The sequence below is a fragment of the Micromonospora sp. WMMD1102 genome (assembly GCF_029626265.1).
Lineage (GTDB): Bacteria > Actinomycetota > Actinomycetes > Mycobacteriales > Micromonosporaceae > Plantactinospora.
This window is the reverse complement of sequence record NZ_JARUBN010000001.1, coordinates 4,635,686-4,749,190: the sequence shown is the minus strand read 5'-3', so window position 1 is coordinate 4,749,190 and position 113,505 is coordinate 4,635,686. Positions and strand designations below refer to the sequence as shown.

Sequence of the window (113,505 nt, the reverse complement as noted above, 5' to 3'; positions counted from 1 at the left end):
CGCTGCTCGAGTTGCTCGTCGGACTCTGTGAGGTCAGCGACGTCCTGCTCGTACAGGGCGGTGAGGAACTCCAGGAAGAAACTCACGGCTTCGTCGATGTTCACGTCAGCTCACTGCCCTTCTCACGAAAGCCACTCGTCAGCTCCGATCTTCGGAGGGTGGAGGAACGGCTCCCGCCGCCAGCTTTCATAATTTACCTGTACGCCGTTTTGCTCCACCCTCCGGATCAGAGGTTGGATCCGACCCGCCGACCAACCAGCGCCACGGGAAGTGCCAGGTTGAGCCGGACAGTCCCCGGACCCGCCGTCCGGATCAAGTTGGCACCGCCGCAGGTCATGGACGACTGCTGGTGACAGGTTGAACCGGACAGGACACCAAGTGTCGCGTCCGCCCGAACCTTGCGACTGTCCGGATTACCTTGCTAGTGATCCTGCGAGCCGTCGAAGATGGTGCACTTACCGTGGCGTGACCGTCATGTATCCGGCCGATACTGTGACGTCGAGGTTCAACCCGTGCAGGAGGGTGGATCATGCTGCTCTGGCCAATTCGCTGGCGGACGCCGCGCGCGGCGATCGACCTCGGTGACCGCCTTTCGAGCCGCGGCGACCTGGACGGCGCGCTGCGGGCATTTCAGCGGGCGATGGACTCGAACGACTACCACTGCCGGCCCGGTGGCGCCTGGTGGATGGCCAACCTGCTAAAACGCCAGGGGGACCGGGACGCAGCCCAGGCGTGCTACCAGCGAGCCATCGACTCCCGGCACGAGGCATGGGCGCCGCGTGCCGCGACCGACCTTGCGGACATGTTGATCGAGCAGGGCCACACCGCCATGGCTTGCTCCTACTACCAACTCGCGATCACCTACGGCGACCCGGCCAATCCCGACTCCATTTGGGCCCGCCGTGCCCAGGAACGGCTTGACGCGTTGCTGGCCCGACCGGACGACTGACCGTGCCGGCGAACCGGCTCACGCGGTCTGCATCGACGATGGCGCAGAATCCCTCGTCGCGGTTGTCGATCTTCCGGGCGAGTCGCCGGCGGTGCCGGCTCGTAACTGTTCGGGGAGCGGATCGTCGGTCGCGGTCGAATGATCGCAGTCGGCCGGCATGCGCGCGGACGGCATCGTCGTCGTGGTCCTGATACCGGCCCCGGTCAAGGGGTCGGAATGGCCACCGCCTTGGCACGGATCTCCGCCGCCCGGGGGTCTTCCAGTTCGTCGAACATAGATGCTGCGGCCTGCCACGCCCCGCATGCCGCTTGGTTGTCGCCCATCGCCTGGTGGGTGTCGCCGAGATGGTCGAGTGTGTGGGCCTCGTGGAGCTGGTCGTCAACCTCGCGGAGCAGTTCCAGGGCGTGCCGGTAGCTGTCCACCGCCTGGTCGTGCCGGCCCAGGTGGTGGTAGGCATAGCCAAGGCTGTCCCAGGTCTGGCCCTCGCCGTACCGATCTTCGGTGCGCCGCAGCAGTCTGATCGCCTCCTGGCAGTTGGTCACCGCCTCGGCAAAGTCGCCGATCAGCGCCTGGTACCAGCCGACCGAGTTGTACGCGTACGCCAGTCTGGCCTGGTCGTCGGTGTCGCGCAGCAGGTCGCGGCTGCGGACGGCGTGCTCCAGGGCGTCGCGGGGGCGTCCCTCGAGTTCCAGAGTCAGGCAGAGGCTGCGGTGACAGCGTGCCTGACCGATCCGGTCACCCAGCTCCCGGTACAGCTCGAGCGCCTGGCGGGCGTGGTCGCGGCTGTCGTCGTACCGGTGCGACCGTCCGTAGGCGCTGATCAGTTCGCGGTGGATCCGGGCCAACCACGCGCGGTCGCCCAGTTGGCCGGCGGCAGCCAGCGCGGTCCGCAGCCCGGCCAGCCACTCCTGCCAATGGCCGCGCAGGCGCTGAAATCGTCCGACCACCCAGCCGAGGTGGCGGGCCTGCGCGGGAAAGCCGTTTGCCCACGCCGCCTCGGTCGCGGCGGTGAGCACCGGGTATTCGGCGGCGCACCAGCTCCGGGCAGCAATGAGATCGACAAACTGCTCCGGCTGCACGCCGGCGACCGGCGCGGGTGGCTCGACCGGATCGCGCATCGGGTCGAGCAGCATCGTGGCGGTGTCCGCGCTGCGCGCGTAGTGGTCCAGGACCCGGGCAAGAGCCCCGTCGACCCGCGACGTGGCGGCGAGTTCGACGGCGTACGCGCGAAGCAGGTCGTGGCAGGCGAACCGGCCTGGGCGGTATTCGGTCAGCAGGTTGGCGCGGGTCAGCTCGCGCAGCAGCGCCTCGGCGGCGCTGGCCGGGACGGCGGCGAGGCTGGCCGCCGCGGCGGGCCCGATGTCCGGACCGGGGTGGACGCCGAGCAGCCGGAACATCCGGGCTGTGCCGTCTGGCAGCATCCGGTAGGACCACGACAGCACGGTGCGCACGTCGCAGGCCGCGTCGCCGGCGTCGAGAGCGTCGAGAGGGCGGCCGAGTTCTGCGGCGAGCCTCCGCAGCGGCACCCCGTCGGCGACCGCCCGCGCCGCGGCGACGGCCAGGCCGAGTGGGAGACCGCCACAGCGATCGACGATCTGGTCGATCGCGTCGGGGTGCGCGGCGACCTGGTCGGGGCCGAGCCGGGCGGCGAGTACCTCGGTCGCCTCCGGGATGGACATCACCGCGAGCCCGATCGGCCACGCACCGTCGACGGCGACCAGGCCGGTCAGCTGGTTCCGACTCGTGACGATCACCACGCAGCCCGGTGAGCCGGGCAGCAGCGGGCGCACCTGCGTGGCGTCCACGGCGTTGTCGAGCAGGACCAGCACCCGCCGGGTGGCCAGCAGGCTGCGGTAGAGGGCGGCCCGTTCGTCCGCTCCGGCCGGGATCTGTGCGACAGGTACGCCGAGCGCGACCAGGAAGCCGTGCAGTGCGACGGCGGGTTCGACCGGCGTACCGGCGGGGTCGAAGCCGCGTAGGTTGACGTACAGCTGACCATCCGGAAACTCGTTCGCCACCCGGTGGGCCCAGTGCAGGGCGACCGTCGTCTTGCCCACCCCGGCTGTGCCCGACACGGCCGCGACCCAGGTGCCTGACCGCTCCAGGAGCCGGTCCAGCCCGGCCAGCTGCTCCGTCCGGCCGGCGAACGTCGGCACGTCGGCGGGCAGCTGGCGTGGCACGGCGGGGCGGGCCGGGCGGACGCGGCCGGTGAGCGCCGGGCCCCCGCCAGCAGGTTGCGCCGGTTGACCGCGCCGCCGGTCGCGCGCGGTGCGGCGTTCGGCCACCCGGTCCCGGGCGGTGGCCAGGCTCCCCTGCTCTGCCGGGGTGGCTCCGAGCAGCCTGATCAGCGTGTCGAAACGGCTGGTCGGGGGCAGTACCTGCCCGGAGAAGTAGCCGCCGATGACACCCACGGACCATCCCGTCTTGGCGGCCAGCGCGCGGTATGTCAGCTCCGGCAGAGACTGCTCCCGTGCCTCTCTGCGGCGCAGGTGGCGCAGCGCCCGCGCCAGATCCTCCAAGGTGTCGATTTCCGACGGCACCACACGTATCCCCACCCTGCCGATAGGTCGGTCGACGTCCGCGCCCAACGATAGGGCGCGGTCTATGGCGCTCGGTTCGGCTCTATCGGATTGACGACAACGCGCCCGAGACCCTCGATGTGCTGGCGCCCGTGCCGGCCCCGGCAGCGCCGATCGCGGTGCTCGTGGGATCGCGGTGACCGCGGGCGCCGGCAAGACCACGCTGGCGGTGCGGGAACCGAGCAGGCCGGCAGGTCGGCGCTCGCCAACCGCGGAAAGCTGTCCGACGCTGTCCGACCGTGGCCGATCCACGCTGTGCGTCGGCGTTTTCGTCTTCACAATGGCCAGCGCAGTGTCCGGCGCCGGCGCCAGCCGCGCCTTCGATATGACCAGGGAGGACCTGTGAAGATGGTTCGGCACGTAGCCCTCGTCGGGGCGTCACTGATGCTGGCGACGGCCGGCGCGATCGTGGTGTCGGCATCGCCGGCGCAGGCGGCGCCAGCCTGTCCGACCACCGATCCCGGCTTTGTCATCGGCGCGAGCCAGGCCGGTGCCGAAGGCGCGGAGACCGGGACGCTGACCGGAACCACGGACGGTGGGCCGTACCGCGTGACCTGTCACTATCGGGGTCGGCACTGGGTGGCGCCAACCGGCGGCAGCCTGAGCTACGTCGGCTACTGCTACTGGAACAAGGAGTGGAACGTCGTCGGCGGGTGGAGCGCCCGGAGGAACGTGAGCTGTCCCTGACACCACGCGACCGGCTGGCGTCCGCCGTCGACGGGCGGCGGACGCCAGCGTCCACCGTGCGCTGTCCCGCTCCCGCCAGCGTGGCCGCATCGATCGTGGACCGGTTGGCGGAGGGCTCCAGGCGGCTGGAATTGTCCTTGCGGGCCGGGCCTACGGGCGCGACGATCGGCGGTTGTGTCGATCGTGGGTATGCATGCCGAGATTCCGGCCGGCGCGGTTGTCGTCGTCATCGACGTGATTCGTGCTTTCACCACGGCTGCGGTCGCCTTCGAGCGCGGCGTGGCCGAGATAGCGTGTGCACCGTCCGTCGAGGTCGCCCGAGGGTTGCGGCGGCTGCACCCGGACCGTCTACTGGTCGGGGAGACCGACGGGCTCAAGCCCGCGGACTTCGACTTCGGGAACTCGCCGCTGGAGATGTCGGTGGCGCGGCTCGACGGCCGGTGCCTGATCCAGGCGACATCGAACGGCACGCGAGGGCTCTCCCGGTGTCCGGACCCGGCGGCGCTGCTCGCGGCGTCGGCAGTGAACGTGGGTGCCACCGCCCGATGGATCGCGAGTAACCACGCAGGGACTCCGTACGTGATCCTCTGCACCGGCACGACCGCGGAGGACCGGGCCTGCGCGAGGTACCTGACTGACCTTCTGGACGGGGCGGCACCGCGTCCGGACGACCTGGTCGCGGGCATCATGGACGGTGCCGACGAGCACACTCGACGCTATGCCCGGCTGCCCGCGTCCGAGCGTGTCGACCTCTCCGGCGACGTCCGTTTCTGCTGCGACGTCGACCGGGCCGACTTCGCCATGGTCGGGGAGGTCCGCGAGGATCACGTCGTCCTCGCAAAGGTGCCCTGCTGACCGGTCCGCCCTTCGGCCGGACGGATCATGGAATGATGTGCCGGTGTCGCCGCCCCGCCCCGCCCGAGTCTTCCGCGCCAACGACATCCTCACCGGTCGGGTGGTACTCGACGGCTATCCGTTCCGCTACGTCGTCGTCGGTCCGAACGTGTCGATGTCGTCGCTCGTCGGAGCGGCTTTCGACCGTGCAGCCGGCGAGAACACCATGATCGACCAGGTGTTGACCGCCGTCGAGTTCCTGGAGACTCGGGGCTGGGAGCTGGTGAACATGGACCAGGGCTTTGTCGCCTGCCTGCGCAGGGTCCGCCGCTGAGCGTCGAGTGGGCCGGCCGGCACCGTCGGCGGGCGAAGAGCCGCGCCGGGTCGCCGAGTCGGTGGTTGCCAGGTCACGGGGTGCCCGTGCCGGTGCGGAACTGCTCATCGACCATGCCCAGCAGGGCGGCGTGGGTCGGTTCGTCGGCCGCCACGACGAGACCACCCGTGCCGCTGTGCAACGGGTTCCCCCGCAGGTCGGTGAGCACGCAGCCGGCCGCCCGGCACAGCGCGATCCCGCTGGCGAAGTGCACGCTGTCCCGCAGGTGGCCGTCGGTGACGTAGCCGGCCCGCCGGCCGGCGGCGACCCAGGCCACCGCGAGGGTGGTGGAGAGCACGCGGGGCCGGAACCGCTCGGCGAAGTGCCGGTTCGCGAGCAGGCGTACGGCCCGGAAGGCGGGGTCGTTCGGGAACGGCGGATCGAGGTTGACGTCCACCAGGTGCGACTCGGCCGACGGCCGGAGGTCGGCGTCCACGCCGTCGTGGCGTACCCGGGCCCGGGTGCCGTCGGTCCAGAAGACCTCGCCGCTGAACGGGTCGGCGGTGGCCGCCGCCACCACCTCCGAACGGCACTCCGGGCCGCTTTCCGCACCGGAGGCCGAGCCGCTCCCCGAACAGGACTCCGGGCCGGACTCCGGGCCGGAACGCAGCGCGACGTTCACCGCGACCAGCATGCTGCGGGCGGCGAAGTTGAGCGTCCCGCAGAGCGGGTCGACCAGCCACTCCCGGCCGGAGCCGCCCGATCCGGTACGCCCGCTCTCCTCGCCGACGACGGTGTCGTCCGGGCGGGCGGCGCGGAGCAGCTCCACGATCACCCGCTCCGCCTCGACGTCGGCGGCGGTGGCGAAGTCGCCGGAACCCTTGTCGAACCGGGCCAGCGCGGAGCCGTAGCCGGCGCGTACCACCTCGGCGCCCGCCTGGGCCGCCGCGACGGCCAGCTCGTGATCGGTGATCGTCATACAGGCAAGGATAGGAGCGCGCCCCTCCTCGCAGGCCGGGCGGCTACTGGAGCTGGCCGACCTCGGTCACCCGGAGTACCGCCGTGCCGGCCGCGTCGGAGGCGGCGAGGTCGACCTCGGCGCTGATCCCCCAGTCGTGGTCGCCGTCGGGGTCGTCGAGGATCTGCCGGACCGTCCAGCGGTCCCGGCCCTGCTCGATCATCAGCAGCGCCGGGCCGCGGGCCGCCGGTCCGGTGCCGATCTCGTCGTACGCCTCGAAGTACGGCTCCAGCGCGTCGGCCCAGGCGTCGGCGTCCCAGCCGTCCTCGGCGTCCAGCGCACCCAGCTCGTCGTAGCGGCGCAGGGCGGCCAGCTCGACCCGGCGGAACAGCGCGTTGCGGACCAGCACCCGGAACGCCCGCACGTTGCCGGTGACCGCCGGCGGCTTGTCGTCCACCACCACGGCGGTCGGGTCGGCCGGGTTGCGCAGCCGCTCCCACTCGTCGATCAGGCTGGAGTCGACCTGCCGGACCAGTTCGCCGAGCCACTCGATCAGGTCGATCAGTTCCTCGGTCTTGGCGTCCTCGGGAACGCTCTGCCGCACCGCCTTGTAGGCGTCCGCCAGGTAGCGCAGCACCAGCCCCTCGGAGCGGGACAGGCCGTAGAAGCCGACGTACTCGACGAAGGTCATCGCCCGTTCGTACATGTCCCGGACGACGGACTTGGGCCGCAGCTCGTAGTCGGCGACCCAGGGGTGCCCGCGCCGGTACATCTCGTAGGCGGCGTCGAGGAGTTCGGCGAGCGGCTTCGGATGAGTCACCTCGTCGAGCAGTTCGAGCCGGGCCTCGTACTCGATGCCGTCGGCCTTCATCGCGGCGACCGCCTCGCCGCGCGCCTTGAACTGCTGCGCCGAGAGTATCTGCCGAGGGTTGTCCAGAGTGGACTCGATCACCGAGAGCACGTCCAGGGCGTACGTCGGGGAGGCGCTGTCCAGCAGCTCGATCGCGGCCAGCGCGAACGGCGACAGCGGCTGGTTGAGCGCGAAGTCGAGCTGGAGGTCGACGGTGAGGCGTACCCGTCGACCCTGCTCGTCCGGCTCGGCGAGCCGCTCGACGACGCCGCCGGCCAGCAGCGCCCGGTAGATCGCGATCGCCCGCCGAATGTGCTTGCGCTGCGCGGCCGGCTCCTCGTGGTTGTCGGTCAGCAGGTGCCGCATCGCGGCGAACGCGTCGCCGGGCCGGCTGACCACGTTGAGTAGCATGGCGTGGCTGACCTGGAAGCTCGACGTCAGCGGCTCCGGCTCGGCCTCGACCAGCCGTTCGAAGGTGGGCCGGCCCCAGCCGATCGAGCCCTCCGGCGGCTTCTTCCGGACCACCTTACGACGCTTCTTCGGGTCGTCGCCCGCCTTGGCCAGCGCCTTCTCGTTCTCGATCACGTGTTCCGGCGCCTGCACCACCACCGTGCCGATGGTGTCGAAGCCGGCCCGCCCGGCCCGGCCGGCGATCTGGTGGAACTCGCGGGCCTTGAGTAGCCGGGTCTTCACCCCGTCGTACTTCGACAGGCCGGTGAACAGGACGGTGCGGATCGGCACGTTGATCCCGACGCCGAGGGTGTCGGTGCCGCAGATGACCTTGAGCAGCCCGGCCTGGGCCAGCGTCTCCACCAGCCGCCGGTACTTCGGCAGCATGCCCGCGTGGTGCACCCCGATGCCGTGCCGGACCAGCCGGGACAGCGTACGCCCGAAGCCGGCGGTGAACCGGAAGTTGCCGATCGCCTCGGCGATCATGTCCTTCTCGGCCCGGGTGGCGACGTTGACGCTCATCAGCGCCTGGGCGCGTTCCAGCGCGGCGGCCTGGGTGAAGTGCACCACGTAGATCGGCGCCTGCCGGGTGGAGAGCAGCTCCTCCAGGGTCTCGTGCAGCGGCGTCATCGCGTACGAGAACATCAGCGGGACCGGCCGCTCGGCGTTGCGGACCAGTGCCGTCGACCGCCCGGTTCGCCGGCTCAGGTCGTCCTGGAAATGGGTGACGTCGCCAAGCGTGGCGGACATCAGCACGAACTGCGCCTGCGGCAGCTCGATCAGCGGCACCTGCCAGGCCCAGCCCCGGTCCGGCTCGGCGTAGAAGTGGAACTCGTCCATGATCACCATGCCGACGTCGGCCCGCTCGCCGTCCCGCAGGGCGATGTTGGCGAGGATTTCCGCCGTACAGCAGATGATCGGGGCGTCCTCGTTGACGCTGGCGTCCCCGGTCAGCATCCCGACGTTCTCGGCGCCGAAGATGTCGCAGAGCGCGAAGAACTTCTCCGAGACCAGCGCCTTGATCGGCGCGGTGTAGAAGCTGACCCGGTCGGCCGCCAGGGCGGCGAAGTGCGCACCCGTGGCGACCAGGCTCTTGCCGGAGCCGGTCGGGGTGCTCAGGATCAGGTTCGCCCCGGAGACGATCTCGATCAGCGCCTCCTCCTGGTGCGGATAGAGGCTCAGGCCACGCTCCTGCGCCCACCCGGCGAACGCGTCGAAGAGGGCGTCGGGGTCGGCGCTGCCCGGCAGCTGGTCGGTGAGCGTCATAGCCGGTCCATGGTGCCTGGCCCGGCTCGGCAACGCCAATCCGCTCCCGAGCCCGAGGTGTAAGGAAGGGGCCCTTCTACAACAGAAAGCGATATGCGGGGGCCCTTCCTCACACCTCAGCGGCGGCGGAAGATCAGGTCGTGGATCGGGCGGCCGGCCGCCGTCCCGCGCCGCTCGAACTTCGTCACCGGCCGGTGCGCCGGGCGGGGCGCGAAGCCGGGGAACAGGTTGACCAGTTCCGGGTCTGCGGTCAGGGTGTCGCGCATGCTCTCGGCGTACTCGGGCCAGTCGGTCGCGCAGTGCAGGACGCCGCCGCGAACGAGCCGGGAGCGCAGCAGCGCGACGTGCGCCGGCTGGACCAGCCGGCGCTTGTGGTGCCGCGGCTTCGGCCACGGATCGGGAAAGAAGACGTGTACGGCGTCGAGCCGCTCCGCCGGCAGCAGGTAGCGGACCAGGTCGAGGGCGTCGCCGCAGGCGATCCGGACGTTCGTCAGCCCCTGCCGCTCGGTCAGGTCGAGCAGGTTCGCGATGCCCGGAGTGTGCACCTCGACGGCGAGGTAGTCCCGCCCCGGGTCGGCGGCGGCCATCGTCACGGTGGCGTCACCCATCCCGGAACCGATCTCCAGCACCACCGGTGCGGCACGCCCGAACAACTCGGCCAGGTCCAGGACGGCTCCCCGAGCCAGCGGGCCTTCCGCGACTACCGGCTCCAGCGGGCCTTCCGCGACTACCGGTTCCAGCGGGTCTTGCGGGGCGCCGGCTGTGCCGGATGGGCCAGCGGCGCCGGTCTCGACCGGTCCGCCGTAGGGGTGGCCCGGAAGTGGGACGGTCAGGCCGTAGCGGGGCCAGAGCCGGTCCAGCGCGTCCAGGTGCCGCCCGCTGAGCCGTCCCCGGCGCGGGTGGAAGGTGCGGATCCGGGCCAGCCGGCCCGAGCGCGCCGGCTCTGCCGCGCCGGCGGGCGGCATGGGATGCGCGAGCTGCGGGGCCGGCGCGGTCTGGCCGGTCTGGCCGGTCTGGCCGGTCTGGTCCTGGCTGGTGAGGGTCACGGGAAAGCCAGCGTACGCGATCGGCGCGGACGACCGCCGGAGCTACCGCCGCCCGCACCCGGATCTGACAACGGGATCATCCCGGCAACGGATCAGGCCCGGATCTGGCCGAACCAGGCCCGGACCTGGCAACGGATCTGATCGAGATCGCCCGACCGGATGTGCTCGGCGTCGACAGATGAGAGGATTTCCGCATACGGCAGGCCCCGGGGCCCGGAGCCCCGGCGCTGCCCGAGGCGCCGGGAGGGGGACCAGTGGCAACGGGGCGACGCATCGCGGTCCTCTGCGGTCTCCCGCTGACCCTGCTGCTGGCCGCACCCGCCCCGGCCCGCGCCGCCGACGTATTCGTACAGGTGAATCCGAGCACCGTCGAGGCCGGCTTCATGGTCGGCATCAAGGCGAGTTGCCGGACGAACACCCAGCCCGGCACGGTCGAGTCGCCGGCCTTCGGCAGCGTGACCGTGCAGCCGCAGGCCGGGTTCCTCACCGCGGTCGCGGCTGTGCCGGAGAGCACCAAGGCGGACACCTACCGGGTCCGGCTGAGCTGTCCGGACGGCGGGAGCGCCAGCACCAGGCTGATGGTGGTGGGCCCCACCCGCCCGCAGCGCGGGCCGGCGACCGGGTTCGGTGGCACCGCCGGGGACGACCCGGGCCGGCTGCTGGTAACCGGCGGGCTGGCCAGCACCGTACTCGGTGCCGTGCTGGGACTGGTCGCCATCCGTCGGCGGTCCCGGTCCACGTCCGCCCGCGGGACCTGACCGGGAGGAGTGCCGCCCAGATGGTCCGTACCTCCAGCGGCCGGCGTCCCTGGCTCGGCAGCCGGCGGCCGGCCGCGCACCTGCGGCACCCGGCGGCCCGGTCCGTCGGCGGGCGCCCCCGGCGGAGCATCGTCGGGCCGCTGGCGATCATCCTGGTACTCGTCGGCATCTTCGCCACCGGCGCCGGTCTGGGCCAGTCGGCGGGCGGGCCGTGGCGCTGGCTGGGCGGCGGCAGCAAGGAACCGCCCCGGGAGTTCCCGGTACTCGCGCCGAGCCGACCGGTGAAGCTGACCGTCCCGTCCATCGGGGTACGCGCCCCGGTGCACCGGGTCGGGCTGGCCGACGACGGGTCGATCGCCGTACCCGCTCTCGAACGGCACGACGAGGTCGGCTGGTACGACCGGGGCCCGACCCCCGGGCAGTTCGGGCCGGCGATCATCGTCGGGCACGCGGACACCCGGGACGGGCCCTCGGTCTTCCACGATCTGGTGAAACTCCGGCCGGGCGCCCGGATCGAGGTGACCCGGCAGGACCGCTCGGTGGCCATCTTCGAGGTCAACTCCGTCGAGCACTTCGACAAGGACAAGCTCCCGGCCGAGCGGGTGTACGGCGACTTCCGGCGTCCCTGGCTCCGTCTGATCACCTGCGGCGGCCGCTGGGTCGGCGGCGGCACCGGCTACTCCGACAACGTGATCGCCTTTGCCTCCCTGGTGGACTCCCGCAAGCCCTGACCGCCCGCCGGTCCGCCCGCCGAGACGTCGGCGGCGTGCGGGTAGCCAGCGACAGCAGCGCTCGATCACCGGCGACTCGTCTTCATCCACGTCGTGCCGCGATCGTCGCCGAGGTCGCGGCATGCTGACCCGGCACCCGGCAGCGCCCCGGACTGGCCGGCGGGAGGCGCCGGATGGTTACGGGGCGCTGGGGCCGCTCGCCTGCACCACCTCGAACTCCAGCAGTGTGGCACCGGTCGCGGCCGGCTTCGGCCGCTCTCCGTTCCCGTCGGCGGGGCCCCGCGCGTGCGCCTCCCGGGCCGGCCCGGCGGCCCACGCCTGGTACGCCTCCTCGCTCTCCCACTTCGTGTACACGAAGTACCGGTCCTCGCCGGCCACCGGGCGGAGCAGTTCGAAGCCGAGGAAGCCGGGGGAGTTCTCGACCGCGCCCCGCCGGGCGGCGAACCGGCGTTCCAACTCCGCACCGGCACCCGCCGGGACCTCGATCGCGTTGATCTTCACTACTGCCATGACGTCAGCCTAGGGCAGTCACCCGGGCCGGCACGGCAGTCGTCACAGCGGGCGGGGTGGGTGGTAGCGCCAGACGCGGAGTTGCGCACCGGGAACCCGACAGGCCATGAACGGCTGGGCGGCCACGCACTCCTCCAGGGGGTACGGCAGCACGCCGAGCCGGCGGACCGACGGTCCGGCCGGGTCGATCACGCCGAACGAGGTCTGTCCGCCGGCAGGGTTCGACTGGAGTACCAGCGGCGGCTGGTCCGTGCGGAGCGGAATTTCGTCGGGCCAGGTGGAGTCGTCGGTCAACCGCCAGCCGCCGAGTTCGGCCACGGTCCGGCCGGTCCGGGTCTCGAAGACCCGGCGAAGTGCGGTCCGTTGGTCCATCTCGACCAGCCACGGGTCGAGGGCGAGCAGCCGCAGCGGCCCGGGCAGCTCCCACCGGGTCTCGCCGGTGGCCGGGTCGAGCGCGCTCGTCCCGATGTCCCGGGCCTGGCACAGCAGCGGCCCGCAGCGCTCGACGAAGTCGCGCGTGCCGGTGAGCGTGCGGCTCCACCGCCGCTGCCACAGATCTGCCGAGTACGCCGTCACGACCTGCCCGGATCCCGACTGCGCCACCGTCACGACGGTCTCGCCGATCCGTTGCACCAGCCCGAGTTCGCCGCCCGGCCAGTCGAGCCGGTGGTTGACCCCGCCGGAGAGCAGGTCCCGGACCTCGACGGCACCGTCCGGCGACGAGGTCAGCAACACCGGCGGCTGCCTCTCGGATGCCTCGACCAGGCGGACGCTGTCGAGCCGGGGCAACTCCCAGCGAAGCTGACCGGTGTCGAGGTCGAGCCCCCGGACGATCAGTTCGATCGGCGGCTCGCTGTAGGCATGCCCGTCCGACCCGAAGTAGACCTCGCCGCCGCCGTCGACCTGGGCGGGCCGGATCCGTGCCTCCGGCCGGAAGACGTCGTCCAGGACCAGCGCTGTCGGCGCGTCGGGCAGCAGCAGCGAGCGGTACGGTAACGACCAGCGCCGGTGCCCGGTCCGCAGGTCCAGCGCGGTGGTCCGGGGCGGTGCGCCTTCGGCCACCTTCTCGAAGACCAGCAGCAGCCCGCCGGCCCGCCTCGGCCCGAGACGGTTCTCGTCGAGGGCGTAGTCGGCGGACCAGAGCTGGCGCCGCCGTGTGAGGTCGTAGCAGACGATCCGGTGCTTCGCCTGGTCGGTGGGGTCGATCACCGAGGTGGTGAGGAGCAGGCCGTCGGCCAGCATGTAGGTGTCGGCCGGACCGAGCGGTGCGGCGTGCACCTCACGCAGCGCTGGCTCCGGGGACCGGGCGGCGCCACCGACGCTGAAGGCGAGGATCCCGGCGAGGATCGCCCCCGTGATCCGCCAGCGGCGTACCCGCAACTCGCGGGGTGGCCTGGCGGGTGCGGCCGGCGGCTCGTAGCGCTCGGTGCCGAGGTCGATCACCACGTCCGGCTGTCTTCCATCCGCTCCCCGCTCCTGGCCCACGCCGTGCCGGGAACATTATTCGGCATCCCCGCCGGCCGGTTCGACCTCCGCGTCCAGCACGATCGGGGCGTGGTCGGACGGGCCCTTGCCCTTGCGGGCCTCCCGGTCCACGTACGCCGAGGTGACGCGGGCGGCGAACGGCTCCGTCGCGTACACCAGGTCGATCCGCATGCCCTTGTTCTGGTGGAACATCCCGGCCCGGTAGTCCCAGTAGGTGAACGGGTGCGGGCCCTTCATCGGGGTCGGCACCACGTCGACCAGGCCCAGGGCGCGCAGGTCGGCCAGGGCCTGCCGCTCGGCCGGGGTCACGTGCGTCGAGTCGACGAAGAGCGCCGGGTCCCAGACGTCGGCGTCGGTCGGCGCCACGTTGTAGTCGCCGCAGACCGCCAGCGGCAGCCCGGTACGCAGCTCGGCGGCGAGCGCGTCGCGCAGCACCGCCAACCAGGCGAGCTTGTACTCGTAGTGCGGCGAGTCCGGGGTACGCCCGTTCGGCACGTAGATCGACCAGACCCGCAGCCCGGCGCAGGTCGCCGAGATGGCCCGCGCCTCCGGCTCGGGGAACCCGGGCTCGTCGGCGAACCCGACCGCGACGTCGGCCAGACCGACCCGGGACAGGATCGCCACCCCGTTCCACCGCCCGTCGCTGTGGCTGGCCACCTCGTAGCCGAGCTCGCCGACCTCGTCGGCCGGGAACGCGCCGTCCGGACACTTCGTCTCCTGGAGGCAGACCACGTCCGGCTTCGTGCCGGCGAGCCAGTCGAGCAGCCGGGGGAGCCGAGCCTTCACCGAGTTGACGTTCCAGGTCGCCAGTCGCATCTGCCCAGCCTGCCCGATCGGCACCCGGAACGCAGGTAGCCGGGACGCGCGTCCGGGTGCCGGGTCGGCGGCATGTTCCGCCGTCAGCTGTGCTGGCGTCAGGTGCCGGGGTTCTCGCCGGGGCGGCCCTGCTCGGCGAGGAAGCGCTCCAGTTCGGCACCGAGTTCGTCGGCGGTGGGCAGCGGCCCGTTCTCGCCGGCGAGCAGGTTCGGCCCGCCCCGTCCCCGGGTGAAGGCGTCGTACTGCTCCTCCAGCGCGTGTACCAGCGAGGTCGCCTCGTCGGTCTGCGCCACCTGCCGGTCGATGTCCTCGCGTACGGCCTCGGCGGCTGTCCGCAGCGCCTCGGTCGGCAGCAGCAGCCCGCTGGCCCGGGAGACCGAGGTCAGCAGCAGCTCCGCCGCACCCGGGTACTCGGTCTGGGCCACGTAGTGCGGCACGTGCACCGCGAAGCCGACCGCGTCCCGGCCCTGCTCGCCGAGGCGGAACTCCAGCAGGTTGCCGGCGCTGCCGGGGACCTGGATGCGTTGCAGCCACGACTCGTAGCCGGTGATCAGCTCCGGTCGGGTGGCGTGCGCGGTCACCCCGGTGGGGCGGGTGTGCGGCACCGCCATCGGGATGGCGTTCAGCCCGATCGTCAGGCGTACGCCGAGGCGCTGGATCAGGCTGGTCAGGGCGGCGATGAACCGTTCCCACTGGAAGTCCGGCTCGGGGCCGGCGAGCAGCAGGAACGGGGTGTCGTCGTCGTCGCGCAGCAGGTGCAGTTCGAGCTTCGGCTGCTCGTAGTGCTCCCAGTGGTCCTCCACGAAGATCATCGTGGGTCGCCGGGAGCGGTAGTCGAGCAGTTGGTCGACGTCGAAGGTGGCGATCGTCCGGGACTCCAGGGCCGACACCAGGTGTTCCCTGGCCAGCCGGGTCGCGTTCCCGGCGTCGACGAAGCCGGAGAGCGCCTGGATCAGCACCGGCTGACCCAGCTCGGGCAAATCGTCGGTGAGCTCGTAGAGCTCGTTCGGGTCGAGCACCGGTCAGGACCTCCTCGGAGTACGCCGGGACGCGCCGTCAGCGACGGCGTCCCCGATGTAGCAAACGCTGCCGCTATCTTGGTCCATTCCACCGAGCCAGTCGGCAACCCCTGCCAGCATCGTGGCCCGGACCTCCCGCGGCGCGGCGGACGCCTCGACCGAGGAGCGGGCCAGGGTGGCCAGTTCGGCGTCGGTGCAGCCGAGTACCTCCCGGGCCAGCACGTACTGGTCCAGCAGGTCCGTGCCGAACAGCAGCGGGTCGTCCGTGCCGAGCGCCACCGGCACACCGGCGTCGAGCAGTACGCGTAGCGGGGTGGCCGCCAGCCCGGCGGTGACTCCGAACGGCGGGTATGAACTGGGACACACTTCCATCGCCACCGACCGCTCGGCCAACAGGTCGAGGGTGGCCGGATCGGTCGCGGCGGTCAGCCCGTGCCCGACCCGGTGCGCGCCGAGCAGCGTGACGCAGTCCCGGACGTGCCAGGCCGGCTCGTAGAAGCCGCTGTGCGGCACGGCCAGCAGCCCGGCCCCGGTCGCCGTGCGCATCGCCGGGACGAAGTCGGCGATCCGGCCCCGTCGTTCGTCGTTGGAGAGGCCGAAGCCGACTACGCCGTGTCCGGCGTACCGGGCGGCGATCCGGGCGATCTCGTCCGCCCGGGCGGGCGGACCGGCCCAACTGGCCGCCAGCACCACTCCGGTACGCCCGCCGGCCGCCCCGGCGAGGACCGCCTCCACCACCGGCTCCAGCCCGCCCAGCCGGTCGGCGTACGCCGTCGGGTCGACCTGGATCTCGACCCAGCCGGCGCCGTCGGCGACGTTGTCGGCGGTCGCCTCGGCCACCACCCGGCTCAGGTCCTCGGCGGTACGCAGTGCGGCCCGGGCCAGGTCGTAGCGGCGCTGGAACGCGGCCCAGCCGTGCAGCGTCCCGGGCGGGAGCGGCTCGGGCAGCGGCAGCCCGTACCGGTCCGCCAGTTCGGCCAGCGTCTCCGGGCGCATCGAGCCGGTGAGGTGCAGGTGCAGGTTGGTCTTCGGCAGCAGACGGAGGTCGTGGTGCGGCAACGGGTCCGGCTGCCCGGGTCGATTCTGCTGCGGTAGTGGGTCGGTGGCCGGTGCCATAGTCCACGGTCTCACGACGGCGGCGGGTCCGGGGAATGGGCGGGGGTCCGGGTGGGCGTAGGCGGCTCGGCCGAACGGAGGAACTCGTTGATGTTGCTCGGGTCGACGCCTAATTCGGGGTTAACTGGCCTAATCACGGGATAAACATGTTTTGTCGCAAAAGCCGTGTTTGTCGGGGCTGGCCGACGCCGGCCGCGACTGCGGTCTGTTGCCCGGTTGTCCGGCCGAAGGATGTGGCCGAGACCACCGCGTGACCCACCGTAATCGGCCATCGACCTGCCTAGCCTCGTCGGATGCCTGACGACGACCGTTCTGAGAGCGGACACCCCGCCGTGCCCAGCACTGTCCGATCGGATGATGTCCCCTCCTCCGACCCGGGATCCGGGGCCCTGCCGCCGCAGCTGCCCCGGACCCGCCGGGCAGCCCTCGCGGCCACCCGGCTGCGGAGCCTCGTACTCCTGCTGCTGTTGCCCCTGCTCCGTCACCTCCGGCCGCTCGGCCCGGCGCTGCTGCGCGACCTCGCCGCCCTGGCCGGCGCGCTGACGGTCCGGGCCGGACTGCCCGCCCGGTACGGCCCGCGCCGCCCGGCCCGGGTCGCGGTGGCCGCCGGAGTGGTCTGCTGCCTCGGCGCACTGGCCGTCGTCCAGGCGGTGTCGCCGGCCGACCCGGCCGAGCCCGCCACCGCGAGCGGCGAGGACCAGGTGGCGCTCTCCCGCCCCGACGACGGCACCGGCGCGCAGCCCGGCGCCGACCGCTCGGCGGACCGGTCCAGCCGCTCCGGCAACCACGACCGGTCGGACGCGGCGAAGCCCGCCGGACCGGACCCGGACACGGCGTCGCCGCTCGACGACGCGGAGCCGGTGGCCGGGCTGAGCGAGGTCCAGATGGACAACGCCCGGGCCATCGTCCGGACCGGTCGGGACATGGGCATCTCGCGCCGTGGACTGATCATCGGGGTGGCCACCGCCATGCAGGAGAGCACCCTGCTCAACCGGGCCAGCGAGGTGCTGCCGGAATCCAAGCGCTACCGGCACCAGGGCACCGGCTGGGACCACGACTCGGTCGGGCTGTTCCAGCAGCGCACCAGCAGCGGGTGGGGCCCGGTGAACCGGCTGATGGACCCGGCGTACGCGAGTGCGCGGTTCTTCGAGGCGCTGCGCCAGGTACCCGGCTGGGAGCGGATGCGGCTGACCGAGGCGGCCCAGGCGGTGCAGTACTCGGGCTATCCCGAGCACTACGCCAAGCACGAGGGGCAGGCGACCCGGGTGGTCGACGCGCTCGTACCATCCTGGCGCTGACGCCAGCCGTCCTGGTACTGGCGCCGGCCGACGCGCCGCCGACGGAGGCCGCCGGGGGTGTCGCATCGACAACCGGCGACTTGCCCGGTGCGGCCACGATGGTGGAGCGGCACGGCTGCGAATCGCGCGGCCGGTGTGGCGGCGCGGGGGATCGGGTAAACCTGATGACAGGACCACGCGAGGAGGGCCGAGATGGCATCACTGGTGCAACGGATCCGTTTGTTCCTGCGATCCCCACAGGGCCAGCGGCTCGTCGAGCGGGGCCGGCGCGAGCTGGCCAAGCCGTCGAACCAGCAGCGGATGCGGCAGATCGCGTCCCGGCTGCGCGGCCGGCGCTGACCGTCGACCGCACTGACCCCTTCCCGTTCGGGAGACCGCACTGACCCCTTCCCCTTCGAGAGCCGGAGTACCCGTGACCGAGTCCCAGCCGGTCGGCGGTGGAACCGCCGCGCCGGTCCCGCCGACCGACCGCACGCCGCCGGCCGCCGCGCACCCGGGCCCGGCACCCCACCCGCAGCCAACCCCCGACGGTGTGCCGGACGCCGCCGTCGGGGTCGCCCAGGTCGACCCGGAGGCCGGGCCGGACCCGTCCGGGGTCGACGACCCGGAGCTGACCGTCGCCCCGCCCAGCGGGCTGTGGGAACGGATGAAGGCCGATCCGCAGTACGCCCCGGAGCATCTCGCCCTGGAGGCGGTCCGGCGGATCGGGCCGCAGGCGCGGGCCTGGGCGGAACGCAACCGTGCCCGGTATCCGCAGATGACGCCGGAGGCGACGGCCGACGCGGCGATCCGGAAGTTCGTCAACCACGCCCGGGTCTCCGGAGCGATCTCCGGGGCCGCCGGCCTGCCCGGCGCGGTCCTCGACATGGGAGTACTGGCCTGGACCCAGGCCCGGATGGTGCTCTACGTCGCCGCCGCCTACGGCAACGACCCCGAGCATGCCGACCGGGCCACCGACCTGCTGGTGCTGCAACGGGTACACAAGATCGCCGAGACGGCGCGGCTGGCGCTCGGGGTGGCCGCCGGACGGGAGCGGGTCGACGCCCTGCGACGCGGCTCGCAGACCCTGCTGGCCCAGGTGATGCTGCGGCTCGGCCTGAAGCTGGCGCAGATGGCCGGCGTCCGGGCCGCCAAGCGACTGGTCGCCAAGGCGGTGCCGGGCGCGGCGGTGGTCTTCGGCAGCTGGGCCAACTCGTCGGCGACCAGGAGCCTGGCGACCCGGGCCCAGGAGCTTTACCGACCCCGGACGGCGATCATGCCGCCGCAGCCCCGCTGACAGTGGTCGATCCGGCGGGGCTATCCGGTCTCAGTCAGCCCGGCGGGCCTGGCTGGCCAGGCCGGAGGCCCGCCAGGCCACCTTGGCCAACTCGTTCTGCCCGGCCACGTTGGGGTGGAAGTAGTCCAGCCGGTTGAGCCGGTCCAGGCCGAACCGCACCCGGTGCGCGGCGCCGCCGTCGTAGCGGCACCGGGACCCGTACGCCTTGCACGCGGCGGCGAGCTGCTCGTTGTACGCGTCGACCCGGGCCCGGAACGTCGACCGGCGGGTACGGTCGGCCGGCTCCGTCGACGTCGGGTTGGCCAGCAGGGCGGGACAGGTCCGGCCCCGCCAGGCGCGTACCGCCCGGGTGTCCTCGTGTCCCACCTCCCAGACCCGGTAGAGGTTCGGGATGCTCACCACCAGGATCCTTGCTTTGGGTAGCCCCTTCTTCAGGGTGGCCAGCCCGCGGTCGATGTCGGCCCGGAACGCCGCCACCCCGGTCATGTCCTCGATCCCGCCCCGGCAGGCGTCGTTCGCTCCGATGAGTACGGTCACGTACTCCGCCCTGGCGCGTACCGCCGCGGCGGCCTGGTCGGCCAGTCCCGAGGCGCGGGCACCGTTCACCGCCTCGTTGTGTGTCTTGCCGCGGATCGCCGGGTTCACCTCGCGGAGCTGCCGGTAGATGCTCTCCACCCGGCTGCTCTCCCCGGTCGACCACGAGTTGCGCTGGCAGGCGGCGAGGATCAGACAGGAGCCGAAGCCGGCGGTGATGGAGTCGCCGAGCGCCGCGATCGAGTTGGGCAGTCCGGGCCGGGGCGGCGCGGGCGGAGGGTCGGGCTGACCGCCACCGCCGCCGTCGGACCCCTCGCAGGCCAGCGCGAAGGCCGCCAGCACGGCGGTGACGGCGGCGGTCCATCGTCTGGGCATGCTTCCCCCGGTACCGAGCGGACAGCAATCGCCCCGTAACTCTACGCGGCCCGGCTGTCGCCCCGGAACCCTCGACGCCGCCACCGGCCCGGCGGATCACCGACACCGGCCCGGCGGATCATCGACACCGGCCGGAGCCGCCCCGGAGCCGCCCCGGAGCCGCCCCGGGGGCGGCGAGCGCCGGATCGGAGCCACGCCGGTAGGCCGGCCGGGTGAGGCCGGCGGCTCGGCGACCGGAGTGGAGGGTCAGCCGGCCCGCTGCGGCTGCCCGTCGACGACGGCGACGAAGCTCTCCGGACGGATCGTGACGACGACCCGCTCCGGTGCGTCCCTGATCTCGTAGACGTTGTCGTAGCGTTGCTGGAGGGACCGGTAGAACGAGGCGACCTCGTCGTCGTCCTCGACCTTCTCCACCACGCCGCGCACCTCCAGGAACCGGTACGGGTCGTCGGGGTCGAGGATCGAGAGGGCGACCCGGGGATCCCGCCGGAGGTTGCGGAACTTCTGCCGGCTCCTGGTGTGGGTCATCCGGATCCGGCCGCCGTCCCAGGCGAACCACATCACGTTGCTCTGTGGCCCGCCGTCCGGGCGGGTGGTCGCCAGGTGTGCGAAGAGCGGGCGGATCAGCAGGTCCTCGTGGCTGGCTGGGGGAGTACGACCGGTAGTCATACCTTCCCTTATACCCAGCCTGGGGCGAAAACCCCGACACCTGGTCGGGACGCCGCCCGGCCGCGTCGCGGATCCGGGCTCCGGACCGGCGGACGGGCGGGGTGGGCCGGCCAGGTTAGTCCGGGCCGATACCGGGTAGTTCGGCGAAATGGCCGCGAGATCACAGCCCAGAGGGGCGAAAGGGACGGTTGGCCACGCGTACAGCGCGCTCAACCTGCGCCTGGCGCTGGCCGCGTTCGGTCTGGTGATCTCTGTGCTGCTCGGCGTGCTGGCGCTCCGGGCCGACCTGCTGGTGCTCGCGGTGGTCCTCGGCATCCTGGCCGTGGTCGCCGTGGTCGACCTGGTGGTGGTGCAGCGCCGCCGGGTCGCGCGCCGCCGGGAGGAACCGCCGGGCACGAAGCACTCGCTCTTCGAGTGACCACGGAGCCGGTCCCGGTACGCCGCACCTGATCCGCCGACGTCGCCGAGGGAGTACGACATGTCGATCGCCACCGTCGACCCGACCACGGGACGGCTGCTCAAGAATTTCGACGAGATGACGGACGAGCAGTTGGAGGCGGCCCTCGCCCGGTCGGCGGCCGGCTTCGACGAGTTGCGCGGCACCACCTTCGCCGACCGGGCCCGGTGGATGTCGGCGGTAGCGGACCTGCTGGAGGTCGAGTCCGACGCGGTGGCCCGGATGATGACGACGGAGATGGCCAAGACGTACGCCTCGGCGAAGGCCGAGGTGGCCAAGTGCGCGGCGGCCTGCCGGTACTACGCGGCACACGCCGAACGGTTCCTCGCCGACGAACCCGCCGACGCCGGCTCGATCGGCGCCACCTCGGCGTACGGCCGGTACTTCCCGATGGGGCCGGTACTGGCGGTGATGCCGTGGAACTTCCCGCTCTGGCAGGTGATGCGCTTCGCCGCGCCCGCCCTGATGGCCGGCAACACGGGACTGCTCAAGCACGCCTCGAACGTGCCGCAGACCGCGCTCTACCTGGACGAGCTGTTCCGCCGGGCCGGCTTCCCGGCCGGCGCGTTCCAGGCCCTGATGATCGGCTCGGAGCGGATCGAGCGGGTACTCGCCGATCCCCGGGTCCGGGCCGCGACGCTCACCGGCAGCGAGGGCGCGGGCCGCTCGGTCGCCTCGATCGCCGGCCGGTACGTCAAGAAGACAGTGCTCGAACTCGGCGGCAGCGACCCGTTCGTGGTGATGCCCTCGGCCGACCTGGCCCGGGCCGCCGAGGTGGCCACGGTGGCCCGCTGCCAGAACAACGGCCAGTCCTGCATCGCGGCGAAGCGGTTCATCGTGCACACCGACGTCTACGACGAGTTCGCCGAGGCGTTCGTGGCCCGGATGTCGGCGCTGCGGGTCGGCGACCCGATGGACGACGGCACCGACGTCGGGCCGCTCGCCACCGAACGGGGTCGGGACGAGGTTGCCGACCAGGTCCGGGACGCGGTGGCGAAGAACGCCCGGCTGCTCTGCGGCGGCGAGGTGCCGGACCGGCCCGGCTGGTGGTACCCGCCGACGGTGGTGAGCGAGCTGACCCCGAAGATGCGGATGTACGCCGAGGAGGTCTTCGGCCCGGTCGCCGGCCTCTACCGGGTCGGCTCGTACGAAGAGGCGGTCGAGGTGGCCAACGGCACCGACTTCGGGCTCGGCGCCAACGCCTGGACCCGGGACCCGGACGAGCAGCAGCGGTTCGTCACCGACCTGGACGCCGGGATGGTCTTCGTCAACGGGATGACCACCTCCTATCCGGAGCTGCCGTTCGGCGGCGTCGGCAACTCCGGCTACGGCCGGGAGCTGTCGGTGCAGGGGATCCGGGAGTTCTGCAACCTCAAGGCGGTCTGGATCGGCGCGGGGGCGGCGGCCGGGCCCGGGGCCGGGGCGCACAGCGAGTAGGCCGGCGGGTCGCCGGCATCAGCGAGGTGCTGCCCGCCGACGGTGCCCTGCCGCGCCGATCCCGTGCGGCGTCCGGCTCCGGCCGGCGATATTCGTCGCCGTAACGGGTGTGCGGGCCGGGGTGGACGGGGTACGTGAGACCGCCATGACGGTCTTCGGGCTCCACTCCTCGCACGAGCAGATCCACCCCGCCGAGTTGCTCCGGGCCGTCGTCCGGGCCGAGGAGGCGGGCTTCGACGCGGCCATGTCCTCCGACCACTTCTCGCCGTGGAGCGACCGGCAGGGCCAGTCCGGCTTCGCCTGGTCCTGGCTCGGCGCCGCGCTCCAGGCCACCACGCTGCCGTTCGGCGTCGTCAACGCGCCCGGCCAGCGCTACCACCCGGCGATCATCGCCCAGGCGATCGGCACCCTCGCCGCGATGTACCCCGGCCGGTTCTGGGCCGCGCTCGGCACCGGGGAGGCGAGCAACGAGCACATCACCGGGGAGGGCTGGCCGCGCAAGGAGATCCGGACGGCCCGGCTGCGGGAGTGCGTCGACGTGATCCGGGCGCTGCTGGCCGGCGAGGAGGTCAGTCACGACGGGCTCGTCACCGTGGACCGGGCCCGGCTCTGGACCCGGCCCGAGCAGCCGCCCGCACTCGTCGGCGCGGCGGTCAGCGAGGCGACCGCCCGGTGGTGCGCCGAGTGGGCGGACGGCCTGATCACCGTGAACGCGCCGGTGGACCGGCTGCGCCGGATGATCGACGCCTACCGGGACGCGGGCGGCCGGGGCAAGCTGCATCTCCAGGTGCACCTGAGCTGGGCGCCCGACCAGGAGGAGGCGGCCCGGATCGCGTACGACCAGGGCGCAGCAACGTCTTCGCCCCGCCGGTCTGCTGGGACCTGGAACTGCCGGAGCACTTCGACGTCGTCTCCGCGCAGGTGCCGCCGGAGCGGGTCGCCGAGGTGGTGAACGTCTCCGCCGACCTGGGCCGGCACACGGCGCTGCTGCACGAGTACGCCGAACTCGGCTTCGACGAGATCTACCTGCACCACGTGGGGCAGCGGCTGGACGCCTTCGTCGACACCTTCGGGGCGAAGGTGCTACCCGAGCTGCGCACGGGCGGTGCGGACTCCCGCTGAGTCGTGGTCGGCTCAGGCCGCGTCCGGTCCCTCGCCGCGTGGGCGGGGGACGAGGCGGCGTTCGAGGACCTGGCCCGGCCAGCGCCGGTCGGCCAGCGGCACCGTGAACGGTTCGGTGGCGGTGAAGCCCTGGTTCTCGTAGTAGCGGACCAGGGCGCCGTCGTCACCGGCGTAACAGTCCACCCGCAGCAGGTCGACCCCCGAGGACCGGGCGAGTTCCTCGGCGTACTCGAGCAGTCGCGCGCCGATTCGTCGCCCGGCGTGTGCGCGGTCGCTGACCAGCAGGTTGACGTACAACTCGGGTTCGGTCGCGGCCGGCACGTGCGGCACCGCCGCGCCGACGACGAGCGCCCCGACCGGGCGGCCGGCGAGTTCGGCCAGGTAGAGGTCGCCGTCGGCGGCCCAGCGCCGGACCTGGGCGATCCGGCGCGGGTTGCCGGAGTGCGGGGCGCTGCCCCACTGGCCGGTACGCCCGAGTTCGGCCAGCCAGCGGGTGGCGCCGTCGAGCAGGGCGAGCACCGCGGCGACGTCGTCGGGGCCGCCGGGCCGGACGACGAGCTGATCCATTGGCACGACGTCCATGTTGGCAGAAGATCTATCTACCACTACCACTGCGAACCGATCTCGCCACCGACCGGTCGAGGAGTGGACGCCAGCACGGCGTCCGGCTCGCCCGGCCGGTGCCCGTCCCCTGGAGGTCACCGATGACGCAGACCGCCGCCGACCGATTTCCGACGAAACACCTGCCCGGCGTCGCCGTCCGGGAGCTGCCCCCGCCGCCCCGCTCCGCCTGGAAGATCATCGGGCCGGGGGTGGTCGCGGCCGGCGTCGGCCTGGCGTCCGGCGAGTTCATCCTCTTCCCCTACATCGCCTCGCAGGTGGGGCTGGTCTTCCTCTGGGCCGCCGCGGTCGGCATCGTCACCCAGTGGTTCCTGAACATGGAGATCGAGCGCTACACCCTGGCCACCGGCGAGACCGCGCTGACCGGCTTCTCGCGGTTCTGGCGGCACTGGGGACTGGTCTTCGCGATCATGGTCTATTTCGCCAACCTCTGGCCGGGCTGGGCATCGAGTTCGGCCACCATGCTGACCTACCTGTTCGGCGGGAGCGCGACCTGGATCGCCGTCGGGCTGCTGCTGCTGATCGGCGCGACGCTCACCCTGGCCCCGGTGGTCTACAAGGCGCTGGAACGAATCGAGTTCGTCAAGGTCGGCCTGGTGCTGGCCTTCATCGTCGTCGCGGTGGCCTTCGCCATCTCGGCCCGCGCCTGGGGCGACCTGCCGACCGCGGTCACCGCACCGGAGTTCCCCACCGAACTCGGCTTCGCGCTGATGCTCTCCGCGCTGGTCTTCGCCGGTGCCGGCGGCGGGCAGAACCTGGTGCAGTCCAACTGGATCCGGGACAAGGGCTACGGCATGGGCAGGTACGTGCCCCGGCTGGTCAGCCCGGTCACCGGCCGGGAGGAGGCGGCACCGGACAGCCGGGGCTTCGTCTTCGAACCGACCGAGGAGAACCTGGCCCACTGGCGGCGGTGGTGGCGGCTGGCCAACCGGGAACAGCTGGTCACCTTCGTGCTGATCTCGTTCGTCACCATCGTGCTCACCTCGCTGCTGGCCTACTCCACCGTCTACGGCGTGCCGGGGCTGGCCAACAGCGTCGACTTCCTCCGGGTCGAGGGAGAGCGGCTGAAGGAGGTCGTCGGCAGCTGGTTCGGCACCCTGTTCTGGGTGGTCGGTGCGCTCTCGCTCTTCGCCGCCGCGCTGGGCATCGTCGACTACACCAGCCGGCTCGCCGCCGACGTGGTCAAGACGGCGTACCTGCCCCGGCTCTCGGAGAGCCGGATCTACTTCGCGCTGGTCTGGGGGCTGGTCGGGCTCGGCTGCGCCATCCTGCTGGCCGGGTTCGACCAGCCGCTGATCCTGCTGGTCATCTCCGCCTGCGTCGGCGGGCTGATGATGTTCCTCTACTCGATCCTCCTGCTGGTGCTCAACCGGCGGGTACTGCCCGAGCAGATCCGGCCGCGCTCCTACCGGGTGGTCGCGCTGCTCTGGTCGGTACTGCTCTTCGGGGCCTTCTCCGCGCTGACCGTCTGGCAGCAGGGCGACCGGCTGCTCGACTGGCTGCGGTAGGCCGGCTGCGGCAGACCGGCAGCGGTAGGCCGGGCGGCGGAGCGGCTGGGCGGGCGGTGTCACGGCACACGCCCGCCAAGCTGCTCCTCGGGCGGCGGCGACGTGTCCAGGCCGAGCCGTCCGGTCTGCTCCGCGAGTTCGTCGAGGAACCGTCCGACCTGCTCCTCGTCCATGGTCCGCAGCTGGTTGCTGACCCACTCGATGCCGGCGCCGAACGCCTGCCGCTGATCGGCGGTCATCGGCCAGAGCAGCAGCGCCCGCTCCGAGGCGCGCGGCTCACCCCGGTAGGCGACCACCGCGTCCGCCGGAAGCGCGTCGAGCAGCTCGGAGCCGACGCCGGGATCGGCGGTACGGTCCATCACCAGCTCCTCCGGATCGGGCGCCGACCCGGCCGGCTCGTCCCGGCTCATCCCGGCTCACCCGGCCGGTCGGCGCTCGGGTGCTCCACGTCCCGGAGCAGGCCGACGTAGTGGTGGAGTTCGTCGCGGAGCCGGAAGAAGAGATACGCGGCGACCAGCCCGCCGACCAGCCCGACCGCGAAGACGCCGAGGTTCACCCGGATCTCCCCGAGCAGCGGCACCGTCGGACGGGCGAGCAGCCACGGCGGCGACGGCTGCACGTAGAGCAGCGCCGCGACGAGTGAGGTGGCCCCGGTGGTCACCAGCCCGGCGAAGGTGGTCAGCGAGGAGCGGCGCAGCTTCTCCATCGAGTACCCGACGAAGGTCGCCGCGACCGGCGAGATGGCGAGCAGGAAGGCGAGCACGTCGCCGGAGATCCGGTCGCCGTCGTTGTCGGGGACGAGCAGGGCGAGGAAGGTGATCACCGCTGCGGAGAGCGCGGCCAGCCAGGAGGTGAGGCCGAGCGCCCCCGGCGGGACCTCGTCGAAGACCACCTCCATCACCAGGTCCGCCGGGTCGCGGCAGGTGTCGAAGCGTCGGGCGTAGAGATGGGCGTACGGGAGCGCCTGGCGACGACGTACCCGGAGGTAGGCGTGCCTGCTCATGGCCCGGATGGCGGTCTGGTCCACGCTGGTCCCCGACCGGGCCGACTGCACGGAGTGCACCTTGACGTAGGTGTTCGTGCCGGCCCGCATCCGGAAGTGGTAGCTGGTGGTGGTGAACGGCAGGTTCAGCGGGATGACGAAGGTGTTCGGCGCCAGGCCGAGCCGGACGCGCCGCCGGCCGTGCGGCGAGGTCGCCCGGCCGTACACCGGCATGGTCCTGGTGTAGCGCAGGATCCAGGCGTACCGCTCCGGCGGCGGCACCTCGGCGATGACCACGTAGTTGCGGACCAGGAACGTGCAGACCCCGCGCAGCCGGGTCAGGTCGTCGGCGCCGGCGCTGTCCCGGATCGGCGCGACGTTGCGGTCGAAGTACGCGTCGGCGTCGGCCACCGAGACCCGACCGGCCTGGAAGACCAGCCGGAGCAGGGCGAAGAGCACGGCGTCCCGCCGCCGCTCGTCCGCCGCGTGCACCGCCTCGCCGAACGTCTCCCAGAAGAGTTGCCGCAGCACGTGCGCGACCACACCCCGGGCGTCCTCCTGGGACAGGAACGGCACCGGGTCCCCGGCCCCGTCGACGGTCTCGATGTTGTCCAGCATGGCGCCCTTGGTGCTCAAGATCATCGGTACCAGCATCACCCTGGGCTGGTCGGCGGCCGGGCCGGTGGTCCCGCTCCGGTTACCGGCGCCGTCGTCGTCGGGCGGGCCCGGCGGACCTGCGCCGTCCTCCGGGTCGTGCCGCCGGTCGTGCCGTCGGGACTGCCTGGTGAGCAGGGCCGAGGCTCGACCCGACAGGCTCGTACCGCGGGCGTCGCCGTTGGTCTCCGGCGCGGTCGTTCCGGTACGCGGCAGCGGGGCGGGCTGTTCCGGGTCGGTCGCCGGAGATCCTCCGGGCAGCGCCTCCTCGCGCAGCCCGACCAGGTCCTCGGGCCCGGCGCTGAACATGGTGGACACCGTCACCCGCAGGCACTCCTCCACCTGCTGGACCTCGTCGGTGATCCGGACCTGGTACCTCGCCGGGTCGAGCAGTATCTGGCCGAACAGCCGGATCGCCGGTGCCGGGTAGGTGCGGCTCAACCGGATCATCGACCGGAGGATCTCCCGGTCGGCGTCGTGCTGGCCGAGCGTCACCGGGGGCGGCGGACCGGGGACGCGTTCCAGGCGTTGTCGTCGCCGCCAGTGTCGGCGGGCCGTCTCCCGGGCTCTCACCACCAGGTCGGCCGCGGCCAGCAGGCCGATCAGCCGGAGGGCGCCCTCGGCCGGCCAGGCCGGGACGTCGAGCCAGCCGGCCGCCCGGAGCAGGACGTCGACAAATCCATCCACGATGGACGCCATCGCGACGGCCGCGGCCGCGGCGAGCTGGCCCAGACAGGCGGCGATCGAGCGGAACGTCTCTGCTCTGCCCACGAGCCCTCCTGGGGCGGTTCTTCGCCCGGCGATCTCCGCACCCGGTGTCGCGCGCCCTCGGCGGCTGCTCGCGAGGCAAAGGATGATTTCTCTTCGTGACTACAGCCTTGCCGAAAGTTAAGATCCGTCACCTCCTCCGGACGGGCGCGACCGAGTCGAGAGCGCCGGCCCGAACCGGTCGGGCGAGTCGCCGGGCCGTCCCGGGCGGACTCGCTGGACGTACCGGGTGCCCCGGCCCGAAGTGCCGACCGCCGATCGACCCACAGACGCCGGTGAGCCCGGACCGACACGCGTCGGTCCAGGCTCACCGGTGGTGCAAGGAAGGGCCCCTGCTTATCGCTTTTTGTATAAGCAGGGGCCCTTCCTTGCACGTCAGGTGCAGGGCACCCCGTTGACGGTGAAGAGGGTCGGGTTCGGGTTCGGGCCACCGGCTGTGGTGGCGTTGAAGCCGAACATCTGGCTGGCGCCCGGCATGATCCGCGAGTTGTACGACTCGCCCCGCGCGGTGACCCGGGCACCCGCCTGGGTCACCTTCGCCATCCACGCGTCCCGGACCTTCTGGTCGCCGTTGAACGCGAAGCTCAGCGTCCAGCCGTTGATCGGGGCGGTGCCGGTGTTGGTGACGGTGGCCTGCGCGGTGAACCCGCCACCCTCGGCCCAGGCGCCGTGGTTGAGGTAGCTCACCCGGCAGCCTGCGCCGGCCGGCACCGAGGTGCTGCCGCCCTGGTCGGCCAGGAACGAGGCGATCCAGGCCAGCGCCGAGTTCCAGTTGATCGCCACCTCGTTGGTGGAGTACGAGGCGATGTCGTCGACGTAGCAGAACATCGGCGCGCAACCGGCCAGCAACTCCTCGACGAACGGGTCGTCGAGGCTGGCGTTGGCGCCACCGGCGATCGAACCGGCCGGCGGGTTCGGCAGCGACTCGTCGTACTGGTTGCCGAAGATCCGGCTGTGCTGGTTCTCCGCCGCCTTCTCGCCCCACCCGGTCACGTACGACTGGTTCAGCGCGTTGCGGCCGAAGATGTAGTCCATCCCCTGCACCGCGCCGTCCCGGTACTTCGGCTGTCCGGTCAGGTCGAAGGCGGTGGCCAGCACCACCGCGTTGTTGATGATGTTGCTGTTGGCGCCCCAGAAGTAGCTGTTCGGGGTGCCCGGCATCGGCAGGCCGTACGCCTGGCCCTGCGCGGTCGCCAGGTAGCCGTCGGCGGCGGCCACCACCGAGGCGCGCAGCCGGTCCCGCTCGGCCGTGGACAGGCCGCTCGGCACGGTGGCCAGGTCGAGCCGGCCGAGCGCGGCGGTGCTGCCCCAGCCGAAGCCGTGGGCCCCGAACACCTCGTCGTCGGTGTGGTGCGGCGAGGCGGTCAGGTCGGCCAGGTAGGACGCTCCGCCGGTGCTCAGGTACAGCTCGGCGGCGGCCCAGTAGAACTCGTCGGTGACGTCGCCGTCGGCGTACGAGCCGCCGCCGTTGCCGTCGTTCGGGTCGGCGTACCGGGTCGGGTTCGCCTTGGCCGCCGCGTACGCCGTGGTGGCGGCGGTCCGGCAGCGCTGCGCGAACGCGGCGTCGTACGGTGCGTACAGCCGGGCGCACTGCGCGGCGGTGGCGGCCAGGTTCAGCGTCGCGGGGGTGGACGGCGGGTGCAGCTCGCGCAGCTCCGGGTCGTCCTCGGGTTGCAGGGGCAGCCCGGTCCAGTTCCGGTCGTGCATCTTGTGGTGCGCCATCCCGGCCAGCGGCCTGCCGGCCGGCACCTGCATCCGGAGCAGGAACTCCAGTTCCCAGCGCGCCTCGTCGAGGATGTCCGGCACGCCGTTGTCGCGTTCCGGCAGCCGCAGGGTGCTGTCGCCGAGCGCCGCCCCGCCGCCGGCGGTGGGCGCGGTCTTGGTCCGCTCGAAGGCGCTCAGCAGCTGGTAGGTGGCGATGCCGCCGTTCACCACGTACTTGCCGTGGTCACCGGCGTCGTACCAGCCGCCGCGTACGTCGAGGCGGTAGTCGCAGACGCCGGGCTGGCAGGGTACGTCGGTGTCGCCCCGGTTCGGCGCCACCCCGAGGTGCCCGGCCGGCCGGGCGAACTCCTCGCCGACCAGGTCGCCGTCGATGGCGATGCCGCTGCGCTGGATGTAGAAGAACTGGAGCGAGTCGGAACGGAGCTGCTTCCAGACGTCGGCCGAGATGTCGAACGGGTGACTCGTCTCGCCGTCGGCGGTGAGCGTGTAGCCGGTGCCCGGGGTGCGGTAGCCGGAGAAGTCGACGCTGTGCACGTTCTGTGCCGACGCCCGGTCGACGCCGCGCGGGGTGCTCTGCCCGCTGGCCACCACGGCACCGGCGGCCGACTTGAGCTGCCAGCCGAGCGGCTCGGTCGCCTCGGTGACGATCGTGGCGTTCTTCGGCCCGGCCGGCAGGTAGCCGACCTGGTTGACCCGGACCCGCGGCCCGGTGTCCGGCTCGTACGGCGGCTCCTCCTCGCCGCCGAGCAGCGAGGCGTTGTCCAGGCAGAACGTGTACCCGTCGGCGTTGCCGCCGACCTGGAAGGCGAGCTGGGCGGCGGTGGTGTCGGCGCTGGCGGTGAAGGTCCGCTCGACGTGCTGCGCCTCCGGGCCGAAGGTGATGTCCTCGGCGAAGAACGACGTGTACGGGTCGACGCCGAGCTGCACCGCCACCCGCACCTTCGCGCCGGGCGTGGCAGAGGCGTCGAAGGAGAGCGTGTACGACTCGCCGCTGACAAGCGTCACGTCGTTCTGCCCGACGCCGCCGTCCCACGGGTTCGCCAGTCCGCCCGGCACGACGGAGCAGAGCCGTCCGTCGGTGACGCCGGTCGAGGTGGTGCCGTAGGAGAACCAGCCGGTGGTGCCGTCGGCGAAGTCGCCGTTGTCGAGTTGCTCGGCCCCGCCGGGCGGCGGCCCGGTGTCGGCGTCACTGCTCAGCGAGACGTCGTCCAGGCAGAACGTGTACGCCTCGGCGGCGCCGCCGAGCTGGAACGTGAGGGTGCCGTTGGTGGAGTCGAGGGTGCCGGTGAACTCGGACCCGAACTCCTCGGCGGTGGCGTCGAGCGCGACGTCCCGGGAGAAGACCGTGGTGTACGGCTCCTCGTTGAGCTGCACGTTCGCCTTCACCGTCACCGGGACGCTCGTCGAGGCGCGGAAACTCAGTGCGTAGCTGGCGCCGTCGCCGAGCGGGATCGCGTTGTGGCCGAGGCTGGCGTCCCAGGGGTTGGCCAGCCCGGCCGGCACCTCGGTGCAGAGCTGGCCGTCGACCGCGGCCAGGGTGAGGTTGGCGGTCGACCACCACGGCGCGGTGCTGTCGGTGAAGGTGCCGTTGACGATGTGTTCGGCGGCCGCCAGGGTTCCGGCGGTGCCGTCGGGGCGGGCCTGTGCCCCGGTGGCGGTGCCGGTGAGCAGCAGGGCGGCGGTGGCGAGCAGGGTGACCGGGCGGGAGGCCCGGCGGTGGCGGTGGCGGGGTCGGAGCACGGGGGTTCCCTTCCGGTGGCACTCGGGCTGGCGGGGGTGGTGCTCGGATTCGGGGTGGGGAATCGGCAGCACTTCTGGGAGCGCTCCCAATACGGAGCCGATGTTGCCAGTCCGTTTCTGGCATGTCAATCGACCTCGCTGGATAGAATTCGCCGCCGGTGGGGCGCGGCGCCCCAGCTACCGGCCCCGGAACGGCTCGCGGTTCGTGATCACCGTAGCCACGTACGGTAAATTTCGAGAGCCACTGCACGCTGATGGTGATCTACTGCAAGCATTTCGGCCGTCTTTTTGGCAGGCTGCCTGCCATGAGCCTGAAGCTGCGATCCGTGGCGGTGAGCGACCGTGGCCTGATCCGGGGCGCGAACCAGGATTCCGTGCACGCCGGACCCTGGCTGCTGGCCGTGGCCGACGGCATGGGCGGGATGGCCGCCGGAGACCTCGCCAGTTGCATCGCCATCGACGCGATCCGGCCGCTGGACGTGGAGACCCCGGAGGAGGGGCTGGTCGCGGCCTTGCAGGGAGCGGTGGACAGCGCCAGCGCCGGCATCCGGCAGGCGATCACCGAGGACCCGGAGCGGCAGGGCATGGGCACCACCCTCACCGCGCTGCTGCTGGCCCGCACCGGCAGCTGCCTCGCCCTGGCCCACGTCGGCGACTCCCGGGCGTACCTGCTGCGCGGCGGCACGATGACCCAGCTCACCCGGGACGACACCTTCGTGCAGATGCTCGTCGACGAGGGGGTGATCAGCCCGGACGAGGCGCACAGCCACCCCCGCCGGGCGGTGGTCACCCGGGCGTTGCAGGGCGAGCCGGTCACCCCGACGTACACAACGGTGGTGCCGCAGACCGGCGACCGGTGGATGCTGTGCAGCGACGGGCTGTCCAATGTGGTCCGACCGGAGAGCCTGGCGGAGGCACTGCTCGACTACCCCGATCCGGCCGGCTGCGCACAGCGGCTTGTCGACCTGGCCCTGCGGGCCGGCGGACCGGACAACATCACCGTCGTGGTCGCGGACGTCGTCGACACCCCCTGACCGCATCCCCGCCGGCCGTCCCGACGGGTACGCCGGTCTTCTCCCGACGGGTACGCCGGTCTTCTCCCGACGGGTACGCCGGTCTTCTCCCGACGGGTACGCGGGGTGTCGGGCTCAGCGACGCCGGGGTTGCAGGCCACGGGTCGGGGCCGCCTCGGTCGGGTCCGCCGGCCACGGGTGCCTCGGGTACCGGCCGCGCAGCTCGGCGCGTACCTGCGGATAACCGGTCCGCCAGAACGAGGCGAGATCCCGGGTCACCGCGACCGGACGACCGGCCGGGGAGAGCAGGTGCAGCAGCACCGGTACCCGCCCGTCGGCGATCCGTGGCACGTTCCGCCAGCCGAACGTCTCCTGCAACTTGACCGCCAGCACCGGTGCCGCCGGATCGGAGTAGTCCACCCGGTGCCGCGACCCGCTCGGTACGGCCAGCCGCTCCGGGGCCAGCTCGTCCAGCCGGCCCGCCTCCCGCCACGGCAGCAGCCGACGCAGCGCGGCCGGTACGTCGATCCGGGCCAGGTCGGCCCGGCGCCGGGCGGCGGCCAGCTCCGGGCCGAGCCACTCGTCGGCCCGGTCCAGCAGCGCCGCGTCGGTCATCTCCGGCCACCCGCCGCCGAGCGCCTGCCGGCAGAACGCGAGCCGGGCGCGCAACTGGTGCGCCTGCGGGCTCCAGGTCAACAGGTCGAGGCCGACCTGGCGCAGCCCGTCCCGGAGCGCGGCGGCGACCCGGGCCGGGTCGGGGCGGGCCAGCGGGCGGTCCAGCAGCACGATCGCACCCAGCCGCTCCACCTCGCGGGCCAGCACGTCCCCACCGGACCAGGCGATCTCCTGCTCCCGCCGCAGCAGCGCCGCGCCGGCCTCCCTGGCGGTAGCCTCGTCCAGCACCGCCGCCTGCCGGATCGTCGCGCCCCGCCGCCCCGGCGCCCGGTCGGCCACCGCGATCGCCAGCCATTCCGCGCCGGCCAGCGCCGAGCCCGGCGCCAGGTCCGCCGCGGTGCCGCCGGCCATCAGGTACGCCTGCCCGCCCGGCTGCCGCGCCCGGGCCAGCCGCTCCGGGTACGCCAGCCCGACCAGCAACCCGGCGGCCAGGTCGTCCGGCAACTCCACGGCGTCGCGCCCGCCGCCCCGCCCACGCTGTCGCCCGCCGCGCCAGGCCGGCTGCCCGTCCGGGGCGCTCTGCTGCTCGTCGTGCTCCGCCGGAGCCGGCGACTCGGTGAGGGCGGAGCGCAGCCGGGCCACCTCCGCCCGCCAGGTCGCGCCGGCCGGCTCCGTACCCGAGCGGAGCCGGCGCCAGGTGGCGACCAGGTCGTCACCGGGACCGGGCTCGGCGAGCACCGCCACCACCTCGGCGGCCCGGCGGGCCCCGACCGGGGCGGCACCGTCCAGCAGCGCCCGAGCCAGCCGGGGATGCGCGCCGACCGCCGCCATCGCCCGGCCCCGCCCGCTGGCCCGGCCGTCCGGGGTGACCGCGCCGAGCGCCTCCAGGGTGCCCCGGGCGACCTGCATCGCCGCGGCCGGAGGCGGATCCGGCAGGGCCAGCCCGGTGCCGTCCGGGCGTCCCCAGCAGGCGAGCTGGAGCGCGAACGCGGTGAGGTCGGCGACTGCGATCTCCGGCTCGGGCTGCGCCGGCAGCCGGTCGTGCTCCGCCGCCGACCAGCACCGGTAGACCCGGCCCGGCGCCTCCCGCCCGGCCCGCCCGGCCCGCTGCGTCGCCGCCGCCCGGGACACCGGCACGGTCACCAGCGCGCCGAGCCCACGGGCCAGATCCGTCCGGGCCACCCGACTCAGCCCGGCGTCGACCACCACCCGCACCCCGGGCACGGTGAGGCTGGTCTCCGCGACGGCGGTGGCCAGCACCACCCGGCGTCGCCCGGCGGCCGGGCGGAGCGCGGCGTCCTGTTCGGCGCCGGACTGCCGGCCGTGCAGGCGGACCAGGTCGGTGCCGGGGAGGTCGGACAGGCGGGCGGCGACACCGTTGATCTCCCCGGCACCGGGCAGGAAGACCAGCAGGTCGCCGTCGCTCCCGGCCAGCGCCCGGCGTACGGTCGCGGCAACGTGGTCGAGCAGCCGGGGATCCACCCGCAGCCCGTGCGGCGGGTCCACCGGCCGGGGCGGCGGAGCCCAGACCACGTCCACCGGGTACGCCCGACCCTCGGCGCGCAGCACCGGAGCCGGCTCCGCCGCCGTGCCGAGCAGTGCGCCGAGCCGCTCCTCCTCGGCGGTCGCCGACATCGCCAGCAGCCACAGCTCGGGCCGGAGCGCCGCTCGGACCTCGACGCCGAACGCCAGGGCCAGGTCGGCGTCGAGCTGCCGCTCGTGCGCCTCGTCGAGCAGTACGGCGCCGGTGCCGGGCAACTCGGGATCGTGCTGGAGCCGCTGCACGAGCAGACCGGTGGTGACCACCTCGATCCGGGTACGGGCGCTGGTCCGGCGCTCGCCGCGCACCGCGTACCCGACGGTTTCGCCGACCCGCTCGCCGCGTAGCTGGGCCATCCGGCGGGCGGCGGCCCGGGCCGCGACCCGGCGCGGCTGGGCGACGACGACCCGACCCTCGACCTGCTCGGCCAGGGCCAGCGGCACCAGCGTGGTCTTGCCGGCCCCGGGCGGCGCCACCAGCACGGCGGCGCCGTGCTCGGCCAGCGCCGCCACCAGGGCCGGCAGGACGCGCCGGACCGGCAGCTCGGCTACGGGCTCGGGCGGTGACACCGGGCCAGTGTCGCACCGGCAGCTGCCCCGGCCGGACTCCGGTCCTCGGGGCGACACCTGGCTGCCCGGCACGGGCAAGGCCGTGACCTGCGGGTCGGCGACGTCGGTCGCCTAGACTGGCTCGTCGTGAGCGTGCCGCCGCGCCGGGCCCCCGGAGACGTACTGGTGCACCTGCGCCGGGCCCGCGACCACGCCGACCGGCACTTCGCCGAGCCGCTGGACCTGGCCACCCTCGCCGCGATCGCCGGGATCAGCAAATTCCACTTCCAGCGCCTCTTCACCGCGACCTACGGCGTCTCCCCGGCGGAGCACCTGAGCCGCCGGCGGGTGGAGCGGGCGCAGGACCTGCTGCGGACCAGCAACCTCACCGTGACCGAGGTCTGCCACGCGGTCGGCTTCACCAGCCTGGGCTCGTTCAGCAGCCGGTTCAGGGAGCTGGTCGGCGAGACGCCGAGCGAGTTCCAGCGTCGCTGGGCCGCCAGCGGTGCGCCCCGGATCCCGGGTTGCTTCGTCTTCATGTGGGGGCTGGCCGAGCGGCGCGGCTCCGCAACCGGGGAGAAGCCCGGGGCCGGCGACCGCTCCTAGCCTGGTCACATGATTACCAACATCTCGATCGTCAGCGTTTTCGTGCAGGACATCGACGCCTCCAAGGCGTTCTATCTCGACGTGCTCGGCTTCGAGGAGCACACCGACATCACCCTGGCGGACGGTTCCTACCGCTGGTGCACCGTCAGACACCCGAAGCAGCCGGAGGTGCAGGTGCACCTGACCCTGCCCGGACCGCCGTACTCGGCGGAGATGGTGGACGCGATCAACCGGGAGATGGATGCCGGCGGGGTGTTCGGGCTCGGCCTGAACGTCGACGACTGCCGCCGGACGTTCGACGAGTTGACCGCCAGGGGCGTCGAGTTCGTCCACCCGCCGCAGGAGCGCCCGTACGGGGTCGAGGCGGTCGCCCGGGACAACTCGGGAAACTGGCTGGTACTGGTCGAGCCGCGGGAGTACTCCGCCGCCGACTTCGACTGAAGCCACCGGCGGCCGACCCGCTCGGGTCCCGGCGGACTGACAGGGCTGCCGGAAACGCCTCCGCCGGTGTCCGGTGGCCGGCGCGGTAGTCCCGCTCGGGCCGCCGGACACCGGCGGAGGCGTGCGTGCTGCTGGGCTGCCGTATGTGCTCCTGCCCTGCCGTACCTGCTCCTGGGCTGGCGCTCAGTACCTGTCGGCGAGCTAAGTACCTGTCGGCAAGCTCAGTACGTGTCGGCGAGTTGGCCGCGGAGTTTGGTGAGGGCGCGGGTGAGGAGGCGGCTGATGTGCATTTGGGAGACGCCGATTTGTTCGGCGATCTGGGATTGGGTGAGGTTGCCGTAGAAGCGGAGGGTGAGGATTTTCTGTTCGCGTTCGTCGAGGGTGGCGAGGGCGGGGCCGAGGGCGACGCGGAGTTCGGCGAGTTCGTATTGGTTGTCTTCGGTGCCGAGGAGGTCGCCGAGTTCGGTGGTGCGTTCGCCGTCGCCGGTGGGGGTGGACAGGGAGACGGCGTTGTAGGCGCGGGCGCCTTCGAGGCCTTCGAGGACTTCTTCTTCGGTGAGGTTGAGGTGGGTGGCGATGTCGGTGATGGTGGGGGAGCGGCCGAGGGTTTGTAGGAGGTTGCTGTTGGCTTCGCTGATGGCGAGGCGGAGTTCCTGGAGGCGGCGGGGGACGCGGATGTCCCAGGTGCGGTCGCGGAAGTGTCGTTTGAGTTCGCCGATGATGGTGGGGATGGCGTAGCCGGCGAAGTCGACGCCGCGGGTGGGGTCGTATTTGTCGATGGCTTTGATGAGGCCGACGGCGGCGGTTTGGGTGAGGTCGTCGGTGGGTTCGCCGCGTCCGCTGTAGCGGTGGGCGAGGTGGTTGGCCAGGGGGAGCCAGGCTTCGATGGCTTTGTCGCGGAGGGTGGCGCGGGAGGGGTGGTGGGTGGGGAGGGCTGCCATGGCGTGCAGCAGGTCGGTGGCGGTGTCGTTGAGGTTGGGTTTGGCGGCGGTCTTGGTGGTGGTCTTCGTGGCTGTGGTGGTGGTCATGGTGGGTCTCCCTGCGTCGTGGGCGGGGACGTGGTTGTCCGGTGCGGGTTCATGTGGTGGTGCGGGTTCGTGTGGTGTCGGGTTCATGTGGTGGTTCGGGTGGTGGCGTATGGCTGTTCAGGTGTCACCTTAGCCCGTTGGTATCGGCTGAGGCTAGCCGAACGGCTGATGTATAAAACGGGCAAATATGAATGACATGGGACACTCTGTCGAGATCTTTATGCCTGAACTAGGCTCCGGACGTGAGCCATCTCGCCCCGGACGAGTCGGCATCGGTCGCTGGTCTGGTGCTCGCCGCCGGCGCCGGACGGCGGTACGGCGGCCCCAAGGCACTGGTCCGCCTCGACGGCCGGCTACTCGTCGAACGCGCGGTGCGGGTCGCCCGGGCCGGTGGGTGCGGGCCGGTGGTCGCGGTGCTCGGCGCCGCCGCGCCGACGGTCCGCGCCCGGGCCGAACTCGGCGACGCGGTCACGGTGGAGAACCCGCACTGGGCGACCGGGATGGGTTCGTCGCTGCGGACCGGGCTGGCGGCCCTGCGGGACTCCGGGGCCGTCGCGGTGGTCGTCCTGCTTGTCGACATGCCCGGGATCACCGCCGAGGCGGTGCACCGGCTGGTCGGGATCGCCGCACCGGACGCGCTGGGCCTGGCCGGCTACGGCAGCCGGCGCGGCCATCCGGTGCTGCTCGGCCGGGCACACTGGCCCGGGGTGGCGGAACTGGCGGTCGGCGACGTCGGGGCCCGGCCGTACCTGCGCCGGCACGAGTCGCGGCTGGTGGTCGTACCCTGCGACGACGTCGCGGACGACACCGACCTCGACGTCCCGCCCACGACCGCGCGCTGACCCAGCAAACAGGGACTGACCCGGCGGCCGGGGGTTGACCCGGCGACCCCGTGCTGACCCGGCGGCCGGGGGCACTCGGCGATGGGAGACCGGCCGGACCGCCGGTGGTACGCCGGGCGGCGTGGCGGGTCAGTGCGGCAGGCGCAGCGCGAGGTGGAAGTCGACCCGGTCGGGAAAGCGGGACAGGTCGCGCCCGGTGAGCTGCTCGATCCGGCCGATCCGGTAGCGCAGGGTGTTGACGTGCAGGTGCAGCCGTTCGGCCGCCCGGCTCCACGACCCGGAACAGGCCAGGAACTCGTCAAGCGTGCCGACCAGGTCGGCGTCGTGCGCCTCGTCGTAGGCCAGCACCGGACCGAGCACCCGGTCCCGGAACGCCCGCCTCGCCTCCGGAGGTACGCCGGAGAGCAGCAGCAGGTGCGAGGCCAGGTCACCGGCCGAGACCACGGTGCCGGGGCCGCCGGAGCCGGCCAGCGCGGTCGTCAGGGCGTGCTCGGCCTGCTCCACGGCACCCGGCAGCCCGCCCGGCTCGCCTACCGGTCCGCTGACCCCCACCGCGAGCCGCCCGGGACCGAGCCCCGGCACCAGCCCCGAGACCGTGTCCCGGAGCGTCTCGGGCACTCCGGCCAGTTCGGTCCGCCCGCCGGCGAGCACGGCGAGCACCGTGCCGGGGCGGGCCGCCCCGGTGACCATGGCCGGCAGGGTCGTCGACCGGACGATCTCCTCGGCTACCGCGACCGCCAGCTCCGGTGGCGTGGTCAGTCCGGTCAACCGGACGGCCACCACCAGCAGAGCCGACCGGGGCGGCAGCCCACCGGAGGAGAGGGCCGCCCGCAGTTCCGCCGGAGACGTACCTGTGCAGAGCACCGCGCCGAGCTGGTCGGCGAGTCGCCGTTCCACCCGGCCCGCCTCGTCGGCGTGGGCCCGCTCCAGCGCCACCAGGCTGACCAACTCGGCCGCCGCCTCGGGTAGCCCGGCCGGCGGGGCGGTGCCGGCGGTGCCGGACCGGGCGGTGCCGGCGGTGGAGGTGGCGGTCCCGGTGCGGCCGGTACCAGCGACGGGCTCGGCGGACGTGGGGCGGGCTGGTTCGGCGGATTCGGCGGGCCGGGTGGCTCCGGCGGTTTCGGCGACCGTGGGTTCGGTGGGTTCGGTGGCTCCGGTGGGTTCGGTGGCGTCCGCGCAGGCCAGCAGCCAGCCGGCGAGCCGGTGCTCGGGACGGCCGGGGACGGCGACCAGCCAGCTCCGCCGGCCGCCGGCCTCGACCAGCACCGGCAACCGGCCGGCGGCCAGGAACGAGGTCGCCAGCCGGCGGCGGGTCTCGCCCGGCAGCGGCCCGGTACCGGCGACGGTCCGCCCGGTCGAGGTCAGCACCCAGCAGTCGACGGAGAGGTCGGCGGCGACCGGCTGGAGCAGGTCGGCCAGCCGGGCGCCGCCGGCCATCGCCGCGACCAGTCCCCGGTACCGGCCGAGCACCGTGGCCAGCCCGTTCGCCCGACGTGCCCACAGGGTCGGGGTCACCTCGTCGATGATCTCCCGGAAGGAGACCTCGACCGGCACCTCGAACAGCGGTACGCCGTACCGGTGGCAGGCCGTGACGAGATCCGGCGGCACCGACCCGTACGCCGCGTCGCCGGCACCGATCGCGGCCACTCCGGCGGCGGCGCAGGCGGCCACGAACCCGTCCGAGTCGTCCGCGCGGCGGCGCCACATCAGCCCGGTCAACACGATCTCGCCGCCGGAGAGGTAGCGGCGCGGGTCGGGCAGGTCGGTGACGTAGACCCGACTGACCGGGCGGTCCAGGCCGGCCTCGCCGGTGAGCAGGGTCAGCCGCAACTGGGGCCGGTCCAGTGCCTCGCGCAGCAGCATCGCGTACCCGTCCGATCCCGGCGGCGTGGCCGGTTGGAGGAATCTACGAAAACGATACGGCGGTCGGGGCGGGTTTCGGTGATCGCGCCGGTTCACCCCGACGGTCGCCGGCTGCTGTACTTCTCGCTACCGCAGGAGGTGATCCAGGTGGCCACCGTCAGCGCGACACTCGACGAGTTCAACCGGCGGCCCGCCGCCGAGGCCGAGGCGGAACTGCTCGCCTGCTGCGCCGTACCGGACTGGGCCCGGCTGGTCGCCGCCGGGCGGCCGTACCCGGATCTCCCAGCGGTGCTGACGGTGGCCGACGCCGCGCTGCGGCAGCTGGGCTGGCCGGAGGTGGCGCGGGCACTGGCCGCGCATCCGCGGATCGGCGAGCGGCCGGCCGGCACCGACCGGGAGTCGGCCTGGTCCCGCCGGGAACAGTCCGGCCTGGACGGTGCCGACCTTGACACCCGGGCCGCGCTCGCCCGGGCCAACCGGGAGTACGAGCAGCGGTTCGGCCACCTCTTCCTGGTCTTCGCCGACGGGCGTACCGAGGAACAACTGCTCGCAGCGGCCCTGCGGCGGCTCGGCAACGACCCCGGAACCGAGCGCGAGGTGGTCCGGGAGGAACTGCGGCAGATCGCCCTGCTCCGGCTGAGGAGGCTGCTGACGTGAACCGGGTTGCTGACCTGACCGGGGCTGCTGACGTGAACCGGGTTGCTGACCTGAGGAGGCTGCTGACGTGAGCGGCGACCGCGGGGGCGGCAGCACGCCGCCGGACGGCCTGGTCCGGATCTCCACGCACGTGCTGGACACCGCACGCGGGACACCGGCCGCCGACATCCCCGTCCGGCTGGACCGGCGGGACAGCGGCGGCTGGACCCCGGTGGCGCAGGGCCGGACCGACGCCGACGGCCGGCTCGCCGACTGGACGCCGCTGCTGGACCGGGTGCCACTGCGCGGCGGGCAGGCCGGCGGCTACCGGCTGGTGTTCCAGGTCGATCGGCTCTACCCGCCGGGCGAGGCGTTCTTCCCGGAGATCGTGGTCGCCTTCCAGATCACCGAGCCGGACCGGCACCACCACGTGCCGCTGCTGCTCAGCCCGTACGGCTACACCACCTACCGGGGAAGCTGAGGAGGCTCGCGGTGGCGATCGTGCTCGGGGCCAACCAGTACGGCAAGGCCGAGGTGCGGCTGGTCCGGGTGGGCCGGGACGGTCCCCGGCACGAACTGCGCGACCTGACCGTCGGGATCGCCCTCGCCGGAGACCTCGACGAGGTGCACCGCAGCGGCGACAACGCGCACGTACTGCCGACCGACTCGCAGAAGAACACCGTGTACGCCTTCGCCCGGGAACACGGCGTCGACCAGATCGAGGAGTTCGGGCTGCTGCTGGCCCGGCACTTCGTCCGGAGCGTACCGCCGGTCCGGACGGCCACGGTGCGGCTGGCCGAGCACGGCTGGCAGCGGCTCGGTCCGCACTCCTTCCAGCGCGACGGTGCCGAGAGCCGTACCGCCACGGTGACGGTACACGCCGACGGCGGTGACACGGTGGAGTCCGGGATCTCCGGGCTGGTGCTGCTGAACAGCACCGACTCGGAGTTCCGGGGCTACCTGAGGGACCGGTACACGACGTTGCCGGAGACCGACGACCGGATCCTGGCCACCGCGGTCGAGGCGGACTGGCGGCACCGGGACGCCGACCCGACCGGTCCGACCGACCCGACCAGTCCGACCGGCCCGACCAGTTCGGGGCGGGGCTGGGCGGAGTCGTACGCCGGGGTGCGGGCCGCGCTTGTCGGCGCGTTCGTGGAAACCTACAGCCGCTCCCTGCAACAGACCCTGTACGCGATGGGCCACCGGGTGCTGGCCGAGCGCCCCGAGATCGCGCAGGTGCGGCTGGCCCTGCCGAACCGGCACCACCTGCTGGTGGACCTGGCACCGTTCGGGCTGGACAACCCGGGCGAGGTGTTCGTGGCCACCGACCGCCCGTACGGGCTGATCGAGGGGACCCTGACCCGTACCCCGACCGACGACGGGACGGACGTGACGGGGGACGCCGCGGCCCGGGACGCCGCCCGGGACGGAGGGGCGGGCTGATGGAGTTCCTGCAACCCCGGAGCTGGGCCGAGGCGCTGGCCGTCCGGGCGGCGCGTCCGGAGGCGCTGCCGGTGGCCGGCGGCACCGACGTGATGGTGGAGCTGAACTTCGCCCGCCGCCGCCCGCCGGCCCTGCTCGACCTGGGCCGGGTCGCCGGGCTGGCCGACTGGGGCAGCGAGGACGGGATGCTGCGGCTCGGCGCCGGAGTGCCGTACCGGCGGATCGTCACCGAGCTGGCCGGCCGGGCGCCGGGGCTGGCGATGGCGGCCCGCACGGTCGGCTCCGCGCAGATCCGCAACCGGGGCACCGTCGGCGGCAACCTCGGCTCGGCCTCACCGGCCGGGGACGCGCTGCCGCCGCTGCTCGCCGCCGGAGCGCTTGTGGAACTCGCCTCGGTCCGGGGCGTCCGCCGGGTGCCGGTCGCCGGCTTCTGCACCGGGCCGAAGCGCAGCCTGCTCGCCCCGGACGAGCTGATCGCGGCGGTACTGCTGCCGCCCGGACGCGGGCCGGAGCAGTTCGCCAAGGTCGGCACCAGGAACGCGATGGTGATCGCGGTCTGCTCGTTCGCCCTGGCGTTGCGCCCGGCGGACCGGACGGTGGGCACCGGGATCGGCTCGGCCGCCCCGACCCCGGTGCGGGCGACGGCGGCCGAGGAACTGCTCGCCGCCGAGCTGCCCTGGGCGGACCGGTCCGGGCTGCCGGAGTCGCTGGCCCGGCGCTTCGGCGAGCTGGTCGCGGCGGCGGCCAGTCCGATCGACGACGTACGCGGCAGCGCCGCCTACCGCCGGCACGCCCTCGGCGTACTGGCCCGGCGGGCGGTGCAGCGGGCCTGGGCGGAGCACCGGCGGGGAGGAGGAGCGGAGTGAGGGTCGACTGCGTGGTCAACGGCGAGCCGCGCCGGGCCGACGACGTGTGGCCGGGCGAGAGCCTGCTGCACCTGCTGCGGGAGCGGCTCGGGCTGCCCGGCGCGAAGAACGCCTGCGAGCAGGGCGAATGCGGTTCCTGCACCGTCTATCTGGACGGTGAGCCGGTCTGCGCCTGCCTGGTGCCGGCCGGGCAGGCCCGGGACCGCGAGGTGGTCACGGTGGAGGGACTGGCGGCCGGGCCCGGTGAACTCCATCCGGTGCAGCGGGCCTTCGTCGCCGCCGGGGCGGTGCAGTGCGGGTTCTGCACCCCGGGGCTGGTCGTCGCCGTACACGACCTGCTGGCCAGGACGCCGGCCCCGGCCGACGAGGAGATCCGGGAGGCGCTGGCCGGCAACCTCTGCCGGTGCACCGGCTACGAGAAGATCCTGGCGGCGGTACGGCTCGCCGCCGGCCGGGAGGAATCCCAGCCGTGATCGTCATCGAGAACTGCGCGGTCGCCACGGTCGACCCGGCCGGCACCGAGTACTCCGACGGGCACCTGGTGCTGGACCAGGGCCGGATCGTCGCGGTCGGCCCCGGACACGCCCCCCGCTACCACCGTCCGGTACGCCGGATCGACGGCACCGGCTGCCTCGCCACCCCGGGTCTGGTGAACACCCACCACCACCTCTACCAGTGGGCGACCCGGGGGATGGCGCAGCAGTCCGACCTCTTCGGCTGGCTGGAGACGCTCTACCCGGTCTGGGCCGGGCTGGACGCCGAGGTGGTGGCGGCGACCACCGCCGCCGGGCTCGGCTGGCTGGCGCTGTCCGGCTGCACCACCAGCACCGACCACCACTACGTCCATCCGGCCGGCGCCGGTGACCTGATGGCGGCACAGGTCGAGGCGGCCCGGCAGGTCGGGCTGCGGTTCCATCCGTGCCGGGGCTCGATGGACCTCGGGAGGTCGTCCGGCGGGCTGCCACCGGACACCGTCGTCGAGGAGACCGAGGCGGCGCTGGCGGCCACCGAGGAGGCGATCGACAGGTACCACGACCCGGCCGAGGAGGCGATGCTGCGGGTGGCGGTGGCGCCCTGCTCGCCGTTCAGCGTCAGCCCGAAACTGATGACCGAGGCGGCGGCGCTGGCCCGGCGCCGGGGCGTACGGCTGCACACCCATCTCGCCGAGACCGTCGAGGAGGAGGAGTACTGCCGGCAGACCCACGGCTGCACCCCGGTCGAGTACGCGGAACGGCTCGGCTGGCTCGGACCGGACGTGTGGCTGGCACACGGCGTACACCTGGACGACGCCGCGCTGGACGCGCTGGCCGGCAGCGGTACCTCGGTCGCGCACTGTCCCAGCTCGAACGCCCGGCTCGGCGCCGGCACCGCCCGGGTCCGGGACCTGCTGGACCGGGGCGTGCCGGTCGGGCTCGGCGTCGACGGACCGGCCTCGCAGGAGGCCAACCAACTCGGCGCCGAGCTGCGCCAGGCGCTCTACGCGGCCCGGCTGCGCGGCGGGCCGGCGGCGCTGACCGCCCGGGAGGCGCTGGCGCTCGGCACCGTCGGCGGGGCGCGCTGCCTCGGCCGGGGTGACGAGCTCGGTTCGCTGGAGGTCGGCAAGCTCGCCGACGTGGTGCTGTGGCGGCTGGACGGGCTCGGGCACGTCGGGATCGACGACCCGGTGGCGGCGCTGGTCTTCGGTGCCCCGGCGCCGGTGGAGTTGCTGCTGGTCGGCGGGGTTGCGGTGGTGGAGAACGGGGAGTTGCGGACGGCGGATCCGGCCGGGCTGGCCCGGGGGGTCCGGCGGGCGCACCGGATGTTGGTGCGGAGGGCGCGATGAGTGGATCCGGGCGCTCGCTGGTCGAGGCCGGAGCGGAGCCGGCGGCCCCGGGTGCACAGGGGATCGGGACGAGTGCGGTACGCCCGGACGCGGCGCTGAAGGTGCGCGGGGAGTTCGCGTTCTCGTCCGACCTGTGGGCCGACGACATGTTGTGGGGCGCGACGCTGCGCAGCCCGCACCCGTCGGCGGTGATCCGGGGGATCGACATCGGCGCCGCACTCGCCGTGCCGGGAGTGTACGCGGTGCTGACCTCGGCCGACGTGCCGGGCGACCGGTACTACGGGCTGGAGGTGGCCGACCAGCCGGTGCTGGCGGTCGACGAGGTCCACTACCGGGGCGAGCCGGTGGCGGTCGTCGCCGCCGACCATCCGGAGACGGCGCGCCGGGCCGCCGGGCGGATCGTGGTCGACTACCTGGTGCGGGAGCCGGTGACCGACCCGGAGGTGGCGCTGGCCCTGGCACCGGAGCCGGTCACCGGTACGGCGGCGGCGCCGGCCGGTGCGGGGCTGGTGCGGCACGTGCCGATCCGCAAGGGTGATCCGGCGGCGACCGCCGAGGTGGTGGTGACCGGGGAGTACCGGGTCGGGATGCAGGACCAGGCGTTCCTCGGGCCGGAGTCCGGGCTGGCGGTGCCGGCCGAGGACGGTGGGATCGAGCTGTACGTCGCCACCCAGTGGCTGCACGCCGACCAGCGGCAGGTGGCGGCGGCGTTGGGACTGCCGGCGGAGAAGGTCCGGCTCAGCCTGGCCGGCGTCGGTGGGGCGTTCGGCGCCCGGGAGGACCTGTCCATGCAGGTGCACGCCAGCCTGCTGGCGCTGCGGACCGGGCGGCCGGTGAAGATGGTCTACGGGCGGGAGGAGTCGTTCGTCGGGCACGTGCACCGGCATCCGGCGGTGCTGCGGTACGAGCACGGTGCGACCCGGGACGGCGAACTGGTCTACGTACGGGCCCGGATCCTGCTCGACGGTGGCGCGTACACGTCGACGACTCCGGCGGTGGTGACGAACGCGGCGAGTCTCGGCGTGGGGCCGTACCGGGTGCCCAACGTGCACGTCGACGCCTACGGGGTGCGGACCAACAACCCGCCGTGCGGGGCGATGCGCGGATTCGGGGCGGTGCAGGCGTGCTTCGGGTACGAGTCGCAGATGGACCGGCTGGCCGAGGCGGTCGGGCTGGACCCGGTCGAGTTGCGGGTGCGCAACGCGCTGGCCGAGGGCGGGACGATGCCGACCGGGCAACTGGTGGAGGGGCCGGCGCCGGTGGCCCGGCTGCTGGAACTGGTCCGGGACCGGCCGCTGCCGCCACCGGCCGGCGACGACCTGCGGCAGCTGCCGGGCGGGGTGGCGAACACGACGACGCCGGAGCAGGTGGTGCGCGGGGTCGGGTACGCGATCGGGATCAAGAACGTCTGCTTCTCCGAGGGCTTCGACGACTACGCGACGGCCCGGGTCCGGCTGGAGCTGGTCGGCGGCGAGCCGACCGTGCTGGTGCGGACGGCGGCGGCGGAGGTGGGCCAGGGCCTGGTGACGGTGCAGGCGCAGATCGCCCGCACCGAGCTGGGGGTCGAGCGGGTGGTGGTGGCGACCGCGGACACGAGTGTGGGGAGTGCGGGATCGTCGTCGGCGTCCCGGCAGACGTACATGACCGGGGGTGCGGTCCGGGCGGCCTGCCGGGCGGTCCGGGCGGCCCTGCTGGCCCGGTCGGGGTCGCCGGTCGAGCCGGGCGACGGGGCCGGGGCCGAGTGGCTGGGTGGGGTCGTGCGGGACGCTGCCGGGACCACGGTGGGCACCCTGGTCGAGCTGCTCGCGGCCGGGCCGGTCGAGGAGACCGTACGGTGGCGGCACCGGCCGACCCGGCCGCTGGACCCGGTCACCGGGCAGGGTGACGCGCACGTGCAGTACGCCTTCGCGGCGCACCGGGCCACAGTGGACGTCGACCCCGAACTCGGGCTGGTCCGGGTGGTGGAGATCGCCACCGCCCAGGACGTCGGGCGGGCGATCAACCCGGCGGCGGTGGTCGGGCAGATCCAGGGCGGCACGGCGCAGGGGCTCGGGCTGGCGCTGATGGAGGAACTCCAGGTCGTCGACGGGGTGATCCGGAACCCGTCCTTCACCGACTATCTGATTCCGACCGTGCTGGACGTGCCGCCGATGGCGGTGGACGTGCTCGAACTTGCCGACCCGCACGCGCCGTACGGGCTGCGCGGGGTGGGGGAGCCGCCGACCATCTCGGCCACTCCGGCGATCGTCGCGGCGATCCGGGCGGCGACCGGGGTGCCGCTGACCCGGGTACCGGTCCGGCCCGAGCACCTGACCGGGACCGGCTGATGGCCCGGCTGCCTGAGCGGGACCCGTTGGTGGCCCGGCTGCCTGAGCGGGACCCGTTGGTGGGGCGGCTCGGGCCGGACGTGCTGGCCGAGCTGGACCAGCGGCTGGCACCCGTCGACGCCGAGCTGCTGCGGCGCTATCCCGGCCAGCCGGCGGGGCGGCAGCCGGTGCACACCGTCTACGTGCCGGCCGACCGCTGCGATCCCGGGTTGGTGGCCCGGTGGGGCGCGGCGGCCCTGGCCGCGTTGCGGGACCACCCGCCGCTGCCGTACCCGGTCGGGTTGCACGAGCTGGTGGTCGACAAGCTGGGCCGGGAGCCGGTCGAGGACCTGCGGATCGACTTCGAGGACGGCTACGGGGTACGCGACGACGAGGTCGAGGACGCGGCGGCGGTCCGGGCGGGGCGGCTGGCCGGCGCCGGGCTCGGAGTGCCGTTCCTCGGGTTGCGGATCAAGAGCCTGACCGGGCCGGTACGCCGCCGCGCGGTGCGTACCCTGGACCTCTTCCTGGCGGCGCTGCGGGACGCGGGTGAGTTGCCGCCGGCCGGGCGGTTCGTGGTGACCCTGCCGAAGGTGAGCGTGCCGGAGCAGGTCGAGGCGATGGTGCTGCTCTGCGAGCGGCTGGAGGCGGCGTACGGGCTGCCGGCCGGCTGGTTGCGCTTCGAGGTGCAGGTGGAGACCCCGGCGGCGGTGCTCGGGCCGGACGGGCTGGCCACCCCGGGCCGGCTGATCGACGCGGCCGGCGGCCGGTGCAGCGGGCTGCACTACGGCACCTACGACTACAGCGCCGCCTGCGGGATCGCCGCCGCGCAGCAGAGCCTGGAGCACCCGGTGGCGGACTTCGCCAAGGCGGTGATGCAGGTGGCCGCTGCCGAGACCGGGGTACGCCTGGCCGACGGCTCCACCAACCTGCTCCCGGTCGGCGACACCGCTGCCGTACACGCGGGCTGGGCGGAGCATGCCCGGCTGGTCCGGCGCGGCCTGGAACGCGGCTTCTACCAGGGTTGGGATCTGCATCCGGCGCAGTTGCCGACCCGGTTCGCCGGCACGTACGCCTTCTTCCGGGACGGGCGGGCGGCGGCGGTGGCGCGGCTGCGGGATTACCTGGAGCGGCGCTCCGGCGGCATCCTGGACGAGCCGGCGACGGCGCGGGCGCTCGCCGGATTCCTGCTGCGCGGGCTGGACTGCGGGGCGCTGACCGAGGCGGAGACCGGCTACCACCGGGCCGAGCTGTCGGCGATGTGACCGCTGCGGGCGACTGCCGGTTTCCGGGGAGGGGGAGCGGATGGGCGGGTACGACCTGGTGCTGCGGTCCCGGCGGGTGGTGCTGCCGGACGGGGAACGGCCGGCCTCGGTCTGGGTACGGGACGGCCGGATCGCCGACCTGGCCGGGTACGACGCCGACCTGGCCGGGTACGACGAGGTGCCCGGCACCGACCTCGGCGACCTGGCCCTGCTGCCGGGACTCGTGGACACGCACGTGCACGTGAACGAGCCGGGCCGTACCGAGTGGGAGGGTTTCGCCTCGGCCACCCGGGCGGCGCTGGCCGGCGGGGTCACCACGATCGTCGACATGCCACTGAACTCCGTACCGCCGACCGTGACCGTGCCGGCGCTGCGCCGCAAGCGGGACGCGGCGCGCGACCGGTGCCACGTCGACGTCGGCTTCTGGGGCGGCGCCGTACCGGAGCACCTGGCCGAGCTGCCGGCCCTGCACGCCGCCGGGGTGCTCGGGTTCAAGGCGTTCCTGGTCGACTCGGGGGTGCCGGAGTTCCCGCCACTGGACCCGGCCGGGCTGCACCGGGCGCTGGCAAGCGTCGACGCGCTCTTCGTGGTGCACGCCGAGGACCCGGCCCGGATCGGCGTCGCCCCACCGTCGGCCCGGTACGCCGACTTCCTCGCCTCCCGCCCACCGGTCGCCGAACGCCGGGCGGTGCAGGTGGTGCTGGACGCGGCCCGGCGTACCGGCCGGCGGGTGCACGTGCTGCATCTCTCCGCCGCCGACGCGCTGCCGGCGGTCGCCGCCGCCCGCGCCGACGGGGTACGGGTGACCGTGGAGACCTGCCCGCACTATCTGACCCTGGACGCCGCCGAGGTCCCGGACGGGGCGACCGAGTTCAAGTGCTGCCCGCCGATCCGGGACGAGGCCAACCGGGCGGCGCTCTGGGCCGGCCTGGCGGACGGGCTTGTCGACTGCGTCGTCTCGGACCACTCGCCGTGCCTGCCGGAGCTGAAGCGGCCGGACAGCGGCGACTTCGGCGCCGCCTGGGGCGGGATCGCCTCGGTGCAGCTGGGGCTGCCGGTGGTCTGGACCGAGGCGCGGCGGCGCGGGCACCGGCTGGCCGACCTGGTGCGCTGGATGGCGTCCCGGCCCGCCGAGATCGCCGGGCTGCCCGGCAAGGGGGTGCTGCGGGTCGGTGCCGACGCCGACCTGGTGGCGCTGGACCCGGAGACGGAGTGGACCGTCGAACCGGCCCGGCTGTTCCACCGGCATGCGGTCACCCCGTACGCCGGGCGCCGGCTGCGCGGCGTGGTCCGGGGCACCTGGCTGCGCGGCGAGCCGGTCGGCCCGACGGACCCGCCCCGGGGCCGCCTGCTGACCCGGCCGGAGCCCCCGGCCGGCGAACGGTCCGGGCTGGCCGCGCCGCCGGTCGACGGGTCGGCGGCGGGGATCGGCCGGGTGCACCGGTGACCGGCTTCACCGAGCTGCCGGACCTGGCGTCGCGGGCGCTCGGCGGCGGGGTGGTGGCGGCCAACGACGAGTTCTTCGCCGCCCGGGACAACCTGGTCGGCGACGCTCCGCCGGGCTTCGCCGCCGGCACGTTCGGAGCCAAGGGCCAGGTGTACGACGGCTGGGAGACCCGCCGCCGCCGGGAACCGGGGTACGACTGGGCGGTCGTCCGGCTCGGCGCCCCCGGGATCGTCTCCGGAGTGGTGGTGGACACCACGCACTTCACCGGCAACTATCCGCCGTTCGCCTCGGTGGAGGGGTGCGGGATGTCCGGCTATCCCGATCCGGTCGAACTGGCCGACGCCGACTGGGCCACCCTGGTGCCCCGGTCGGCGCTGCGCGGGAACAGCCGTAACCTGTTCGAGGTGGACGACCCACACCGCTACACGCACCTGCGGCTGCGGATCTATCCCGACGGCGGGGTGGCCCGGCTGCGGGTGCACGGTGTGGTCGTACCCGATCCGTCGCTCTTCCCGGACGGGCGGGCCGACCTCGCGGCGCTGGAGCACGGCGGGTTGGTGGTCGGGTGCAGCGACATGTTCTACGGTGCGCCCCGGCAGTTGATCGCGCCCGGCCTGGCCCGCACCATGGGTGAGGGCTGGGAGACCGCCCGGCGGCGCGACGACGGCAACGACTGGGTACGCGTCCGGCTGGCCGCCCCCGGCCAGGTCCGGCAGGTGGAGCTGGACACCAGCCACTTCAAGGGCAACGCGCCGGCGGCGGCGGCGCTGCGCGGCATCGACACCCGGGTTTCGGACCCGGCCGACGAGGCGGCCTGGTTCGAGATCCTGCCGCGTACCCGGTTGCAGCCGGACACCCGGCACCGGTTCCCGGTCGCCGCGCTGCCGACCGCCACCGAGGTCCGGTTGGACATCTTCCCGGACGGTGGCATGGCCCGGCTGCGACTGCCCGGCCGGATCGCCCCGGCCGATCTCGACCTGCTGCGACGACGCTGGTCGGATTCGCTGCCACCGGCGCACGCCCGTCAGGTGGAGCCCGGCGGGATCCGCTCGGCGAGAGCCTGGTGGCCGTGACCCGGACGGTGCTGCTGCACCTGCTCGACGCCGCCGGCCGCCCCCTCGGGGTGCTGCCCCGGTACGACGTACCGGCGCCGTGGTGGCAGGAGGTCGGCGACGTGGTGGCCGGCGCCCGGACGCGGTACGGCCTCGACGTCTCGGTACTGCGACTGCTGCACGCCGACCGCAGCGGGCCACCCGGCGGCACGGTCGGCTATCTGGCCCAGCTCTCCGAGGGAGCCGCTCTGCCGTCCGGGTTGCCACTGGCGCCGACCCGGCTGGACCTGTCGGCCGAGCCGCTGCGGGCGCCCTGGGCGGTGCCGGGCGGGCCGGCGGCGAGCCTGCGCTGGGCCGCCGCCGAACTGCACCGGGCGGGCCGGGGCCCGCACGTCGCCGTGCCGCAGCGGGCCTGGAACCTGTCGGCGATCTGGCGGCTGGACATGCGAGGGCCGGACATGCGAGGGCCGGAGGGGGCAGGGCCGGACGGTGCGGTCGGGGCCGGTCCGCCGGTGTGGCTCAAGCAGGTGCCCGGGTTCTTCGCACACGAGCCGGTGCTGCTGCGCTGGCTCGGCACGGCGGTGCCCGACCTGGTCCCGGTGCTGATCGCCGCCGACGACCACGGGCGGATGCTGCTGGAACACGTGCCGGGCGAGGACGGCTACGGGCTGCCGCCGGCCGGCCGGGCCGAGGTCGCCGCCGACCACCACCGGCTCCAGCTCGCCTCGGTCGACCAGGTGGAGCGGCTGGTCGCCGCCGGGGTCCCGGACCGGCGGGGGATGGCGCTGGCCCGGACGGTACGGGACCGGCTCGCCGCGCACGGCCCGGACCTGGCGCAGCTGCGGTCGCTGTTGGACGGGCTGCCGGACCGGCTGGCCGAGCTGGGCCGCTGCGGCCTGCCGGACACCCTCGTGCACGGCGATCTGCATCCGGGCAACGTCCGGATCGCCGGCGACCGCCGGGTGATCATTGACTGGGGGGACGGCTTCGTCGGGCATCCCGGTTTCGACATCCTGCGGCTGACCGAGTCCGTCGAGCCCGAGCCGGCCCGGACGCTGGTCGAGGAGTGGGTCCGGCGCTGGCGGTCGAGCGTGCCGGGCAGCGATCCGGCCCGCGCGATCGAGCTGCTTCGTCCGGTTGCTCCGCTGTGGATGGCGGCGGTCGCCGCCGACTTCCTGGCCCGGATCGAACCGGCCGAGCGGGCGTTCCACGCCGCGGACGTGCCGGCCCTGCTGAGCCTGGCGGCCCGAACGGCCTGAGCCGGCGGAGGTGACTGTCGACTATCCGTCTTGCCGGCGCTTGTCTGCCCCCGGGGCCGGTCGTAGCGTCGCGGCTAACCCGCCGACGACAGGAGCCCTGTGAGTCAGCCCGTTCCGCCGCAACTCGTCGTGCACTGCCGGATGCTGCACTTCGGCTGGGTGCCGGCGGATCCCGAGGCGGTCGCGGCGACGGTGCCGCCGGGCCTCCGGCTGCCGGCGAACCGACAGGTCTTCCTCCAGCAGTACGTGGTGGACGACGCGGCGCAGACCTCCGGGCTGGAGAGCTATTCGGCAGCCGGACTCGGCCCGGACCTCGAACTGGTCGACTCGGGCTCGGCCCGCTGGTATGCCCACCACCTCAGTTCGAGTCCGCTCGCCCGGACCCAGGCGGCGGTACGCGGTGTGCCGGCCGCCGCCGGCCGGACCACGATCGAGATCGTCGGGCAGGCGCTGGTGGCGGTGACCGAAGTGGACGGAGTGGCGCTGATCCGCACCACCGCCCGGGTCGGTGGCGCCGTCAGCCGGGTATACCGGGGACACGTCCGCTACCTCAGCCGGCTCGGCGACCGGCTCACCGGCGCCAGTTGCCCGTACGTCTTCGAGCCGGTGACGCCGTTCGAGATCGAGTCGGTGGAGTTCCTCGCGCCGGACCATCCCGTCTTCGCGCTCCGCCCGGCCAACCCGTTGGAGTTGCTGTGGGGTTTCTACTCGCCACGATCGTCGTTCGCACTGCCGGGCAGCGAGTCCTGGGCATGGTACTGAGCCCGGCCTGTCCGACTGCCGGGACGCCCGGTGTGGCTCCCGGGACGGCCGGTGTGGCTGCCCGGACGGCCGGGCCGTGACGGCGGCCGACGAGTTACGCGCCCGGTACGTCGACCAGCTGCGCCAGGAGGGACTGCTCGGCGCGGACGAGCTGGTCCAGGCGTTCCGCACGGTGCCCCGGGAGGAGTTCGTGGCGACCGGTTTCGACGGCGGCGACGGCCGCTGGCTCGGGCCGGACGATCCCGACTTCCTGCCGCTGGTCTACCGGAACCATCCGCTGGTGACGAAACTCGTCGACGGGATACCGGCCAGCTCGTCGAGCCAGCCGTCGCTGATGGCGGCGATGATCGAGTCCCTGGAGCTGCGCCCCGGCAGCCGGGTACTGGAGATCGGCGTCGGCACCGGATACAACGCGGCGCTGATGACCGCGATGGGCGCCCGGGTGACCACGGTGGACATCGCTCCCGACGTGGTGGAGCGGGCCGAGGCGGCACTGCGCAGGGTCGGCCTGGCCGGCGCCGTCGACGTACGCCTCGGCGACGGTTACCTCGGGGCGCCGGCGGAGACCGGCTACGACCGGGTGGTGGTCACGGTCGGGGTGACCGGGGTGTCGCCGCGTTGGCTGGACCAACTCGTCCCGGGCGGTTACCTGCTCGCCCCGGTCGAACACGCCGGCAACCACCCGGTGCTGCGCATCCGGCCGGGTGTCCGGGGGGTGGCCGAGGCGCGGTGAGCTGCGGGCCGGGTTCATGTCCGCGGCCGGTCCGCTGGCGGCCCGGTATCCGGGTGCGCACCCGCTGCCCCGGCGGGCGGCCGCGTTCCCACCGCCGACCGTGCGGCAGCCGGCCCGGTGGCGCCCGCCGTTGGACGTCTTCCGCTACCACGACCTGTGGTTCGCGGTCGGGGCCTGGGATCGGCGTACCACCTTCTCGGCCGGTCCGGCCGGCGGCTGGGGCGGTCCCGGCGGAGCCGTCCTGCTCGACGAGGTGCACGGCGGTGGGGCCGGTCTGCTCGCCGACGGTTCGGTGCGGGCGGCCGGACCCTACGCGGCCCGGTACGCCGCCGACGCGATCGCCCTGCGGGACCGCTGGGTGGCCCGGGGTGAGCCGACCATCTCGGAGTGGACGTCCCGGCTGGTGCCGGCCGGTGACCCCGACCAGCCGATCCTGGTGCCGACGAACTGGATCCAACGCTGACGGATGCCGGAACGGCTCGACCCGGACGATACGTGACCGGCACCCGCATCCGGGCACGTTCCGCCGCCTCGGGTGGGGATCCGGCCGCAGGCTACCCCGGAATCGGGTCGGGCTGCCGGGTTTCCGATCGCCCAGAGCGGCAACTCCGATGTCGGGTTGCCCCGGATCGCGCGCGACGGCAGGGGGCTGTGCTTCCGCGCGGCTCCGGGCAGCCCGGGTGCCCGCAGCGGCGCCGAGGCGAGGACGACCACCGGCGTACCAGCGCCAGGGTGTCGGAGACCGGACAACGGCGGCAGAACGCCGGAGCCGGTACGGCGATGGTCGTCCGGCCCGTCGGAGTGCAGGCGACGACCAGGGGAGGACAGCATGTCCAGTGAGATCATGGATGCCGATCGGGACCAACCGGACCGGGCGGCGGTGGAGAACGAGCGCGGCGCCCTCGTCGCGGTGCTGGTGATGGTCGTGCTCGGGGTGGCCGGCATCTTCGCGGTCTCCACCTGAGGGGGTCGATCTCCCGTTGACCGGACCCGCCGGCCGACCCGGCTGGCGGGTCCGACGCCCGATCGTCAGGACCGGGCCGCCGGTGACCGGGTGCCGCCGCCGGAGAGCTGTGCCGGTCCGCTCGGGCCGGCGTCGTCCCAGGGTGGTTCCGTGGCGGGGCCGGCTTCGGTGCCGGGGTGATCGGCGCGGCGGGCCATCCGCAGCGTGACCGGACCGACACCGAGGCAGAGCACGGCGGCGACCAGCAGTGGCAGGCGGTGGTCCGGCAGCACCAGGGCCGCACCGACCGGGGTGGTGATCGCGACCGGTGCGAAGAGCAGGGTGCTGGCGCTGCCCGACACCCGGCCGAGCAGCGCCCCGGGGGTGCGCGACTGCACCGCCGTCACGGCGGCGACCAGGGTCCACGGCAGGCCGATCCCGACCAGCACCGAGCAGGCCACCGCCGCCGGGGTCCAGGGAACGAGGCGGCCCAGCGTGCCGAGCGCGAAGAGCGCGGCGCCCAGTGCGCCGACGGCGAGACTTCCCCGGGTACGCAGCAGCCGGGGCACGAGCAGCCCGCCGAGCAACGATCCGGCGCCCTGGGCCGAGGAGAGTACGCCGACGAACGCGGCGGGCTGGTGCAGGTCCTCGGTGACGACGGCGTAGACGGCGGCGGTGGTCAGTCCGGACATTCCGATCGTGGTGGATCCGATCAGGACACACGTACGCAGCTCCGGGTGCCGCCACAGGAAAGCGGCGCCGGCCAGGAGTCCGCGGCCGCCGGTTCCGCTCCGGTGCCGTCCGGTTCCGGATTCGGCCGCGCTGTGGCCTGCGGTTCCCGGTACGGTCGGGACGTCGGTACGGATCCGGAGCAGCCGGTAGAGACCGCCGGCCAGGACGAGCGCCAGAGCGGTGAGCGCGACCACCGGATATCCGCCCCGCCAGGCGAAGAGTCCCGCGCCGGCCAGCGGGGCGACCAGCTTCATCCCCTCCTGCGCGCTCGTCCGCATCCCGTTGACCTTGCCGAGTTCGTGCGGCGGCAGCGCGGCCGGCAGCAGGGCGTTCTCCGCGACGTCGACCAGGACGAGGCTGGTGCCGTAGCCGAGCATCACGACGTAGACGATCCAGACCTGGGCTTCGCTGCGGACCGCCAGCAGCGACAGCACGGCCACGGCGGTGAGCAGGTGGGTCCAGACGACGAGCCGCTGGCGGGGCAGCCGGTCGACGGCCGCGCCGAGGAGCGGGCCGAGCAGTGTCGGGGCGAAGAGGCAGAGGCCGGTGAGCGCGGCCACGCTGCCGGAGCCGGAGAGGTCGAGCACCCACACTCCGGCGACCACGTTCAGCGCGGTGCCGCCGAAGCCGGAGACCGCCGAGACGCCGACGAAGAGCAGGATGTTGCGCCGTTCGGGGTCGAGCCGTCGTCTCGTGCGCACGTTCTGTCCTCCGAGGGGTTGAGTCGTGGGGACTCACATCCTCGGTCGGCTGATCGGCGCTTGTCAACCAGAACTTCAGTCGGGTCGACTCAAGTCGGCGGTTGGCGGCGCTTCCCGCCCGGCCGGCTCGGGCCTGCGGGCGGCGCGTTTCCCGGTGGCCCGGCTTCCGGTGGCCCGGCTTCCGGCGGGCTCGCCGGTGGGGCGGCCGGTGGGGCGGCCGGTGGGGCGGCCGGTGGGGCGGCCGGTGGGGCGGCCGGTGGGGTGGCCGGTGGGGTGGCCCGGCGCAGGGCCCGGCGGAGCCGGTCGCGGGCAACCGGCAGCGCCCCGCCGGACTGCTCGGCCGGGATCTGGTCGAGGTCGTCGAGGGCCTGCGCGGCCAGCGCGTACAACCCGCCGGGTTCGGCCGATCCGGCCAGGCCGAGCGTGGTGCGGGCCAGCCGGATCCGGGGGTGCCGGTCGTCCCGGTCCGGCTCCGCGCCGAGCTGCCGGTACACGGCGGTCACCTCGGCCCGCAGTTCCGGCACAGTCGGCCCGAATCGACTGTCAACGACCTGTTGACGCCGCCGGTCGGCACGTACTCGGGACGGGTCCCGGGTCGCGGCGCCGGAGAGGCGTACCCAGCGCTGCTCGGCCGCCTGCCGGCTGGTCAGCCCGAGTGCCGTGGCGATCTGGGCCCAACTCGCCCGCCGTTCCCTGGCGGCCTCGATGAGCTGGCGTTCCGCCTCGTCCAACCCGGCCCGCAGGCCGGCGAGCAGCCGCATCGCGGCCAGTGGCTCGGATCGGCCGGCACTATTGCCGGCGGCGGCGGCCAGCACTGCCGAATGTGCGGCGACGGCATCGTCGGGGATTTCGTCGCCGGTTGGCTTCCCTGGTCGCATCCGGGGATCGTGTCGTGCCCGACGGCGTCTGTCAACAAACCGTTGACGCTCGACGGGTATCGCGCCGGCAGGACGCGAGCACGCCGGCAGGTTCACCCGCTGGGGCGGACCTGCCGGCGTGCCGGAGCGGGGGTCAGGAGGGCCGTGCCGCGCTGCCGTCGGTGTGCGGGGTACGGCGGGCCGGCACCACGCCGAGCCGACCGGCCTGGTAGTCCTCGAAGGCCTGCACCAGCTCGGCCCGGCTGTTCATCACGAACGGACCGTAGTGCGCCACCGGCTCGCGGATCGGCTGACCGCCCATCACGTACACCTCCAGGGCGGGGGTGGCCGTCTCCTGCCGCTCGTCGGCGGCGAACCGCAGCGCGTCGCCGGGCCCGTGCACCGCGAGCTGGCCGGTGCGCACCGGCCGGCGGTCGGCGCCGACCGTGCCCCGGCCGGCCAGCACGTAGACCAGCGCGTTGAAGTCGGGCCGCCAGGGCAGCTCCACCTCGGCGCCCGGCTGCACCGTCACGTGCGTGACGGTGATCGGGGTGTGCGTGCTGCCCGGGCCGGTGTGCCCGGCCACCTCGCCGGCGATGACCCGGAGCAGGGCGCCGCCGTCCGGCGTGGTCAGCAGGGCCGACTCCCGGCCCCGGATGTCCTGGTAGCGCGGCGGGTTCATCTTGGCCGCCCGGGGCAGGTTGACCCAGAGTTGCAGCCCGTGGAAGAGGCCGCCGCTCACCACCAGGTGCTCCGGTGGCGCCTCGATGTGCAGCAGGCCGCGTCCGGCGGTCATCCACTGGGTGTCGCCGTTGGTGATGGTGCCGCCACCGCCGTGCGAGTCCTGGTGGTCGAAGACCCCGTCGATGATGTAGGTGACGGTCTCGAAGCCCCGGTGCGGGTGCCAGGAGGTCCCCTTCGGCTCGCCGGGGGCGTAGTCGACCTCGCCCATCTGGTCGAGGTGGATGAACGGGTCCAGTTCGGTGAGCGGTACCCCGGCGAAGGCCCGGCGGACCGGGAAGCCCTCGCCCTCGTAGCCGCTGGGCGCGGTGACCAGCCGGCGGACCGGCCGGTAGGTGGTGGTCGCGCCGAGCCGGGGCAGGCGGGGCAGGACCAGGACGTCGTCGACGGTGATCGCGGGCATGGCTACTTCTCCTTGACGCTGACGCTGACGCTGCCGGGGGTTCGGGAGGCCGGGGTGGTGGTGCCGTCAGCCCTCAACCGCCCGGCCAGCCGGTCGAAGACCCGGGTGAGGCAGGCGACCTCGGCCTCGTCGAGGTCGTCCATCAGATAGCCGCGCACCGAGGCCGCGTGCTGCGGTGCGGCGTCGCGCAGGGTGAGCAGCCCGGCGGCGGTCAGCACCGCCTCGCTGCCCCGGCGGTCCTCCGGGCAGCTCTGCCGGGCGACCAGGCCGCGCCGCTCCATCGAGGAGATCTGGTATGTCAGTCGACTCGGCGAGAAGACCAGCCGACCGGCCAGCTCGCCCATCCGGAGCCGTTGCCGGGGCGCCTCGGAGAGCAGGACCAGCACGTGGTAGTCGGCCAGGCTCAGCTCACTTGCGCCGCGCAGCTCGTCGTCGAGCCGGTTGAGCAGGAGCTGACTCGACTCGACATACGCCCGCCAGCAGGCCAGCCGCTCGGCGTCCAGACCTTCCTCCATGCCCTCGACTGTAGCACTATTTAAAATCTAAAGCACTTGCTCGTACGCGACCAAGCTCACTCGATCACACGACCTTGGTCAGGTTGTGCGACTTTGAAGTACCTGTCGACCGGGTGGTGCCGTCGTCGTCGGCCGCCCGCCGACGCTAGGCTCGGTCAGGTGGACGAACTGGAGCTGGCGGACTGGCGCGAGCAGGTGACCCGGCTCTACCTGTCAGATCTCGACCTGGCCGGCTTCCGGGCGGCCCGGGACGCCCTGTTCGCCGGGCACCCGCAGTCACCGATCCCGCTGGCCGAGCGGCCCCGCTTCACCGGGCTGCGCTACTTCCCGGCCGAGCCGTCGGCCGTGGTCGACGTGCCGATCCGCCCGGCCACCGGCACGCTGAGCATCGACACCGGCGGGCCGGACGGCGTGGTGCGGTACCGCCGGTGCGGCATCGCCGAGACGCCGTGGGGCCCGCTGACCCTCTGGTGGATCGAGGCGTACGGCGGCGGGCTCTTCCTGCCGTTCCGGGACGGTACCGCCGGCCGGGAGACGTACGGCGGCGGGCGCTATCTCACCGACACGGTGAAGGGCACCCACGGCCGGGGCCTGACGGTGCTGCCCGGCGGTCGGCTGCGGCTCGACCTCAACTACGCCTACAACCCCTCCTGCGCGTACGACGACCGGTGGGCCTGTCCGCTGGCGCCGGAGGAGAACCGGATCTCGACGCCGATCCGGGCCGGTGAGCGCGTCTACCACTGACCGACCCGGTGCCCCGGTCGGGCCCTACTGTCCGGTGGCGCCGGCCGGGCGCTGGGCCTGCCAGTTCATCCGACCGATCAGCTGGCGCGCCTGGTCGGCGAAGGTCGCGTCGACGTTCACCGCGTACTGGTTGGCCCGCAGGCTGCTGGCCGAGGTGAAGTCACGGCGCCCGCCGGTCATGGCGTGCGCGATGGCACCGAAGATCGCACCCCAGACGGCACCGATGGCGAGTCCCACCAGGATGACCGCCCACCAGTTGCCGACCGTGAAGATGCCGAAGAGCAGACCGATGAAGAGCCCGAACCAGGCACCGGTGGCGGCACCGGCCAACGCGGCCCGGCCGGTGGTCATCCGCCCCAGCACCGTTTCGACAAGGGTGAGGTCGGTACCGACGATCGCGGCACGTTCGACCGGAAACCCGTTGTCGGAGAGGAAATCCACCGCGTACTGCGCCGACCGGTATTCCTGGTAGGCGGCGACGGTCACCGTGGCCTGCTGTCCCGGGGTCGTACCGTCCTCGCTGCTCGGCGCCCTGAACTGGTCACCGGAAGGTCCGGCTGGCAGGTTGTTGCCGCCCGTCATACCAGGCATACCGGACTGCCAGGCCGCCGTCGGATTCCTGGACATCATGAATCAGCCTCCTTCGTCACGGCTCGATTCCCCGGCTGTCCCTACCCGGTAACCCGTCCCGGTGGAGGTAAACGAACGGGCGCGCCGAACCCCGCTGTCCGGTTTCGCCTCTCCCGGCCCGGACCGTCCGGGCTGAGCGGGCGGCTCGGCGTCCGGCTCAGCGGGCGGAGGCGCTGCCGACCCGGCGTTCCTCCTCCTCGGCCGCCGAGCGCACCGCCACCGCCGTCTGCTCGTCGAGCGGGAAGAACGACTCGACGGCGAGTTCCGCCACGGTGACGTCCAGCGGGGTGCCGAAGGTGCAGACGGTGCCGAAGAAGGCCAGTTCCCGGTCGCCGTGCCGGATCCGCAGCGGCACCACCACCTCGCCCGGCCCGGGGATCTCGACCTCGGGCTCCGGCTGGTCGCACGGGTACGCCCGCAGTTCGCCGTAGAGTTCGGCCAGCTCGGGGTCGCCGCTCTGCGCCACCTGCCGGCGCAGCCGCCCGAGCAGGTGCGCCCGCCACTCGCCGAGGTTGACGATCCGGGGCGCCAGGCCGGCCGGGTGCAGGGCCAACCGGAGCGCGTTGACCGGCGGGGTGAGCAGCGGCGCCGCCGCACCCGCGGTGAACAGCCCGATGCTGGCGTTCGCCTCGACCAGGTGCCAGTGCCGGTCGACGGCGATCGCCGGATAGGGCTGGTGGGCGGTGAGCACCTGGCGCACCGCCGCGCGTACGGCGGCCAGGGCCGGGGAGTCCAGCGACGTACGCGGGTAGATCGGCGCGTACCCGGCGGCCAGCAGCAGGTGGTTGCGGTCCCGCAGCGGCACCTCCAGGTGCTCGGCGAGCCGGAGCACCATGTCGCGGCTCGGCATCGCCCGGCCGGTCTCCACGAAACTGAGGTGTCGGGTGGAGATGTCCGCCTGGATGGCGAGTTCGAGCTGGCTGAGCCGCCGTCGTTCGCGCCACTCGCGCAGCAGTTGGCCGACCGGTCGCTGCCGCTGTCCGGCGACCGTCATCTCGTCATCACCATTCCGATCGTACGGCCGGACGCTGGCGCGGCTGCGGCCCGCCGGCCGGGTCAGGGGCGGTCTGCCCGGGGGGTGCCGGGTCGCCGCCCGCGTTGCGCGGACGGCGACCCGGCCGGAGGGGGATGGGGATCAGCTCGTGCAGGCGTTGCCGTTCAGGGTGTAGCCGGTCGGCGCGCCCAGGGTCCCGCTGTAGGTGCCCTGGAAGCCGACGCTCGTGGTGCCGCCGCTCGGCAGCGACCCGTTCCAGGCCACGTTGCCGACGCTGATCTGGGTGCCGGACTGGCTCCATGCGCCGTTCCAGCCGTTGCTGTACCGGACGTTGGAGCCGACGGTGAAGTTCAGCGTCCAGCCGTTGATCGCCGGACCGTCGTTGGTGATCCGGATTTCGGCGGTGAACCCGCCGGTCCAGGAGTTGGCGGTCCAGGTGACCCGGCAACCGGCGCCGGCCGGTGGGGTGGTGGCCGGTGGGGTGCCGACCGGTGGGGTGGTGGTCGGCGGCACCGTCGGCGGGCCGGTGGTGGCCGGTGGGGTGGTGGGCGGGTTGGGTGCGGCCATCGCCATGTCGTAGGCGCGCTGCGGGACGAACTGGCCGGCGGTGGCGATGCAGCCGTCCGCCTCGCCCGGCAGCTTGACCCAGAGGAACGCGTCGACCGCGGAGTCGCCGGTCTGGTTGGTGCTGGCGGTGCCGATCGCCCGGCCCGCCGGGTCACACCACTCGCTGCGCGGGTCCGGACCGTTGCCGTTCCGGCTGGTGTCCACCACGATCTTGAGGTGCGACGCGCCGGTCGCCGCGACGACCGACTTGGCGTAGTTCACCGACTCGGCCGTGGTGCGGTAGTTGGAGACGTTCACCGAGATCCCGTCGGCGCTGTTGGCGATGTCCGCCCCCACCAGCCGGGCGGCCATCACCGGCGGGCTGAGCCAGGCCGAGTTCGCCGAGTCGTAGTAGACCCTGGCCTGACTCGAGGCGGCCTTGAACCGCTTCCCGGCGTACGCCATCGAGGCCTGGGTCTCGGCCTGCTGGGAGGAGTTCATGCAGTTCGACATCAGCGCGAGGACGTCGGGTTCGAGGATGATGGTCGCCGGCCGACCGTTCAGGCCGCCGGCCACCTGGTCGATCCACTGCCGGTAGGCGGTGTGGTTGGCCAGCCCGCCGCTACTGGCGCCGCTACAGTCCCGGTTGGGGATGTTGTAGACCACCAGGATCGGAATCTTGCCGGCCGCCGCGGCGGCGCCGACGAAGGCGTCTACCTGACCACGTACGGTCCCGGGGTTGTTCTGGGTGAACCAGCGGCCCTGCGGGACGCTGGCGATGCGGTCCCGGATGACGGCGGCCCGGGAGTCGTTGGGGTTGGCGGCGACCCAGCGGGCGGCGCTGGTGTCCGGGTCGACGTAGAAGGCCGAGTCGGCGGCCTTCGCGGGGGTGGGGTCCAACAGGCCGACACCGACCGCTGTCGTCACGGCCAGTGCCGTGACGGCGACGGCACCGGCCGCGGCGAGCGCGGGTCTGAGGTGCATGCGGTACTCCCTTCGGGACGGTGGGAGATCGAGGGGCATCGCTGGAAGCGCTCCCATAGACATCGACCACGGTAGAGCCATGTTGCGTCCGTGTGAAGCCCTGGTTTCAGTACCTGGGCATAAACACAGGTCAGCGGCGTGTCGACCGGGCCGTTCCGGCGGGTCGCCCGGCCGTTGCGCGGGCCGGGGCGGCACTCCGGTCGCCCCGTCCGCTGACGCTGCGTGGCCAGTCGTTGCCGGTGCCGCGTACGCTGCTGGTCGGAGGTGGGGAGTGGACGCGTCGCGTACGGGTGGCGGGCGATGACATTCGAACCGGCCACGCGGCCCGGCACCGGACCGCTGCGGCACGACGCACTCTTCTACCGCACCGACGACGACTACGTCACCGGCGTCCGCTCGTTCGTGCGGGCCGGGCTCGTCGCCGGGGAGCCGGTGCTGATCGCCGTACCCGGGCTCCGGCTCGACCTGCTGCGCACGGCACTCGGCGGCGGCACCGAGCTGCGCTTCGTCGACATGGCCCGGGAGGGTCGCAACCCCGGATGGATCATCCCCGGTGTGCTGCACGCCTTCGTCGAGGAACACGCCCCGGCCCGGGTACGCGTCGTCGGGGAGCCGGTCTGGCCCGGCCGGTCGGCACAGGCGTACCCCCGGTGCGTACAGCACGAGGCCCTGATCAACATCGCCCTCGCCGGGCGGCCGGTCAGCCTGCTCTGCCCGTACGACGCGGTGCGGCTGGACGTGGAGGTGATCGCCGACGCGGCGAGTACCCACCCGTTCCTGATCCGCGACGGCGACCGGCAGCCCAGTGCCGGGTACGGCCACCCGGAGAACGTGGTCGACTCGTTCAACCAGCCCTTCCCGACCCCGCCGCCCTCGGCGTCCACGTTGTTCTTCGAGTCCTCCGGACTCTCCGGGATGCGGGCCATGGTCGCCGCCCTCGCCCACCAGGCCGGGCTCGACCGCGAACAGGTCGACGACCTGCGGGTCGCGGCGAACGAGATCGCCACCAACGCGGTGGTGCACTCCGGCCGGCCGGCGGTGGCCCGGGTCTGGCTCGACGACGACGGGCTGGTCTGCGAGATCACCGGCTCCAGCGTGCTGACCGACCGGCTCGCCGGCCGCCTCCCGCCGTCGCCGGTCAGCGACAGCGGGCGCGGCCTGCTGCTGGTCAACTACCTCTGCGACCTGGTCCAGGTGCACACCGACAACACCTCGACCACCGTCCGGCTGCACATGCACCGCCGGGCGGAGCCGGCGACCGGCACCGCACCGACCCTCGGCTCCTGATCCCGCGCCGGTCGGTCCGGTTGTCCGGCCCGCGCCGGTGTAGGGCCGATTCGAGGTGGGATCAGGTTCGGGCCGGACTGTCGGAGTCGGTGGAGGTCGGCGCGTCCTGCTTGCCGGAACGTGGCGCGGGCAGTTCCGCCGGCCGGTCGGCCGAGCCACCGTCGTCGGAGGTGCGGTCCAGGCGGCGGTCCAGCAGCTGCATCACCGGGGTGGCCGCCACCCCGTGCACCACCACCGAGACCAGCACCGCCAGCCCGGCCGTGGCCCAGAGCAGGTCGGCGCCGAGGAAGTCGGCGTGCGTGGTGGCGTACCCCAGGTAGTAGAACGTGCCGACGCCACGGATGCCGAAGAGCGCGATCACCCAGTGCTCGGCGGGCCGGCCCGGCGCCCCGACCAGCGACAGCCGGCCGGTCAACGGGCGGATGACGAAGACCAGCGCCAGCGCCAGCAGCGCCGCCGGCCAGGTCAGCGGGGCGAGCAGCCCGGTGACCACCGCACCGCCGAACAGCAGCAGCAACAGCACCGTGAGCAGCCGCTCCACCTGCTCGGCGAAGTTGTGCAGCACCTGGTGGTACTCGTGCGACCGCTCCGCCGCCCGGATCGCCCGGGCGGTGACGAAGACCGCCAGGAAGCCGTACCCGCCGACCAGCTCGACCAGGCCGTACGACAGGAAGGTGGCGGCCAGCGCCAGGAACCCCTCCGAATGCCGGGCCAGCCGCAGCCGCGACGGTGCCCGGAAGAACAGCTTGCCGAGCAGCCACCCCACCAGCAGCCCGCCGGCCACCCCGAGCAGGATCCGGTAGCCGACGTCCAGGGTCAGCCACTCCGCCAGCCAGCCGGCGGGGGCCAGGCCGACCGTGGCGATCGCGATCGCGGCGTAGACGAACGGGAAGGCGAGACCGTCGTTCAGCCCGGCCTCGGCGGTCAGCGCGAACCGCACCTCGTCCTCGCTGTCCTCGACGTCGGTGGGCTCGCCCACCTGCACGTCGGAGGCGAGCACCGGATCGGTCGGGGCCAGCGCGGCGGCCAGCAGCAGCGCGGCGGCCGGCGCCAGCCCCACCCACCACCAGCCGAGCAGCGCCACCGCGGCGATGCAGAGCGGCATGGCGATCGCCAGCAGTCGCCAGGTCGACGACCAGCGGCGCCGGCCGAGCGGCCGGTCGATCTTCAACCCGGCGCCCATCAGCGCCACGATCACGCCGATCTCGGTGAGCTGGGTCGCGATCTTGTCGTGGGTCAGCGGGTCCGGCTCGGGCAGCCCGAGCGGAAGCAGGAACACCAGCATGCCGAGGCCGAGGAAGGCGATCGGCATGGAGAGCGGTCGCCGCTCCAGCACCCGGGGCAGGATGCCGGCCAGCAGCGCGCCCAGCCCGATCAACGCGTACGAGGTCGCCGAGAGATCCACCCGGGCACCCTTTCCCCGCCGGAGTGCCCCGCAGCCTGTCTGTGCTGTCAGTCGCCCGGGAACTCGTCGGTACCGGCCGTCGCGGGGATCATGATCTCGAACCAGACCGTCGAGCCGCGTACCGTCGGGTCGGTCCCCCAGGCGTCGCTGAGCTGCTCGATCAGGCCCAGTCCCCGGCCCCGGCTGCTCAGCTTCTCGGTCCGGGCCCGGGTCACCGCGCCCCGGGTGCCGCTGTCGGCGACCGAGACCAGCAGCCGCTCCGGGCTCAGGTCGATCTCCACCCGGGCGGCGGTGCCGGCGTGCAGCAGCGCGTTGGTGGTCAGCTCGCTGGTGCAGAGCACCGCCGAACCGACCACCTGCTCCGGCACCCCCCAGAGGTTCAGCTGGGCGGTCATCCAGTGCCGCACCCGGCCCGGGGCGGTCGGCTCCGCCGGCACCTCCATGCTGGCCGACCGGCTGGGCGTACTGGCGTGCTCGACGGCGAGCACGGCGACGTCGTCCTCGGTGTTGCCCGGCACCGCGCCGCTGGCCAGCGCGCAGAGCGTACGCGGGTCGCCGGTCGCCGAGCCGGCCACCGTACCGGCCAGCACCTCGAAGCCGTTGCTCAGGCTCCGCTGCCGCCGCTCCACCACCCCGTCACTGAACAGCAGCAGCGTGTCACCGGGCGGGAACGGCACGCTGACGGCCGTCCGGTGCCCGTGCAGCCCGAGCGGCACCCCGGGCGGCACCTCGAGATACCAGGTGGAGCCGGGCTGGCCGGGTGAGCCACGCCGGACCAGCGGTGGAGGATGGCCGGCACTGGCCACGGTCAACCGGGCGGTCTCCGGCTCGATCAGCCCGTAGACGACGGTCACGAAGAGTTCGTCGCTGCGCGCCTCCACGCTCAGGCTGGACACCAGCCGGTCCAGCCCGGCGAGCACCGGGACCGGGTCGGGATCGCTCAGGGCCAGCGCGCGCAGCGCGGCGCGTACCTGCCCCATCAACGCGGCGGCCTGCACGTCGTGCCCGGCCACGTCGCCGAGTACCACCGCCAGCCGGCCGTCCGGCAGCGCGAACGCGTCGTAGAAGTCGCCGCCGGCCGCGTTGCCGTCCACCCCGGCGTCGTACCGGGCGGCGATCCGCAGCAGCGGCAGGTCGGGCAGGTGCTCCGGCAGCATGCTGCGCTGGAGCAGCTGTGCCGTGCCGTGCTGGGTCTCGAACCGGCGGGCACGGTCGGCAGCCTGGGCCACCAGCTCCGCCGAAGCGGCCAGCAGGGCGCGCTCGGCCGGCGGCCAGTGGTTCGGCTGCCGGTAGCCGACGGTCAGACCGCCGCGCAGCGTCGGCGTACGCAGCGGCAGCGCGGCCAGCGCCCGGATCTTCTCGTCGTGCCGGTCGACCGCGCTGCGCAGCAGCGGCTGGCCGTCACCGGCGAAGCTCGGTGTGCCGCTGTCGGCGGTCAACACCAGCGGGGCGGGGGAGTCGGCGCCGTGCCGGCGCCACAGCGGGGGAAGCCGCTCGTCGGCCTCGTCCAGCACCTCGCCCCGGATCCGCCGGACCAGCCGCCACCCGCTGCCGTCGTCCACCCCGAACTCGACCTGGTCGGCCCCGAAGGAGGCCAGCGCGCTGCGCAGCGTGACCCGGGCCACGTCGTCGAGAGTGAGCGTGCCGGCCAGTGCCGAGGCCAGCTCGCCGAGGCTCTGGAGCCGCTGGGTGACCTGGGTCGCCTCGGTGGCCACCGTAAGCACTCCGACGATCGCGCCGGTGGAGTCCCGGACCGGGGAGTAGCCGCGGGCGAAGAGGGACGGCTCCGGCTCGCCGGGCTCGTCCCGGAACAGCGGCAACGGGGCGTCCCGTTCCAGGAACGCCTCACCGGTCCGGTAGACCCGTTCGATCACGTCGCCGACCCCGGGCACCTGCCACACCTCGGCGAAGACCTCGGCCGCCGGCTGGCCGAACGCCTGCGGGTGCTTGCCGGGGATCAGCTCGGCGAAGCCGTCGTTGTAGACCAGCGCGAGCTGCGGGCCGTACGCCAGGGCCATCGGCACCGGGGCGGAGAGCACCAGGTCGACGATCGCCCGCAGCGCCGGATCCCACCGGCCGGGTGGACCCAGCGGAGTCTCCGGCCAGCCATGGTCGGTCGGCGGCCCGACGGTCGGATCCGGCGTCGGCAACGCACCGGTCACGGTGGAGGGGGGAGCGGGAACCCGCCCGACCGTGCCTGGCATGCCAGCAGCCTAACCGGACCCGCCGAATCCGCTCGTCGGACGCCGTCTGGTACGCCCGTTGTGCTGCGATCCGGCCGCTTCGCCCGGCGATCCCGGCGGGGCGGCTACTCCAGCGAACCCGCGTCCACCGGACGCCGCCGCGAGGCGTCGTCGGCCAGGATCACGGTGGCGACCATCAGCGAGACGCAGAGGCTGAACAACCAGGATCCGTCGTCGACCAGCCGGGCGGAGACCGGCGCCTGCACCGCGGTGAGCAGGAAGGCGAGCCACGCGATGCGACGCTGACGGACGGAGAGGAAACCAGGAGCCTGACGCATTCCGAAATTCTGCCCCGGCGAACGTCGCTCGCCGGTCGTCCGTTCGGACGAATTCGGGGTACGTGTCCGGTTGGTCCCAGCTCCATCGGCTCGTTCGGTCCCGGGTCGGCCGGCTCGTTCGGTCCCGGTTCGGGTAGCTCGTTCGGTCCCGGTTTGGGTGGCCCGCTCCGGGTGGGTGTCCCGGCGTGGCCAAACCGTCGGCCGGTCCGGCATAGTCGACGCTCGTGTCGACCGCCTCCCGCCACCGGACGGGTCTCGCCGTACTCGTGCTGGCCTATCTGGCCTTCGTCAGTCTCGGGCTCCCCGACGGCCTGCTCGGCGTCGGCTGGCCATCCGTCAGCGTCGACTTGCGGGTGCCGACCGAGGCGGTCGGACTGCTGCTCACCTCGGGAACGGTCGGCTATCTCGTCTCCAGCGTGGTGGCCGGGTTCAGCATCGCCCGGATCGGCGTCGGCTGGCTGCTGGCCGGCAGCACCGCGCTGGCCAGCCTGGCCCTCGCCGGCTACGCCACGGCACCGATTCTGCCGGTCATGGTGGGCTGCGCGCTGCTGCTCGGCCTCGGCTCGGGCGCCATCGACGCCGGGCTGAACGCGTACGCCGCCGGGACCTTCGGGCCGCGCCAGATGAACTGGATGCACGCCTGCTTCGGCCTCGGTGTCGCCATCGGGCCGCTGGTGATGACCACCGTGCTCGGCGTCGGGCTGGGCTGGCGCTGGGGGTACGGCATCGTCGCCGCCGCCCAGGCCGGGCTGGCGCTGGCCTTCGTGTTCACCGTACGGACCTGGAAGCGCCGCCGGGTCCCCGATGCCGGCGAGTCGACGGATGCGCCGGCGGTTCCGGCCGGGCCGGTCCGGATCGCTGCCACCCTGGCCCTGCCGGCGGTCTGGTTCGGCGCGCTCACCTTCGCGGTCTACGTGGCGATCGAGGTGGCCGCCGGCCTCTGGGCGTTCCTGCTGCTCACCGAGGACCGCGGGATCAGTCCCACCGTCGCCGGCCTCTGCGTCTCGCTCTACTGGGGCAGCCTCTTCGTCGGTCGGGTGGTGCAGGGGTTCGTCGCCGAGCGGCTCGGCAGCCGCACGGTCCTGCTCGGCAGCATGTACGCGATGGCGTTCGGCTCGGCGCTGGTGGCCGTACCCGGACCGGGCTGGCTGGCGGTCTCCGGGCTGGCCGTCGTCGGATTCGGTGCGGCGGCGGTCTTCCCGCTGCTCACTCTCAGCACCGCCGAACGGGTCGGGCAGCAGCACGCGGACCGCACCATCGGGTTGCAGATCGGGGCGTCCGGGTTGGGCGGGGCGATCATCCCGGGCGCGATCGGGGTGCTGATCGGGCGTACCTCGGTCGCGGTGCTCGGACCGGCACTGCTGCTGCTCTCCCTGGCCATGATCGGGCTCTACTGGGCGTCCAGCCGCCGGGCCGGCCGACTGCCCGCCCCGACCGCCTGACCCGCACTCCGCCTGACCCGCACTCCGCCAGACCCCCACGAGCAGGCACCGGCCTCGACGAGCAGGCACCGGCCTCGACGAGCAGTCGTCCGGCCCGAGCACGGGACCACGGCACCGCGCGGACGCCGCGTCCCGTACCGGCCGGCCGTTCAGTGCGGGCCGTTGCGTCCGGTTGTCGACGGCCGGTACCGGCGCTGGTCGTCGGTGCGCTGCGCCGCCTGGTCCTCGCCGGACGGCTGGTCGGGGTCGTCCGGTTCCGCGCCGTGCCCGAACGCCGACTCGGCGCCCGCGTCGTTGCCGGTGACGTCGTCGACCTGCCCGTCGGGCGTCGAGGTGCCCATCGCCTCCTCGAGGTCGCGCAGCGGCAACCGCTCCTCGTCACGCCAGACGTGGCTATCCCTGTCGGTCATGTCGGTTGCCCTACCCGGCCCACCCGACGGGCAAACGCCGACGGCGGTGGCCGCCGGCCGGGGCGTACCCCTGCCGACGGCCACCGCCGTGTCGTGCTGTCCCGGACCGGGCTACGGCTGCGGCCGGGCGACCGAGCCGCGCCAGGCGCCGGTCTCGGCACCCCGGCGCTCGATGAACTCCTTGAACCGGTTCAGGTCACCGGCGACCCGCCGGTCCACCACGCCGAGCTTGTCGCCGGCCTTCTCGGCGATCCCCTGCGGCTCGAACTCCATCTGCGCGGTGACCCGGGTGTGGTTCTCGTCGATCCGGTGGAAGGTGACCACACCGGCCTGCCGGGTGCCGTCGGTCGAGGTCCAGGCCACCCGCTCGTCGGGCAGCTGCTCGGTGATCCGGGCGTCGAACTCCCGGTTGACCCCGGCGATATCGACCTTCCAGTGCGTCATCGTGTCGGAGATCTGCCGGACCTCCTCGACACCCTCCATGAACTGCGGAAAGTCCTCGAACTGGGTCCACTGGTCGTACGCGGTCCGGATCGGCACCGCCACGTCGACGGACTTGGTCACGCCACTCATCTGGCATCCTCCTTGTCGATCGGTCTACGTCTGGCCCCTGCTGGTCGGTCTGGCCACTGCGCCGGCGGGTCGTCCCGTTCAGCAGCGCCGTGTTCCGTTCACCAGCGCTGTGTCTCGTTCGCGTGCCCGAGCGCGGCCCACACCTCGGAGACGGTCTGGAACTGGGTACCCGGGGGAAGCCGGTCCAACTCGGCGAGGATGTCGTCCGGGGCCTCGTTCTCCTCGGCGCTGCGGCGCAGGCCGTCCCGGTCGCCCGGCAGGGCGGAGAGCGGGATGAACCGGCCCAGCCGGCTCCGCTGCTCGACCTCCTCCGAGGTCATGCCCTGTGGCGCACCGGAGCGGGTGTCGTTGCCGGGCGCCCTGGTCAGGCCGGGTTGGTCCTCGCCGGCCGGTTCGGGGTCGCGCCACTCCTCGGCGCGGCCACCGACGGCGCCCTGCACGGCGCCCTGCACCTCCCGGTCCATCTGCTCGTCCAGCCGGGGACCGTGCTTGCTGTTCCCACGTTCCATGTCTATTGCGCTACCCGAGGGAAATCGTGCTAAACGGCGTCGTCGGGTTCGTACCCGGAACGGGTCAGCTCGCCGGTGTCTTCGGCGGCAGCGCGGGCTGCACCGGCTCCTCGGCACCGCCCTGGCGGGCCCGGCCGCGCTGCACCTCGGCATTGATCTCCACGCCGAGCATCACGGCACAGTTGGAGAGGTAGAGCCAGACCAGGAAGGCGATCACGGCGCCGAGGCTGCCGTACGTGGTGGCGTCGTAGGAGTTGAACCGGGAGACGTAGAAGCCGAAGCCGACCGAGACGACGGCCCAGGACACCAGGGCGACCGCACCGCCGACGGTGAGCCAGCGGAACCGGGGCTGCCGCACGTTCGGGGCGATCCAGAACAGCAGCGAGAGCAGCAGCATCATGATGCCGACCAGGACCGGCCACTTGGCGACCGACCAGGCCGTCCGCGGCGCGTCGCCGAGCCCCAGCCGGTCGCCGACCGCGTCGGCGACCGGGCCGCTCACGATCAGTCCGGTGGCGACCACCGCGAGCAGCACCAGCGCGATCGCGGTCAGCCCGAGCTGCAACGGGCGGAGCAGGTAGAACGGCCGCCCTTCGGCGACTCCGTAGATGGCGTTGGAGGCCCGGGTGAACGCGCCGACGTAACCGGAGGCCGACCAGAGCGCGGCCAGTACGCCGAAGCCGAGCAGCACCTTCGCCGATCCCTGGTTGTCGACCACGTCCCGCAGTACGCCCAGCATGGCGTCGTTGGCCACGACCGAACCGGCGCCGATCTCCTTGGCCAGGCCGGCGATGGTGTCGATGGTCTCCTCCCCGTTCGAGACCAGGCCGACCAGCGCGACGATCACGATCACGGACGGGAAGAGGGCAAGCACTCCGTAGTAGGTCAGCGCGGCGGCCCAGTCGGCGCAGTTGTCGGTCACGAAGTTGGTGACGCTGCGGACCAGTACGCGCCGCCAGGTCGACCAGCGCAGCTGGCGCAGGCGCCCGGGGAGGCGGCGGTCGGGCCGGCGAACCGCCGGGACCGGTTCGGTGGTCGACGCCATGCTCGTCCCCTTTCGGCGGGACCAGCCGCGCCTGCTCCCGTGTCCCGGCTGGGCAGGGCTGGGTGTTTCTCGGCTGGGCTGGGCTGCCCGGTACCCAGGGCCGCGTCTGGACAAACGCCGGCACCGCGAGCCGGTCGGGTTTGCCGGCGCCGGCCCGGGAAACCGGACCCTGGACGGTCCGGGAAACCGCAGCCTGGACGGCTCGGGGAACCGGGACCTGGGAAGAGCGCCAACGATGCGGAGGAGGAAGATCATGCCCGGACGAGAGGTTCTGCCCAGTACCCTGCGACGCTCGCCGCAGAAGGCTCAGGACACCTGGGCGAAGACCCACGACTCGGCGGTCGAGACGTACGGCGAGGGGCAACGGTCGCACCGGACCGCCTTCGCCGCCGTCAAGCACTCGTTCGAGAAGGTCGGCGACCACTGGGAGCCGAAGGGGCGCAAGGGCCCGAGCGACCAGCAGGCGGCCGGCGGCGGGCCGGCCCGGCGGGCACCGACCGCGGGTGGCGTCGACGCCAACGCCCCGAAGGAGCACCTGACGGAGGTGGCGAGGCGGCTCGACATCAAGGGGCGGTCCCGGATGACCAAGGCCGAACTGGTCGACGCGATCCAGAAGGCGAACAACCGGAAGACCACCGCGTCCCGGACCAGGGACAAGGGCCGGAACCGTCCTCGCTGACCTGCCAGCTCCGTCGGGCCGGCACCAGTCGGGTCGGTGACCGTCGGGTCAGCGGCCGTCGGGTCGGGCGTGGGCGGTGTGGCGGGGGCTCACCACCTGCCGCCCTCGCCGCCCGGCCCCTCGATGTGAACCACCTTCGTCGCGGAGAGTTCGTCCAGCAGCTCCGGGCCGTACCCGAAGCCCTGACCGCTGCCGCCCCGGGGCTCGGCGGCGCCGCCCGGGGCACCGCCGAAGACGGCATTGATCTTGACCGTCCCGACCGGCAGTTCCCGCCAGGCCCGCTGGGCGTGGTTCATCGACCCGGTGAGTACCGTCGCCGCCAGCCCGTACGGCGAGTGCGACGCCCTGGACAGCGCCTCGTCGAACGAGTCGACCACCATCACCGGCGCCACCGGGCCGAAGGTCTCCTCCCACATCACCGCCATCTCGTCGGTGCACTCGGCGAGCACCGTCGGCGGATAGAAGGAACCGGGTCCGTCCGGGACGCTGCCCCCGGTGAGCAGGCTCGCCCCGGCCGCGACCGCCGCGCCGACCTGCCCGTGCACGTGGTCGCGCTGCCGCCGGTCGACAAGCGGCCCGACCTCGCTGAGCGGGTCCCGACCCGGCCCCAGACGCAGCGCCTCGGCCCGCTCGACCAGACCGGCGAGGAACCTGGACGCCACCGGCCGGAGTACGTAGATCCGCTCCACCGAGACGCAGAGCTGGCCGGCGTTTGCGAAGGCGCCGATGGCAGCCTGTTCGGCAGCCCAGCGCGGGTCCACGTCGGCGTCGACGATCAGCGGGTCGCTGCCGCCGTTCTCCAGCAGCGCCTTGGCGCCGGAGCGGGCGCAGGCGGCGGCGATCGACCGGCCGGTGGCGGTCGAGCCGACGTGCGCGACCACGTCGATCTCCTGCCCGGCCAGCGTCGCACCGACCGGGGCGTCACCGGTCAGCATCGACAGCACGCCGGCCGGCAGGTGCTCGTCGAGCAGCCGGGCGAGCAGCCAGCCGCTGGCCGTACTCCGCTCGCTCGGCTTGTAGACCACGGTGTTCCCGGTGGCCAGGGCCGCGCCGAGCAGGCCGCAGGAGACCGAGACCGGGTCGTTCCACGGGGTGATGGCGGCGACGACGCCACGCGGCTGGGGCACCATCAGGTCGATCGCGTCCGCGCCACCGGCCAGGCTGCGGCCGCCCCGGACCGGAGCGAGTTCGGCGTACTGGCGCAGCGTCGAGACACCTGCCTGGATACCACTGCGGGCGGCGGCCAGCGGTCGGCCCATCTCGGCGGTCTCCGCCTCGGCGAGCCGGTCGGCGTTCGCCTCGATCGTGTCGGCGGCCCGGCGCAGCGCCTCGGCCCGCTCGGCGGGTGCCATTCGCGCCCAGCCGGGGGCCACCGCCCTGGCCGCCTTGACGGCCGACTCGACCTCGGCGTCGGTGGCCACCGGGACCCTGCTGACCGGGGTACCGTCCGCCGGATCGACCACGGTCAGCCAGCCCGCGTCGCCGCTGCCGTCCCACACCCCGCCGATGAGTTGCTGCACCTGGTACATGGCGGGCAGTTTGCCCCGGTCCGAGCGCTCCAAACTATCCCGGTAAGACCGTCCGCAGCCCTTGCAAGGAAGGGCCCCCGCTTATCGTTTTCTGTTGTAGCGGGGGCCCTTCCTTGCACCCGCGGCCGGGCGGACCGGGATAGGGTGCTCGGGTGACGGCGCTGGGGGAGACCGCCGACGCGGTCGTCGTCGGGGCCGGGCACAACGGCCTGGTCGCGGCGAACCTGCTCGCGGACGCCGGTTGGGACGTGCTGGTGCTGGAGGCGACCGGCGCACCGGGCGGGGCGGTCCGGTCGGCCGAGGTGACCGCCCCCGGCTATCTCAGCGACCTCTACAGCGCGTTCTACCCGCTCGGCCACGCCTCGCCGGTGCTGCGCCGGCTCCGGCTCGACGGCTACGGGCTCGCCTGGCGGCACGCGCCGGACGTGCTGGCGCACCTGTTCGCGGACGGCGGCGCCGTGCTGCTCAACCGCGACCCCGAGGTCACCGCCGCCTCTGTGGCGCGGTTCGGCGCCGGGGACGGGCAGCGGTGGCTCGACGCGTACGCCCAGTGGCGGCAGATCTCGGCGCCGCTGCTCGACGCGCTCTTCAGCCCGTTCCCGCCGGTACGCGGCGGACTGGCGCTCGCCCGCCGGCTGCGTACCGCCGGGCTGCTGCGGCTGGCCCGCCGGCTGGTGCTGCCGAGTTCCCGGCTCGGGGCGGAACTCTTCACCGGCTCGGGCGGCCCGGCCCTGCTCACCGGCTGTGCCCTGCACACCGACCTCGCCCCGGACGAGCCGGGTTCCGGCGTCTACGGCTGGCTGCTCGCCATGCTGGGCCAGCAGGTGGGCTGGCCGGTACCGGTCGGCGGGGCGCAGCGGATCACCGACGCGCTGCTGGCCCGGCTGCGCGAGCGGGGCGGCCGGCTGCGCACCGGTACCCCGGTCGACCGGGTCCTGGTGGCCCGGAACCGGGCCGTGGGGGTGCGCTCGGCCGACGGCCTGCTGTGGCGGGCCCGTCGGGCGGTGCTGGCCGACGTGCCGGCGCCCTCGCTCTTTCTCGACCTGGTCGGCGCCGATCGGCTGCCGCCCCGGCTGGTGGCGGACCTGGCCCACTTCCGCTGGGACGGCTCGACGGTCAAAGTGGACTGGGCGCTGGCCGGGCCGGTCCCGTGGCGGGATCCGGCGGTGGCCGGCGCCGGCACCGTGCACCTCGGCGGCGACCTCGCCGACCTGCGGCGGTACGCGGCCGAGCTGCACCGGGGCGAGCTGCCGGCCGACCCGTTCGTGCTGGCCGGACAGATGACGGTGGCGGACCCGGGCCGCTCACCGGCGGGCACCGAGTCGTTCTGGGCCTACACCCACCTGCCGTTCCGGCGGGACTGGCGGGCCGAGGAGGTCGCGGCGCACGTCGAGCGGATCGAGGCGGTGCTGGAACGGGCCGCCCCGGGCTTCGGCGCGCTGGTCCGGGCCCGGCACGTCGCCGGGCCGGCCGAACTGTCGGCGGGGAACCCGAGCCTGGTCGGCGGCGCGGTGGGCGGCGGCACCTCTGCCGCGTACCAGCAGCTCTTCCTGCGCCCGGTGCCCGGCCTCGGCCGGGCGGACACCCCGGTCGACCGGCTGTTCCTGGCCGGCGCCTCCGCGCACCCCGGCGCCGGTGTGCACGGCGGCCCCGGGGCGAACGCCGCACGGGCGGCGCTGGCCCGGGACCGTGCCGTGACCGGCCGGGCCTACGCCGCCCTGGTCGGCCGGGCACAACGCGCCGTCTACGCCTGAACGGGTACGCCCCGGCGCACGCCGTGGTTCACGCCTGGCCCGCGCCGCTTGCGCTTGTCCCGCGCCGCTTGCGCTTGGCCGGCGTCGCCGCGCCGGTCGCCTTTCCGGCGCGGGTGGCTCCGGTCGCCCCGGCCCGCTCCACGATCTTGACCGGCTCCGACGGCTCGACCGGCTCCACCACTTCCGTGGTCGTGCCGGTCGTGGCCGGTTCGACGGCCGTGACCAGCTCGGTGACCGCGCCCGGCTCCGTCGCCCCGACCGCCTTGGCCGGCTCGGTCACCCCGGCCGGCTCGGTCGTCTCGACCGCCTTGGCCGGCTCGGTCGTCTCGACCGCCTTGGCCGGCTCGGTCGTCTCGACCGCCTTGGTCGGCTCGGTCGTCTCGACCGCCTTGGTCGGCTCGGTCGTCTCGACCGCCTTGGTCGGCTCGGTCGTCCCGACCGGCTCGGCCGGCTCGGTCACCCCGGCCGGCTCGGTCGGCTCGGCCGGCTCGGTCACCCCGGCCGGCTCGGTCGGCTCGATGGACTGCGGTGCGCGGGAGGGCTCCGGCGGTGCCGGGAGTTCGGCGGAGGCCGGGGCCTCGTCCGGAGCGGGGATCTCGGTGGACCGGGCGATGTTACGGTGCCGGCCGCGCAGCTTGAACGGCATCAGCGCGCTTTCGATCTTGGTCGCGGTGGTCATCTTCGACTCGCCGTCCAGGCGCTCCTGGAACCGGATCGGCACCTCCAGGATGGTGTGGCCGAGCTTGGTCGCCAGATAGTGCATCTCGACCTGGAAGCTGTACCCGTTGGACTGCACCCGGTGCAGGCCGATGTCGCGCAGTGCGTCCGCCCGCCAGATCTTGAAGCCGGCGGTGAGGTCCCGGATCCGCACCTGGAGCAGGGTGTGCACGTAGAAGTTGGCCCAGCCGCTGAGCGCCCGGCGATAGAGCGGCCATGCCTCGTCGAGCTGCCCGCCGGGGACGTACCGGGAGCCGATCACCACACCGGCCTGGGTGGACAGCAGCGAACCGAGCATCCCGGGCAATGCCTCCGGCGGGTGGGACAGGTCCGCGTCCATCTGCGCCACGTACTCCGCACCGGCCTCCAGCGCCCGGCTCATCCCGTCGACGTACGCCCGTCCGAGCCCCTCCTTGCCCGCCCGGTGCACCACCTGGATCCGCTCCGGGTGCTCGATGGCGAGCTTGTCGGCCACCTCGCCGGTGCCGTCCGGGGAGTTGTCGTCGGCGACCAGGATCCGCAGCCCGGGCAGCGGCAGCGCGAGCAACCGCTCGACCAGCGCCGGAAGGTTCCCCGCCTCGTTGTAGGTGGGCACGACGACGGTCAGGCGAACGTCCCGCCAGGGAGAGGGCAGCTGTACGGGTTCGATCATCGGGGCATCCTCGGTTGGCCGACAGCGGTCAGGGGCAAAGCCTAACTTGACGCAGCGCGCGGGCCACAACACGGGCCGGAGGGGGTAAACCGACCCGTACCTCGGCCGACGCCCTGCCGGTGGCCGAATAAGCCGGCGCCGGCGACTGGGTAACGGTTCGGCGCTGGATAGCGGCGACCCGCCCGGGGTATGCGCGGTGGCGACGACGAACGCCAGCGGACCGCCGGTCGGACGGGGGGACGCCGGAGGGATCCGGCGTGCCCGTCCGGCCGGCGGAGCTGATGTTTACTCCTACTGCTCCCGGGAACCCGCCGCCGTGCGCAACGACCGGGTCGACCCGCATCAGTGCAGGTCAGGGGCACCGCACGGTGGCCCGGCCGGGGCGTGGGTCAGGACCGGGCTCTTCGACGCGGTGCTTTTCGACCGGGACGGCACCCTGGTGTACGACGTGCCGTACAACGGGGATCCGAGGCTGGTCCGGCCGATGCCGGGGGTCCGGGAGGCGCTCGACCGGCTCCGCGCGGCGGGGCTGCGGTTGGGGGTGGTGACGAACCAGTCCGGGGTGGCCCGCGGCCGGTTCAGTTCCGCCGATCTGGCCCGGGTCAACGCCCGGGTCGACGAGCTTCTGGGGCCGTTCGACACCTGGCAGGTCTGCCCGCACGCCGAACCGGCCCCCGGCGCGCAGGGCTGCCGCTGCCGCAAGCCCGCGCCCGGCATGGTCCTGGCGGCCGCCCGCGCACTCGGCACCGAGCCGACCCGCTGCGTACTCGTCGGCGACATCGGGGCGGACATGACCGCGGCCGGCGCGGCCGGAGCCGGTGCGGTACTGGTGCCCACCCCGGCGACCCGGCCGGAGGAGGTGGCCGCCGCCCCGGCGGTCGCCGGTGACCTGGGCGGCGCGGTCGACCTGATCCTGCGCCGGCACCGCGCCACCGGCGGCGGACCGGCTCCGGACCGGCCCCGACGGCGTCCCCGGTGCGTACTGGTGGCCCGGCCGGACTCGGCCGGCGACGTGCTGGTGACCGGCCCGGCGATCCGGGCGGTCGCGGCCGGCGCCGACCGGGTGGTGCTGCTTTGCGGGCCGCGTGGCCGGGCCGCCGCCGAACTGCTGCCCGGGGTCGACGAGCTGGTCGAGTGCCGGCTGCCCTGGATCGACCCGGAACCCGAGCCGGTCGACCGGGCCGGGATCGACCGGCTGACCGCCCGGCTTGCCGCCACCGGTGCCGAGGAGGCGGTGCTGTTCACCTCGTTCCACCAGTCCGCGCTGCCGCTCGCCCTGGTGCTCCGGATGGCCGGGGTGGGTCGGATCTCGGCGATCAGCCCGGACTACCCGGGCTCGCTGCTCGACGTGCGGCACCGGGTACCGGCGGGGATACCCGAGACGGAGCGGGCGCTGTCGCTGGCGGCGGCGGCCGGCTTCGTGCTGCCGCCGGAGGACGAGCCGGTGCTGCGGCTGCGCCCCGGGACGGGTACCGCAGCTGGCGGCGGCGACCTGCCCGATCGGGGGTACGTGGTGCTGCATCCCGGCTCGTCGGTGCCGGCCCGGGCCTGCCCGCCCGAACTCTGTGCCGAGATCGTGGCGGCGCTGACCGGTGCCGGGCACCGGGTGGTGGTGACCGGCGGCCCCGGGGAGCGGACGCTCACCGCCCGGGTCGCCGGGCGTACCGGGATCGACCTCGGCGGGCAGACCTCGTTGACCCGGCTCGCCATGATCATCGCCCGGGCGGACTGCCTGGTCGTCGGCAACACCGGCCCGGCGCACCTGGCCGCCGCACTCGGCGTACCGGTGGTGAGCCTCTTCGCCCCGACCGTCCCGTTCGGACAGTGGGGGCCGTTCCGGGTGCCGGCGGTACGCCTCGGCGCCGCCGTCGCCGGCTGCCGGCACACCCGGGCCACCGCCTGTCCGGTACCCGGGCACCCGTGCCTGTCCGGCATCGACCCGCAGGAGGTGGTCGACGCGGTCCGCCTGCTCGGCACCCGCACGGTGCCGCCGGCAACGACCCCGGAGCCGGCCACGGGAACGACCCCGGAGCCGGCCACGGGAACGACCCCGGAGCCGGCCCCGCGAACGACCCCGGAGCCGGCCACGCGAACGGCCTCGGAGCCGGCTTCGCAAACGGCTCCGGAACCGGCGGGACCGTTTGCCGGACCGGTGCGACCGGTGGCGGCGGCGCTGGCCGGGGCGGAGGAGGTGCGGCGGTGAACATCCTGCTCTGGCACGTGCACGGCTCCTGGACCACCGCCTTCGTGCACGGCAAGCACCGCTACCTCGTCCCGGTGACCCCGGACCGTGGCCCGTACGGGCTGGGCCGGGCGCGCACCTACCAGTGGCCGGACACGGTCGACGAGGTGACCCCGGAGGAGTTGGCCGGCGCCGACGTCGACCTGGTGATCCTGCAACGGCCCGAGGAGATCGACCTGGTCGCCGAGTGGACCGGCCGGCGGGTCGGCCGGGACCTGCCGGCGGTCTTCGTCGAGCACAACACCCCGAAGCAGGGCGACGTGCCGAACAGCCGGCACCCGCTGGCCGACCGGGACGACCTGCTGATCGCGCACGTCACGCACTTCAACGGGCTGTACTGGGACACCGGCGGCACCCGGACCACAGTCGTCGAGCACGGCATCGTGGCACCGACCGCCAGCTACACCGGCGAACTCGACCGGCTGGCGGTGGTGGTCAACGAGCCGGTACGCCGCTGGCGGGTCACCGGCACCGACCTGCTGCCGCAGTTCGCCGAGATCGCCCCGCTGGACGTCTTCGGCATGGGGGTGGCCGGGCTGCCCGACCGGCTCGGACTGCCCGCCGACCGGCTGGCCGTCTACGACGACCTGCCGCAGGGGCGGATGCAGGCCGAGATCGCCCGGCGGCGGGCGTACCTGCACCTGTGCCGGTGGACGTCGCTGGGGCTGAGCCTGGTCGAGGCGATGGCGATGGGCATGCCGGTGGTGGTGCTCGGGGCCACCGAGGCGGTCGAGGCGGTGCCGCCGGACGCGGGTGTGCTCTCCACCCGGCTCGACACCCTGCTGGCGGCCACCCGGCAACTCGTGCGGGAGCCCGACAGCGCCCGCCGGCTCGGCGGGCGGGCCCGCGAGGTCGCGCAGGCCCGGTACGGCCTGGACCGGTTCCTGACCGACTGGGACCGGTTGCTGGAGGAGGAACTATGCGCGTCGCGATGATCTCCGAGCACGCCAGCCCGCTCGCGGTGCTCGGCGGCGAGGACGCCGGTGGGCAGAACACGCACGTCGCCGAACTCTCCGCCGCACTCGCCGAGGCCGGCCACGAGGTGCGGGTCTACACCCGGCGGGACAGCCCGGACGCCCCGGAGACCGTCCGGCTGCGTGCCGGGGTGGAGGTGGTGCACGTACCGGCCGGGCCGGCGGAGCCGATCGCCAAGGACGAGCTGCTGCCGTACATGAAGGATTTCAGCAGGTGGCTGGTGGCGCGCTGGCGCGGCGACGAGTGGGTGCCGGACGTCGCGCACGCGCACTTCTGGATGAGCGGGCTGGCCGGGATCGCCGCCGGCCGGCAGTGCGGGATCCCGGTGGTGCAGACGTACCACGCGCTCGGCACGGTGAAGCGGCGGCACCAGGGCGCCGCCGACACCAGCCCGGCCCGCCGGGTCGGCTACGAGCGGGCGCTGGGCCGGGCGGTCGACCGGGTGATCGCGCAGAGTCAGGACGAGGTCCGGGAGCTGGTCCGGATGGGCGTGCCGCAGGGCAGGATGACGGTGATCCCGTCCGGGGTGAACGACACGACCTTCTCGCCGGACGGGCCGGCGGTGCCCCGGGTGCCGGGCCGGCCCCGGATCCTCACCGTCGGCCGGCTGGTCGAGCGGAAGGGCTACCAGGACGTGATCCGGGCGATGCCGACGATCCCGGATGCCGAGTGCGTGGTGGTCGGCGGTCCGCCGGCCGGCGAGGTCGACGTCGACCCCCAGGTCCGCCGGCTGCGCGCGCTCGCCGACGAGGTCGGGGTCGCCGACCGGGTACGCCTGATCGGCGCCGTGCCCCGCGAGGAGATGCCCTACTGGTACCGGTCGGCGGACGTGCTGGTCGCCGCACCCTGGTACGAGCCGTTCGGGCTGACCCCGCTGGAGGCGATGGCCTGCGGGGTACCGGTGGTCGGCACCGCCGTCGGCGGGCTCACCGACACGGTGGCGGACGGGCGCACCGGTGACCTGGTGCCGCCCCGTGACCCCGAGGCGCTCGGCACCGCCGTCCGGAACCTGCTCGCCGACCGGGTACGCCGGTACGGGTACGCCGCCGCCGCACTGGACCGGGCCCGCCGCTGGTACTCCTGGGCGCGTACCGCCGACCAGATCGCCGCTGTCTACGCGGCGGTCAGCGAGGTGCGCCGGCCGAGCGGGGTGGTCGCCGGATGAGCGTGTCGATGGAACTGCTGGACAGCCACCTGGCCGGGCTCGCCTCGGCGCTGCTGCCGTACCGGACCGCCGCCGCCCGGCTGGCCCGCTGGGGTGACGAACTGGCCCGGCTGCTCGCCGGTGGCGGCCGGATCCTGGTCGCCGGCAACGGTGGCAGTGCCGCCGAGGCGCAGCACCTCGCCGCCGAGCTGGTCGGCAAGCTGCGCGACGACCGGGCCCCGCTGTCGGCGATCGCGCTCTGCGCCGAGACCTCCTCGCTTACCGCGATCGGCAACGACTACGGCTTCGACGAGGTCTTCGCCCGGCAGGTACGCGCGCACGGCCGCCCCGACGACGTACTGCTGCTGCTCTCCACCAGCGGGCGTAGCGCCAACCTGGTCCGGGCGGCCCGCGCCGGCCGGGAGCTGGGGATGCGCTGCTGGGCGTTCACCGGCCCGACGCCGAACCCGCTGGCCGACGCCTGCACGGAGGTGCTCGCCGTACCCTGCCCGGACAGCCAGGTGGTGCAGGAGCTGCACCTGGTCTCGGCGCACGTGCTCTGCGGCTACGTCGACGCGTTCCTGCCGGTGCCGTTCAACCCGGCCAGTGATGCCGGCCCGGCCTCGGCGGTGGCCCGGGCGGCGGCGTCGGCCGGTGCCGCACCGGCCCACCCGGTCGGCCCCGGGCTGGCCGGCGGCGGTCAGGTCGCCCCCGGCCTGGTCGGCGCCGGGCTGGCCGAGTCCGGCCCGTCCGGGGTGGAGGATGAGCTGGTGCTGCGGGTGCCGGGGACGCTCCGGCCGGGCGGACCCGAGGAGGTGCCGTGACCGGGACCATCGTCGTCGTCGGCGACACGCTGCTCGACCGGGACGTGGAGGGTGTGGTGAACCGGCTCTGCCCGGACTCGCCGGTGCCGGTGCTGGATGAGAACAACTGTCTCGACCGGCCGGGCGGGGCGGGCCTGGCCGCACTCTTCGCCGCCGGGCGGGGATACGACGTCGCCCTGGTCACCGCGCTCGCCGACGACGAGGGAGGCGCCCGGCTCAGCCACCTGCTCACCGCCGCCGGGGTGCAGGTGTACGGGCTGCCGCTGCCCGGGGCGACCCCGGAGAAGATCCGGCTGCGTACCCGGGGCCGGGTGCTGCTCCGGCACGACCGGGGTGGACCGGCCGGCTCACCGGGCGAGCCGAGCGACGCCGTACTCGACCTGCTCGCCGGGGCGGCCGGGATCCTGGTCAGCGACTACGGCCGGGGGGTGGCGCGGCTTCCGGCCCTGCGGGCGGCACTGGCCGGCACCGTCGCCCCGATCGTCTGGGATCCGCACCCGCGCGGCCCGGCGGCGGTGCCCGGCGTCCGGTTGGCCACCCCGAACGAGGTGGAGGCCAGGGAACTCGCCGGGCTGGCGACCGGCGGCTCGCGGCTGGCCAGCGCCGCCCGGTACGCCCAGGCGCTGCGGCAGCGCTGGCGGGTCGGCGCGGTGGTGGTGACGATGGGCGGCGAGGGCGCGCTGCTCTGTCACGCCGGCTCGACGCCGCTGGCGGTGCCGTCGCCGACCTGCGCCGACGGGGACACCTGCGGTGCCGGCGACCGGTTCGCCGCCACCGCCACGGTGGCGCTGGCCGGCGGGGCACTGGTCTCCGAGGCGGTACAGCACGCCGTCGCCGAGGCGTCGGAGTACGTGGCGGCCGGCGGGGTGGCCAGCGCCGTACCCGCCGCTCCGGCCCGGCGCGCGCGGTCGGCTGTGGACGGTCGGCCGGCTGTCGACGCGCGGTCGGCTGTCGACGCGCCGGCGGCCGCACGGGTGCCCGACCCGACGCCGGAGGAGACCCGGCCGGTTCCGGACACCGGGGCCGCCGCAGGCTCTCGGCCCGCCGGGCAGTCGGGGTTGGGCGGTCGGCCCGCCGGGCAGGCGGCTCCGGGCGGCCCGGTCGGGGGCGGGCGGCCCGGTCCGGTGCGCCGCCGCCCCGGGAACGCCCGGCACACCGACACCGTGCCGATCACGGCGGTGGACTGGAGCGACCGGATCGGTCCCCGGGCCGCCGGTGAGGTGGTCGCCCGGGTCCGGGCGGCCGGCGGCACGGTGGTGGCCACCGGCGGCTGCTTCGACCTGCTGCACGCCGGGCACGTCGCCACCCTGGAGGCGGCCCGCCAGCTCGGCGACTGCCTGGTGGTCTGCGTCAACTCCGACGAGAGCGTGGCCGGGCTCAAGGGCCCGGACCGGCCACTGGTCCGGCACGCCGACCGGGCCCGGCTGCTGGCCGCGCTCGGCTGCGTGGACGCGGTGGTCGTCTTCGACGAGTCGACCCCGCACGCCGCGCTCTCCTGGCTGCGGCCGGACATCTGGGTCAAGGGCGGCGACTACGGCACCGGTGCCGACGGGCCGGAGCTGCCGGAGGCGGAAATCATGCACCGCTGGGGCGGGCACACCGTGGTGGTGCCCTACCTGGACGGGCGCTCCACCACCGGCATGATCGCCGCCGCCCGCACCGGCCGCGGACCGGTAGGACGGACCCGGTGAGCGGCGGCCTCGACGGGGCCGGCGGCGCGCTGGCCCCCCGCCCCGCCGACGGCACACCGGCCGGCGGGGCGGGTGTCGGCGGGTCCGGCGGAGCGGGTCCCGGGAGTTTCGGCGGGGCGGGACCCGGTGGATTCGGCAGCGCCGACCCCAACGAGCCCCTCGGGGCGGGTCCCGGCGGGTCCGGCGGGGCGGGTCCCGGCGGGTCCGGCGGGTCCGGCGGGGCGGTGCTGGTCAGCGGCGGGTCCAGCGGGCTCGGCGCGGCGGTGGTCGCCGCGATCGGCAACTCCGGCGGTCGACCGATCGTGCTGGACCGGCAGCCGCCGGCCGCCCCCGTACCGTGGCTGGCCTGTGACCTGTCCGACACCCGGGCCGCCGAGGCGGCCGTCCGACAGCTCGCCGAGCAGGCCGGCGGACTCGCCGGGGTGGTCACCGCCGCCGGGATCGACGTGCCGGGACGGCTGGCCGAGGTGCCGGCGGAGACCTGGGAACGGGTGGTCACCGTCGACCTGCTGGCCACCGCCGCGGTGATCCGGGCCGCGCTGCCCTACCTGGAACGGTCGGGCGGCACGGTGGTCACCGTCGCCTCGACCCTCGGAGTGAAGGCGGTCGGGGACGCCACCGCGTACTGCGCGGCCAAGTTCGGGGTGGTCGGCTTCACCCGGGCACTCGCCGCCGAACTCGCCGGGACGGTCGGGGTGACCCTGCTGGTGCCGGGCGGGATGCGTACCGCTTTCTTCGACGAGCGCGACCCGCAGTACCGGCCGGGCACCGACGCCGTACTCAACGATCCGGCGCACGTCGCCGAGGCCGTACTCTTCGCGCTGTGCCAGCCGCCCGGATGCGCGATCCGGGAGATGGTGGTCTGCGCCGACCGGGAGACGTCCTATCCGTGATCCTGGTCCTGCGGGCACTCGGTGTGGGTGACCTCGCGACGGCGGTGCCGGCGCTGCGCGGGCTGCGCGCCGCGTTCCCGGAGCACACCCTGACGGTGGCCGCCCCGGACTGGCTCACCCCGCTGGTGGAGCTGGTCGGCGACGTCGACGACGTCCGGCCGACCGACGGGCTGGACCCGGTCCACTGGACCGGGCCGGCACCGTACTGGGCGGTCAACCTGCACGGCCGGGGTCCAGAGTCGCACCGGCTGCTCGCCGCCGCCGGGCCGGAACGGCTCTGCGGCTACCACTGTGCCGAGGCCGGCCACCTCGACGGCCCGTACTGGCGCGCCGAGGAACACGAGGTGCGCCGCTGGTGCCGCCTGCTCGGCTGGTACGGCGTCGAGTGCGACCCGGACGACCTGGACCTGCGTCGCCCGGCGCCCCGGCAGGTGCCGGTCGGGGCGACGGTGCTGCACCCGGGCGGCAAGGGTACCGAGCGCCGCTGGTCGGCGGGGCGGTTCGCCGCACTGGCCCGGGAGCTGAGCGGGGCCGGGCACCGGGTGGTGGTGACCGGCTCACCGGACGAGCGGGACCTGGTGCGGCGGGTGGTGACCGGGGCCGGACTGCCGAACACGGCGGTCCTGGCGGGCCGGCTCAGCCTGGTCGAGCTGGCCGCCGTGGTCGCACACGCCCGCCTGGTGCTGAGTACGGACACCGGAGTCGCGCACCTGGCCACCGCGTACCGGACGCCGTCGGTGGTGCTGTTCGGGCCGGTGCCGCCGCAGCTCTGGGGTCCGCCGCCGGACCGGCCCTGGCACCGGGTCCTGCACCGGGCCACGAACCCGCCGCCGGTGCCCGCCGGAAGTCCCGGGCCGGTGCCTGCCGGACGCTTCGGGTCGGTGCCCACCGGAAGTCGCCGGTCGGCGGAAGCCCGGAATCCCGGGTCGGCGGAAGCCCGGAATCCCGGGTCGGAGGACGCCGTCCCGATCCATCCGGCGCTGGCCGCGATCGGGGTGGACGAGGTGCTGGCGGCGGCGGACGAGGTCGACCGGCTCGGGCGGGAGGGGCGGGACCGCCGTGCGGCTGCGGCGTAGCGATCTGTCCGCCCCAGGCTACGGCCGGCGCCGGCACGGCCGGGGCGTGGTCTTCCTGGACACCCGGGGACAGCCGATCCGGGACCGGGACGAGCTGACCCGGCTCCGCGAACTGGTGATCCCGCCCGCCTGGAAGGACGTCTGGATCTGCCCGCATCCGGCCGGGCACATCCAGGCGGTCGGCGTCGACGCGGCCGGCCGGCGGCAGTATCTCTACCACCCGACCTGGCGGCTCCGGCGGGACCAGGCGAAGTTCGACCACGTGCTGGAGGTCGCCGTCCGGCTGCCGGTGCTGCGCGAGCGGGTCCGGGACGACCTGGCCGGGCGGGGACTGCGCCGGCCCCGGGTACTGGCGACCGTGGCCCGGCTGCTCGACATGGGCGCCTTCCGGATCGGCAGCGACCAGTACGCGGCCGGCGACGACCCGACGTACGGGGTGGCCACGCTCCGGCCCGAGCACACCCGTACCCGGCAGGGCGCGGTGGTCTTCGAGTTCCCGGCCAAGGGCGGCATCGAGCAGGTGCTCCGGGTCGACGACGCCGAGGCGTGCCGGGTGCTGCGGGAACTGCGTCGGCGCCGGCGTGCCGCCCAGCGGCTGTTCGGCTACTGGGACGGCCGGAGCTGGCGGGACGTACGCAGCGACGAGGTGAACGACTATCTGCGGACGGCCAGCGGGGGCGAGATGACGGCGAAGGACTTCCGCACCTGGCACGCGACGCTGTGGGCGTGCCGGGCGCTCGCCGAGGCCGGGCCGCAGTCGTCGGTGACCGCCCGCCGCCGGGTGGTGGCCGAGGCGATGCGCCGGGTCTCGGGCCGGCTCGGCAACACCCCTGCGGTGGCCCGCGCCTCGTACGTGGACCCGCGGCTGCTCGACCTCTACCAGAACGGCACGGTCGCCGAACTGCCCCCGGACAGCACCGACGCCGACGCCGAACGCGCCGTCCTCGCCCTGCTCGCCCGCTGACGTCTCCGCCCCCGCTCGCGCCCCCGCCCGTCCGCCCCTGACCGACCCGACACCCGCAGTACGCACTACGCCCCCGCACCGGCCGGGTGGCGGTACGGGGGCGTGCCGCGTGCGGGTGCGGTGTCAGTCGTTGAGTACGTGGGACAGCTCGTCGCGGAACCGGCGCTCCGACTCGGTCACCTCGTCGCCGCCGAGCCCGAGCACCCCGCCGGTCGACGCGGCGGTCACCACGTGCTCGGCGATGGTGAGCAGCCAGTGCCGGTACGCACCGGCCTCGCCCTCGGAGACCCGGCCGGAGAGCAGCTTCGACGCCGCCCCGGCTCGTTGCAGCACGTCGGCGATGTACGCCTTCGGGTCGTCGGGTTCGATCGCCGGCAGTTCCTCGCCGACCTCCGGGTCACCGATCCGGGTGATCAGTTCGCCGGCGACGGCGGCGACAAGCGGGCTGGCCGACTCCCGCCCGGCGGCGATGCTCTCCAGCCCGGCGGCGTTCTCCGACCGGGTCCGGCGGCCGCCGTCCGACTCGGCGGCGCTGGCCGCGGTCAGCACCGACTGCGGCAGACCGACGAGCAGTCCCCACTCGTCGTCGGAGAATCCGAACTCGCTCGCGTACAGCGGTTGCTCGGTCACGGCAACCTCCCTCCACTGATTACAATCCATCACATCCCACGGCACGGCGTGACCGAGGGCAAACCGAATCGCCGTACGGGCGTCGGCGAAGCTTCCGCTGGCCTGCGGTGACCCGTACCCCGGGACACCCTAGGTCAGTCCTCGACCGGCTCCAGCAGGCCCTGCTCGCGGACCACCGGCACCGAGAGGGTCTTGTAGCCCACCTCGTCGAAGAGCACGGTCATCCGGTCGCCCTCGTAGCTGAGCACCATTCCGGAGCCCCACTCGGTGTGCCGGACCGCGCTGTGCACCGGGAACGGCTCCTCGGCCCTGGGTGCGGCACGGCTGCCCCGGCGGCCGGTGGTGCCCCGCTTGCCGCCGGAGGCCGTGCGCTCTGGCAGCCCGGCGTGGCAGTTGTCGCAGTGCCCGCACGGCTTCGCCAGCCGCTCGCCGAAGTACGCCAGCAGGAACTGCCCCCGGCAGCTCCGGGTCTCGGCGAACGCCCGCATCATGTCGGTGCGCGACCGCTGCACCGTCTGCTGCCGTTCCGCCTCGGCCAGCGCGGCGCTGGCCGCGTCGACGGGCTTCGGGGCGTAGCGGGGGCTGCCGAGGCGGTTGTCCGGTCGGGTGTCGGCGGCGCCGACCTGTTCCAGCAGGGCGAGGAGCTGGCCGAGCTTGCGGGCGCCGAGCCCGGTCCGTTCGCGCAGTGCCGTCCGGGTGGTCGGCCCGTCCCGGAGCAGCGCGGCGAGGTCGCGCAGCTCCTCGGTGTCCGGGGCGCCGCCGGTGAAGTACCGGCGCAGCCCGACGTCCTCGGCCCGCCAGAGCAGCAGCGCGCGGCCCGGCTCGCCGGCCCGGCCGGCCCGGCCGATCTCCTGGAGATAGCTGTCCGGCGCGTCCGGCAGGGCCATGTGTACCACCCAGCGGATGTTCGGCTTGTCGATACCCATCCCGAACGCCGAGGTCGCCACCATGATCGGTACCCGGTCGGCCAGGAAGTCCTCGTGCAGTTCCTCACGGGCGCCGGCCGGCATCCCGCCGTGGTAGTACTTCGCCGGGAAGTCGGCGGCGGTCAGCCGCTCGGCGAGTTCCTCGGCGGCCCGGCGGGTCGGCACGTAGACGATCCCGGGGCGGGACTCGGCGCGGAGCAGAGCGATCAGCCGCCGCCACCGGTAGTCCTCGGTGGCGCAGTTCGCCACCTCCAGGAAGAGGTTGGCCCGGTCCAGCCCGGAGACCACCAGTTTGGGCTTGCGCAGGCCGAGTCGCTCGACGATGTCGTCCCGGACCGGTGGCGAGGCGGTGGCGGTCAGTGCGACCACCGGCGGGCGACCCAGTTCGCGGATCAGGTGTCCGAGCGCCAGGTAGTCGGGGCGGAAGTCGTGTCCCCAGGCGGAGATGCAGTGCGCCTCGTCGACCGCGACCAGCGCCGGACGCAGGGCGCGTACCTCGGCCAGCCGTTCCGGGTTGCTGAGCTGCTCCGGGGTGGTGAACAGGAACCGGGCCCGGCCGGACCGGACGTCGTCCAGCGCGGCGGCCTGCTGGCCGGCGCTCTCCGCCGAGCTGATCCGTACGGCGCGCAGCTCCGGCCGGCCACGGTCGTCGAGCGCGGCGATCTGGTCCTGCTGGAGGGCCAGCAGTGGCGAGATCACCACCGTCGGTCCGGTCAACAGCGTCGCCGGGACCTGGTAGACGGCCGACTTTCCGGCCCCGGTCGGCAGGATGACGAGGGCGTCCCGGCCGCGCATCACCGCTCGCATCGCGGTGAGCTGTTCGGGGCGCAGCGAGCGCCAGCCGAAGCGGTGCCTTGCGGCACGGCGGAGCCGGCTGGCGTGCAGGGGTGGCAGTTTCATCGGTCGCCGGAGGTACCCCGAGGATCCCGCTCCGAAACGGCGGCTGTGCCGGCGTTCGAGCGTCGACCTCGCGGATCACCCGGATCTCCGCCTTGGCCGCAGGTGCCAGGGTCGGCGAACGCCCGAGGTGCAGCGGGTTGTCGGCGACGAGCCGGATATGGCACGGGGGCACTCGGCCGACGAGTGCCCCCGTGCCCGGGCGAATCTCCTGATATCCGGGCTGTGCCGTCAGCCGGCGTGGGCGATGGTGACCCGGACCCACGACCAGTAGTGCGCGGCGCTGGTGTAAACCTTAGGCGTGTTCAGGCAGCCAGTCTCGCCGCCACTGCGGCTGGTCACGCCAACCACGCCCCAGCCGGTTGCCGTCCGGTACAGCAGCGGGCTGCCGGAGTCACCGCTGCAGGCTCCGGCGGTGCCGTTCTTGCCCCGCGCCACGCACAGGTCCCCGGGGGTGGCCTGGTATTCGTCGCCCCACAGGCAGTCGGCGTACGGGAGCATTTTCGTGTCGAGCTGGCGCAGCTGGCGGGGGATCGACGTGGCGTCCCCGTCGACCGTGAACCCCCAACCGATCGTCCGTACCGAAGTGCCCGGCGCCGGGTCGGACGACACCGTGATCGTCGGCGCGTTCGACGGACTCATCAGGCGGATCAGCGCGATGTCGCCCATTGCCGCGAGCCCCGCACCCCAGTTCGGGTGTACGACGAACTCGGCGATCTCGTGAACGGTACCGCCCAGGTAGTCGTTTGAGCCGACGCTGACCTTGAAGTCGGCCGGAAGTCGACCCGCGACACAGTGTGCCGCGGTCAGTACCCACTCCGGATTGATCAACGCGCCACCACACCGGTGCGGGCTGGGCCGCGTGCCCTGGTCCTTGTACTGCAACGAGACCGCGAACCGGTAGGTCTCGGTGGGCGAGTCGCCACCGATGATCCTCGTGTCAGCCGACGCTGTCCCTACGCCCGTCAGCGCCAGCGCGGTCGTTGCCGCCAGCGTCAGAGCGGTGCGCAAAAGCCGTCTCGTCATCACGTCCCCTAATAATTCCAGTCGGTATGGCCGGCTGGCCACACCGGACGATGAGCCTAGGCAAAGTCGCCTACAATTCGGTTTCGGGAGTGATCTTCCCGGCTTCCGGTCCGTGGACGCCCCGGTCCGCACGCAGTCGTGTCCGGCAGGTGGTCCTCTCTGGAGTCGGTGGGGCCGCGGAGACGCGGCCCGGCCCCCGCCTGGCGATCTCTCCCCGCAAGGACGTGGAGGCTCCGGCGTTGTCGCCGTACCTGGGCCAGTGGTCGCCGGTCGGTTGTCTACCGGCGGCCGAACATCGACCGCAGTGCGGCGACCAGCAGCACGGTGCCGAGGATGGCGCCCACGATCTGCACGCCGGGGATGTCGAACCAGCTCGTCTCCTCGGCGGCGAGCAGGCGGTACGGCAGCTCGGTGAGCCGCGGCCCGGCCTCCGGGATGCTGGACTGCATTCCAGCACTGTCGCACGGAACCCCGGCGATCTCCCAGACCGACGCCGTTCCGGTTAATAGGAAGGTTTATTGACTATTTGCTGGACGGGTGTGACCATGGCAGCACCCGCCGCTGTCACAGGTGGCGGCTGTGCACTGTAGATACGGGGGGAACCGGCCGGATGAGCGGAACGACGGACAACCTGGCCAGCCTGGCGGCGGCGGTGCTCCAGCCCGGCTTCGTCGGCACCACCCGGCCACCTGACTGGGTGCGCCGGTGGCTCGGCGAAGGGCTCGGCGGGGTGGTGCTGTTCGCCCGCAACGTGGTCGACGCCGAGCAGGTCACCGCGCTCACCGCCGCGATGCGGGCGGAACGGCCGGACGTGCTGGTGGCGATCGACGAGGAGGCCGGCGACGTCACCCGGTTGGAGTCCCGGCTGGGCAGCTCCCGACCCGGCAACCTGGCCCTCGGTGCGGTCGACGACACCGGGCTGACCGAGGCGGTCGCCCGCGACCTCGGCGCCGAACTGGCCGCCGCCGGCCTCGCGCTGAACTACGCCCCGGACGCGGACGTGAACGCCAACCCCGACAACCCGGTGATCGGCGTACGGTCCTTCGGCGCCGAGCCGGGGCTGGTCGCCCGGCACACCGCCGCCTGGGTACGCGGCCTCCAGTCGGCCGGGGTCGCCGCCTGCGCCAAGCACTTTCCCGGGCACGGGGACACCAGCGTCGACTCGCACCTCGACGTACCCCGGATCGCGGTCTCCCGGGCCCGCCTCGACGCCTGCGAGTTGCCGCCGTTCCGGGCGGCGATCGACGCCGGGGTGCAGGCGGTGATGACCGGCCACCTGCTGGTCCCGGCGATCGACGAGGAGTGGCCGGCGACGCTGAGCCGGCGGGTGCTGACCGACCTGCTCCGCGAGGAACTGGGCTTCCAGGGCGTGGTGGTCACCGACGCCATCGAGATGCGCGCGGTCGCCGACCGGTACGGCCTCGCCGGGGCGACGGTCCGGGCGCTGGTCGCCGGGGCCGACGCGATCTGTGTCGGCGGCGAGCACGCCGACGAGGCGGACGCCCTGCGGCTGCGCGACGCGATCGTCGACGCGGTCCTCTCCGGGGTGCTTCCGGAGGAGCGGCTGGTCGAGGCGGCCAAGCGGGTCGGCCTGCTGGCCGCCTGGAGCACCGCCGCCCGGGGCCAGGGTGCCCGGTGGACACCCGCCGGGCCGGACGGCTCGGTGCTGGGGCTGGCGGCAGCGCGCCGGGCGGTCCGGCGCACCGACGGCACCGGCCCGGCCGTGCTGCCGCTGACCGGCCCGGCCCACGTGCTGGAGTTCGAGCCGCCCCGGAACATCGCGATCGGCGCCGAGACGCCGTGGGGGGTGGGCGGGCCGCTGTCCGCACTGCTACCGGGCACCACGACCGTGCGACTCGCCGCCGCCGACCTGGCCGCCGACCATGCGCCGCCGGCCGGCGCGCTGGCCGGGGCGGCCGGCCGGCCACTCGTACTTGTGGTCCGTGACCTGCACCGACACGCCTGGATGACGGCGGCGGTACGCCGGATCCTGGCCGAGCGCCCGGACGCGGCGGTGGTGGAACTCGGCGTGCCGGAGCTGGTCGCCGGCCGGGTCCACCTGGCCAGCTACGGCGCCACCCGGGCAGCCGGCCGGGCCGTCGCCGAGGTGCTGGCCGGTCGGTCCTGATCCAGTCCTGATTCAGTCCTGACCGGACTGTCGCAGACTGCCGCCGATCAGTACCACGACTGTCACCAAGGGTGCCCCCACGTTCACGGCGAGTCGCGGTATCGTTCGTCCGGTGACCCCTCGCTGGCAGCGGGCCGCCCTCACCCCGTCCTGGATCAGGTGGCTACCCTGCGCCTTCGTCTACCTCACCGTCGTGCCCGGGAGTTCCGGGTTCCGCCGGTCGGCCTGGTCGACGACAGTCCCCTGGGACGGTTCGGCGTGGTGTGACCCCGGCAGCGTGGACGAGTGGGTGGACCGCGCCCGGCGGCGTCGGGACGGTCGCGACGCCGAGGACGCCGAGCTGCACGCCCGGCAGCACTACGCCTGGATGGTCCGGGTCCGGGCCACCCGGATCGAGCTGTTCGCCGAGATGTGCCGGCGGCGGGAGGTGCCGGTCCCGCACACCGTCGGCGAGCTGCTGCTCTGCCTGGCGGCGTTCGGCCTCTTCGAGCTGACCGAGGTCGACGGGGGCGATCCGTGGGTGGTGCCCCGGCTGGACCGCGACCCGCTGGAGGTGCTGCCGCTCTCGGCGGAGGAGCGGGATCTGGAGGCTCGGGCCCAGCGGGACGACCAGGCCGTACTTGTGGCGATCGCGATCCGGCGGCTGGCCCAGCGGACCCGGCGGCGCTGGCGGCGTCGGGTGGTCAGCACCAGCCTGACCAGCCTGGCCGGTGCGGCCGGCGTCACCGAGGAGCAGGCCCGGCGCTCGCTCGCGGACCTCGGCCAGATCGCCGAGCTGGGCATCGACGCCGGCCGGGCCGGCGACCGGCTGCGGCTCAGCGTGCCCTGGCCCGACTTCCGGCTCCGCTTCCCGTTCACCGAACTACCCGCCCCGGAACACGCGATCTGACCGCCGTCCGGCGCAGGGGGGACGGCTACGGGGCGACCCGGAGGATGCGGTCGTCGCCGTCGTCCGGCGAGCCGCGCCCGTCACGGTTGGAGGTGAGCACCCAGAGCGACCCGTCCGGCGCCGCGGCGACGTGCCGGAGCCGGCCGTACTCGCCGGTCAGCAGCGCCTCGGCGCCCTGGCCGTCGGTGCCGATCCGGTAGAGCCGCTGGCCGCGCAGGCAGGCGAGCCAGACCCGGTCGCCGACCACCGCCAGCCCGCTCGGGGACGCCTCGTCGGTGCCCCAGGTGGCGACCGGTGCCACGAACCGGGAGTCGTCGGAGTCGCCCTCCACCTCCGGCCAGCCGTAGTTGCCGCCCGGCGTGATCCGGTTCAGTTCGTCGTAGTGGTTCTGGCCGAACTCGGCCGCGTACATGGTGCCGTCGGCGTGCCAGCCGAGGCCCTGCACGTTGCGGTGGCCGTAGCTGTAGACCAGGGTGTCGCCGAACGGGTTGCCCGGGGCGGGCCGGCCGTCCGGGGTCATCCGCAGGATCTTGCCGGCCAGGCTGTTCCGGTCCTGTGCGGCGTCGCGGTCCCCGGCGTCCCCGGTGCCGACGTAGAGCATGCCGTCCGGGCCGAACGCGATCCGCCCGCCGTTGTGGGTACGCGAGCCGCGCGGGATGCCGCTCAGCACGACCTCCCGGGCCGGCTCACCGAGGCGCAGCCGGGCTACCCGGTTGTCCTCGGCGGCGGTGTAGTAGACGTACACCCAGCGGTCGGTGGCGTAGCCGGGGGAGACGGCGAGGCCTAGCAGGCCGCCCTCGCCGGCCGGGGTCGCCTCCTCGATCCGGGCCACCTCCCGGGCCGTGTCGCCGGAGACCTGGCGGACCCGCCTGCTGTCCCGCTCGGTCACCAGCGCCGAACCGTCGGGCAGGAAGGCCAGCCCCCAGGGCGCCTCCAGGTCCGCCACAACGGTCTGCACCGTGCCGGCGCGGGTCCGGGGTGCGTCCGAGACCGACGGGTCGGCGAACCAGCCCCGCCACAAGCCCACCCCGACGACGGCGGCGGCCAGCACCACCACCGCGACCACAACCGCGATCCACCGACCCGCCCGGCCCGTCGTGCGCACTTCCGGCTCCGCCACGGGTACGACGGTAGCCCGTCCCCGGACTGTCCGGGCGCTCGCCCGGTGGCTACGGACGTTCAGCCAACCGGGCCGATCGCCTTCGCGAGGCTGACGAAGCTCGTCCACGCGGCCGGCTCGAACGCCAGCACCGGGCCGGTCACGTCCTTGCTGTCCCGGACGCCGACGACGCCGGGAAGGTTCTTCGCCACCTCGACGCAGGTGGACCCGCCGTTACCGCTGCGGGTCGACTTCCGCCAGATGGCGCCGGTCAGGTCTGCCATGTAGCTGCCACCTCTTCGATCAGGGCGAGAGTCTGCTGGGTGGGTAGGGCAACCGCCCTGAGGGCTTCCCGTACCTTCGGGTCGACGCCGATCTGAGCTGCGAGAGAGTCGGCCGTCTGGCCGGACTCGGCCATGGCGATCTGAAGTGCTCGGTTCACCCCTGCTCCCAAGTGGACGTCTCGAACCTACGGAGAACCTCATGAGCGCGGTGTGATTGTTCCGTAACGGAGAGCATGATTTCAACCACGCGTCCCGTCCAGGTCCGATCCGCGTTGCGGACGGGATGCCTGCGGGGGTGGTGTCCGTGCGTCGGAGCCTGACCCACCCCCGTCCACATTCGCCGACGGGTGGCACCACCATGAGACTCTGGCGCAGCCGGCCCTACCATCGACGCGACTGGCGCCGCCTCTGGCGATTCTGCCGCTGCGGCTGGCGCTGGCGCTGCCCCGACCTGGCGGAACTGCTCCCGACGCGCCATCCGTCGCCGCCACCGGCGGTCGAGCTGACGGAGACCGAGCGGGCCGAGATCCGTGCCCTGACGTCACCGACGCGAAGCCGGTCAGCCAACCAGCGACCCGCCTCGGACCCACCCGGCCGGGGACACCTCGGCAACGGTCGCCCCGGAACCCTCATCCCGGCACACCGGGACCGGGCCCGACCCGCCGTACGGACCTGACCGGTGATCGGGCCACGGAGTCGATGGGAACGCTTCGCCGCACGACGACGCGCACGCGAACTCCAGGCCGACGGACACACCCCGACCCAGACGTACGACTGCCGCGAGTGTGACCACCCCTGGCCATGTCAGCAGGCCCGGCTGGTCCTGCTCGTCGGCTTCGACGGCGACCGGGTCGGACTGTTGATGTATCTCGGCGCCCACCTCGCCCGCGCCCTGCAACAACTGCCGGACACCCACCCCGCACTGATCGTCGGCCAGATCCTGCACTGGGTGCCCCGACGCCGATGACCCGCTCGTCACCCCCACGCCCGCCCCGGATCGCCTCCCCGGTCCGGGGCGGGCCGGCGCGCAGAGTCGATCACCAGCGGGCTCAGTCCTTGATGACCACCGAGGCGTACTCGGGGTGCCGGTCGAGGAAGGCGAGCAGGAACGGGCAGGTGACCCGGACCTGTTCACCCCGGTCGCGGAGCTGGTCGAGGGTGCCCCGGGCCAGCGCGCTGCCGACCCCCTTGCCCTCGAACTGCTTGTCGACCTCGGTGTGTGCCAGCACCATGGTCCCGGCGACGACCTGGTAGTCGATGAAACCGGCCAGGGCGTCGTCGACCAGGATCTCGAAGCGGCGACGGGCGGGGTTCTCTTCGACGATCATGCTCACCGGAGCAATTCTGCACCCACCGGCCCGGTTTCGCCGGTGACCCCGCCCACCGCCAGCCGGTCGAGTTCGGCGAGCAGCCGGTCGACCTCCTCGACGGTGTTGTAGTGGTAGACGCTGGCCCGGACCGCCCCGCCCCGCTCCCGCAGGCCCAGGGCGGAGAAGTACTCGTACGCGTAGTAGTCGCCGGCCGAGACGCAGACCCCGTGTTCGCCGAGCGCGGCGGCGGTCTGCCCGGGGTGCTGGCCGGCGACCCGGAACGAGACGGTGGGGCAGCGGTGCCGGGGTGAGCCGTACATGGTCACCCCGGGCAGTTCGGCGAGCCCTGCGTGCAGCCGGGTGAAGAGCTGGTTCTCGTGCTCCAGGGCGGCGGCGAGACCGGCCCGCAGCCGGCTGCGCCGGTCACCGGTGGCCGCCGGGTCCAGCCCGGCGAGGTGGTCGACGGCGGCCCGGATCCCGGCCAGCAGCGGGAAGCTCGGGGTGCCGAGTTCGAACCGCTCCGGCGCCCGGTCGGGGGAGGGCAGCAGCTTGGCCGGGCGCAGTTCCGCCCAGCGGCCCGGGTCGGCGACGACGGCGGCGAGGTGCGGGCCGGACCACTTGTAGGCGCTCGTCACGTAGAAGTCGGCGCCGAGCGCGGCGACGTCGGTCGGGCCGTGCGGGGTGGCGTGCACCCCGTCGACGTAGACCAGCGCTCCGGCGGCGTGCGCGGTCGCGGCGATCCCGGCCACGTCCGGCACGGTGCCGACGGCGTTGCTGGCGGCGGTGAGCGCCACCACCCGGGTCTGCGGGCCGACCAGCTCGGCGTACTGGCCGGTCGGCAGTTCGCCGGTCTCCGGGTCGAACTCGGCCCACCGGACGACCGCGCCGGTCGCCTCGGCGGCCTGCACCCAGGGCCGGACGTTCGCGTCGTGGTCGAGCCGGGAGAGCACCACCTCGTCCCCGGGGCGCCACCGCTGGGCCAGCGTCCGGGAGACGTGGTACGTCAGCGCGGTCGCGCTCGGCCCGAAGACCACCCCGTCCGGGGCGCCCCCGACCAGGTCCGCGACCGCCTGGCGGGCCGCCGCCACCAGTTCGCCGGAGCGCTGTCCGGGCAGGTGCGCGCTGCTCAGGTTCGCCACCGCGGTCCGCATGGCGCCGGCCACCGCGTCGGCGACCGGGGCGGCCACCTGGGTGCCGGCGGCCCCGTCGAAGTGCGCGAATCCCTCGGCGAGGGCGGGGTAGGCGGCCCGGACCCGGGCGATCTCGAACGGCATGGCAGGCACGATAACGGTCGTCGCCGCCAACTCCGCCCGGGTCGTTGCCTGGATCACGCCGGGTACCGTTGGTCGGGTGACGAATCCCCCGTACCGCCGAATGACCACCGTCCGTCGCGCCGCCGGTCTCGTCGCCGGCCTGGCCCTCGGTGTGGCCGTCCTGGCCGGCTGTTCCTCCGAGGGCGCCACCACCGACTGCGGGCTGGACGCCTGCACCGTGACCTTCGACCGGGGCGTCGACGCCCAGGCCAGCATCCTCGGGGTCGAGGCCAAGCTGGTCGGCGTCGACGGCGACCGGGTGACCCTCGAGGTCGCCGGCGAGCAGCTGTCGCTCACCGTCGGCCAGCAGGCCACCGAGGTCGGCGGCCTGTACGCGACCGTGCAGAGCGCCGACGCCGACCAGGTGGTGGTGCGGATCGGCCGCAACGCCGGCTGAGCGCGACCCGGGGCGGGCGGTGGCTCCCGATGGGCCACCATCCGCCCCGGACGTTTGGAAATCTTGCCGTTCGGTGATTGAGATGCCCATGTCAGCGACTTCTACCGCCGGAGCGAGCGCGACCCGCGCCGCCAACAGCAAGCCCCTGGAAATTCTCACCCGGGCCGGCTTCCTCGGCTACGGGCTCGTGCACCTGCTCTTCGCCTGGCTGGCACTCCAGATCGCCTTCGGCAAGCCGGCCGCCGACGGCGACCAGTCCGGTGCGCTGGCCACCCTGGCCGCCCAGCCGCTGGGCAAGTTCCTGGTCGGCGCCGTCGGGATCGGCCTGCTCGCGATGGCGATCTGGCAGGCGTTCGAGGCGGCCGTCGGCCACCAGGAATACCGTGGCCGCGAGCGGACCGTGGAACGGGTCACCTCGGTCGGCCGGACGCTGTTCTACCTCTACTTCGCCTGGACGTCCTACCAGGTGGTGCAGCACGCGAGCGCGTCCAGCGCGGACAAGCAGCAGGCGATGACCGAGCAGCTGATGTCCTCGTCCGGCGGCCGGTTCCTGGTCGGGTTGATCGGGTTGGCCGTGGCGGCCCTCGGCGCCGGGCTGGTCTGGTACGGCGCCGTCAAGAAGTTCGAGCGGCACCTGAAGACCGGCCAGATGAGCCCGCAGACCCGCAAGCTGGCCCGCCGGCTCGGCGTCGCCGGCTACGTCGCCAAGGGCGTCGCGTACGGCATCGCCGGGCTGCTGGTGCTGACCGCCGCGATCAACTACGACCCGGAGCGGGCGCGGGGCCTGGACGGTGCCCTGCACACCCTGCGGGAGCAGGCGTTCGGGTCGATCCTGCTCACCCTGATGGCCCTGGGCATCGCCGCGTTCGCCCTGTACTGCGTGGTGCAGGCCAAGTACCGGAAGGTGTGATCCGGCTGCCCTGACCGGAGTCGTCCGAGACACGACAGTCATCCGACACACGACGTTTCGCAGCCCGCCGGGTGCGGCTCGGGAGTGATCCCGCAGCGGCACCCGGCTTCGGCGTGGAAGGAAGAGCATTGGTGGACAGCTATCTGTGGACGATCATCGCCACGGTGGGGGCGGCGGTATTCGCGCTCGCCGTGGTGGAGGCGGTGCACCGGACCGTACGCCGGCTCGGCCGACGGTCGGTGCTGCTCAGCGAACTGTCCGAACACTCGCACCGCCCGTTCCAGGTCGCCGCCACGGTGCTCGCGGTGCAGTTCGGCCTGCGGTTCAGCACCGGCTACGGCGTCGGTACGCCCTGGCGGCAGACCGTGCTGCACCTGCTCGTGCTGGCGGTGATCGCCACCACCGCCTGGCTGGTCGCCTCGCTGCTGGTGGTGAGCGAGGACACCGCGCTGGCCCGGTTCCGGACCGACGTGCCGGACAACCGCCAGGCCCGGCGGATCAAGACCCAGATCGTCATGCTGCGCCGGGTCACCATCGCGGTGATCGTGGTGCTGGCGGTCGGCGTGATGCTGATGACCTTTCCCAGCGTGCGCGGGGTCGGCGCCAGCGTGCTCGCCTCGGCCGGGGTGATCGGCGTGGTCGCCGCGCTGGCCGCGCAGAGCGTGCTCGGCAACGTCTTCGCCGGGCTGCAACTGGCGTTCAGCGACGCGGTCCGGCTGGACGACGTGGTGGTGGTCGAGGGGGAGTGGGGCCGGATCGAGGAGTTGACCCTCAGTTACGTGGTGGTGCAACTCTGGGACGACCGGCGGCTGATCCTGCCGACGTCGTACTTCACCACCAAGCCGTTCCAGAACTGGACCCGTACCCAGGCCGCCGTGCTCGGGACGGCGGAGTTCGAGGTGGACTGGTCGGTGCCGGTGCAGGCGATGCGGGAGGAGTTGCGCCGGCTGGTGGAGGGCACCGAGCTGTGGGACGGGCGGACCTGCGTACTCCAGGTCACCGACGCGGTCGGCGGGATGGTCCGGCTGCGCGCCCTGGTCAGCGCCGCCGACGCGCCGAGGCTCTGGGACCTGCGCTGCCTGGTCCGCGAGCACCTCGTCGGCTGGTTGCGGGATCAGCGGCCGACCGCGCTGCCCCGGCTGCGTGCCGAGGTCGGGGCCGCCGCCGGCCGGCTGCCCTGGCAGTGGATCGAGCCGCGCCGCCCGGCGCCCGGCAACGCCGTCGGCGTCGAGCGTCGGCGGACCGAGAAGGAGCCGCACGACGACGCCCGGCTCTTCGGCGGCAGCGACGACGGTGACGCCCGCAGCAGTGCCTTCGTCGGCCCCGACGAGCCGGCCGAGGCGCCGCCGCGCTGACCGGCCCCGCCGCCGCCACGCCGACCGGCCCCGGGTCCGGCGCCGCCCGGTGGTGGTTGACCTGCCGGATCGGCCGCCAACGGAGCGTCCGGTGGCGGACACTGACTCCAGCGGTGCGCCGACGGGAAGCCCCGTCGCGCCGGAACGGAAACGGCACGGCCGGCGGGCACGGTGAACGGACAGCCGGGGCGATCGGCGGACACCAGGATTGAACCGCCGGCCACCGGGGCATACAGCCCGGGAACCGGGAAAGGAGGACGGCATGGCCGACGTCGTACGCGATCCCGCTCGACCGGTCGCGGAGCAGTCCACCGCGGAGCTGGTGCAGCGCGCTGCCGAGCAGGTGTCGCGGCTGGTACGTGACGAGCTGGCGCTCGCCCGGATCGAGTTGGCGGAGAAGGGCCGGCATGCCGGGATCGGGGTGGGCCTCTTCGGCGGCGGCGGTGTGCTGGCGCTCTACGGTCTCGGCGTCCTGGTCGCCGCCGGAGTGCTGGCGCTGGCCCTGGTGATCCCGGCCTGGGCGGCGGCGCTGGTGGTGGCGGTACTGCTCTTCGCCGTGGCCGGAATCCTCGCCCTGGTCGGCCGCCAGCGGGTACGCCGGGCGGCGCCGCCGATGCCGAAGACGACCGCGGACAGCCTGCGCGCGGACGTGCGCACGGTGACCTCGGCGGTCCGGGACAGGGGACAGGGATGAGCCGCAGCAATGGTTCCGGTGACCCGGAGGTGCTCCGGGCGGAGATCCGGCAGACCCGGGCCGAGTTGGGCGCGACCGTGCAGGCACTGGCCGCCAGGGCGGACGTCAAGGCCCGGTTGAAGGAGTCGGCGGTGCAGACCCGGGACCGGGTGAAGCAGCGGGCCGGGCAGACCACCGCCACGGTCCGGTCCTCGGTGCACGACGCCGGTTCGGTGGCGTTGCGTCATCCGGTCTCCTGGGCGGTGGTGGCCGCCGGAGCGCTGGCGCTGGCGGTCGTGGTGCTGGTGGCACGAGGGAGGCGCGGGTGAGCGGGGCAGTCAGCAAGGTGGCCTACCGTCCGGTGGGCATCCTGTTGGGGATGGCCGCCGGGATGGCTGCCGGTGCCGTGTTCCGGCAGGTCTGGAAGTTCACCGCCGGCGACGGCGAGGCGCCCGACCCGACCGACGAGGATCGCGGCTGGGGCGAGATCCTGGCCGCCGCCGCGTTGCAGGGGGCCATCTTCTCGGTCGTCCGGGCGGCCGTGGACCGGGGCGGCGCGGTCGGGGTACGCCGATTCACCGGTCGCTGGCCCGACTGACGCCGTGCCTCGGTGAGCTTCCCGGGTGCTGCGGCTCCGGTCGCCGTCCGGCTGCGCGCCGAGCCCTGGACGGCGGTCGGTCGCATCGACGGAGAAAGTTCCGGCTGATCCGTTTTGGTGTGGTTGGCCGGGCCCTTGGGGTGGTCCTGGCGTCGATGTCTCCGGCCATCGGACGCGATCTCAGGTCACATGTCGGAGAATTTCGTCCGGTAGGCTATGCGAAGTTTTTGCGTACGTGGTTTGCTGTTCCACGCTGTTGAGAGACGGCGTGGTCGAGGGGAAGTCCTCCTTCGTGGGGGCCGACTCAAGGCGCCGCTGCTCGAAAACGGCCAACCGGCCGCACGGCGTGCTCGGCCGCCAGTTTTAGAAGGAGATACACATGGCGCAGGGAACCGTGAAGTGGTTCAACGCAGACAAGGGCTTCGGCTTCATCACCGTCGACGGCGGGGGTGCTGACGTGTTCGTCCACTTCTCGGCCATCCAGACCAGCGGCTACCGCACGCTGGAGGAGAACCAGCGGGTGGAGTTCGAGATCGCTCAGGGCCAGAAGGGGCCGCAGGCGGAGCAGGTTCGCCCCCTCTGATTCCGTGACGGCCGGCCCTCGCCGGCCCGAGTTTCGACTGCTTTGGGATCCACGTCGAGCCCCGCGCCCCGCGGGGCTCGACGCGTTTCCGCCAGCTGTACCGCTGGCCCGGCTGTATCGCTGGCCCGGCCCGGTCGGCGGGGCGTAGCGGCTCCGCTTCGCCGGGTGGGACCGGCCGGCCGCCGGTCAGGACGGGGTTCCCCGGTTGCGGGCACGCAGACCCAGCACCACCAGCACCAGCCCGGCGGCCACCACCAGCGGCCCGATCACGGCCCAGAGCGGTTCGCCGCTCATCACACTGCCGCCCAACCGACCCAGTCCCTGCAACGTCCACACGGCGCCGACCACCACGGCCAGCAGTCCGAGTGTGAGGGTTAGCCACCCCTTCATCCGGTCCGCTCCTCCTTTTCCGGCAGCCCTTGTCGGGGCTACCAGCGGTCGTGCACCTGTGGGCGGACCAGTTCGGCGTAGACCGCGTCCACCGTGGCGTTCGCCTCGGCCGGCAGCGGTGCCAGCGCGGCGGCGGCGACGTTCGCGTGGGCCTGCTCGGCGTTGCGGGCGCCGGGGATCACCACCGTGACACCGGGCCGGTCGAGGATCCAGCGGAGCGCGAACTGCGCCATCGTGGCACCGTCCGGCACCGCCGGACGCAGCCGCCGGACCGCCGCCAGCCCGGTCCGGTAGTCCACTCCGGAGAACGTCTCCCCGACGTCGAACGCCTCGCCGTGCCGGTTGTAGTTGCGGTGGTCGTCGTCGGCGAAGGCGGTGTGCTCGTCGTACCGGCCGGAGAGCAGGCCGCTGGCCAGCGGCACCCGAGCGATGATGCCGACCCCGGCGGCGAGGGCTGCCGGCAGTACCCGCTCGACCGGCTTGTGCCGCAGCGCGTTGAGGATGATCTGCACGCTCGCCACTCCCGGGCGGGCGATCGCGGCGAGCGCCTCGTCGCAGGTCTCCACGCTCACCCCGTACGCCCGGACGCGTTCCTCGGCGACCAGGGTGTCCAGCGCGTCGTAGACGGCGTCGGTGGAGAAGACCGGAGTGGGCGGGCAGTGCAACTGCACCAGGTCGAGTACGTCCACCCCGAGGTTGGCCCGGGACCGGTCCGTCCAGGCCCGGAAGTTCTCCAGCACGTACGCCTCGGGGGTCTGCGGCACCCGGCGGCCCATCTTGGTGGCGACGGTCAGCCCGGCGTCCGGCCGATCCCGCAGGAACCGGCCGATCAGTTGCTCGCTGCGCCCGTCGCCGTAGACGTCGGCGGTGTCCAGGAAGGTCACGCCCCGCTCGACGGCGGCGGTCAACACCGCCATGGCCTCGGACTCGCTGACCTGGCCCCAGTCGGCGCCGAGCTGCCAGGCGCCGAGCCCGACCACGCCGACCTCGCGGTTCAACCGCGGGAATCTCCGCTTTTCCACGCGGGGGAGCCTATCCCGGGCCGGGTTCGGCCCGACCGGGACGGCACGCTGTCGGCGGATTGTCGGTATGCTGAACAAGACGTACGTACGGTTTGGGGGTTGGTTATGTGGGATCCGGCCAGCTACCTCCGGTACGGCGACGAGCGCTCCCGGCCCTTCCACGACCTGCTCGCCCGGGTCCGGGCCGACCGCCCCCGGACAGTGGTCGACCTGGGCTGCGGTCCCGGCCACCTGACCGCGACCCTGTCGACCCGCTGGCCGGGCGCCCGGGTCGTCGGACTCGACTCCTCGACCGAGATGATCGCCGCCGCCAGGCACGGCGACCCGGCCGGCCGCGGGGTCGAGCGCGGCGGCGGATGCGGCGGGGTCGAGTGCGGCGGGGTCGAGTTCGCGCTGGCCGACGCCCGGGACTGGACGCCCGGACCGGACGTCGACGTGCTGGTCTGCAACGCGGTGTTGCAGTGGGTGCCCGGACACGACGAACTGCTGCTGCGCTGGGCCCGCGAGCTGCCGGCCGGTGCCTGGCTGGCGGTGCAGGTGCCGGGAAACTTCGACGCCGCCTCGCACCGTGCGCTGCGGGAGGTGGCCGAACTTCCGCGCTGGCGGCACCTCGCCGACCTGCTCCGGGCCGAGCCGGTCTCCGACGCCGCCGGCTACGCGCACCTGCTGACCGGTGCGGACTGCGCCGTCGACGCCTGGGAAACTAGCTACGTGCACCTGCTCCCGGCCACCTCCGGCGGCGTCGACCATCCGGTGCTGAGCTGGATGGAAGGGACGGCCCTGCGCCCGTTCCGGGCCGCGCTCGGCGACACCGGCCGGGACTGGGCCGACTTCCGGGCCGCGCTGGCCGAGCGGCTGGCGCGGGCGTACCCGGCCCGGCACGGGCTGGTGCAGTTCCCGTTCCGCCGCGTCTTCTTCGTCGCCCGCACCGGCAGCCGCCGATCGGGCGCAGCTCAGTAGGGAGTTTCCGTGACCGACCTTACGGCCTTCATCGCCGGACTGCCCAAAGTGGAGCTGCACGTGCACCACGTCGGCTCCGCGCTGCCGCGCATCGTGGCGGAGCTGGCCGCCCGGCACGAGGGCCGGACCCGGGTGCCCGCCGACCCGGAGGCGCTCGCCGGCTATTTCGAGTTCCGCGACTTCGCCCACTTCGTCGAGATCTACCTCAGCGTGGTCGACCTGATCCGGGACCAGGCCGACGTCCGGCTGCTCACCTACGAGGTGGCCCGGGAACTCGCCCGCCAACAGGTCCGGTACGCGGAGCTGACGGTGACGCCGTACTCGCACGTGCACCGGGGGATTCCGGCTCCGGCGTTCTGCGAGGCGATCGAGGACGCCCGGCGGGCCGCCGAGACCGAACTCGGCATCTCGCTGCGCTGGTGCTTCGACATCCCGGGCGAGGCGGGACTGCCGGCGGCCGAGCAGACCCTGCGGATCGCCCTCGACGAGCGGCCGGACGGGCTGGTCAGCTTCGGGCTCGGCGGTCCGGAGGTGGGCGTGCCCCGGCCGCAGTTCAAGCCGTACTTCGACCAGGCCCGGGCGGCCGGGCTGCGCTCCGTGCCGCACGCCGGCGAGACCACCGGGCCGGGGACGATCTGGGACGCCCTGCACACGCTCGGCGCCGAGCGGATCGGGCACGGCATCTCGGCGGCCCAGGACCCGGCACTGCTGGCCCACCTGGCGCAGCGGCAGATCCCGCTGGAGGTATGCCCCACCTCCAACGTCCGGACCCGGGCGGTCGGTGCGATCGAGGAGCACCCGCTGCCCCGGCTGGCCGAGGCCGGTGTGCTGGTCACGGTGAACTCCGACGACCCGCCGATGTTCGGCACCACCCTCAACGACGAGTACGCGGTCGCCGGCCGGCTGCTCGACCTCGACGCCGCCGGGCTGACCGGGCTGGCCCGCAACGCGGTCACCGCCTCGTTCCTGCCGGCACCGGAGCAGGACAAGCTGCTCGCCGAGATGGACACCTACCTGGCCGCGTACCGGCCCTGAGCCGGCCGCCAGCCCTGGAAATACAGGCTGGCCCGGCGCGGGGTGCTGCGGGCGGCCGCGCCGGGCCAGCGATCATGGGGCGGAGGACCGGCCGGTACGCCTGGCCCGGCGTCCCCGCCGACCCCTGCCGGTTGATCGGCGCGCGGCGGAAACCAGGTGTGGGGGACCGTGCTTCCGCCGCGCGCCAGACTCCACAGACCGGGTTGGGGCAAACATCTGTGGGTGCTGGCCCGTGGAGTTCCGATGGGATCGGATTAGATGCTGCCATCGTGGCGGGACGCTCGGCGGAGCGTTAATCCAGACCTAAGGAAGACTTGCACGGAACCAGAAACTCTTTGCCGGAGCGCGCGGCCCGGCCGGGAGAACGACCCCCGACCGGACCGCGCCCGGTCGCCCCTGGGCTGGGAAGGACGCGCCCGGCCGTGGCAACCCGCCCGGAGCCTGGCTCAGTCGCCGGAGGAGCGCTGCCGGGACCAGCGTCGACGGGTGCCGGTGTCCTTCTCCCGGGCCAACCGGCCGACCAGCCCGAACCGGCTCACCTGCCGGGGCGCCGCGTCCGGATCGGCCAGCAGCATGATCACACTCGCTCCGCCGAGCCGGGCCCGGTCGATGCTCACCGAACCGCTCGCCTGCTGGGCGACCCGGCGGGCGATGTCCAGGCCGAGCCCGGTGGAGCCCTGTCCGCTGGCACCCCGGCGCAGCGCCCGGTCCGGGTTGGCGATCCCCGGCCCGGCGTCGTCCACCCGGACCGCGATGTAGCCGTCCCGGCGGGTGACCGCGACCTCGAAGGCGGTGCCCTGCGGGGTGTACCGGAAGACGTTGCCCAGCACCGCGTCCAGCGCCGCGGCCAGCTCGGCCCGGGGCACCGGCACCGGGATCCGGGTGTGCGCGCCGATCACCCGGTGCGACCGGTTCTGGTCGCCGGCCAGCGCGGACCAGAAGACCATCCGGTCCCGCACCACCTCGCTGACGTCGCAGCTGCCCGGCGCCGCCTCCTGGGCGACAGTCTTCCGGGTGGTGTTGATCAGAACGTCGATCTCGCCTTCCAGCGTCACGATCGCCTGCCGGATCCGCCGGATCGTCCGGCGCCGGTCCAGCTCCGCCGCGCTGAACGAGCCGACGCTGGTGTCGTCGGAGTCGAGCGCGTCGGCGTCCAGCCGCAGCACGGTCAGCGGGGTACGCAGCCGGTGTGAGAGGTCGGCCACGAGTTCGCGTTCGTCGGTGCGGGAGGTGACCAGCCGGTCCGCCATCCGGTTGAAGGCGTACCCGGCCTCGGCCAGCTCCCGGGGGCCGCTCGGTTGGATGCGTACCTCCAGGTCGCCGTCGCCGACCGCGAGGGCCGCCTGCACCAGCCCCCGGGCCGAGGCGACCGCCCTGGCCGCCAGCCGGTCCACCACGATCACCGAGGCGACCACCAGCCCGATCGCCACCAGGATCAGCATCAGCCAGGTGCCGCCGGCACCGGCGCTCAGCGCCGCCTCGGGGACGAAGACCTCGACCACCAGCACCCGGCCGGCGACCGGTACCGGTTCGAGCCGGACCACCCCGCCGGTCACCTCGGCGACGACCGGCTTGCCGGTCCGGATCGCCCGGTCGACGTCGCCGTCGGCGGCCCGGGGCGTGCCGCCGACCGCGAGACCGTGCACGACCGGCGGGTTGCCGGTGTTGCCGGCGGTGGACTCGACGACCCGGCGGACCGCCGCGGCGTCGGCGCCGACCGCCAGCGCGCCGGTGACCACCGCGCCACGCCGGGCGGCGTCGCCGAGCGCGTCCTCCCGGGCGTCGCGTTGCAGCGCGGTGCCGAGCGGGATCAGGAAGGCGAGCGCGACGATCGTGGTCATGCCGGCCCCGAGGTAGGCCAGCGCCAGCCTCAGTCCGGTACCACCAACCGGAACCCGACCCCCCGCACGGTGCGCAGGTAGCGGGGCTTCGCCGCGGACTCGCCCATTTTGCGGCGGAGCCAATACAGATGTACGTCGATGGTCTGATCCTCGCCGACCGATGGCTGCCGCCATACCTCCTCCAAGAGTTCCCGGCGGGACACTACCCGGCCCGGCCGTGCCGCGAGATAGGCCAGCAGGTCGAACTCCTTGCGGGTCAGCGCCAGGGGCACCCCGTCGAGGAGTGCGCTCCGTTCGCCGACGTCGATCCGCAGCCCGCCGACGGAGTGTACGGCCGGCTCGACGGTCCGGCTCGCCCGGCCGACCCGGCGCAGCACGGTGGTGATCCGGGCGTCCAGATGGGCGCCGGTGAACGGTTTGACCATGTAGTCGTCGGCGCCGGCCCGGAGCAGCCGGACGATCGCCTGCTCGTCGTCCCGGGCGGTGGCGATGATGATCGGGACGTCGGTGATGCCGCGGAGCATCCGCAGCGCGTCCGCGCCGTCCAGATCCGGCAGCCCGAGGTCGAGTACGACCAGGTCGGGGGTTTCGGCGGCGACCCGGCGCAGCGCGTCGAGCGCCGTACCGACGGCGTGCACCGCGTGCCCGCGGTCGGCCAGGGAGCGCAGCATGGCGCCGCGTACGACATGGTCGTCTTCGACCAGGAGGACGGTGGCCACCTGATGACCGTACTGCCCGTGGCAAGTCGGGTGGTTCGGCGGCCGAACGCCGCGGTTGTAAGGAAGGGCCCCCTATACAACGGAAAACGATATGCGGGGGCCCTTCCTTACCGGGCCGGCGGCAGTTGCAGCACCCAGCGGTACGCCTGGACCATCCCGGTGTCGAAGCCGGCCGCCGAGCCCCAGAGGAAGAGCCGGAACCGCCGGTACAGCGGCTCGCCCCAGCGCCGCACGATCTCGTCCCGGGCGTCGTCCAGCCGAAGCGCCCACTCCCGGCAGGTCAGGTAGTAGTTGTGCCGGTCGTCGACCAGGTTCAGCAGCTCGAACGGCGACTGCGCCACGTGCCGCAGATATTGGTGCAGCAGCAGCGGGGCCGAGCCGCCCGGATAGACGTACCGCTTCATGAAGGTGGAGACGATGTGCTTGCGGCGCATCGCCAGCGCGTCCAGGTAGACCCGGCCGCCGGGCCGGAGCAGCTCGGCGTACTTGCGCAGTGTGGTGCGGTAGTCGGGGAGGTGTTCGGTGACCCCCATGTTGACGATCGCGTCGTAGCGCTCGCCGGGGGAGTAGCCGAAGATGTGCTCCCGGACCACCCGCACCGGCAGCCGCTCGCGGTCGAACAGGTCGGTGAGGAAGCGCTCCGACTCCACCGACAGGGTCGTGGTGGTGACCCTGATCCCCTTGCGGGCGGCGTGCTCGCTGAAGGCGCCCCAGCCGCCGCCGACCTCCAGTACGTGATCGCCCGGCCCGACCCCGATCGCCTCCAGTGCCAGGTCCATCTTCCGGGTCATCGCGTCTTCCAGCGGCTCGTCGTCGGAGGCGAAGACGCCCTCGGTGTAGCAGCGGTGCCGGTGGTCGAGGAAGGTCAGGAAGAAGTCCGAGTCCTCGTCGTAGTGGTGCGAGATGGCCCGGCGGTCGTCCTCCCGCCGGCCGCGCAGCAGTGCCGGCAGGAACCTGCCGAGGAAGGCGATCGGATGCCGGTCGGTGAAGAACGATCGCATCCGCAGCGCCGCCGCCAGGTCGCCCTCCACGTCCAGCGACCCCTGTAGGTAGGCCACGGCGACGGCGAACTGGTCCAGCGCGGCCAGCGCCTTGGCGCCCCGCTCGTCCTTGACCACGATGGTGAACTGCGGCTCGCCGGTGCCGAAGGTCCGCACCGGGCCGCCGGCCGGCGCGACCGCGAAGGGTACGCCCGGCCCGGTGCCGAAGAAGGTCTGGTATCTACGCTGTAGCGCGCTCACGGCGTCCATGGGTGCCACGGCGTCAATCTAACGCCGAGGCAGCGGCGCCGGGAGGAGGAAAACGCAGGACCGATAGCATCTGGACGAGCCGATGCCGTCGGCGCTGTCCGATTCGTCCGCGATCGTAAGGAGCCACCGTGTCCCAAGCCCGTACCCCCGTCGGTGTCGACCCCGTCGTCGTGCCGGCCGGGACGGCGGTGGCCGCGGCGGTGGCCGCGGCGGGACTGCCGCACGCCGGCCCCGGGGCGATCGTGGTGGTCCGCGACCCGGCCGGGCAGCTCCGCGACCTGGACTGGGCGCCCGAGGTGGAGACCGTGGTCGACCCGGTCCGGCTGGACTCGCCGGACGGGCTGAACGTGCTGCGGCACTCCACCGCGCACGTGCTGGCCCAGGCCGTCCAGGACATCTTCCCGGAGGCGAAGCTCGGGATCGGCCCGCCGATCGACAACGGCTTCTACTACGACTTCGACGTCGACCGCCCGTTCCAGCCGGAGGACCTCGACCGGCTGGAGAAGCGGATGCAGGAGATCGTCAAGTCCGGCCAGCGGTTCCGGCGGCGCCGTTTCGACAGCCTGGACGAGGCCCGCACCGAACTGGCCGACGAGCCGTTCAAGCTCGAGTTGATCGAGGTCAAGGGCGCCGGTACCGAGGGCGGCGGGGCCGGGTTCGACGCCGGTGAGGTGATGGAGGTCGGCGCCGGCGACCTGACCATCTACGACAACCTGGACGCCGAGAGCGGCAAACCCTGCTGGTCCGACCTGTGCCGGGGCCCGCACCTGCCCAGCACCCGGCTGATCGGCGCGTTCAAGCTGATGCGCTCGGCCGCCGCCTACTGGCGGGGCAACGAGCGCAACCCGCAGCTCCAGCGGGTGTACGGCACCGCCTGGCCGACCCGGGACGCGCTGAAGGCGTACCTGAAGGTGCTGGAGGAGGCGGCCCGGCGCGACCACCGCAAGCTCGGCGCCGAACTGGACCTGTTCAGCTTCCCCGACGAGATCGGTTCCGGCCTGGCGGTCTTCCACCCGAAGGGCGGGATCATCCGGCGGGAACTGGAGGACTACTCGCGGCGGCGGCACGAGGCGGCCGGCTACGAGTTCGTCAACTCGCCGCACATCACCAAGGCGCAGCTCTTCGAGACCTCCGGCCACCTGCCGTACTACGCCGACACGATGTTCCCGCCGATGAGGCTCGAGGGCGCGGAATATTACCTCAAGGCGATGAACTGCCCGATGCACAACCTGATCTTCCGGGCGCGCGGCCGGTCCTACCGGGAGCTGCCGCTGCGGCTCTTCGAGTTCGGCACCGTCTACCGGTACGAGAAGTCCGGCGTCGTGCACGGGCTGACCCGGGTACGCGGGCTCACCCAGGACGACTCGCACATCTACTGCACCCGGGAGCAGATGCCGGGCGAGCTGACCACACTGCTCGCCTTCGTCCTCGACCTGCTCCGCGACTACGGGCTGGACGACTTCTACCTGGAGCTGTCGACCCGGGACGACTCGCCGAAGTTTATCGGCTCGGCCGAGGACTGGGCGGAGGCGACCGAGGCGCTGCGTACCGCAGCCGAGGCGTCCGGGCTCGACCTGGTGCCGGACCCGGGCGGCGCGGCCTTCTACGGGCCGAAGATCAGCGTGCAGGCCAAGGACGCGATCGGGCGTACCTGGCAGATGTCCACCATCCAGGTCGACTTTAACCAGCCCGAGCGGTTCGGCCTGGAATACCAGGCCGCCGACGGCACCCGGCAGCGGCCGGTGATGATCCACCGGGCGCTCTTCGGCTCGATCGAGCGCTTCTTCGGGGTACTGACCGAGCACTACGCCGGAGCCTTCCCGGCCTGGCTCGCCCCGGTGCAGGTGGTCGGCATCCCGATCCGCGAGGAGCACGCCACCCACCTGCACGGCTTCGTCGCCGCACTGCGCGCCGAGGGGATCCGGGCCGAGGTCGACACGTCGGACGACCGGATGCAGAAGAAGATCCGGACCGCCCAGCAGCAGAAGATCCCGTTCATGGCGATCGCCGGGGACGCCGACGTGGAGGCCGGCGCGGTCTCGTTCCGCTACCGGGACGGGTCGCAGCGCAACGGCGTGCCACTCGCCGAGGCGGTCGCGCACGTGGTGGAGGTGGTCCGGTCCCGGGTCAACGCCGGCCCGACCGCCGAACCAGCCGGTGGCGAGGCCGGGTCGTAGGATCGTCGGCGTGACAGGCGCGGCGCCCCACGCGGAACTCGGCATGCCCGACGGGCTCGACCGGCTCTGGACCCCGCACCGGATGACCTACATCTCCGGTCCGGACCGGCCGGGGGAGGGGCACGAGAAGCCGGCCGGCTGCCCGTTCTGCCTCGCCCCGGAGCGGGAGGGCGAGGAGAACCTGGTGGTGCACCGGGGCGAGCGGGTCTTCGTGGTGCTCAACCTCTATCCGTACAACCCCGGGCACCTGCTGGTCTGCCCGTACCGGCACGTCGCCGACTACACCGAGCTGGACGGCGTGGAGACGGCGGAACTGGCCGACTGCACCCAGACGGCGATGCGGGTGGTCCGGCGGGTCAGCAACGCGCACGGCTTCAACATCGGGATGAACCAGGGCGGCGTCGCCGGCGCCGGGATCGCCGCCCACCTGCACCAGCACGTGGTGCCGAGGTGGGGCGGGGACGCCAACTTCATGCCGGTGATCGCCCGGACCAAGGTACTGCCGCAGTTGCTGGCGGAGACCCGTACCCTGCTCGCCACCGCCTGGGTGGCGGCGAGGCCGTCAGCCGCCGACGGGCGGTAGCTCCCAGGCGTTGGTGCCGTTGTCGGCGCCCCTGGCCAGCAGGGCGCCGTCGGCGCTGAACGCCATCGTGGACGAGCCCGCGCTCACCAGCGACGGCGGGCCGGCGAGCCGCCGCAGCTCGTGGCCGGTCGACGGATCCCAGAAGGCGATCGAGTGGTCGCCGAGCGAGCCGGCGAGCCGGCTGCCGTCCGGGCTGAACGCCAGAGCCGACACGCCGAGATTCAGGCAGTCCCGGGTCCGGAGTACGCGGCCGGTCGCCGGGTCCGCGAGCACCACCGTGGTGAGGTCGCGGACGTACCCGAGCAGGCCGCCGTCCGGGCTCCACCCGACGTCCGCGAGTACGTCGGCCGCGCCGACCGTGACCGCGACCTCGCCGTCGTCGAGCCGCCACACCCGTACGGTGCCGTCGTTGCTCACCAGCCGGCTTCCGTCCGGGGCGAACGCCACCGAGTGCACCGCACGCGGATGGGGCAGGATCCGCTCGCCGCCGGAGCCGACCGCGATCACCCGGTCCGGCTCGACGGCGACCTCCCGAATCCGCCAGCGGGCGAGCGGCCGATCGAAGAATTTCGCTGGTGCTGCCGGTGACGGCGCCGTTGGTGACGGCGTTGGTGACGGCGACGGTGGCGATGACGGCGTTGGCAACGGTGACGGCGGCGGTGACGGCGTTGGCAACGGTGACGGCGGCGGCGACGGTGTTGGTGACGGCCGCCGGGCCGGATGGGCAACGGTCAGCAGGTGCCCGCCGTCCGGCCTGAAGGCCACGGCGGAGACGAGGCTCATCCGCCGCCCGGTGAGCGCGCACAGCTCCGCTCCGGACGCGGTGTCCCAGATCCGCAGGCTACGGCTCGGGCTGTCGAACGCCAGCAGTCGACCGTCCGGGCTGAACGCCACGGATGCCGGAGTGTCGCCCCGGCAGTCGAGCCCGGCCAGCTCCCGTCCGGTGCGGACGTGCCAGATCCGTACCGTCCGCGCGGTCGGGCCGGCCCCGGCCAACCGCTCGCCGGCCGGGTCGATCGCGACCGCCGTCAGGCTGCCCGGGTGCCCCTGGAACTGGCGGACGAGCCGCCCGTCGGTCGCGTTCCACAACCGGATACCGTCCAGGCCGGCGCTGGCCAACCGGCTTCCCGCCAGGTTGAAGGCGACCTGCGTCACCCGGTCGGTGTGCCCGGCGAAGCTTCGCAGCAGCCGGCCGCTCGTCGCGTCCCAGAGCAGCACCCTGTCGCCGACCGCGGCGGCGACCAGGCGGCGGGCGGGATGCAGGGCGATCGAGCGGACGTTCCGCTCGCCCGTGGCGAACGTGCCGAGCCGCCGGCCGTCCGTCGGGCTCCACACGATCACCCGTCCGGAGTCGAGGCTTGCCGCGAGCACCGGCGGTCGACCACCACCGAAGGCGACCGCCAGCACCCGCGCGTCACCGTCGCCGTCGGGCCGCGTGTGGCCCTCGGGCCCTGCCCCGCCGTCGGGTCGTGTGTCGCTGTCGGGTCGTGTGTCGCTGTCGGGCCGTGCGTGGCTGTCGGGCCGTGCGTCGCCGTCGGGCCGTGTGTCGAGTACCCGGATCAGCCGGTCTCCGGCCGCGTCCCAGAGCCGGACCAGCCCGCCCTCGCCGCCGGTCGCCAGCAGGCCGCCGTACGGGCTGTACGCCGCCGCCGACACCGCTGCCAGCCGGTCCACAGCCGACGGGGGCACCTGCTCCATCGACAGTCGCACGACCATCGATACACGGTAGTGCGATCGGGCAACGCCGTCGGGTGCCGCACCGACG

General features: G+C 73.6%; 105 protein-coding genes and 5 pseudogenes (1 of these 110 running past the window's edge). 59 read left to right on the top strand and 51 right to left on the bottom strand.

The window, feature by feature from the left end; all coding sequences use genetic code 11:
* A protein-coding gene (locus tag O7626_RS21230; RefSeq protein WP_278062885.1) for a hypothetical protein crosses the window boundary here: on the bottom strand, window positions 1-104 show its beginning. The gene continues 445 nt to the left of window position 1, outside the view; 104 of the gene's 549 nt are visible here — the first part of the coding sequence; the start codon lies at window positions 102-104; the stop codon falls past the left edge of the window.
* A gap of 425 nt (window positions 105-529) precedes the next feature.
* Here O7626_RS21230 and O7626_RS21225 point away from each other — a divergent pair, with 425 nt between their 5' ends.
* Window positions 530-949, top strand: coding sequence for a tetratricopeptide repeat protein (locus O7626_RS21225; RefSeq protein ID WP_278062884.1), 420 nt, complete (start codon window positions 530-532; stop codon window positions 947-949).
* 203 nt (window positions 950-1,152) lie between these two features.
* Here the strand turns inward: O7626_RS21225 and O7626_RS21220 are convergent, their stop codons facing one another.
* Window positions 1,153-3,489, bottom strand: a complete 2,337-nt coding sequence (locus O7626_RS21220) for a helix-turn-helix domain-containing protein (protein ID WP_278062883.1) — start codon at window positions 3,487-3,489, stop codon at window positions 1,153-1,155.
* 423 nt (window positions 3,490-3,912) lie between these two features.
* Here O7626_RS21220 and O7626_RS21215 point away from each other — a divergent pair, with 423 nt between their 5' ends.
* The 3 genes from O7626_RS21215 (at window position 3,913) to O7626_RS21205 (ending at window position 5,383) form a co-directional block, all read left to right on the top strand.
* Window positions 3,913-4,215, top strand: coding sequence for a hypothetical protein (locus O7626_RS21215; protein WP_278062882.1), 303 nt, complete (start codon window positions 3,913-3,915; stop codon window positions 4,213-4,215).
* Between the two features lie 174 nt (window positions 4,216-4,389).
* Window positions 4,390-5,070: a 2-phosphosulfolactate phosphatase gene (locus O7626_RS21210; RefSeq protein ID WP_278062881.1), complete on the top strand. Its 681-nt coding sequence runs from the start codon at window positions 4,390-4,392 to the stop codon at window positions 5,068-5,070.
* Between the two features lie 43 nt (window positions 5,071-5,113).
* Window positions 5,114-5,383, top strand: a complete 270-nt coding sequence (locus tag O7626_RS21205) for a hypothetical protein (protein WP_278062880.1) — start codon at window positions 5,114-5,116, stop codon at window positions 5,381-5,383.
* Window positions 5,384-5,456: 73 nt separating this feature from the next.
* Here O7626_RS21205 and O7626_RS21200 read toward each other — a convergent pair whose 3' ends face one another.
* The 3 genes from O7626_RS21200 to trmB form a co-directional block, all read right to left on the bottom strand.
* Window positions 5,457-6,341: an inositol monophosphatase family protein gene (locus O7626_RS21200; RefSeq protein ID WP_278062879.1), complete on the bottom strand. Its 885-nt coding sequence runs from the start codon at window positions 6,339-6,341 to the stop codon at window positions 5,457-5,459.
* Between the two features lie 43 nt (window positions 6,342-6,384).
* Window positions 6,385-8,886, bottom strand: a complete 2,502-nt coding sequence (locus O7626_RS21195; protein ID WP_278062878.1) for a DEAD/DEAH box helicase — start codon at window positions 8,884-8,886, stop codon at window positions 6,385-6,387.
* Window positions 8,887-9,002: 116 nt separating this feature from the next.
* On the bottom strand, window positions 9,003-9,851 hold the full coding sequence (trmB, locus tag O7626_RS21190; RefSeq protein WP_278066244.1) for a tRNA (guanosine(46)-N7)-methyltransferase TrmB: 849 nt from the start codon (window positions 9,849-9,851) through the stop codon (window positions 9,003-9,005).
* 335 nt (window positions 9,852-10,186) lie between these two features.
* Here trmB and O7626_RS21185 point away from each other — a divergent pair, with 335 nt between their 5' ends.
* Together O7626_RS21185 and O7626_RS21180 are read left to right on the top strand one after the other, a co-directional pair.
* Entirely contained in the window at window positions 10,187-10,690 is a 504-nt protein-coding gene (locus O7626_RS21185; protein ID WP_278062877.1) for a hypothetical protein, read from the top strand.
* Window positions 10,691-10,710: 20 nt separating this feature from the next.
* Complete coding sequence (locus O7626_RS21180; protein WP_278062876.1) at window positions 10,711-11,421, top strand: class F sortase; 711 nt, start codon at window positions 10,711-10,713, stop codon at window positions 11,419-11,421.
* Between the two features lie 177 nt (window positions 11,422-11,598).
* Here O7626_RS21180 and O7626_RS21175 read toward each other — a convergent pair whose 3' ends face one another.
* The 5 genes from O7626_RS21175 to add form a co-directional block, all read right to left on the bottom strand.
* Window positions 11,599-11,931: an antibiotic biosynthesis monooxygenase gene (locus O7626_RS21175; protein ID WP_278062875.1), complete on the bottom strand. Its 333-nt coding sequence runs from the start codon at window positions 11,929-11,931 to the stop codon at window positions 11,599-11,601.
* A 42-nt stretch (window positions 11,932-11,973) separates the two neighbouring features.
* A complete protein-coding gene (locus O7626_RS21170) occupies window positions 11,974-13,377 on the bottom strand; it encodes a PQQ-binding-like beta-propeller repeat protein (RefSeq protein WP_278062874.1) in 1,404 nt (467 codons plus the stop codon).
* Window positions 13,378-13,431: 54 nt separating this feature from the next.
* Window positions 13,432-14,232, bottom strand: coding sequence for an exodeoxyribonuclease III (locus O7626_RS21165; RefSeq protein ID WP_278062873.1), 801 nt, complete (start codon window positions 14,230-14,232; stop codon window positions 13,432-13,434).
* Window positions 14,233-14,330: 98 nt separating this feature from the next.
* The gene (locus tag O7626_RS21160; RefSeq protein ID WP_278062872.1) at window positions 14,331-15,251 is read right to left on the bottom strand and encodes a PAC2 family protein; all 921 of its coding nucleotides are present in this window, start codon (window positions 15,249-15,251) and stop codon (window positions 14,331-14,333) included.
* Window positions 15,252-15,254: 3 nt separating this feature from the next.
* Window positions 15,255-16,310, bottom strand: a complete 1,056-nt coding sequence (add, locus tag O7626_RS21155; protein WP_278062871.1) for an adenosine deaminase — start codon at window positions 16,308-16,310, stop codon at window positions 15,255-15,257.
* A 350-nt stretch (window positions 16,311-16,660) separates the two neighbouring features.
* Between add and O7626_RS21150 the strand changes: the two genes are divergently transcribed.
* The 3 genes from O7626_RS21150 (at window position 16,661) to O7626_RS21140 (ending at window position 18,941) form a co-directional block, all read left to right on the top strand.
* Window positions 16,661-17,665: a hypothetical protein gene (locus O7626_RS21150; RefSeq protein WP_278062870.1), complete on the top strand. Its 1,005-nt coding sequence runs from the start codon at window positions 16,661-16,663 to the stop codon at window positions 17,663-17,665.
* 192 nt (window positions 17,666-17,857) lie between these two features.
* Window positions 17,858-18,004 carry a hypothetical protein gene (locus O7626_RS21145; protein ID WP_278062869.1) on the top strand — a complete coding sequence of 49 codons (147 nt, stop codon included), beginning with the start codon at window positions 17,858-17,860 and terminating at the stop codon, window positions 18,002-18,004.
* A gap of 271 nt (window positions 18,005-18,275) precedes the next feature.
* Window positions 18,276-18,941 (top strand): EcsC family protein, encoded by a 666-nt coding sequence (locus tag O7626_RS21140; protein WP_278066243.1) that lies wholly within the window; start codon window positions 18,276-18,278, stop codon window positions 18,939-18,941.
* A gap of 30 nt (window positions 18,942-18,971) precedes the next feature.
* Here O7626_RS21140 and O7626_RS21135 read toward each other — a convergent pair whose 3' ends face one another.
* Window positions 18,972-19,850, bottom strand: coding sequence for a GDSL-type esterase/lipase family protein (locus tag O7626_RS21135; RefSeq protein WP_278062868.1), 879 nt, complete (start codon window positions 19,848-19,850; stop codon window positions 18,972-18,974).
* A gap of 246 nt (window positions 19,851-20,096) precedes the next feature.
* A complete protein-coding gene (locus O7626_RS21130) occupies window positions 20,097-20,519 on the bottom strand; it encodes a PPOX class F420-dependent oxidoreductase (protein WP_278062867.1) in 423 nt (140 codons plus the stop codon).
* Between the two features lie 148 nt (window positions 20,520-20,667).
* Between O7626_RS21130 and O7626_RS21125 the strand changes: the two genes are divergently transcribed.
* From O7626_RS21125 to O7626_RS21115, 3 genes and pseudogenes are all read left to right on the top strand, one after another.
* Complete coding sequence (locus O7626_RS21125) at window positions 20,668-20,937, top strand: DUF6343 family protein (protein ID WP_278062866.1); 270 nt, start codon at window positions 20,668-20,670, stop codon at window positions 20,935-20,937.
* Window positions 20,938-20,997: 60 nt separating this feature from the next.
* Window positions 20,998-22,413 (top strand): NADP-dependent succinic semialdehyde dehydrogenase, encoded by a 1,416-nt coding sequence (locus tag O7626_RS21120; RefSeq protein ID WP_278062865.1) that lies wholly within the window; start codon window positions 20,998-21,000, stop codon window positions 22,411-22,413.
* Window positions 22,414-22,558: 145 nt separating this feature from the next.
* A pseudogene (locus tag O7626_RS21115) lies at window positions 22,559-23,535 on the top strand (TIGR03885 family FMN-dependent LLM class oxidoreductase).
* A gap of 12 nt (window positions 23,536-23,547) precedes the next feature.
* Here the strand turns inward: O7626_RS21115 and O7626_RS21110 are convergent.
* Window positions 23,548-24,102 carry a GNAT family N-acetyltransferase gene (locus O7626_RS21110; protein ID WP_278066242.1) on the bottom strand — a complete coding sequence of 185 codons (555 nt, stop codon included), beginning with the start codon at window positions 24,100-24,102 and terminating at the stop codon, window positions 23,548-23,550.
* Window positions 24,103-24,239: 137 nt separating this feature from the next.
* Here O7626_RS21110 and O7626_RS21105 point away from each other — a divergent pair, with 137 nt between their 5' ends.
* The gene (locus O7626_RS21105) at window positions 24,240-25,664 is read left to right on the top strand and encodes an Nramp family divalent metal transporter (protein ID WP_278062864.1); all 1,425 of its coding nucleotides are present in this window, start codon (window positions 24,240-24,242) and stop codon (window positions 25,662-25,664) included.
* A 59-nt stretch (window positions 25,665-25,723) separates the two neighbouring features.
* Here the strand turns inward: O7626_RS21105 and O7626_RS21100 are convergent, their stop codons facing one another.
* From O7626_RS21100 to O7626_RS21090, 3 genes are all read right to left on the bottom strand, one after another.
* Window positions 25,724-26,074, bottom strand: a complete 351-nt coding sequence (locus tag O7626_RS21100) for a hypothetical protein (protein WP_278062863.1) — start codon at window positions 26,072-26,074, stop codon at window positions 25,724-25,726.
* Window positions 26,071-28,071, bottom strand: a complete 2,001-nt coding sequence (locus O7626_RS21095) for a hypothetical protein (RefSeq protein WP_278062862.1) — start codon at window positions 28,069-28,071, stop codon at window positions 26,071-26,073. Before O7626_RS21095 ends, O7626_RS21100 begins: the two co-directional genes overlap by 4 nt.
* Window positions 28,072-28,443: 372 nt before the next feature.
* Window positions 28,444-31,533, bottom strand: a complete 3,090-nt coding sequence (locus O7626_RS21090) for a glycoside hydrolase family 9 protein (RefSeq protein ID WP_278062861.1) — start codon at window positions 31,531-31,533, stop codon at window positions 28,444-28,446.
* A gap of 305 nt (window positions 31,534-31,838) precedes the next feature.
* On the opposite strand from O7626_RS21090, the gene O7626_RS21085 reads away from it, so the two are divergent.
* The gene (locus O7626_RS21085) at window positions 31,839-32,567 is read left to right on the top strand and encodes a protein phosphatase 2C domain-containing protein (RefSeq protein WP_278062860.1); all 729 of its coding nucleotides are present in this window, start codon (window positions 31,839-31,841) and stop codon (window positions 32,565-32,567) included.
* A 114-nt stretch (window positions 32,568-32,681) separates the two neighbouring features.
* Here the strand turns inward: O7626_RS21085 and hrpB are convergent, their stop codons facing one another.
* On the bottom strand, window positions 32,682-35,270 hold the full coding sequence (gene hrpB / locus O7626_RS21080) for an ATP-dependent helicase HrpB (protein ID WP_278062859.1): 2,589 nt from the start codon (window positions 35,268-35,270) through the stop codon (window positions 32,682-32,684).
* Between the two features lie 126 nt (window positions 35,271-35,396).
* Here hrpB and O7626_RS21075 point away from each other — a divergent pair, with 126 nt between their 5' ends.
* A complete protein-coding gene (locus O7626_RS21075; protein WP_278062858.1) occupies window positions 35,397-35,855 on the top strand; it encodes an AraC family transcriptional regulator in 459 nt (152 codons plus the stop codon).
* A gap of 9 nt (window positions 35,856-35,864) precedes the next feature.
* Entirely contained in the window at window positions 35,865-36,296 is a 432-nt protein-coding gene (locus O7626_RS21070) for a VOC family protein (protein ID WP_278062857.1), read from the top strand.
* A 221-nt stretch (window positions 36,297-36,517) separates the two neighbouring features.
* On the opposite strand, the gene O7626_RS21065 is transcribed toward O7626_RS21070, so the two are convergent.
* Window positions 36,518-37,324, bottom strand: a complete 807-nt coding sequence (locus tag O7626_RS21065) for a SigB/SigF/SigG family RNA polymerase sigma factor (RefSeq protein WP_278062856.1) — start codon at window positions 37,322-37,324, stop codon at window positions 36,518-36,520.
* Window positions 37,325-37,566: 242 nt separating this feature from the next.
* On the opposite strand from O7626_RS21065, the gene O7626_RS21060 reads away from it, so the two are divergent.
* Window positions 37,567-38,166, top strand: coding sequence for a nucleotidyltransferase family protein (locus tag O7626_RS21060; RefSeq protein WP_278062855.1), 600 nt, complete (start codon window positions 37,567-37,569; stop codon window positions 38,164-38,166).
* A 129-nt stretch (window positions 38,167-38,295) separates the two neighbouring features.
* Here the strand turns inward: O7626_RS21060 and O7626_RS21055 are convergent, their stop codons facing one another.
* On the bottom strand, window positions 38,296-40,029 hold the full coding sequence (locus O7626_RS21055) for a PucR family transcriptional regulator (protein WP_278062854.1): 1,734 nt from the start codon (window positions 40,027-40,029) through the stop codon (window positions 38,296-38,298).
* Window positions 40,030-40,107: 78 nt separating this feature from the next.
* Between O7626_RS21055 and uraD the strand changes: the two genes are divergently transcribed.
* The 15 genes from uraD (at window position 40,108) to O7626_RS20980 (ending at window position 54,587) form a co-directional block, all read left to right on the top strand.
* A complete protein-coding gene (gene uraD / locus O7626_RS21050) occupies window positions 40,108-40,686 on the top strand; it encodes a 2-oxo-4-hydroxy-4-carboxy-5-ureidoimidazoline decarboxylase (protein ID WP_278062853.1) in 579 nt (192 codons plus the stop codon).
* A 67-nt stretch (window positions 40,687-40,753) separates the two neighbouring features.
* Window positions 40,754-41,146, top strand: a complete 393-nt coding sequence (gene uraH / locus O7626_RS21045) for a hydroxyisourate hydrolase (RefSeq protein ID WP_278062852.1) — start codon at window positions 40,754-40,756, stop codon at window positions 41,144-41,146.
* Window positions 41,147-41,157: 11 nt separating this feature from the next.
* Window positions 41,158-42,111 (top strand): factor-independent urate hydroxylase, encoded by a 954-nt coding sequence (gene pucL / locus O7626_RS21040; RefSeq protein WP_278062851.1) that lies wholly within the window; start codon window positions 41,158-41,160, stop codon window positions 42,109-42,111.
* The gene (locus O7626_RS21035; protein WP_278062850.1) at window positions 42,111-42,977 is read left to right on the top strand and encodes an FAD binding domain-containing protein; all 867 of its coding nucleotides are present in this window, start codon (window positions 42,111-42,113) and stop codon (window positions 42,975-42,977) included. The genes pucL and O7626_RS21035 overlap by 1 nt, the downstream gene beginning before the upstream one ends.
* A complete protein-coding gene (locus O7626_RS21030) occupies window positions 42,974-43,450 on the top strand; it encodes a (2Fe-2S)-binding protein (protein WP_278062849.1) in 477 nt (158 codons plus the stop codon). Before O7626_RS21035 ends, O7626_RS21030 begins: the two co-directional genes overlap by 4 nt.
* Window positions 43,447-44,799: an 8-oxoguanine deaminase gene (locus O7626_RS21025; protein WP_278062848.1), complete on the top strand. Its 1,353-nt coding sequence runs from the start codon at window positions 43,447-43,449 to the stop codon at window positions 44,797-44,799. Before O7626_RS21030 ends, O7626_RS21025 begins: the two co-directional genes overlap by 4 nt.
* Window positions 44,796-47,126: a xanthine dehydrogenase subunit D gene (pucD, locus tag O7626_RS21020; RefSeq protein ID WP_278062847.1), complete on the top strand. Its 2,331-nt coding sequence runs from the start codon at window positions 44,796-44,798 to the stop codon at window positions 47,124-47,126. Before O7626_RS21025 ends, pucD begins: the two co-directional genes overlap by 4 nt.
* The gene (locus O7626_RS21015; RefSeq protein ID WP_278062846.1) at window positions 47,126-48,370 is read left to right on the top strand and encodes an aldolase/citrate lyase family protein; all 1,245 of its coding nucleotides are present in this window, start codon (window positions 47,126-47,128) and stop codon (window positions 48,368-48,370) included. The genes pucD and O7626_RS21015 overlap by 1 nt, the downstream gene beginning before the upstream one ends.
* Window positions 48,371-48,410: 40 nt before the next feature.
* On the top strand, window positions 48,411-49,817 hold the full coding sequence (gene allB, locus O7626_RS21010; RefSeq protein ID WP_278062845.1) for an allantoinase AllB: 1,407 nt from the start codon (window positions 48,411-48,413) through the stop codon (window positions 49,815-49,817).
* A complete protein-coding gene (gene alc / locus O7626_RS21005) occupies window positions 49,814-50,890 on the top strand; it encodes an allantoicase (RefSeq protein WP_278062844.1) in 1,077 nt (358 codons plus the stop codon). The genes allB and alc overlap by 4 nt, the downstream gene beginning before the upstream one ends.
* Window positions 50,887-52,128 (top strand): aminoglycoside phosphotransferase family protein, encoded by a 1,242-nt coding sequence (locus O7626_RS21000; protein ID WP_278062843.1) that lies wholly within the window; start codon window positions 50,887-50,889, stop codon window positions 52,126-52,128. Before alc ends, O7626_RS21000 begins: the two co-directional genes overlap by 4 nt.
* 99 nt (window positions 52,129-52,227) lie before the next feature.
* The gene (locus tag O7626_RS20995) at window positions 52,228-52,890 is read left to right on the top strand and encodes a hypothetical protein (RefSeq protein ID WP_278062842.1); all 663 of its coding nucleotides are present in this window, start codon (window positions 52,228-52,230) and stop codon (window positions 52,888-52,890) included.
* 76 nt (window positions 52,891-52,966) lie between these two features.
* The gene (locus O7626_RS20990; RefSeq protein WP_278062841.1) at window positions 52,967-53,623 is read left to right on the top strand and encodes a methyltransferase domain-containing protein; all 657 of its coding nucleotides are present in this window, start codon (window positions 52,967-52,969) and stop codon (window positions 53,621-53,623) included.
* Window positions 53,595-54,086: a hypothetical protein gene (locus tag O7626_RS20985; protein ID WP_278066529.1), complete on the top strand. Its 492-nt coding sequence runs from the start codon at window positions 53,595-53,597 to the stop codon at window positions 54,084-54,086. The genes O7626_RS20990 and O7626_RS20985 overlap by 29 nt, the downstream gene beginning before the upstream one ends.
* Before the next feature lie 366 nt (window positions 54,087-54,452).
* Complete coding sequence (locus tag O7626_RS20980) at window positions 54,453-54,587, top strand: hypothetical protein (protein ID WP_278062840.1); 135 nt, start codon at window positions 54,453-54,455, stop codon at window positions 54,585-54,587.
* 65 nt (window positions 54,588-54,652) lie between these two features.
* Here the strand turns inward: O7626_RS20980 and O7626_RS20975 are convergent, their stop codons facing one another.
* From O7626_RS20975 to O7626_RS20960, 4 genes are all read right to left on the bottom strand, one after another.
* On the bottom strand, window positions 54,653-55,999 hold the full coding sequence (locus O7626_RS20975) for an MFS transporter (RefSeq protein WP_278062839.1): 1,347 nt from the start codon (window positions 55,997-55,999) through the stop codon (window positions 54,653-54,655).
* 89 nt (window positions 56,000-56,088) lie between these two features.
* Window positions 56,089-56,877, bottom strand: coding sequence for a hypothetical protein (locus tag O7626_RS20970; RefSeq protein WP_278062838.1), 789 nt, complete (start codon window positions 56,875-56,877; stop codon window positions 56,089-56,091).
* Between the two features lie 133 nt (window positions 56,878-57,010).
* Window positions 57,011-58,000, bottom strand: a complete 990-nt coding sequence (locus O7626_RS20965) for a pirin family protein (RefSeq protein ID WP_278062837.1) — start codon at window positions 57,998-58,000, stop codon at window positions 57,011-57,013.
* A gap of 2 nt (window positions 58,001-58,002) precedes the next feature.
* Window positions 58,003-58,515 carry a MarR family transcriptional regulator gene (locus O7626_RS20960; protein WP_278062836.1) on the bottom strand — a complete coding sequence of 171 codons (513 nt, stop codon included), beginning with the start codon at window positions 58,513-58,515 and terminating at the stop codon, window positions 58,003-58,005.
* Between the two features lie 159 nt (window positions 58,516-58,674).
* On the opposite strand from O7626_RS20960, the gene O7626_RS20955 reads away from it, so the two are divergent.
* Complete coding sequence (locus O7626_RS20955; protein WP_278062835.1) at window positions 58,675-59,259, top strand: DUF1684 domain-containing protein; 585 nt, start codon at window positions 58,675-58,677, stop codon at window positions 59,257-59,259.
* 24 nt (window positions 59,260-59,283) lie between these two features.
* Here the strand turns inward: O7626_RS20955 and O7626_RS20950 are convergent, their stop codons facing one another.
* The 3 genes from O7626_RS20950 to O7626_RS20940 all read right to left on the bottom strand — a co-directional run bounded on the left by O7626_RS20950 (window position 59,284) and on the right by O7626_RS20940 (window position 62,413).
* Window positions 59,284-59,886, bottom strand: a complete 603-nt coding sequence (locus O7626_RS20950; protein ID WP_278066241.1) for a general stress protein — start codon at window positions 59,884-59,886, stop codon at window positions 59,284-59,286.
* Window positions 59,887-60,046: 160 nt separating this feature from the next.
* Complete coding sequence (locus O7626_RS20945) at window positions 60,047-60,883, bottom strand: helix-turn-helix transcriptional regulator (protein WP_278062834.1); 837 nt, start codon at window positions 60,881-60,883, stop codon at window positions 60,047-60,049.
* A 141-nt stretch (window positions 60,884-61,024) separates the two neighbouring features.
* Window positions 61,025-62,413, bottom strand: a complete 1,389-nt coding sequence (locus tag O7626_RS20940; RefSeq protein ID WP_278062833.1) for a glycoside hydrolase family 6 protein — start codon at window positions 62,411-62,413, stop codon at window positions 61,025-61,027.
* A gap of 300 nt (window positions 62,414-62,713) precedes the next feature.
* On the opposite strand from O7626_RS20940, the gene O7626_RS20935 reads away from it, so the two are divergent.
* Window positions 62,714-63,700 carry a sensor histidine kinase gene (locus tag O7626_RS20935; protein WP_278062832.1) on the top strand — a complete coding sequence of 329 codons (987 nt, stop codon included), beginning with the start codon at window positions 62,714-62,716 and terminating at the stop codon, window positions 63,698-63,700.
* A gap of 61 nt (window positions 63,701-63,761) precedes the next feature.
* On the opposite strand, the gene O7626_RS20930 is transcribed toward O7626_RS20935, so the two are convergent.
* From O7626_RS20930 to O7626_RS20920, 3 genes are all read right to left on the bottom strand, one after another.
* On the bottom strand, window positions 63,762-65,105 hold the full coding sequence (locus O7626_RS20930) for a cation:proton antiporter (protein ID WP_278062831.1): 1,344 nt from the start codon (window positions 65,103-65,105) through the stop codon (window positions 63,762-63,764).
* A 47-nt stretch (window positions 65,106-65,152) separates the two neighbouring features.
* Window positions 65,153-67,309, bottom strand: coding sequence for a SpoIIE family protein phosphatase (locus O7626_RS20925; RefSeq protein WP_278062830.1), 2,157 nt, complete (start codon window positions 67,307-67,309; stop codon window positions 65,153-65,155).
* A gap of 104 nt (window positions 67,310-67,413) precedes the next feature.
* Window positions 67,414-67,626, bottom strand: a complete 213-nt coding sequence (locus O7626_RS20920; protein ID WP_278062829.1) for a hypothetical protein — start codon at window positions 67,624-67,626, stop codon at window positions 67,414-67,416.
* A gap of 224 nt (window positions 67,627-67,850) precedes the next feature.
* Between O7626_RS20920 and O7626_RS20915 the strand changes: the two genes are divergently transcribed.
* A complete protein-coding gene (locus O7626_RS20915) occupies window positions 67,851-69,068 on the top strand; it encodes an MFS transporter (protein WP_278062828.1) in 1,218 nt (405 codons plus the stop codon).
* A gap of 149 nt (window positions 69,069-69,217) precedes the next feature.
* Here O7626_RS20915 and O7626_RS20910 read toward each other — a convergent pair whose 3' ends face one another.
* From O7626_RS20910 to O7626_RS20895, 4 genes are all read right to left on the bottom strand, one after another.
* Window positions 69,218-69,478, bottom strand: coding sequence for a hypothetical protein (locus O7626_RS20910; RefSeq protein ID WP_278062827.1), 261 nt, complete (start codon window positions 69,476-69,478; stop codon window positions 69,218-69,220).
* A gap of 111 nt (window positions 69,479-69,589) precedes the next feature.
* Window positions 69,590-70,051: an SRPBCC family protein gene (locus O7626_RS20905; protein WP_278062826.1), complete on the bottom strand. Its 462-nt coding sequence runs from the start codon at window positions 70,049-70,051 to the stop codon at window positions 69,590-69,592.
* Window positions 70,052-70,149: 98 nt separating this feature from the next.
* Window positions 70,150-70,560 (bottom strand): DUF2795 domain-containing protein, encoded by a 411-nt coding sequence (locus tag O7626_RS20900; protein WP_278062825.1) that lies wholly within the window; start codon window positions 70,558-70,560, stop codon window positions 70,150-70,152.
* Window positions 70,561-70,624: 64 nt separating this feature from the next.
* Entirely contained in the window at window positions 70,625-71,605 is a 981-nt protein-coding gene (locus O7626_RS20895; protein WP_278062824.1) for a YihY/virulence factor BrkB family protein, read from the bottom strand.
* A gap of 253 nt (window positions 71,606-71,858) precedes the next feature.
* On the opposite strand from O7626_RS20895, the gene O7626_RS20890 reads away from it, so the two are divergent.
* A complete protein-coding gene (locus tag O7626_RS20890; RefSeq protein WP_278062823.1) occupies window positions 71,859-72,284 on the top strand; it encodes a ChaB family protein in 426 nt (141 codons plus the stop codon).
* Between the two features lie 89 nt (window positions 72,285-72,373).
* Here O7626_RS20890 and O7626_RS20885 read toward each other — a convergent pair whose 3' ends face one another.
* On the bottom strand, window positions 72,374-73,813 hold the full coding sequence (locus tag O7626_RS20885; RefSeq protein WP_278062822.1) for an aldehyde dehydrogenase family protein: 1,440 nt from the start codon (window positions 73,811-73,813) through the stop codon (window positions 72,374-72,376).
* A 152-nt stretch (window positions 73,814-73,965) separates the two neighbouring features.
* Here O7626_RS20885 and O7626_RS20880 point away from each other — a divergent pair, with 152 nt between their 5' ends.
* Complete coding sequence (locus O7626_RS20880; protein WP_278062821.1) at window positions 73,966-75,567, top strand: NAD(P)/FAD-dependent oxidoreductase; 1,602 nt, start codon at window positions 73,966-73,968, stop codon at window positions 75,565-75,567.
* Window positions 75,568-75,595: 28 nt separating this feature from the next.
* On the opposite strand, the gene O7626_RS20875 is transcribed toward O7626_RS20880, so the two are convergent.
* Entirely contained in the window at window positions 75,596-76,162 is a 567-nt protein-coding gene (locus O7626_RS20875) for a DUF4573 domain-containing protein (protein WP_278066240.1), read from the bottom strand.
* 9 nt (window positions 76,163-76,171) lie between these two features.
* A pseudogene (locus O7626_RS20870) lies at window positions 76,172-76,936 on the bottom strand (polyprenol monophosphomannose synthase); the annotation flags it as partial.
* A gap of 412 nt (window positions 76,937-77,348) precedes the next feature.
* Between O7626_RS20870 and O7626_RS20865 the strand changes: the two are divergent.
* The 8 genes and pseudogenes from O7626_RS20865 to O7626_RS20830 all read left to right on the top strand — a co-directional run.
* Window positions 77,349-78,911, top strand: a pseudogene (locus O7626_RS20865) (HAD-IIIA family hydrolase); the annotation flags it as partial.
* Window positions 78,912-79,135: 224 nt separating this feature from the next.
* Window positions 79,136-80,113 (top strand): glycosyltransferase, encoded by a 978-nt coding sequence (locus tag O7626_RS20860; RefSeq protein ID WP_278062820.1) that lies wholly within the window; start codon window positions 79,136-79,138, stop codon window positions 80,111-80,113.
* Window positions 80,098-81,318: a glycosyltransferase gene (locus tag O7626_RS20855; protein WP_278062819.1), complete on the top strand. Its 1,221-nt coding sequence runs from the start codon at window positions 80,098-80,100 to the stop codon at window positions 81,316-81,318. Before O7626_RS20860 ends, O7626_RS20855 begins: the two co-directional genes overlap by 16 nt.
* Window positions 81,315-82,121 (top strand): SIS domain-containing protein, encoded by an 807-nt coding sequence (locus tag O7626_RS20850; RefSeq protein WP_278062818.1) that lies wholly within the window; start codon window positions 81,315-81,317, stop codon window positions 82,119-82,121. Before O7626_RS20855 ends, O7626_RS20850 begins: the two co-directional genes overlap by 4 nt.
* Complete coding sequence (locus O7626_RS20845; RefSeq protein ID WP_278062817.1) at window positions 82,118-83,812, top strand: PfkB family carbohydrate kinase; 1,695 nt, start codon at window positions 82,118-82,120, stop codon at window positions 83,810-83,812. The genes O7626_RS20850 and O7626_RS20845 overlap by 4 nt, the downstream gene beginning before the upstream one ends.
* 224 nt (window positions 83,813-84,036) lie before the next feature.
* Window positions 84,037-84,705 carry an SDR family oxidoreductase gene (locus O7626_RS20840; protein WP_278066239.1) on the top strand — a complete coding sequence of 223 codons (669 nt, stop codon included), beginning with the start codon at window positions 84,037-84,039 and terminating at the stop codon, window positions 84,703-84,705.
* Window positions 84,702-85,514, top strand: a pseudogene (locus tag O7626_RS20835) (glycosyltransferase family 9 protein); the annotation flags it as partial. The gene O7626_RS20840 and the pseudogene O7626_RS20835, both read left to right, overlap by 4 nt.
* Window positions 85,515-85,764: 250 nt before the next feature.
* Window positions 85,765-86,745: a DNA topoisomerase IB gene (locus O7626_RS20830; RefSeq protein WP_278062816.1), complete on the top strand. Its 981-nt coding sequence runs from the start codon at window positions 85,765-85,767 to the stop codon at window positions 86,743-86,745.
* Window positions 86,746-86,868: 123 nt separating this feature from the next.
* On the opposite strand, the gene O7626_RS20825 is transcribed toward O7626_RS20830, so the two are convergent.
* From O7626_RS20825 to O7626_RS20810, 4 genes are all read right to left on the bottom strand, one after another.
* Window positions 86,869-87,375, bottom strand: a complete 507-nt coding sequence (locus tag O7626_RS20825) for a hypothetical protein (RefSeq protein WP_278062815.1) — start codon at window positions 87,373-87,375, stop codon at window positions 86,869-86,871.
* 134 nt (window positions 87,376-87,509) lie between these two features.
* Window positions 87,510-89,201 (bottom strand): RecQ family ATP-dependent DNA helicase, encoded by a 1,692-nt coding sequence (locus O7626_RS20820; RefSeq protein WP_278062814.1) that lies wholly within the window; start codon window positions 89,199-89,201, stop codon window positions 87,510-87,512.
* A 228-nt stretch (window positions 89,202-89,429) separates the two neighbouring features.
* Window positions 89,430-90,266 carry a serine protease gene (locus O7626_RS20815; protein ID WP_278062813.1) on the bottom strand — a complete coding sequence of 279 codons (837 nt, stop codon included), beginning with the start codon at window positions 90,264-90,266 and terminating at the stop codon, window positions 89,430-89,432.
* A gap of 236 nt (window positions 90,267-90,502) precedes the next feature.
* Window positions 90,503-90,673, bottom strand: a complete 171-nt coding sequence (locus tag O7626_RS20810; RefSeq protein WP_278062812.1) for a hypothetical protein — start codon at window positions 90,671-90,673, stop codon at window positions 90,503-90,505.
* A gap of 161 nt (window positions 90,674-90,834) precedes the next feature.
* Between O7626_RS20810 and O7626_RS20805 the strand changes: the two genes are divergently transcribed.
* Together O7626_RS20805 and O7626_RS20800 are read left to right on the top strand one after the other, a co-directional pair.
* Entirely contained in the window at window positions 90,835-92,352 is a 1,518-nt protein-coding gene (locus tag O7626_RS20805; RefSeq protein WP_278062811.1) for a glycoside hydrolase family 3 N-terminal domain-containing protein, read from the top strand.
* Window positions 92,353-92,464: 112 nt separating this feature from the next.
* Entirely contained in the window at window positions 92,465-93,241 is a 777-nt protein-coding gene (locus O7626_RS20800) for a DUF6042 family protein (RefSeq protein WP_278062810.1), read from the top strand.
* Between the two features lie 25 nt (window positions 93,242-93,266).
* Here the strand turns inward: O7626_RS20800 and O7626_RS20795 are convergent, their stop codons facing one another.
* From O7626_RS20795 to O7626_RS20785, 3 genes and pseudogenes are all read right to left on the bottom strand, one after another.
* On the bottom strand, window positions 93,267-94,361 hold the full coding sequence (locus O7626_RS20795) for a PQQ-dependent sugar dehydrogenase (protein WP_278062809.1): 1,095 nt from the start codon (window positions 94,359-94,361) through the stop codon (window positions 93,267-93,269).
* A gap of 59 nt (window positions 94,362-94,420) precedes the next feature.
* Window positions 94,421-94,624 carry a DUF397 domain-containing protein gene (locus O7626_RS20790; protein ID WP_278062808.1) on the bottom strand — a complete coding sequence of 68 codons (204 nt, stop codon included), beginning with the start codon at window positions 94,622-94,624 and terminating at the stop codon, window positions 94,421-94,423.
* Window positions 94,625-94,698: 74 nt separating this feature from the next.
* Window positions 94,699-94,782, bottom strand: a pseudogene (locus O7626_RS20785) (XRE family transcriptional regulator); the annotation flags it as partial.
* Between the two features lie 521 nt (window positions 94,783-95,303).
* Between O7626_RS20785 and O7626_RS20780 the strand changes: the two are divergent.
* The gene (locus O7626_RS20780; RefSeq protein ID WP_278062807.1) at window positions 95,304-95,591 is read left to right on the top strand and encodes a hypothetical protein; all 288 of its coding nucleotides are present in this window, start codon (window positions 95,304-95,306) and stop codon (window positions 95,589-95,591) included.
* 82 nt (window positions 95,592-95,673) lie between these two features.
* On the opposite strand, the gene O7626_RS20775 is transcribed toward O7626_RS20780, so the two are convergent.
* Both O7626_RS20775 and O7626_RS20770 read right to left on the bottom strand, forming a co-directional pair.
* Window positions 95,674-95,952 carry a GNAT family N-acetyltransferase gene (locus O7626_RS20775; protein ID WP_278066238.1) on the bottom strand — a complete coding sequence of 93 codons (279 nt, stop codon included), beginning with the start codon at window positions 95,950-95,952 and terminating at the stop codon, window positions 95,674-95,676.
* A gap of 2 nt (window positions 95,953-95,954) precedes the next feature.
* Window positions 95,955-97,208, bottom strand: a complete 1,254-nt coding sequence (locus O7626_RS20770) for a cysteine desulfurase-like protein (protein WP_278062806.1) — start codon at window positions 97,206-97,208, stop codon at window positions 95,955-95,957.
* Between the two features lie 100 nt (window positions 97,209-97,308).
* Here O7626_RS20770 and O7626_RS20765 point away from each other — a divergent pair, with 100 nt between their 5' ends.
* The 7 genes from O7626_RS20765 to O7626_RS20735 all read left to right on the top strand — a co-directional run bounded on the left by O7626_RS20765 (window position 97,309) and on the right by O7626_RS20735 (window position 101,763).
* Complete coding sequence (locus O7626_RS20765; protein ID WP_278066237.1) at window positions 97,309-97,644, top strand: hypothetical protein; 336 nt, start codon at window positions 97,309-97,311, stop codon at window positions 97,642-97,644.
* 88 nt (window positions 97,645-97,732) lie between these two features.
* Complete coding sequence (locus O7626_RS20760; protein ID WP_278062805.1) at window positions 97,733-98,554, top strand: DUF1206 domain-containing protein; 822 nt, start codon at window positions 97,733-97,735, stop codon at window positions 98,552-98,554.
* Window positions 98,555-98,685: 131 nt separating this feature from the next.
* Window positions 98,686-99,909, top strand: coding sequence for a mechanosensitive ion channel domain-containing protein (locus O7626_RS20755; RefSeq protein WP_278062804.1), 1,224 nt, complete (start codon window positions 98,686-98,688; stop codon window positions 99,907-99,909).
* A gap of 262 nt (window positions 99,910-100,171) precedes the next feature.
* Window positions 100,172-100,603: a phage holin family protein gene (locus tag O7626_RS20750; RefSeq protein WP_278062803.1), complete on the top strand. Its 432-nt coding sequence runs from the start codon at window positions 100,172-100,174 to the stop codon at window positions 100,601-100,603.
* Complete coding sequence (locus O7626_RS20745) at window positions 100,600-100,911, top strand: DUF3618 domain-containing protein (protein ID WP_278062802.1); 312 nt, start codon at window positions 100,600-100,602, stop codon at window positions 100,909-100,911. The genes O7626_RS20750 and O7626_RS20745 overlap by 4 nt, the downstream gene beginning before the upstream one ends.
* The gene (locus O7626_RS20740) at window positions 100,908-101,180 is read left to right on the top strand and encodes a DUF4235 domain-containing protein (protein ID WP_278062801.1); all 273 of its coding nucleotides are present in this window, start codon (window positions 100,908-100,910) and stop codon (window positions 101,178-101,180) included. Before O7626_RS20745 ends, O7626_RS20740 begins: the two co-directional genes overlap by 4 nt.
* A gap of 379 nt (window positions 101,181-101,559) precedes the next feature.
* Window positions 101,560-101,763, top strand: coding sequence for a cold-shock protein (locus O7626_RS20735; protein WP_011905669.1), 204 nt, complete (start codon window positions 101,560-101,562; stop codon window positions 101,761-101,763).
* A gap of 186 nt (window positions 101,764-101,949) precedes the next feature.
* Here the strand turns inward: O7626_RS20735 and O7626_RS20730 are convergent, their stop codons facing one another.
* Window positions 101,950-102,153 (bottom strand): hypothetical protein, encoded by a 204-nt coding sequence (locus O7626_RS20730; RefSeq protein ID WP_278062800.1) that lies wholly within the window; start codon window positions 102,151-102,153, stop codon window positions 101,950-101,952.
* Window positions 102,154-102,191: 38 nt separating this feature from the next.
* A complete protein-coding gene (locus O7626_RS20725) occupies window positions 102,192-103,175 on the bottom strand; it encodes an aldo/keto reductase (RefSeq protein ID WP_278062799.1) in 984 nt (327 codons plus the stop codon).
* A gap of 105 nt (window positions 103,176-103,280) precedes the next feature.
* Between O7626_RS20725 and O7626_RS20720 the strand changes: the two genes are divergently transcribed.
* Window positions 103,281-104,135 carry a trans-aconitate 2-methyltransferase gene (locus O7626_RS20720; protein WP_278066236.1) on the top strand — a complete coding sequence of 285 codons (855 nt, stop codon included), beginning with the start codon at window positions 103,281-103,283 and terminating at the stop codon, window positions 104,133-104,135.
* Window positions 104,136-104,144: 9 nt separating this feature from the next.
* Window positions 104,145-105,170 (top strand): adenosine deaminase, encoded by a 1,026-nt coding sequence (locus tag O7626_RS20715; RefSeq protein ID WP_278062798.1) that lies wholly within the window; start codon window positions 104,145-104,147, stop codon window positions 105,168-105,170.
* Window positions 105,171-105,616: 446 nt separating this feature from the next.
* On the opposite strand, the gene O7626_RS20710 is transcribed toward O7626_RS20715, so the two are convergent.
* The 3 genes from O7626_RS20710 to O7626_RS20700 all read right to left on the bottom strand — a co-directional run bounded on the left by O7626_RS20710 (window position 105,617) and on the right by O7626_RS20700 (window position 108,980).
* Window positions 105,617-107,011, bottom strand: coding sequence for a HAMP domain-containing sensor histidine kinase (locus O7626_RS20710; RefSeq protein ID WP_278062797.1), 1,395 nt, complete (start codon window positions 107,009-107,011; stop codon window positions 105,617-105,619).
* Between the two features lie 29 nt (window positions 107,012-107,040).
* A complete protein-coding gene (locus tag O7626_RS20705; protein WP_107262887.1) occupies window positions 107,041-107,730 on the bottom strand; it encodes a response regulator transcription factor in 690 nt (229 codons plus the stop codon).
* A gap of 107 nt (window positions 107,731-107,837) precedes the next feature.
* Window positions 107,838-108,980, bottom strand: coding sequence for a class I SAM-dependent methyltransferase (locus O7626_RS20700; protein ID WP_278066235.1), 1,143 nt, complete (start codon window positions 108,978-108,980; stop codon window positions 107,838-107,840).
* Between the two features lie 128 nt (window positions 108,981-109,108).
* On the opposite strand from O7626_RS20700, the gene thrS reads away from it, so the two are divergent.
* Entirely contained in the window at window positions 109,109-111,157 is a 2,049-nt protein-coding gene (gene thrS, locus O7626_RS20695; RefSeq protein ID WP_278062796.1) for a threonine--tRNA ligase, read from the top strand.
* A gap of 43 nt (window positions 111,158-111,200) precedes the next feature.
* Window positions 111,201-111,740, top strand: coding sequence for an HIT domain-containing protein (locus O7626_RS20690; protein WP_278066234.1), 540 nt, complete (start codon window positions 111,201-111,203; stop codon window positions 111,738-111,740).
* On the opposite strand, the gene O7626_RS20685 is transcribed toward O7626_RS20690, so the two are convergent.
* On the bottom strand, window positions 111,720-113,456 hold the full coding sequence (locus tag O7626_RS20685; RefSeq protein WP_278062795.1) for a WD40 repeat domain-containing protein: 1,737 nt from the start codon (window positions 113,454-113,456) through the stop codon (window positions 111,720-111,722). The genes O7626_RS20690 and O7626_RS20685 overlap by 21 nt on opposite strands.
* Window positions 113,457-113,505 lie beyond the last annotated feature (49 nt).

Bases quoted from the DNA above. Each gene is read 5' to 3' on its own strand.
- O7626_RS21225 (WP_278062884.1), top strand. From the start codon at position 530: ATGCTGCTCTGGCCAATTCGCTGGCGGACGCCGCGCGCGGCGATCGAC.
- O7626_RS21215 (WP_278062882.1), top strand. From the start codon at position 3,913: ATGCTGGCGACGGCCGGCGCGATCGTGGTGTCGGCATCGCCGGCGCAG.
- O7626_RS21200 (WP_278062879.1), bottom strand. From the start codon at position 6,341: ATGACGATCACCGATCACGAGCTGGCCGTCGCGGCGGCCCAGGCGGGC.
- O7626_RS21195 (WP_278062878.1), bottom strand. From the start codon at position 8,886: ATGACGCTCACCGACCAGCTGCCGGGCAGCGCCGACCCCGACGCCCTC.
- trmB (WP_278066244.1), bottom strand. From the start codon at position 9,851: ATGCCGCCCGCCGGCGCGGCAGAGCCGGCGCGCTCGGGCCGGCTGGCC.
- O7626_RS21180 (WP_278062876.1), top strand. From the start codon at position 10,711: ATGGTCCGTACCTCCAGCGGCCGGCGTCCCTGGCTCGGCAGCCGGCGG.
- O7626_RS21175 (WP_278062875.1), bottom strand. From the start codon at position 11,931: ATGGCAGTAGTGAAGATCAACGCGATCGAGGTCCCGGCGGGTGCCGGT.
- O7626_RS21165 (WP_278062873.1), bottom strand. From the start codon at position 14,232: ATGCGACTGGCGACCTGGAACGTCAACTCGGTGAAGGCTCGGCTCCCC.
- O7626_RS21150 (WP_278062870.1), top strand. From the start codon at position 16,661: ATGCCTGACGACGACCGTTCTGAGAGCGGACACCCCGCCGTGCCCAGC.
- O7626_RS21145 (WP_278062869.1), top strand. From the start codon at position 17,858: ATGGCATCACTGGTGCAACGGATCCGTTTGTTCCTGCGATCCCCACAG.
- O7626_RS21135 (WP_278062868.1), bottom strand. From the start codon at position 19,850: ATGCCCAGACGATGGACCGCCGCCGTCACCGCCGTGCTGGCGGCCTTC.
- O7626_RS21130 (WP_278062867.1), bottom strand. From the start codon at position 20,519: ATGACTACCGGTCGTACTCCCCCAGCCAGCCACGAGGACCTGCTGATC.
- O7626_RS21125 (WP_278062866.1), top strand. From the start codon at position 20,668: ATGGCCGCGAGATCACAGCCCAGAGGGGCGAAAGGGACGGTTGGCCAC.
- O7626_RS21120 (WP_278062865.1), top strand. From the start codon at position 20,998: ATGTCGATCGCCACCGTCGACCCGACCACGGGACGGCTGCTCAAGAAT.
- O7626_RS21110 (WP_278066242.1), bottom strand. From the start codon at position 24,102: ATGGATCAGCTCGTCGTCCGGCCCGGCGGCCCCGACGACGTCGCCGCG.
- O7626_RS21105 (WP_278062864.1), top strand. From the start codon at position 24,240: ATGACGCAGACCGCCGCCGACCGATTTCCGACGAAACACCTGCCCGGC.
- O7626_RS21100 (WP_278062863.1), bottom strand. From the start codon at position 26,074: ATGAGCCGGGACGAGCCGGCCGGGTCGGCGCCCGATCCGGAGGAGCTG.
- O7626_RS21085 (WP_278062860.1), top strand. From the start codon at position 31,839: ATGAGCCTGAAGCTGCGATCCGTGGCGGTGAGCGACCGTGGCCTGATC.
- O7626_RS21070 (WP_278062857.1), top strand. From the start codon at position 35,865: ATGATTACCAACATCTCGATCGTCAGCGTTTTCGTGCAGGACATCGAC.
- O7626_RS21065 (WP_278062856.1), bottom strand. From the start codon at position 37,324: ATGACCACCACCACAGCCACGAAGACCACCACCAAGACCGCCGCCAAA.
- O7626_RS21055 (WP_278062854.1), bottom strand. From the start codon at position 40,029: ATGCTGCTGCGCGAGGCACTGGACCGGCCCCAGTTGCGGCTGACCCTG.
- O7626_RS21035 (WP_278062850.1), top strand. From the start codon at position 42,111: ATGGAGTTCCTGCAACCCCGGAGCTGGGCCGAGGCGCTGGCCGTCCGG.
- pucD (WP_278062847.1), top strand. From the start codon at position 44,796: ATGAGTGGATCCGGGCGCTCGCTGGTCGAGGCCGGAGCGGAGCCGGCG.
- O7626_RS21015 (WP_278062846.1), top strand. From the start codon at position 47,126: ATGGCCCGGCTGCCTGAGCGGGACCCGTTGGTGGCCCGGCTGCCTGAG.
- allB (WP_278062845.1), top strand. From the start codon at position 48,411: ATGGGCGGGTACGACCTGGTGCTGCGGTCCCGGCGGGTGGTGCTGCCG.
- O7626_RS20980 (WP_278062840.1), top strand. From the start codon at position 54,453: ATGTCCAGTGAGATCATGGATGCCGATCGGGACCAACCGGACCGGGCG.
- O7626_RS20970 (WP_278062838.1), bottom strand. From the start codon at position 56,877: ATGCGACCAGGGAAGCCAACCGGCGACGAAATCCCCGACGATGCCGTC.
- O7626_RS20965 (WP_278062837.1), bottom strand. From the start codon at position 58,000: ATGCCCGCGATCACCGTCGACGACGTCCTGGTCCTGCCCCGCCTGCCC.
- O7626_RS20960 (WP_278062836.1), bottom strand. From the start codon at position 58,515: ATGGAGGAAGGTCTGGACGCCGAGCGGCTGGCCTGCTGGCGGGCGTAT.
- O7626_RS20950 (WP_278066241.1), bottom strand. From the start codon at position 59,886: ATGTCCAGGAATCCGACGGCGGCCTGGCAGTCCGGTATGCCTGGTATG.
- O7626_RS20945 (WP_278062834.1), bottom strand. From the start codon at position 60,883: ATGACGGTCGCCGGACAGCGGCAGCGACCGGTCGGCCAACTGCTGCGC.
- O7626_RS20940 (WP_278062833.1), bottom strand. From the start codon at position 62,413: ATGCACCTCAGACCCGCGCTCGCCGCGGCCGGTGCCGTCGCCGTCACG.
- O7626_RS20935 (WP_278062832.1), top strand. From the start codon at position 62,714: ATGACATTCGAACCGGCCACGCGGCCCGGCACCGGACCGCTGCGGCAC.
- O7626_RS20925 (WP_278062830.1), bottom strand. From the start codon at position 67,309: ATGCCAGGCACGGTCGGGCGGGTTCCCGCTCCCCCCTCCACCGTGACC.
- O7626_RS20920 (WP_278062829.1), bottom strand. From the start codon at position 67,626: ATGCGTCAGGCTCCTGGTTTCCTCTCCGTCCGTCAGCGTCGCATCGCG.
- O7626_RS20910 (WP_278062827.1), bottom strand. From the start codon at position 69,478: ATGACCGACAGGGATAGCCACGTCTGGCGTGACGAGGAGCGGTTGCCG.
- O7626_RS20905 (WP_278062826.1), bottom strand. From the start codon at position 70,051: ATGAGTGGCGTGACCAAGTCCGTCGACGTGGCGGTGCCGATCCGGACC.
- O7626_RS20900 (WP_278062825.1), bottom strand. From the start codon at position 70,560: ATGGAACGTGGGAACAGCAAGCACGGTCCCCGGCTGGACGAGCAGATG.
- O7626_RS20895 (WP_278062824.1), bottom strand. From the start codon at position 71,605: ATGGCGTCGACCACCGAACCGGTCCCGGCGGTTCGCCGGCCCGACCGC.
- O7626_RS20890 (WP_278062823.1), top strand. From the start codon at position 71,859: ATGCCCGGACGAGAGGTTCTGCCCAGTACCCTGCGACGCTCGCCGCAG.
- O7626_RS20885 (WP_278062822.1), bottom strand. From the start codon at position 73,813: ATGTACCAGGTGCAGCAACTCATCGGCGGGGTGTGGGACGGCAGCGGC.
- O7626_RS20855 (WP_278062819.1), top strand. From the start codon at position 80,098: ATGCGCGTCGCGATGATCTCCGAGCACGCCAGCCCGCTCGCGGTGCTC.
- O7626_RS20850 (WP_278062818.1), top strand. From the start codon at position 81,315: ATGAGCGTGTCGATGGAACTGCTGGACAGCCACCTGGCCGGGCTCGCC.
- O7626_RS20820 (WP_278062814.1), bottom strand. From the start codon at position 89,201: ATGAAACTGCCACCCCTGCACGCCAGCCGGCTCCGCCGTGCCGCAAGG.
- O7626_RS20810 (WP_278062812.1), bottom strand. From the start codon at position 90,673: ATGCAGTCCAGCATCCCGGAGGCCGGGCCGCGGCTCACCGAGCTGCCG.
- O7626_RS20805 (WP_278062811.1), top strand. From the start codon at position 90,835: ATGAGCGGAACGACGGACAACCTGGCCAGCCTGGCGGCGGCGGTGCTC.
- O7626_RS20790 (WP_278062808.1), bottom strand. From the start codon at position 94,624: ATGGCAGACCTGACCGGCGCCATCTGGCGGAAGTCGACCCGCAGCGGT.
- O7626_RS20775 (WP_278066238.1), bottom strand. From the start codon at position 95,952: ATGATCGTCGAAGAGAACCCCGCCCGTCGCCGCTTCGAGATCCTGGTC.
- O7626_RS20770 (WP_278062806.1), bottom strand. From the start codon at position 97,208: ATGCCGTTCGAGATCGCCCGGGTCCGGGCCGCCTACCCCGCCCTCGCC.
- O7626_RS20765 (WP_278066237.1), top strand. From the start codon at position 97,309: ATGACCACCGTCCGTCGCGCCGCCGGTCTCGTCGCCGGCCTGGCCCTC.
- O7626_RS20760 (WP_278062805.1), top strand. From the start codon at position 97,733: ATGTCAGCGACTTCTACCGCCGGAGCGAGCGCGACCCGCGCCGCCAAC.
- O7626_RS20750 (WP_278062803.1), top strand. From the start codon at position 100,172: ATGGCCGACGTCGTACGCGATCCCGCTCGACCGGTCGCGGAGCAGTCC.
- O7626_RS20745 (WP_278062802.1), top strand. From the start codon at position 100,600: ATGAGCCGCAGCAATGGTTCCGGTGACCCGGAGGTGCTCCGGGCGGAG.
- O7626_RS20735 (WP_011905669.1), top strand. From the start codon at position 101,560: ATGGCGCAGGGAACCGTGAAGTGGTTCAACGCAGACAAGGGCTTCGGC.
- O7626_RS20730 (WP_278062800.1), bottom strand. From the start codon at position 102,153: ATGAAGGGGTGGCTAACCCTCACACTCGGACTGCTGGCCGTGGTGGTC.
- O7626_RS20720 (WP_278066236.1), top strand. From the start codon at position 103,281: ATGTGGGATCCGGCCAGCTACCTCCGGTACGGCGACGAGCGCTCCCGG.
- O7626_RS20710 (WP_278062797.1), bottom strand. From the start codon at position 107,011: ATGACCACGATCGTCGCGCTCGCCTTCCTGATCCCGCTCGGCACCGCG.
- O7626_RS20700 (WP_278066235.1), bottom strand. From the start codon at position 108,980: ATGGACGCCGTGAGCGCGCTACAGCGTAGATACCAGACCTTCTTCGGC.
- O7626_RS20690 (WP_278066234.1), top strand. From the start codon at position 111,201: ATGCCCGACGGGCTCGACCGGCTCTGGACCCCGCACCGGATGACCTAC.
- O7626_RS20685 (WP_278062795.1), bottom strand. From the start codon at position 113,456: ATGGTCGTGCGACTGTCGATGGAGCAGGTGCCCCCGTCGGCTGTGGAC.